The 113,518-nt window shown below is 74.0% G+C and carries 106 protein-coding genes and 1 pseudogene (1 of these 107 cut by a window edge); 44 read left to right on the top strand and 63 right to left on the bottom strand.

Features of this window, described 5'->3' with window-relative positions; translation table 11 throughout:
* Window positions 1-217, top strand: the end of a protein-coding gene (locus tag ACIOHG_RS26950; RefSeq protein WP_400954215.1) for an ATP-binding cassette domain-containing protein. The gene continues 1,697 nt to the left of window position 1, outside the view; the window shows 217 of its 1,914 coding nt (coding positions 1,698-1,914); the start codon falls outside the window, past its left edge; it ends in the stop codon at window positions 215-217.
* 27 nt (window positions 218-244) lie between these two features.
* Here the strand turns inward: ACIOHG_RS26950 and ACIOHG_RS26945 are convergent, their stop codons facing one another.
* Complete coding sequence (locus tag ACIOHG_RS26945; protein WP_400954214.1) at window positions 245-1,237, bottom strand: MvdC/MvdD family ATP grasp protein; 993 nt, start codon at window positions 1,235-1,237, stop codon at window positions 245-247.
* A gap of 8 nt (window positions 1,238-1,245) precedes the next feature.
* The gene (locus ACIOHG_RS26940; RefSeq protein WP_400954213.1) at window positions 1,246-1,428 is read right to left on the bottom strand and encodes a hypothetical protein; all 183 of its coding nucleotides are present in this window, start codon (window positions 1,426-1,428) and stop codon (window positions 1,246-1,248) included.
* A 229-nt stretch (window positions 1,429-1,657) separates the two neighbouring features.
* Here ACIOHG_RS26940 and ACIOHG_RS26935 point away from each other — a divergent pair, with 229 nt between their 5' ends.
* Window positions 1,658-2,947, top strand: a complete 1,290-nt coding sequence (locus ACIOHG_RS26935; RefSeq protein ID WP_400954212.1) for a helix-turn-helix domain-containing protein — start codon at window positions 1,658-1,660, stop codon at window positions 2,945-2,947.
* Between the two features lie 203 nt (window positions 2,948-3,150).
* Here the strand turns inward: ACIOHG_RS26935 and ACIOHG_RS26930 are convergent, their stop codons facing one another.
* From ACIOHG_RS26930 to ACIOHG_RS26875, 12 genes are all read right to left on the bottom strand, one after another.
* A complete protein-coding gene (locus ACIOHG_RS26930; protein WP_400954210.1) occupies window positions 3,151-4,680 on the bottom strand; it encodes a hypothetical protein in 1,530 nt (509 codons plus the stop codon).
* 279 nt (window positions 4,681-4,959) lie between these two features.
* The gene (locus ACIOHG_RS26925; protein WP_400954209.1) at window positions 4,960-5,439 is read right to left on the bottom strand and encodes a hypothetical protein; all 480 of its coding nucleotides are present in this window, start codon (window positions 5,437-5,439) and stop codon (window positions 4,960-4,962) included.
* A 264-nt stretch (window positions 5,440-5,703) separates the two neighbouring features.
* Window positions 5,704-6,207, bottom strand: a complete 504-nt coding sequence (locus ACIOHG_RS26920) for a hypothetical protein (RefSeq protein WP_400954207.1) — start codon at window positions 6,205-6,207, stop codon at window positions 5,704-5,706.
* Between the two features lie 82 nt (window positions 6,208-6,289).
* Window positions 6,290-7,132, bottom strand: a complete 843-nt coding sequence (locus tag ACIOHG_RS26915) for a glycosyltransferase family 2 protein (protein WP_400954242.1) — start codon at window positions 7,130-7,132, stop codon at window positions 6,290-6,292.
* Window positions 7,133-7,170: 38 nt separating this feature from the next.
* Window positions 7,171-7,920, bottom strand: a complete 750-nt coding sequence (locus ACIOHG_RS26910) for a dTMP kinase (RefSeq protein WP_400954205.1) — start codon at window positions 7,918-7,920, stop codon at window positions 7,171-7,173.
* Window positions 7,913-8,785, bottom strand: a complete 873-nt coding sequence (locus ACIOHG_RS26905) for a nucleoside phosphorylase (RefSeq protein WP_400954203.1) — start codon at window positions 8,783-8,785, stop codon at window positions 7,913-7,915. Before ACIOHG_RS26905 ends, ACIOHG_RS26910 begins: the two co-directional genes overlap by 8 nt.
* Window positions 8,782-9,723: a hypothetical protein gene (locus ACIOHG_RS26900; RefSeq protein ID WP_400954201.1), complete on the bottom strand. Its 942-nt coding sequence runs from the start codon at window positions 9,721-9,723 to the stop codon at window positions 8,782-8,784. The genes ACIOHG_RS26905 and ACIOHG_RS26900 overlap by 4 nt, the downstream gene beginning before the upstream one ends.
* Window positions 9,724-9,820: 97 nt before the next feature.
* The gene (locus tag ACIOHG_RS26895) at window positions 9,821-10,399 is read right to left on the bottom strand and encodes a hypothetical protein (RefSeq protein ID WP_400954200.1); all 579 of its coding nucleotides are present in this window, start codon (window positions 10,397-10,399) and stop codon (window positions 9,821-9,823) included.
* A 10-nt stretch (window positions 10,400-10,409) separates the two neighbouring features.
* Window positions 10,410-11,156 (bottom strand): hypothetical protein, encoded by a 747-nt coding sequence (locus tag ACIOHG_RS26890; protein ID WP_400954198.1) that lies wholly within the window; start codon window positions 11,154-11,156, stop codon window positions 10,410-10,412.
* A complete protein-coding gene (locus ACIOHG_RS26885; protein WP_400954197.1) occupies window positions 11,146-12,222 on the bottom strand; it encodes a hypothetical protein in 1,077 nt (358 codons plus the stop codon). The genes ACIOHG_RS26890 and ACIOHG_RS26885 overlap by 11 nt, the downstream gene beginning before the upstream one ends.
* A 477-nt stretch (window positions 12,223-12,699) precedes the next feature.
* Complete coding sequence (locus tag ACIOHG_RS26880; RefSeq protein WP_400954196.1) at window positions 12,700-13,110, bottom strand: hypothetical protein; 411 nt, start codon at window positions 13,108-13,110, stop codon at window positions 12,700-12,702.
* A gap of 43 nt (window positions 13,111-13,153) precedes the next feature.
* A complete protein-coding gene (locus ACIOHG_RS26875; protein ID WP_400954194.1) occupies window positions 13,154-13,696 on the bottom strand; it encodes a hypothetical protein in 543 nt (180 codons plus the stop codon).
* Window positions 13,697-13,890: 194 nt separating this feature from the next.
* Here ACIOHG_RS26875 and ACIOHG_RS26870 point away from each other — a divergent pair, with 194 nt between their 5' ends.
* Window positions 13,891-17,511, top strand: a complete 3,621-nt coding sequence (locus ACIOHG_RS26870; protein WP_400954192.1) for a hypothetical protein — start codon at window positions 13,891-13,893, stop codon at window positions 17,509-17,511.
* 115 nt (window positions 17,512-17,626) lie between these two features.
* On the opposite strand, the gene ACIOHG_RS26865 is transcribed toward ACIOHG_RS26870, so the two are convergent.
* The 7 genes from ACIOHG_RS26865 to ACIOHG_RS26835 form a co-directional block, all read right to left on the bottom strand.
* Entirely contained in the window at window positions 17,627-18,202 is a 576-nt protein-coding gene (locus ACIOHG_RS26865) for a hypothetical protein (protein WP_400954191.1), read from the bottom strand.
* A 41-nt stretch (window positions 18,203-18,243) separates the two neighbouring features.
* Entirely contained in the window at window positions 18,244-18,636 is a 393-nt protein-coding gene (locus ACIOHG_RS26860; RefSeq protein WP_400954189.1) for a hypothetical protein, read from the bottom strand.
* A 204-nt stretch (window positions 18,637-18,840) separates the two neighbouring features.
* Window positions 18,841-19,164, bottom strand: coding sequence for a hypothetical protein (locus ACIOHG_RS26855; RefSeq protein WP_400954187.1), 324 nt, complete (start codon window positions 19,162-19,164; stop codon window positions 18,841-18,843).
* Window positions 19,165-19,216: 52 nt separating this feature from the next.
* Entirely contained in the window at window positions 19,217-20,368 is a 1,152-nt protein-coding gene (locus ACIOHG_RS26850; RefSeq protein ID WP_400954186.1) for an IbrB-like domain-containing protein, read from the bottom strand.
* Window positions 20,365-20,811 carry a GNAT family N-acetyltransferase gene (locus ACIOHG_RS26845; protein ID WP_400954184.1) on the bottom strand — a complete coding sequence of 149 codons (447 nt, stop codon included), beginning with the start codon at window positions 20,809-20,811 and terminating at the stop codon, window positions 20,365-20,367. The genes ACIOHG_RS26850 and ACIOHG_RS26845 overlap by 4 nt, the downstream gene beginning before the upstream one ends.
* Complete coding sequence (locus ACIOHG_RS26840; RefSeq protein ID WP_400954182.1) at window positions 20,798-22,138, bottom strand: DUF3440 domain-containing protein; 1,341 nt, start codon at window positions 22,136-22,138, stop codon at window positions 20,798-20,800. The genes ACIOHG_RS26845 and ACIOHG_RS26840 overlap by 14 nt, the downstream gene beginning before the upstream one ends.
* Window positions 22,135-23,649 (bottom strand): hypothetical protein, encoded by a 1,515-nt coding sequence (locus ACIOHG_RS26835; RefSeq protein WP_400954181.1) that lies wholly within the window; start codon window positions 23,647-23,649, stop codon window positions 22,135-22,137. The genes ACIOHG_RS26840 and ACIOHG_RS26835 overlap by 4 nt, the downstream gene beginning before the upstream one ends.
* A 172-nt stretch (window positions 23,650-23,821) precedes the next feature.
* Here ACIOHG_RS26835 and ACIOHG_RS26830 point away from each other — a divergent pair, with 172 nt between their 5' ends.
* The 5 genes from ACIOHG_RS26830 to cas5e are packed head-to-tail and all read left to right on the top strand — an operon-like array spanning window position 23,822 to window position 28,621.
* A complete protein-coding gene (locus tag ACIOHG_RS26830; RefSeq protein ID WP_400954180.1) occupies window positions 23,822-24,607 on the top strand; it encodes a hypothetical protein in 786 nt (261 codons plus the stop codon).
* A gap of 33 nt (window positions 24,608-24,640) precedes the next feature.
* Complete coding sequence (casA, locus tag ACIOHG_RS26825; RefSeq protein WP_400954179.1) at window positions 24,641-26,068, top strand: type I-E CRISPR-associated protein Cse1/CasA; 1,428 nt, start codon at window positions 24,641-24,643, stop codon at window positions 26,066-26,068.
* Window positions 26,069-26,082: 14 nt separating this feature from the next.
* A complete protein-coding gene (gene casB, locus ACIOHG_RS26820; RefSeq protein WP_400954178.1) occupies window positions 26,083-26,754 on the top strand; it encodes a type I-E CRISPR-associated protein Cse2/CasB in 672 nt (223 codons plus the stop codon).
* Entirely contained in the window at window positions 26,751-27,929 is a 1,179-nt protein-coding gene (gene cas7e, locus ACIOHG_RS26815) for a type I-E CRISPR-associated protein Cas7/Cse4/CasC (protein WP_400954177.1), read from the top strand. The genes casB and cas7e overlap by 4 nt, the downstream gene beginning before the upstream one ends.
* Window positions 27,926-28,621 (top strand): type I-E CRISPR-associated protein Cas5/CasD, encoded by a 696-nt coding sequence (gene cas5e / locus ACIOHG_RS26810; RefSeq protein ID WP_400954176.1) that lies wholly within the window; start codon window positions 27,926-27,928, stop codon window positions 28,619-28,621. Before cas7e ends, cas5e begins: the two co-directional genes overlap by 4 nt.
* A gap of 288 nt (window positions 28,622-28,909) precedes the next feature.
* Here the strand turns inward: cas5e and ACIOHG_RS26805 are convergent, their stop codons facing one another.
* Both ACIOHG_RS26805 and ACIOHG_RS26800 read right to left on the bottom strand, forming a co-directional pair.
* Window positions 28,910-29,635 (bottom strand): hypothetical protein, encoded by a 726-nt coding sequence (locus ACIOHG_RS26805; RefSeq protein WP_400954175.1) that lies wholly within the window; start codon window positions 29,633-29,635, stop codon window positions 28,910-28,912.
* Window positions 29,636-30,192: 557 nt separating this feature from the next.
* Window positions 30,193-34,473, bottom strand: a complete 4,281-nt coding sequence (locus tag ACIOHG_RS26800) for a hypothetical protein (protein ID WP_400954174.1) — start codon at window positions 34,471-34,473, stop codon at window positions 30,193-30,195.
* 170 nt (window positions 34,474-34,643) lie between these two features.
* Here ACIOHG_RS26800 and ACIOHG_RS26795 point away from each other — a divergent pair, with 170 nt between their 5' ends.
* The 3 genes from ACIOHG_RS26795 to ACIOHG_RS26785 all read left to right on the top strand — a co-directional run bounded on the left by ACIOHG_RS26795 (window position 34,644) and on the right by ACIOHG_RS26785 (window position 36,376).
* A complete protein-coding gene (locus tag ACIOHG_RS26795; protein ID WP_400954173.1) occupies window positions 34,644-34,853 on the top strand; it encodes a hypothetical protein in 210 nt (69 codons plus the stop codon).
* A 263-nt stretch (window positions 34,854-35,116) separates the two neighbouring features.
* Window positions 35,117-36,094 (top strand): hypothetical protein, encoded by a 978-nt coding sequence (locus ACIOHG_RS26790; protein WP_400954172.1) that lies wholly within the window; start codon window positions 35,117-35,119, stop codon window positions 36,092-36,094.
* 111 nt (window positions 36,095-36,205) lie between these two features.
* The gene (locus tag ACIOHG_RS26785) at window positions 36,206-36,376 is read left to right on the top strand and encodes a hypothetical protein (RefSeq protein WP_400954171.1); all 171 of its coding nucleotides are present in this window, start codon (window positions 36,206-36,208) and stop codon (window positions 36,374-36,376) included.
* A gap of 96 nt (window positions 36,377-36,472) precedes the next feature.
* Here the strand turns inward: ACIOHG_RS26785 and ACIOHG_RS26780 are convergent, their stop codons facing one another.
* Entirely contained in the window at window positions 36,473-37,417 is a 945-nt protein-coding gene (locus ACIOHG_RS26780; protein WP_400954170.1) for a hypothetical protein, read from the bottom strand.
* Between the two features lie 304 nt (window positions 37,418-37,721).
* Between ACIOHG_RS26780 and ACIOHG_RS26775 the strand changes: the two genes are divergently transcribed.
* Entirely contained in the window at window positions 37,722-38,006 is a 285-nt protein-coding gene (locus tag ACIOHG_RS26775; protein WP_400954169.1) for a hypothetical protein, read from the top strand.
* A gap of 113 nt (window positions 38,007-38,119) precedes the next feature.
* Here the strand turns inward: ACIOHG_RS26775 and ACIOHG_RS26770 are convergent, their stop codons facing one another.
* Window positions 38,120-38,776: a hypothetical protein gene (locus ACIOHG_RS26770; RefSeq protein ID WP_400954168.1), complete on the bottom strand. Its 657-nt coding sequence runs from the start codon at window positions 38,774-38,776 to the stop codon at window positions 38,120-38,122.
* Between the two features lie 676 nt (window positions 38,777-39,452).
* Between ACIOHG_RS26770 and ACIOHG_RS26765 the strand changes: the two genes are divergently transcribed.
* The 4 genes from ACIOHG_RS26765 (at window position 39,453) to ACIOHG_RS26750 (ending at window position 44,408) form a co-directional block, all read left to right on the top strand.
* Window positions 39,453-40,301: a radical SAM/SPASM domain-containing protein gene (locus tag ACIOHG_RS26765; protein ID WP_400954241.1), complete on the top strand. Its 849-nt coding sequence runs from the start codon at window positions 39,453-39,455 to the stop codon at window positions 40,299-40,301.
* A gap of 35 nt (window positions 40,302-40,336) precedes the next feature.
* Window positions 40,337-41,554, top strand: coding sequence for a hypothetical protein (locus ACIOHG_RS26760; protein ID WP_400954167.1), 1,218 nt, complete (start codon window positions 40,337-40,339; stop codon window positions 41,552-41,554).
* 377 nt (window positions 41,555-41,931) lie between these two features.
* Window positions 41,932-43,959 carry a hypothetical protein gene (locus ACIOHG_RS26755; RefSeq protein WP_400954166.1) on the top strand — a complete coding sequence of 676 codons (2,028 nt, stop codon included), beginning with the start codon at window positions 41,932-41,934 and terminating at the stop codon, window positions 43,957-43,959.
* Entirely contained in the window at window positions 43,956-44,408 is a 453-nt protein-coding gene (locus ACIOHG_RS26750; protein ID WP_400954165.1) for a hypothetical protein, read from the top strand. The genes ACIOHG_RS26755 and ACIOHG_RS26750 overlap by 4 nt, the downstream gene beginning before the upstream one ends.
* Before the next feature lie 6 nt (window positions 44,409-44,414).
* On the opposite strand, the gene lexA is transcribed toward ACIOHG_RS26750, so the two are convergent.
* From lexA to ACIOHG_RS26730, 4 genes are all read right to left on the bottom strand, one after another.
* Window positions 44,415-45,200: a transcriptional repressor LexA gene (gene lexA / locus ACIOHG_RS26745; protein ID WP_400954240.1), complete on the bottom strand. Its 786-nt coding sequence runs from the start codon at window positions 45,198-45,200 to the stop codon at window positions 44,415-44,417.
* Complete coding sequence (locus tag ACIOHG_RS26740; RefSeq protein WP_400954164.1) at window positions 45,146-45,598, bottom strand: hypothetical protein; 453 nt, start codon at window positions 45,596-45,598, stop codon at window positions 45,146-45,148. The genes lexA and ACIOHG_RS26740 overlap by 55 nt, the downstream gene beginning before the upstream one ends.
* An 83-nt stretch (window positions 45,599-45,681) precedes the next feature.
* Window positions 45,682-46,551, bottom strand: a complete 870-nt coding sequence (locus tag ACIOHG_RS26735) for a pentapeptide repeat-containing protein (RefSeq protein ID WP_400954163.1) — start codon at window positions 46,549-46,551, stop codon at window positions 45,682-45,684.
* A gap of 950 nt (window positions 46,552-47,501) precedes the next feature.
* Window positions 47,502-48,032, bottom strand: coding sequence for a hypothetical protein (locus ACIOHG_RS26730; protein WP_400954162.1), 531 nt, complete (start codon window positions 48,030-48,032; stop codon window positions 47,502-47,504).
* Between the two features lie 495 nt (window positions 48,033-48,527).
* Here ACIOHG_RS26730 and ACIOHG_RS26725 point away from each other — a divergent pair, with 495 nt between their 5' ends.
* Complete coding sequence (locus ACIOHG_RS26725) at window positions 48,528-49,022, top strand: ribbon-helix-helix protein, CopG family (protein ID WP_400954161.1); 495 nt, start codon at window positions 48,528-48,530, stop codon at window positions 49,020-49,022.
* 213 nt (window positions 49,023-49,235) lie between these two features.
* Here the strand turns inward: ACIOHG_RS26725 and ACIOHG_RS26720 are convergent, their stop codons facing one another.
* The 9 genes from ACIOHG_RS26720 to ACIOHG_RS26680 all read right to left on the bottom strand — a co-directional run bounded on the left by ACIOHG_RS26720 (window position 49,236) and on the right by ACIOHG_RS26680 (window position 57,684).
* The gene (locus ACIOHG_RS26720) at window positions 49,236-50,120 is read right to left on the bottom strand and encodes a hypothetical protein (protein ID WP_400954160.1); all 885 of its coding nucleotides are present in this window, start codon (window positions 50,118-50,120) and stop codon (window positions 49,236-49,238) included.
* 42 nt (window positions 50,121-50,162) lie between these two features.
* Window positions 50,163-51,023 carry a type II CAAX prenyl endopeptidase Rce1 family protein gene (locus tag ACIOHG_RS26715; protein ID WP_400954159.1) on the bottom strand — a complete coding sequence of 287 codons (861 nt, stop codon included), beginning with the start codon at window positions 51,021-51,023 and terminating at the stop codon, window positions 50,163-50,165.
* 30 nt (window positions 51,024-51,053) lie between these two features.
* Window positions 51,054-52,721, bottom strand: a complete 1,668-nt coding sequence (locus tag ACIOHG_RS26710) for an SAM-dependent methyltransferase (RefSeq protein ID WP_400954158.1) — start codon at window positions 52,719-52,721, stop codon at window positions 51,054-51,056.
* Between the two features lie 45 nt (window positions 52,722-52,766).
* Complete coding sequence (locus ACIOHG_RS26705; protein ID WP_400954157.1) at window positions 52,767-53,279, bottom strand: hypothetical protein; 513 nt, start codon at window positions 53,277-53,279, stop codon at window positions 52,767-52,769.
* Between the two features lie 349 nt (window positions 53,280-53,628).
* Window positions 53,629-55,218 (bottom strand): hypothetical protein, encoded by a 1,590-nt coding sequence (locus ACIOHG_RS26700; RefSeq protein WP_400954156.1) that lies wholly within the window; start codon window positions 55,216-55,218, stop codon window positions 53,629-53,631.
* 48 nt (window positions 55,219-55,266) lie between these two features.
* Complete coding sequence (locus ACIOHG_RS26695; protein ID WP_400954155.1) at window positions 55,267-55,764, bottom strand: hypothetical protein; 498 nt, start codon at window positions 55,762-55,764, stop codon at window positions 55,267-55,269.
* A 4-nt stretch (window positions 55,765-55,768) separates the two neighbouring features.
* The gene (locus tag ACIOHG_RS26690) at window positions 55,769-56,254 is read right to left on the bottom strand and encodes a hypothetical protein (RefSeq protein WP_400954154.1); all 486 of its coding nucleotides are present in this window, start codon (window positions 56,252-56,254) and stop codon (window positions 55,769-55,771) included.
* The gene (locus ACIOHG_RS26685) at window positions 56,248-56,751 is read right to left on the bottom strand and encodes a hypothetical protein (RefSeq protein WP_400954153.1); all 504 of its coding nucleotides are present in this window, start codon (window positions 56,749-56,751) and stop codon (window positions 56,248-56,250) included. Before ACIOHG_RS26685 ends, ACIOHG_RS26690 begins: the two co-directional genes overlap by 7 nt.
* Before the next feature lie 303 nt (window positions 56,752-57,054).
* Window positions 57,055-57,684: a hypothetical protein gene (locus ACIOHG_RS26680; protein WP_400954152.1), complete on the bottom strand. Its 630-nt coding sequence runs from the start codon at window positions 57,682-57,684 to the stop codon at window positions 57,055-57,057.
* A gap of 436 nt (window positions 57,685-58,120) precedes the next feature.
* On the opposite strand from ACIOHG_RS26680, the gene ACIOHG_RS26675 reads away from it, so the two are divergent.
* Genes ACIOHG_RS26675 through ACIOHG_RS26665 form a run of 3 tightly spaced genes read left to right on the top strand, consistent with a single transcriptional unit; the run spans window position 58,121 to window position 60,391 of the window.
* Entirely contained in the window at window positions 58,121-59,431 is a 1,311-nt protein-coding gene (locus ACIOHG_RS26675) for a hypothetical protein (RefSeq protein ID WP_400954151.1), read from the top strand.
* 11 nt (window positions 59,432-59,442) lie between these two features.
* Complete coding sequence (locus tag ACIOHG_RS26670; protein ID WP_400954150.1) at window positions 59,443-60,021, top strand: GNAT family N-acetyltransferase; 579 nt, start codon at window positions 59,443-59,445, stop codon at window positions 60,019-60,021.
* Window positions 60,005-60,391, top strand: coding sequence for a hypothetical protein (locus tag ACIOHG_RS26665; RefSeq protein WP_400954149.1), 387 nt, complete (start codon window positions 60,005-60,007; stop codon window positions 60,389-60,391). Before ACIOHG_RS26670 ends, ACIOHG_RS26665 begins: the two co-directional genes overlap by 17 nt.
* A 20-nt stretch (window positions 60,392-60,411) precedes the next feature.
* Here the strand turns inward: ACIOHG_RS26665 and ACIOHG_RS26660 are convergent, their stop codons facing one another.
* Window positions 60,412-61,431, bottom strand: a complete 1,020-nt coding sequence (locus ACIOHG_RS26660) for an NAD-dependent epimerase/dehydratase family protein (RefSeq protein ID WP_400954148.1) — start codon at window positions 61,429-61,431, stop codon at window positions 60,412-60,414.
* Window positions 61,432-61,556: 125 nt separating this feature from the next.
* Between ACIOHG_RS26660 and ACIOHG_RS26655 the strand changes: the two genes are divergently transcribed.
* From ACIOHG_RS26655 to ACIOHG_RS26640, 4 genes are all read left to right on the top strand, one after another.
* Window positions 61,557-62,138 carry a GNAT family N-acetyltransferase gene (locus ACIOHG_RS26655; RefSeq protein WP_400954147.1) on the top strand — a complete coding sequence of 194 codons (582 nt, stop codon included), beginning with the start codon at window positions 61,557-61,559 and terminating at the stop codon, window positions 62,136-62,138.
* Window positions 62,139-62,221: 83 nt separating this feature from the next.
* The gene (locus ACIOHG_RS26650) at window positions 62,222-62,815 is read left to right on the top strand and encodes a hypothetical protein (RefSeq protein WP_400954146.1); all 594 of its coding nucleotides are present in this window, start codon (window positions 62,222-62,224) and stop codon (window positions 62,813-62,815) included.
* Between the two features lie 543 nt (window positions 62,816-63,358).
* Window positions 63,359-64,444 (top strand): helix-turn-helix domain-containing protein, encoded by a 1,086-nt coding sequence (locus tag ACIOHG_RS26645; protein WP_400954145.1) that lies wholly within the window; start codon window positions 63,359-63,361, stop codon window positions 64,442-64,444.
* 17 nt (window positions 64,445-64,461) lie between these two features.
* On the top strand, window positions 64,462-65,145 hold the full coding sequence (locus ACIOHG_RS26640; protein ID WP_400954144.1) for a hypothetical protein: 684 nt from the start codon (window positions 64,462-64,464) through the stop codon (window positions 65,143-65,145).
* 727 nt (window positions 65,146-65,872) lie between these two features.
* Here the strand turns inward: ACIOHG_RS26640 and ACIOHG_RS26635 are convergent.
* From ACIOHG_RS26635 to ACIOHG_RS26615, 5 genes are all read right to left on the bottom strand, one after another.
* Complete coding sequence (locus ACIOHG_RS26635) at window positions 65,873-66,073, bottom strand: hypothetical protein (RefSeq protein WP_400954143.1); 201 nt, start codon at window positions 66,071-66,073, stop codon at window positions 65,873-65,875.
* A gap of 50 nt (window positions 66,074-66,123) precedes the next feature.
* Window positions 66,124-66,579 carry a hypothetical protein gene (locus ACIOHG_RS26630; RefSeq protein ID WP_400954142.1) on the bottom strand — a complete coding sequence of 152 codons (456 nt, stop codon included), beginning with the start codon at window positions 66,577-66,579 and terminating at the stop codon, window positions 66,124-66,126.
* A 537-nt stretch (window positions 66,580-67,116) separates the two neighbouring features.
* Window positions 67,117-67,545 (bottom strand): hypothetical protein, encoded by a 429-nt coding sequence (locus tag ACIOHG_RS26625; RefSeq protein ID WP_400954141.1) that lies wholly within the window; start codon window positions 67,543-67,545, stop codon window positions 67,117-67,119.
* On the bottom strand, window positions 67,506-67,967 hold the full coding sequence (locus ACIOHG_RS26620) for a hypothetical protein (protein ID WP_400954140.1): 462 nt from the start codon (window positions 67,965-67,967) through the stop codon (window positions 67,506-67,508). The genes ACIOHG_RS26625 and ACIOHG_RS26620 overlap by 40 nt, the downstream gene beginning before the upstream one ends.
* Window positions 67,968-68,156: 189 nt before the next feature.
* On the bottom strand, window positions 68,157-70,079 hold the full coding sequence (locus tag ACIOHG_RS26615; protein ID WP_400954139.1) for a hypothetical protein: 1,923 nt from the start codon (window positions 70,077-70,079) through the stop codon (window positions 68,157-68,159).
* A 188-nt stretch (window positions 70,080-70,267) separates the two neighbouring features.
* Between ACIOHG_RS26615 and ACIOHG_RS26610 the strand changes: the two genes are divergently transcribed.
* Window positions 70,268-70,855, top strand: a complete 588-nt coding sequence (locus ACIOHG_RS26610) for a TetR/AcrR family transcriptional regulator (protein ID WP_400954138.1) — start codon at window positions 70,268-70,270, stop codon at window positions 70,853-70,855.
* A 134-nt stretch (window positions 70,856-70,989) separates the two neighbouring features.
* On the opposite strand, the gene ACIOHG_RS26605 is transcribed toward ACIOHG_RS26610, so the two are convergent.
* The 3 genes from ACIOHG_RS26605 to ACIOHG_RS26595 all read right to left on the bottom strand — a co-directional run bounded on the left by ACIOHG_RS26605 (window position 70,990) and on the right by ACIOHG_RS26595 (window position 75,319).
* Window positions 70,990-71,571 carry an Imm1 family immunity protein gene (locus tag ACIOHG_RS26605; protein WP_400954137.1) on the bottom strand — a complete coding sequence of 194 codons (582 nt, stop codon included), beginning with the start codon at window positions 71,569-71,571 and terminating at the stop codon, window positions 70,990-70,992.
* 291 nt (window positions 71,572-71,862) lie between these two features.
* Complete coding sequence (gene ligA, locus ACIOHG_RS26600; RefSeq protein ID WP_400954136.1) at window positions 71,863-73,920, bottom strand: NAD-dependent DNA ligase LigA; 2,058 nt, start codon at window positions 73,918-73,920, stop codon at window positions 71,863-71,865.
* Between the two features lie 415 nt (window positions 73,921-74,335).
* On the bottom strand, window positions 74,336-75,319 hold the full coding sequence (locus ACIOHG_RS26595; protein WP_400954135.1) for an ATP-binding protein: 984 nt from the start codon (window positions 75,317-75,319) through the stop codon (window positions 74,336-74,338).
* 254 nt (window positions 75,320-75,573) lie between these two features.
* Here ACIOHG_RS26595 and ACIOHG_RS26590 point away from each other — a divergent pair, with 254 nt between their 5' ends.
* Entirely contained in the window at window positions 75,574-76,851 is a 1,278-nt protein-coding gene (locus tag ACIOHG_RS26590) for an XRE family transcriptional regulator (protein WP_400954134.1), read from the top strand.
* Complete coding sequence (locus ACIOHG_RS26585) at window positions 76,848-77,399, top strand: GNAT family N-acetyltransferase (protein ID WP_400954133.1); 552 nt, start codon at window positions 76,848-76,850, stop codon at window positions 77,397-77,399. The genes ACIOHG_RS26590 and ACIOHG_RS26585 overlap by 4 nt, the downstream gene beginning before the upstream one ends.
* 68 nt (window positions 77,400-77,467) lie before the next feature.
* On the opposite strand, the gene ACIOHG_RS26580 is transcribed toward ACIOHG_RS26585, so the two are convergent.
* From ACIOHG_RS26580 to ACIOHG_RS26515, 14 genes are all read right to left on the bottom strand, one after another.
* Window positions 77,468-77,764 carry a hypothetical protein gene (locus tag ACIOHG_RS26580; RefSeq protein WP_400954132.1) on the bottom strand — a complete coding sequence of 99 codons (297 nt, stop codon included), beginning with the start codon at window positions 77,762-77,764 and terminating at the stop codon, window positions 77,468-77,470.
* Between the two features lie 125 nt (window positions 77,765-77,889).
* The gene (locus ACIOHG_RS26575) at window positions 77,890-78,906 is read right to left on the bottom strand and encodes a type II CAAX prenyl endopeptidase Rce1 family protein (protein ID WP_400954131.1); all 1,017 of its coding nucleotides are present in this window, start codon (window positions 78,904-78,906) and stop codon (window positions 77,890-77,892) included.
* Window positions 78,907-79,634: 728 nt separating this feature from the next.
* The gene (locus ACIOHG_RS26570; protein WP_400954130.1) at window positions 79,635-80,822 is read right to left on the bottom strand and encodes a hypothetical protein; all 1,188 of its coding nucleotides are present in this window, start codon (window positions 80,820-80,822) and stop codon (window positions 79,635-79,637) included.
* Between the two features lie 502 nt (window positions 80,823-81,324).
* A complete protein-coding gene (locus tag ACIOHG_RS26565) occupies window positions 81,325-81,939 on the bottom strand; it encodes an HD family hydrolase (RefSeq protein ID WP_400954129.1) in 615 nt (204 codons plus the stop codon).
* The gene (locus tag ACIOHG_RS26560) at window positions 81,936-83,048 is read right to left on the bottom strand and encodes a helix-turn-helix domain-containing protein (protein ID WP_400954128.1); all 1,113 of its coding nucleotides are present in this window, start codon (window positions 83,046-83,048) and stop codon (window positions 81,936-81,938) included. Before ACIOHG_RS26560 ends, ACIOHG_RS26565 begins: the two co-directional genes overlap by 4 nt.
* Window positions 83,049-83,079: 31 nt before the next feature.
* The gene (locus ACIOHG_RS26555) at window positions 83,080-83,586 is read right to left on the bottom strand and encodes an NUDIX hydrolase (protein ID WP_400954127.1); all 507 of its coding nucleotides are present in this window, start codon (window positions 83,584-83,586) and stop codon (window positions 83,080-83,082) included.
* Complete coding sequence (locus ACIOHG_RS26550) at window positions 83,583-84,440, bottom strand: sugar phosphate nucleotidyltransferase (RefSeq protein ID WP_400954126.1); 858 nt, start codon at window positions 84,438-84,440, stop codon at window positions 83,583-83,585. Before ACIOHG_RS26550 ends, ACIOHG_RS26555 begins: the two co-directional genes overlap by 4 nt.
* A 165-nt stretch (window positions 84,441-84,605) precedes the next feature.
* Window positions 84,606-86,741, bottom strand: coding sequence for a hypothetical protein (locus ACIOHG_RS26545; protein ID WP_400954125.1), 2,136 nt, complete (start codon window positions 86,739-86,741; stop codon window positions 84,606-84,608).
* Between the two features lie 282 nt (window positions 86,742-87,023).
* Window positions 87,024-87,617 carry an NUDIX domain-containing protein gene (locus tag ACIOHG_RS26540; RefSeq protein WP_400954124.1) on the bottom strand — a complete coding sequence of 198 codons (594 nt, stop codon included), beginning with the start codon at window positions 87,615-87,617 and terminating at the stop codon, window positions 87,024-87,026.
* Window positions 87,617-89,209 carry a hypothetical protein gene (locus ACIOHG_RS26535; RefSeq protein ID WP_400954123.1) on the bottom strand — a complete coding sequence of 531 codons (1,593 nt, stop codon included), beginning with the start codon at window positions 89,207-89,209 and terminating at the stop codon, window positions 87,617-87,619. Before ACIOHG_RS26535 ends, ACIOHG_RS26540 begins: the two co-directional genes overlap by 1 nt.
* An 18-nt stretch (window positions 89,210-89,227) precedes the next feature.
* Complete coding sequence (locus ACIOHG_RS26530) at window positions 89,228-90,253, bottom strand: Ldh family oxidoreductase (protein ID WP_400954122.1); 1,026 nt, start codon at window positions 90,251-90,253, stop codon at window positions 89,228-89,230.
* A complete protein-coding gene (locus tag ACIOHG_RS26525) occupies window positions 90,250-91,830 on the bottom strand; it encodes a glycoside hydrolase family 3 N-terminal domain-containing protein (protein ID WP_400954121.1) in 1,581 nt (526 codons plus the stop codon). The genes ACIOHG_RS26530 and ACIOHG_RS26525 overlap by 4 nt, the downstream gene beginning before the upstream one ends.
* Before the next feature lie 37 nt (window positions 91,831-91,867).
* Window positions 91,868-92,611 (bottom strand): hypothetical protein, encoded by a 744-nt coding sequence (locus tag ACIOHG_RS26520; RefSeq protein ID WP_400954120.1) that lies wholly within the window; start codon window positions 92,609-92,611, stop codon window positions 91,868-91,870.
* Window positions 92,612-92,855: 244 nt separating this feature from the next.
* The gene (locus ACIOHG_RS26515) at window positions 92,856-93,152 is read right to left on the bottom strand and encodes a hypothetical protein (RefSeq protein ID WP_400954119.1); all 297 of its coding nucleotides are present in this window, start codon (window positions 93,150-93,152) and stop codon (window positions 92,856-92,858) included.
* A gap of 225 nt (window positions 93,153-93,377) precedes the next feature.
* On the opposite strand from ACIOHG_RS26515, the gene ACIOHG_RS26510 reads away from it, so the two are divergent.
* Window positions 93,378-94,160 carry a GntR family transcriptional regulator gene (locus tag ACIOHG_RS26510; RefSeq protein WP_400954118.1) on the top strand — a complete coding sequence of 261 codons (783 nt, stop codon included), beginning with the start codon at window positions 93,378-93,380 and terminating at the stop codon, window positions 94,158-94,160.
* Here ACIOHG_RS26510 and ACIOHG_RS26505 read toward each other — a convergent pair.
* Complete coding sequence (locus tag ACIOHG_RS26505; RefSeq protein ID WP_400954117.1) at window positions 94,121-94,525, bottom strand: hypothetical protein; 405 nt, start codon at window positions 94,523-94,525, stop codon at window positions 94,121-94,123. The two genes, ACIOHG_RS26510 and ACIOHG_RS26505, sit on opposite strands and share 40 nt — an antisense overlap.
* Before the next feature lie 33 nt (window positions 94,526-94,558).
* Between ACIOHG_RS26505 and ACIOHG_RS26500 the strand changes: the two genes are divergently transcribed.
* Together ACIOHG_RS26500 and ACIOHG_RS26495 are read left to right on the top strand one after the other, a co-directional pair.
* Window positions 94,559-94,762 carry a hypothetical protein gene (locus tag ACIOHG_RS26500; RefSeq protein ID WP_400954116.1) on the top strand — a complete coding sequence of 68 codons (204 nt, stop codon included), beginning with the start codon at window positions 94,559-94,561 and terminating at the stop codon, window positions 94,760-94,762.
* Between the two features lie 88 nt (window positions 94,763-94,850).
* Window positions 94,851-95,291 (top strand): annotated as a pseudogene (locus tag ACIOHG_RS26495) (class I SAM-dependent methyltransferase); the annotation flags it as partial.
* A 366-nt stretch (window positions 95,292-95,657) separates the two neighbouring features.
* On the opposite strand, the gene ACIOHG_RS26490 reads toward ACIOHG_RS26495, so the two are convergent.
* Window positions 95,658-96,305 (bottom strand): hypothetical protein, encoded by a 648-nt coding sequence (locus ACIOHG_RS26490; protein ID WP_400954243.1) that lies wholly within the window; start codon window positions 96,303-96,305, stop codon window positions 95,658-95,660.
* A gap of 165 nt (window positions 96,306-96,470) precedes the next feature.
* Here ACIOHG_RS26490 and fxlM point away from each other — a divergent pair, with 165 nt between their 5' ends.
* The 14 genes from fxlM to ACIOHG_RS26420 all read left to right on the top strand — a co-directional run bounded on the left by fxlM (window position 96,471) and on the right by ACIOHG_RS26420 (window position 113,421).
* Complete coding sequence (gene fxlM / locus ACIOHG_RS26485) at window positions 96,471-97,952, top strand: methyltransferase, FxLD system (RefSeq protein WP_400954239.1); 1,482 nt, start codon at window positions 96,471-96,473, stop codon at window positions 97,950-97,952.
* Between the two features lie 5 nt (window positions 97,953-97,957).
* Window positions 97,958-99,142 carry a hypothetical protein gene (locus ACIOHG_RS26480; protein ID WP_400954115.1) on the top strand — a complete coding sequence of 395 codons (1,185 nt, stop codon included), beginning with the start codon at window positions 97,958-97,960 and terminating at the stop codon, window positions 99,140-99,142.
* Between the two features lie 60 nt (window positions 99,143-99,202).
* Entirely contained in the window at window positions 99,203-101,155 is a 1,953-nt protein-coding gene (locus ACIOHG_RS26475) for an NUDIX domain-containing protein (protein WP_400954114.1), read from the top strand.
* Between the two features lie 82 nt (window positions 101,156-101,237).
* Window positions 101,238-101,744 carry a GNAT family N-acetyltransferase gene (locus ACIOHG_RS26470; RefSeq protein WP_400954113.1) on the top strand — a complete coding sequence of 169 codons (507 nt, stop codon included), beginning with the start codon at window positions 101,238-101,240 and terminating at the stop codon, window positions 101,742-101,744.
* A complete protein-coding gene (locus tag ACIOHG_RS26465) occupies window positions 101,741-103,786 on the top strand; it encodes an ATP-binding cassette domain-containing protein (protein ID WP_400954112.1) in 2,046 nt (681 codons plus the stop codon). Before ACIOHG_RS26470 ends, ACIOHG_RS26465 begins: the two co-directional genes overlap by 4 nt.
* Complete coding sequence (locus tag ACIOHG_RS26460) at window positions 103,783-104,361, top strand: AAA family ATPase (RefSeq protein ID WP_400954111.1); 579 nt, start codon at window positions 103,783-103,785, stop codon at window positions 104,359-104,361. The genes ACIOHG_RS26465 and ACIOHG_RS26460 overlap by 4 nt, the downstream gene beginning before the upstream one ends.
* Window positions 104,358-104,582 carry a hypothetical protein gene (locus ACIOHG_RS26455; RefSeq protein WP_400954110.1) on the top strand — a complete coding sequence of 75 codons (225 nt, stop codon included), beginning with the start codon at window positions 104,358-104,360 and terminating at the stop codon, window positions 104,580-104,582. The genes ACIOHG_RS26460 and ACIOHG_RS26455 overlap by 4 nt, the downstream gene beginning before the upstream one ends.
* A gap of 74 nt (window positions 104,583-104,656) precedes the next feature.
* A complete protein-coding gene (locus ACIOHG_RS26450) occupies window positions 104,657-106,678 on the top strand; it encodes an NUDIX domain-containing protein (RefSeq protein ID WP_400954109.1) in 2,022 nt (673 codons plus the stop codon).
* A complete protein-coding gene (locus tag ACIOHG_RS26445; RefSeq protein WP_400954108.1) occupies window positions 106,675-107,343 on the top strand; it encodes a PolC-type DNA polymerase III in 669 nt (222 codons plus the stop codon). The genes ACIOHG_RS26450 and ACIOHG_RS26445 overlap by 4 nt, the downstream gene beginning before the upstream one ends.
* A gap of 88 nt (window positions 107,344-107,431) precedes the next feature.
* Complete coding sequence (locus tag ACIOHG_RS26440) at window positions 107,432-109,741, top strand: methyltransferase domain-containing protein (RefSeq protein WP_400954107.1); 2,310 nt, start codon at window positions 107,432-107,434, stop codon at window positions 109,739-109,741.
* 558 nt (window positions 109,742-110,299) lie between these two features.
* Window positions 110,300-110,518: a hypothetical protein gene (locus ACIOHG_RS26435; protein ID WP_400954106.1), complete on the top strand. Its 219-nt coding sequence runs from the start codon at window positions 110,300-110,302 to the stop codon at window positions 110,516-110,518.
* A gap of 890 nt (window positions 110,519-111,408) precedes the next feature.
* Complete coding sequence (locus tag ACIOHG_RS26430; RefSeq protein ID WP_400954105.1) at window positions 111,409-111,786, top strand: hypothetical protein; 378 nt, start codon at window positions 111,409-111,411, stop codon at window positions 111,784-111,786.
* Between the two features lie 214 nt (window positions 111,787-112,000).
* Window positions 112,001-112,447: a hypothetical protein gene (locus tag ACIOHG_RS26425; RefSeq protein ID WP_400954104.1), complete on the top strand. Its 447-nt coding sequence runs from the start codon at window positions 112,001-112,003 to the stop codon at window positions 112,445-112,447.
* Window positions 112,448-112,612: 165 nt separating this feature from the next.
* A protein-coding gene (locus ACIOHG_RS26420) for an IS5 family transposase (RefSeq protein WP_400954238.1) occupies window positions 112,613-113,421 on the top strand; the annotation gives its coding sequence in 2 pieces (ribosomal slippage) (window positions 112,613-112,952 and window positions 112,952-113,421; 810 coding nt in all).
* Window positions 113,422-113,518: the final 97 nt, after the last annotated feature.

The raw sequence follows: 113,518 nt of genomic DNA, 5'->3' as shown, positions 1-113,518 counted from the left end.
CTTCCAGCAGTTGCGGGAGGCCGCCGACGGCGCGGCCGTCGTCCTGGTGACGCACAACTTGGAGAACACCCGCGTCGCCGACCGGATCTACGTCTTGGCCGACGGCCAGGTGGTCCAGCACGGCTCCTGGGACGAACTCTCCCAGGAGGAGGGCCGGTTCCGGGAGCTCCTGCTGCTGCGCGGCGACCGGCCGGCGGCTGCCGGAACCACCCCGTAGGGCCGCTCCCGGCAGCCGCCGGTGCCGTTAGGCGCCCGTCTGGCCCGCGGTGGCGTGTTCGGCGTCGGCCTGGACGAGCAGGTCGGCGACCGCGCGGGCGATGGGCTGCCCGGTCGAGTACTCCACGAACGCGAACTGCCCGTTCGGGTTGCACTCCAGGAAGTGCCACCGGCCGTCGGTGTCCACCATGAAGTCGAAGGCACCGTAGAGGAGTTGGAGCGAGGCGAGGTAGGCGAGGACGCCCCGGTGGATCTCGTCGGGGACGTCGACGGCGGTGTAGGAGATCCGGTCGGTGTGCTGGTAGGCCCGCCAGTCGGCAACCTCTGCGGGGCGGCCGGACGGGGAGTCGATGCGGGCGGCGAACAGCTGCGCGCCGACCGCGACGAGCCGGACCTCGTAGAGCGGCTCGATCCGGCGCTGGAGCTGGCAGAGCGCCTGGGCGACGGTGTCGTCCACCTCGTGGGGGGAGACCTGCCAGGTGTAGACGATCAGCGGCTGGCCGGGTGCGTCGTCCGCGTCGCGCTGCGGAACCCCCCGCAGCGTCTTGATCACGGTCGGGGCCTCGGACACGAACTTCTCGGCGTCCGAGGGGGAGTTGGTGACGAGGGTCTCGGGGACCAGCAGCCCGCAGGCGTGGGCGGTGGAGAGCTGGAGCGGCTTCAGCGACGCGCTGCGGTTGAGGTCCGGGCGGTTCAGCCACAGCGCCGGCAGCGAGTACAGCACACCGTAGAGGCCCTCGTAGCACTCGCTCGACGCCCACTCCGCGTCCTCCGGCCGCATCCCCGGCGCTCCGGCCAGCGGCGGGTTCGGACGCCGGTTGTAGACGGCGGAGACCTCGGACAGGTCGACTTCCCGGTGCGCGGTCGTCAGCCGGCCGCGCCAGCGCCCCCCGTCGAAGCGAGCGGTCATCTCGATGGCGTTCGGGAGGTCCCCCGGGTCCAGGCGGACCACGGGGGTTCCCGTCGCGCCCAGTTCCCGGACCACCATGTCGGCGGTCGGGTCCAGATCGCGAGTGAGCACCAGGATCATCAGTCGCCGTCTTCGCTGTTGATCATCGTGGTGGTGTGGGCGGTGCCGGCCAGCGCCTCCCCGTGGGTGTCCAGGAACGGGATGCCGTCGAGCTCGGACATCTGCGTCTGCGGGTTGTAGGTGACCGTGGCGAGCAGCGCCGCGTCGCTGCGGCCGGGGCTGGCGTGCTTGAGAGCGAGCATGGTCGTTCCTTCCTGTCGGAGCGAGTCTGCTGGTGCCGGCCGCTCGCCCGTCGACTCCCGGGTTCCGCGGCCGTGCCGTCCACGAAACCGTGCCGGGGCGGGGCGCGGTGATCCACGGTCAGCTTCTGCACGCCGCGTGCAGAGCACGCACGCGCCATGTACAGCCCGTAGTGCGCCAACTACCCTTTGGCTGCACGTGCCGCTCTACCCCTCACCCACGGGAGGTCCGGTGGCCACCGACGCGCAGTGGAACACCGCGCAGGTCCGGGCGCTCGTCGTCGGCCGCGACCCCGGCGGCCTGATCCGCCTGGGGCGCCAGCGCCTGAGATGGCGTCAGGCCGATCTCGGGGCCCGTATCGGCTGCTCGCCCTCGACCGTCTCGCGCCTGGAGCAGCACGGCCACCGCTCGGACGTCGCCCTCCTGCGACGGGCGGCCGAGGCCGTGGGCGTTCCGCCGCACCTGCTGGCCGCGTCGTTGGGGCTGAGCACCGCTGCCCCCACTAGAGTTGACCCGTCAGGCCGCCGTGCCGAGGAGGACCCGATGCACCGCCGTTCCCTGCTCGCAGCCGCCGGCCTGGCCGCCCCCGTCTCGATGATCGTGGGCCTGAACGACGCCTTCGCGCAGGGTGCCGCGCGGCCCGCCGTGCCTTCCGTACCGCTGGATGCCCGCATCGCCGCGGCCCGCGCCCACTTCGACGCCGGACGGCACACCCAGCTCCTCACCGCCCTGCCCGGCCTGCTGGCCGACGCCCACCGGGCCGCGAGGAGCCGCGAGGAGTTCACCCTCGGGCGCCTGTCCACCCTGTACGTCCTGGCCTCCCAGGTCCTCACCAAGACCGGCAACTACGACCAGGCCCGCACCACCACCGACCGCGCCATGGTGTACGCCGACCTGTCCGGCTCCGCGATCGCCGCCGCCGCCGCGGCCCGCGAGATGAGCATCATCCTGCGCCACCAGGGCGAGGCCGCCGCCGCCCAGCACCACATCATGACCGCGGTCGCCCGCGTCGAGGCCACCGGCCTGAAGACCGACGCCCAGTCCTCCGCCTACGCCCAGATGCTCTGCACCCAGGCGTACACCCACGCCGTCGCCGGCGACCGCGCCCAGGCCCTGACCATGATCCAGGACGCCCGCAGGGCAGCCCGCTCCCTGCCCGACCGGGCCCCCGACGGACGCCTGTTCCCCCTCACCCCCGCCGCCGTGCAGCTGTACGCGGTGGGAGTCCACTGGGCGCTGGGCGACGCCGGCACCGCACTCGACGTCGGAGCCACCCTGCACCCCGGCCAGTTCCCCACCGCCGAGCGCCGGGCCCGGATGCACACCGACCTCGCACGGGCCTGGTGGCAGCTCGGCAAAGCCGACCGGACCGCGGCAGCACTCCTTGACGCCGTCCGGGTTTCCCCCGCCGAAGTCCGGGACCGGCCCGCCATCCGGACCATCGCCGCCGAGTTGCACAGCCGCCACGCCAGAACACCGGGCGTGCCCGAGCTGGCGAAGGCGGCCGGGCTGCACGGCTGAGCAGTCCGAGCCGGCCTCCTCCCGGCCCGGCGTCGGTGCGTGCCGGGAGGCCCGCGCCCACGGCGCGGGACAGTAATCTTGAAGTTCTCCGTGGGGTAATCCGGAACAGGCAACTTACAAGCTGTCGGCGGCAGCGGACGAGACCTACAACCCGGTGGCGGACCCCGTCCGTACTCATCGAGGGGAACTGCGGTCGGCCGGCATCAAGACGGGTTCGGGCATGGTGTCGAGGGATCGGCGCAGCGGCACCCTGCGCCCGGCATCTCGCCGGGCAGGGCCGCCCGGACGGTGGCGATGTAGAGCCAGCCGCTCTCCGGGGCGAGTCCTGCACGGCTGTAGTGGCTCTCCTGCTCCGGGACGAGACCGAACGACAAGCCGTCCTCCTCCAACCACCGCCGCCGGTGGGCCAGCACCCTCACGTGCGTCCTCTCGGCGCTGTCCCACAGCACCTCGCCGACCGCGGGCCTGATGGGCAGGTCGGGAATCGTCCAGGTGCGGGCGCCGGGCGCGGCGGCCCGCAGCGCGGCGGCGAAGCGGCGGCGCCAGGCCACTCCGGCCCGGCCGAGCGTCTTCTCCTCGGCGGCGGTGAGCCCGACCAGCGCTGGTCGGGCACGGGGTGCGGGGTCCAGCGGCACCTTCAGCAGGTACGGCAGGCCCGGCACCTCGTCGGACGGCGCCACCGCGGGCCGGAACGGGACGGTGGCGATCGTGCCGGCGATCAGGGCCAGGGCCCGGTAGTCGTAGGGGTCGTCGGTGGCGGGGACGAGGTACAGCGCGAACCGCCGGCCGTCGCGCAGGAGCTTCCCGACGGCCCGCACCGGCGGGTGCTCGGCAGCGACCGGGCCGACGGCCGCGGCGACGACCCTGTCCTCCTCGCGGACGGTTTCGGCTTCGGCCTCCTGCCGCCGCTGCTCGGCCGCCGCCCGGGCCCTGCCTTGCTCCACCAGCAGCGCGGTGTTCTCGGCGATGGCAGCGTTCGCGGCCTGGAGCTCCTCCCACGTCCGCTGGGGGTTGACGGTGCAGCGCAGGTAGGGGAGGTGGCGGGTCCGCCACTCGGCCGATCCGGGATCGTCCCCGTCGCGGATCAGGACCTGGTGGGCGTCGCCCCGCACCACGCTGCGCCCGCAGTCCGTGCACACTTCGCCGTCCCGGGCGCCGCGCGGCGGGCAGGACGGCCAGTGCTCGACCGCACCTTCCGCCTTCGCTCCGCCGACCGCCGGGGCCTGCCGTCCGGCACCGGCACGCACCTGCTGGCCGCACCAGCGGCACTCCCCTGCGGCGCTGTTCGGACAGATCACCTCGGCCGGGGGCCCGGGGGGCGGCGGGTGCTCGGCGAGCAGCTTCTCCAGGGTGCGAAGGGTGGTGGGCCCGCACGCCGAGCGGGCGCTCTGGTAGTGCCGCCGCCACAGCTCCATCAACCCGTTGGCGGTGGCGAGCAGGACGGCGACGTCGGCATCCTCGTCCACCTGGGGGCGTTGTCCGCGACCGCGCGGGAGGGCGGGACCGAGCGCGCACCGGTCGACGGTGATGACCAGCGTGCCCACGGCCAGCACGGCGTGCCCGCCGGCCGGCAGGCGCTCGCCCCGGACGGCGAAGCCGCCCTGCTGCTCGCGGTCGACCGAGGCGACGGCCCGGCGCCAGCAGGCCGCCGGCCGTGCTCCGGCCGGGGCCGGCGGGACGGCGACCTCGACCGTGGAGGTCTCCGCCGCCGGGTTCGGAATCGTCTCATCCACGGCCCCTCCCGGCGTCCGCGCGAAGGCGGGCGGGGAGCAGCAGGCGGGCTTCGGTGCGGCCGGGGCGGAGGTCGTTGGGCGGCTCACCGAGGAGGAACGGACGGTTCATCAGCAGCTCTCCGAGCAGGGGGGATCGAGGCGGTCACGGCACCGATCCGGTGCCGGAATCCCTCCAGGGCTGATAACCGGCTCTCACTCTAGCGGTCCGCCGAACCCCGGTGGGGCGGGGTCGGCGGGGCGCGGCCCGGAGCGGCACGATCGGTGAGCCGGGCCGGCCGGTCACACTCCCCGTCGGCTCCACTGGGGGTCCGGTACCCGCCTGTAGACGAAAGCGCTGACCATGGAGCAGAGGACCGTCACCGTGAACCGGGTGCCGCTGCACTGCCCGGTGAACCACTGGTAGATGATCCAGGCGGACACCCCCAGGTGGACCACGCCGAGCACGATGGTCGCGATGCTGATGACGATGACGGCTTCCGGGGCACGCCGCCAGCCGCGTCGGGCCACCTCTTTCTGGACTACGGCGGTGGCGGGGAGCAGCGTGGTGTAGGCGACGATGTAGATCGTGAAGAACAGGTTGCTCACCAGCTTGTCCCTCTGGCTGAGGAGAGAAACCGCCGTGAGGATGAGCGCCGCTGCGGACACCACGCCGAGAGCGATCAGGGGCGGCGTCCACCGCTTGAACAGCCGGTCGAACTCGTATGCCCGGTCGCGGAGTTCGATGAGTCTGAACTCCCGATCGACCTCTTGCTGGTCCACGATCGAACCTCCATGTTCGTGTAGCAGCACAGTAGACGAGCTCGAAGCGGCTGTTCGGCCGGTCGGAACGTCCGGTCGACCGCGGCCACTCTGCCCGTCGCCTCCGCCTGCGCTCCGGTGCCGGCGTGCAGGCGAACCGCTGAGCACCTACGCGGCCACCGCGGAGGCAAGCAGGGCGTGGGCCGCCAAGTCGGCCGCCCGGGGCCGGAGCTGGAGGACTTCGGTGGTGCGGTCGGCGGTGGCCAGCCGGACGCCCGGGCGCGGTCACCAGGTGACGGGGACGACCTCGCGCAGCAGCCGCATCGTCGCCCGCGGCGTCAGCGTGCCCGCCTCGCCGCCGATGCGGTCGGCGTGCACGACCAGCATCTGTGCCGCCGAGGCCCGGCGGATCTCAGCAGGGGCAGCTTCCCAGACCTCGCGGGCAGCGGCCGATCCGAGCGCCCGGAACTCCGCCCACAACCGGTAGGTCAGGGCGGTGACCTTGTCCGGCGTCTCCGCGGCCTTCCGCAGCCGGGCCACCGTGTCCGCCTCGCCGACGGCGGAGGGGCGGCCCGCAGCTGGGCCGAGCAGCACCAGCGCGCCTGCCCACAGCGCCCCGGCCTCCTCCAGCGCTTCGACCAGGCCGAGGACGGTGTCCGCGGACGGCTCATCGACCACCGACTCCACCGCCGCCTCAACCAGCGCTTCGACCGCCTCCAGCGACAGGGCCGGATGGCCCGGTGCCAGGCTCGTCGCAGGGGCGTCCGGCCTGTCGGAAGAAGTCGTCATGCCGCCACCGTACTGACTGCCGGTCCCGGGCCTGAGGTGGCCGGAGGTCTGGCCGGGCTCGCTCCGCCAGGTGGCATGGGCATCACACGATGGGGGGACGCCCTGCCCGGGTCAGGTGCCACACGGTCCCCCAGGACATCGGCCGGCGCTCGCCGTGGCCACCGCGAAGGCCCTCACGGAAGCCCGTGAACCAGGTGGTGAGGCTGGCGCGGGAGCGCAGTCGGGCCGTGGTGATCAGGACCCAGACGCCCAGGTAGAGGGGGACGAGGGGGGCTGGAAGGCGACGGTAGGCGAGCCAGACGCGATTGCGGGCGACCAGGCGCAGGTAGAGGGCGTGGCGGGCGGGGTCGCTGGCGGGGTGGTGGATGACGATGTCGGGGGCGTACCAGCCGGTGTAGCCGAGGTCGGCCAGGCGCCAGCAGAGGTCCAGGCCCTCGTGGTACAGGAAGAAGTGGCCGGGCCAACCTCCGGCCTGTTCGTAGGCGTCGCGGCAGATGAGGACGACGCCTTCGGCCATGACCGTGACGGTGCCGGGGCGGGTGGGATCGCCAGCGCGTAGGCGGGGTACCCAGCGGCGGACGGTGATGCCGGTGTCGGGGTCGGCGATGCGGGGCTGGACGTAGGCGGCGCCCGGGTGGCGGCGGGCCTGGTCGACGAGCCGGGCGAGGACGGCGGTGTCGGGGATGTGGGCGTCGTTGTCGAAGAAGAAGATGAACTCGCCGGCTTCGGGTCCGGCGAGGGCGTCGGCGCCGACGTTGCGGCCTTCGGGGATACCGACGTTCTCCGGCAGGACGACGGTCTGGACGCCGTCCGGAACGTGGTCGGGGGTGCAGCCGTTACCGACGATCACCACGCGCAGGTCGACGTCCTGCTGGGCGAGCAGCGAGGCCATCGCCTTCGGGAACTCGGCCGGGCGGTCGTTCATGGTCAGCACCACCGCGTCGATGGTGGGCTTGTCGGTACTCACGGGGCCTCCGGGGCCGGTCGGGTGGACGGGGAAAGCTGGTCGGCGATGAGCAGGTGGAGCTCGGTTGCGGCCTCGGCGACGGTTCGGTGGCCGCCGTTGGTGATGGTCGGCCAGCCGCGTTCGGCGGCCACCTGGCGCAGCTGGTCGGCGATGTGCTCGGTGAAGTCGCCGAACCCGTCGGGGTCGTGGCTGTCGGGGCCGGTGCGGTCGAGGTAGGGGTCGGGGCAGCCGGCCGCCCGGTACCAGGCGACGCGGTCGTGCAGGGCTGCGTCGACCAGCACGGTGAGGTGCTGGTGGGCGGGCAGCGGTGAGGGCGGCAGCAGGCGGCTCTGCCAGGCGGTGAGGGCACGATGCTGCTCGGAGTCGAGGTCGAGCGCGACGGTGGCTTCCAGGGCGAGCCGGGCCCGGGTCTTGTCCCACCAGCTCTCGGCGATGACGATGGCCCCTGCCCGGACGGCCGGTGTGATCTGGCTGCGCAGAATGGTGGCGTACTGGGTGGCGGCGGCCAGGCTCAGGACTTCCCAGCCGGCGGCGGTGGCAGCCTCGGAGCGGAACAGCGCGTTGACGGCGCGCACCAGCTCAGCGTGCGGGCCGTCGCCGTCGGGCCGGGCGCGGTCGATCCGGTGCACGGTGCGGCCGGTGGAGGCCAGCAGCGGGACGAGGTGGTCGGTGACGGCGGTCTTGCCGGAGCCGTCGGCGGCCTCGATCACGACGAACAGGCCCGTGCCGACCGGGTGTTCACCCACCGCTCGCCTCCCGCTGCTCGTCGTGCCGGGAGACCACGGTATCGGCCCCGGGAGGCGCCGGGGACACGCTGGTGTTCGTGAGGACGTCGAACACGGCCGTCAGCAGCAGCTCCAACGCGGCCGTGGTGTCCGGGGAGTCGGTGCGCGGCGTGCGGTTGACCAGGGAGTCCGCAACCGCGAACGCGGCGGCCGTCGGCAGGTGCCGGTGGCGGCCGACCGCGAACAGGGCGGCGGCTTCCATCTCCACGGTCAGGACGCCGTGCCGGGCGTACAGCTGCGCTTCGGCGGCGCTCTCCCGGTAGAGGGCATCAGTGGTCCACGACGCCCCCCGGCGCCACCGGGTGCCGCAGGCGTCCAGAGCCGCGGCTAGGGCGGCGGTCAGGTGCGGGTCGGGGTGGGCGAAGTGGCCGGGCGGCAGGTAGTGGCGGCTGGTGCCCTCGCCGCGCAGCGCCTTCTCGCACAGCACCAGGTCTCCGGCGCGCAGCTCGGGGACGAGCGCGGCGGCGGTGCCAAGGGAGACGATCGCGGGGACACCGAGCGCGGTCAGCTGCTCGGCAACCAGCGCGGTGGCCGGCGCCCCGGCTCCCAGGCGGGAGCACAGCACCACGTCGCGCCCGCGGTGGCTGATCACGTGGAGGTCGGCGCTCGCCCACCCGTCCAGGACCCGCGCCTCGGGATGGGCGGCCAGGGCCTGGCGCAGCAGCCGGCCCTGGTGCACGAGGACGACTCCGGCGGCTCCGGCGAGGGTGGCCCCGGGGTGACGGTTGCGGACGTAGGCGGCGTGCTCGGCGGGGTCGGTGACCGCGGGCAGGGTGTGCTTGCCGGGCAGGAGAGCGCTCAGCGCGGTGCGGCGCTGAGGGCTCATGCCGGGACCGCCGTCGCGGTGCGCGCGCTCAGGGCCGCGGCGAGTGCGCGTTCCTGGTTGGCGGGGACGGTGTCGACGGTGTGCCAGGGCAGCAAGCCGGCGTCCATCGCACGCAGGTGGTGCTCGAAGGTGACGCCGTGGCGGGCGAGCGCCTGGTCGAGCTGGGCCTTGGTGAGGCGGGTGAAGTCGGTGCCGGCGTCGTGGAGGTCTTCCAGGGCGCGGCCGACGCGCCGGTCACCGCGGTCGCAGACGGCTTCGAGCAGCAGGCGGGAGTGCTCGCCCCACAGGACGCGGAAGCGGTCGTGGTCGGGGCCGGCCAGCGCGGTGAGGCGCTCGCGGATCGCGGTGATCCAGTCGTCCACGAGGTCGGGGTCGGCCATCGGCAGACGCTGGCTGACGGTGCCGGGCTTGGGCATGAACTGCTGGATCTTGACGATGACGGCGCCGTCGGGGCGGCCCAGGCGCCGGAAGACGCGCAGGGCGTAGTCGGCGATGGCCAGGCGGTCCTGTTCGCTCTCGCCCGGGGCGCCGACCATGAAGTAGAGCATCACCGTGCCGAAGTGGCTGCGGGTGCGGCACAGGTCCAGGGCGCGGCCGACCTTGGCCTCGTCCATCGTCTTGCCGAAGAGCTGCACCAGGTCCGGGGCGGCGAACTCCGGGGCGATGGTGAGCACGCCGCGAGGGGCCTCCAGGCTGAGTTCGGTGAACAGGTGGCCGGGGTCCAGTCGGGCGACTGCGTCCAGGTAGCCGGGGGTGACCTCGTCGGCGCGCACCGAGCCGATGATGACGCTCACCGGCTCCTCCGCCCGGTCGGCGTAGGCGGCGATCCGGTCGAGGAGGGCGTCGCGGTGCCGGTACTGGGTGAAGGTCGGCGAGCTGATGATGATCGTGCGGATGCGCCCGGTGTGGCTGGTCCGGGGCCGCGACGGCTCGATCACCGCAGGTTTCCCGGCCGACCACCGCTGACCGCCCGCCGGACGGGGCCGACGATGTGGTGGCCCTCCGGGCCGGGCCGCCACACCGTCCCCGCGTCGGCTAGAACAGCTCCGCGGCCAGGCAGAAGCGGGCGGCGTGCCAGAACAGGTGGACGTCGAGCGGCCCGTGCTCGGGGCAGTCGTGCCGTAGGGGGGCCAGGCCCCCGCACGGCGCTCTGCCGCAGGTGCACTCCGGGCCGGGCGGCGTCAGCCCGGTGGCGTGCGAGTGGACGGTCTGCGGTTCGAGTTCGTCCGGGTCGGCCAGGTCGTACTGCTGCTGCTGGCGGGGCGTTTCGGTGGTGCGGTCGCGCAGGCCGTAGGTGCCGTAGCGGTCCCGCCCGGCCGGACCGGGGGCGACGCGGGCGGCGACGTCGCGGCCGTGGCCGCCCAGCCCGCGGTGCTCGATCTGCGGCGGGCCGGCGAGCAACGCGGTGGCCCAGTCGGGGCCCGGCCCGTTGTCCGTGCCGACGGTGAACGGGCCCAGCCGCAGCGTCCCGTCCTCGGCCCGCATCTCGGAGAGCTCCAGCAGCATCTCCATCACGCGGGGAACGGACAGGCGGCGGCTGCCGGCGAACCGGGCCAGCCGGGCCGCCATGTAGCGGTCAACGGTGATCTCCAGCCGCATGGTACCGGTGGTCATCGAGTCTTCGTCAAGCACCGTGCACCGCCACGGGGTTGAGGTCGTAGCCGAGTCGGGCGTCGATGGTGGCGGTGGCCTCGTCCAGGCGGCCCTTGTGCGGCTGCTCGGAGATCCGGCCGGTGGAGGTCCGGCAGTGATCGTTCCGCTCGGCTCTGCACTTCGGCGACGGGCACACCGTCTGGAGCACCTCCTGCCGGATCGCCTGCTCGCGCTCGGCCGCGCGCCGGGGCCGAGCGGCCTTCGACTCCACGAAGACCACCCCGTGCATTGCTTCGGGGAACGTGGTCGCCTCCGTCTCCCGGCCGAAGCGGCTCTGCCGCCACGCCGGGGCGTCCGGGTCGTGGGCGGCCACCAGGTCGGCGAGCATCTCCAGCTGGCGGATCGTCGGCACGACGGTCGGCCCGCCGTAGGACTCCCGCCGCTCCCCGCCGCGCGCGGCGGCTCCCCAGCGCGCACCGTCGGGCATCACCGCGGCCAGCGGCACATCACCGGCGACGATCGCCGTCAGGTACTGCGCCGTCTTCGCGAAGGCGGCCAACTCGTTGGCGTGCCGGTTCAACTGGTCGATCATGTCGGCGAGTTCGACCGGCTGGGCGGGGGTCTCGGCGGCGCGGGCGAGTTGGGCGAGCAGCACGCCGGCGCCGGAGAGGTGGAGGGTGATCTCCTCCAGGGTGATGTGCTTGCCCGTGCGCAGGTGGGCGGTGTCGGCCGGGACGGCAGTGGCCTGCGCGGCGTAGGTGGCGAGGTCAGCGGACATCGGCGCACAGCTCCTCGGTCAGCGCCTGCTGACGGTCGGCGGGCCAGCCGGAGGCGAGTACGGCGATGCAGAACAGCAGCCGCAGGACGCCTAGACCGGTGTCGGCTGCCACGTCGTCGAAGTCGTCGAGGAGGGCCTCGGCGCCCGTGCGGCCGTGGGCGATGTAGGCGGCCAGCAGCAGGTGCAGGATGGTGAGCGCCGGGGCCCGGAGGTCCGGGGGCGGCTGCTGGCGGTAGTACCGCACGGAGTCCTCGATCCCCGCCCCGTACGCCCCGCCGGAGAGCACGTACTGGGCCAGCAGCAGCACGGCCTCGCGGACCGCGTCCGGGCCCCGCTCGGCCAAGGTGTCGAAGAGGTCGTGGGCGTGCTCGGTGATCCGGTCCTCGACGGTGCCGGCCACGGCGGACTGCAGCAGCATCGGCAGCGGGATGCCGTCGGCCAGCTGATCGGCGCTCAGGTAGACCAGGCCCTCGCCGGCGAAGGGGTTCTCCGGGGGCGCGGTGGCCTCCGGCAGGTCGTCCTCGTCGTCGGCGGCGTGCTCCTCCCGCTCGCCGACGAAGGGCGCGGCGGCCTCCTCGGGCACGGCTCCCAGCCTGGCCCACAGGTCGAGGGCGTCTTCCAGGACATCGCGTAGTTCCTCCTGCGACAGGCTCTCCAGGAGGGCGAGCATCGGTGCGGCGGGGGCCTCGCCCTCGAAGGCGCTCTCCAGCATCCGGCGGCCGGCCTGCCACAGCTTCACGGAGGCGGGGGACAGGAACCCGATGGAGGGCAGCAGGCTGAACGGCGTGCCCGCCAGGGTGGCCACCACGAGGCGGTCCCCGGCGAGCACCGCCGGGATCGCGGTCTTCTGGCACGGTCGGCACCCGGCGCGGGCCGCGCTGACCAGCGCGGCGGCGGGGGCGAGGTTGACCTGCCTGGTGACGCCGTAGGGGCGGGAGTCCAGGACGCCGAAGTCCGGGGCGGGGTGGCGGTGGGCGGTGCCGTTCACGACGGCGGCGTGGGGTACGCCGGTGGCCGCCGTCTTCCGGCGGGCGGCCTGCTTCTTGGATCGGTTGCTCTTGGGCACGGGCTGCCTTCCAGCGCGGTGCACGGTCCCGCGACCCGGCCCGCGCGCAGCATCAGCGCAGAGCACGAAGGGTGGACCTGATGGGTGATCAATTCGCGCGGTGCGAGAGCTCTTTCGGCTCTTACCACCTTGACCGCTGTGCCGCCCCTCGCGGGCAGGTCGGCGGGACTCGGGCTCGGCGCGCTGGCCCATACCTCTCAATAGGTACAGGAACACTGTAGCGCTACCGGGGTGCCTGCGGGTAGAAAACTCGTAGTTGTCCGAATACGGGGCGCTACAGGCCCGTCCCACTGGCGCCCGCCTGTCCGGCGGTCCCCCGCCGGGCGAGCGCCGGACGGGCTTCGCAGAGCCGACCGACTGCGGGCAGGGCCGTCCACCCCCTGTCGGCCAGGCCGTCCGGCAGGCCAGCGGGCCGCCTTCGCCGTCAAGCCGGTGCGGCTGCGCCGTACGCCCGGGCCGGACGTAGAGCGGTGGCGGTCACCGCCGGGGCGCGAGCGACGCGAAGCCGACCAGGATGTCGACCGCGGTGTTCGCCGCAGCGCGGCGCGCACCCGGGAGGAGCCGCTCGCTCGTGCGCAGCATCAGCGCGGGGTCCGGCGAGGTCCGGGCCAGCAGCCGGAAGGGCAGGGCCGCCCGGCCGGGCAGGGCGTCGACGGTGAGGTTGGCGGGAACGAGACCCAGCTGCTGCGCGGTGAGCTCCAGCGTGAGGAGGACCAGCCGGGCGGTGGCCGGGGCGCTCGCCGTCAGCAGTGTCAGCTGCGCGTCCTGGCAGCTGGCGCAGCCGTGGTAGGCGGCGCCCAGGATCTCCATGATCTGCTGGTCCGCCGGGTCGCCGCCCGGCGCGCCCGCGGCCAGGCGGAGCGGGAAGGGGTGCTGGTGGTCGCTCATCGGTGCCTTCCGCCGTGGTGGACCGGGTGTGCCGTTCGGGCGGTCAGCCGGCGCTCTGCGCCGCCTCGAACAGCCGGGGCGCCTGGGGGTCGGACCAGTCGACGCGGCGGACGACGTCGTAGGACCAGGCCCGCCACCCGTGGATGCTGCTGTCGAAATGCCCGTGGAGCTGGACGGTCTGGATCGTGAGGGGGCGCCGGTCGGTGTCCCACTCCAGGACGGCGGTGACCGGCGAGCCGGCCACGACGGCGTGGTCGCGGTGGGCGACGCGGCTGGTCCAGGCCGGCGGCGTGTTGATCCGGAAGTACGGCGGGTCCTGGTGCTCGGACTTCCAGGTGAAGACGACGCCCGGGGCGGACCGGGCCGGGTCGGTGACCACCAGGGCGGTGGGGACCGGCGGGACGGCCAGCGGATTGTGGCCGGGAAGTTCCGATCCCCGCCACAGCCGGGCGTAGACCCTGTCGGTGCCGCTCCTGCGCATCCGGGCGAGGTCGGCTTCGAACAGCTCGACGATCCGGGCGCGGACCGCCTCCCCGATGGCCTCCCGGGCCTGGCGGACCGTCATCACTACCGCCGTGCCGGCCACGTCGTGGCTCCCGTCCTCAACCGCGGGGCCGACGACCTGGTCCCGTTCTATGCTACCGGGCGGCCCGGGGGCGGTGCAGGCCCTCACTCGAACGAGTGAAACAAGCGGGTAGGGAAACCTCGCGACCGGCCTCCACGAACGGGTGGCGGCACTGCCGGCGGCCGACGCCGAGCGGGCGCTGCTAGCGTGGCGCGATGACCCTCCACGGCGCGCCCGGCACGGGCGTCGACGCCTCCCAACTGGCCGACGGCTCAAGCCTTTCCGACGCCCTCACCGCTCTCGGCCCCAACGGCGTCCGGGCGCTCGGGCACCTGCGCGACGCCCGTCTCAAGCTGTCCGAGCTCGACCGGTGGTCGCAGCCGCTGGAGAGCGCCCTCGCCTCCTGCCGGTCCGCGATCGACAGCCTCCTCAAGGAGGCCGGCGAGGACTTCGAGGGCCCCAGGGACGCCCAGAACCAGGTCAACCGCGAGGTGAAGGCGCTCCTGAAGCGGGCGGGCGGGCAGCTGACCGCACGGGAGAGGCTGTTCGCGGCCCTCGACCGGGAGGCGGCCGTGCCCGACCACCTGGAGCCGCGGGCCGGCATCGGCGCAGCCGTCCAGGGGCTGATCCGGACCCGCGCCGACCGGCTCCCCGTCCTCGTGGACCCGAAGCCGGAGTACGACGCGGAGCGTGAACTCCTCGCGGCCGTCGCCGCCTTGGAGGCCCTCCCGCCGGGCCCGGCGGAGCAGCAGGCGCTGGTGGCGGTGCTGCGCCGCCTGCAGCAGGCCCGGCGGGCCTCGGGCGCGGCCTCGCGCGCGGCCCGGCCGGACGCGCTGGCCGGGCTGCGCGAGGCCGTCGCCTACCAGCAGCGGGAGGAGCAGGACCCCGGGGCGTTCCGCCGCCGCCAGCTGGCGGACATCGTGCACCAGCGCACGGGCACGGCGCCGGGGGCGGGCGAGCAGGAGACATTCCGGGCGTGGTCGAAGTTCTACAGCAAGACCTCCGGCGTGCTGCACGGCAGTTCCGGGGATGGAGAGGCGAGCACGCGCGCGCTGTTCACCGACCTGGTGGCCCACACCAGGCAGCTGCTGCTCGACCTGCCGGCCCTGGCCCCGTTGCTGGTCCCGCTCGTCACGGCCCAGGCGCCGACCGCGGCGGACGCGGCGGAGGTCGCCGCGCTCCAGCAGCGGCGCTCGATCCGGTACTTCTTCATGCACGCCGTCAGCCCCGACTGGCTCGACCTGGTCAGCAAGGACCGGCTGCTGCCGGAGAAGTCGCACTGGCCCGCCCAGCCCTACCTGGAGCGCCTCGCCTTCACCCACCCGCAGCAGGCGCTGGCCTGGCTCACCGCGCACCAGGACGCCTTCGTCGGCGCCGACCCGGAGGTGCTGGCCGGCCTGCTGCGGGTGACCCGCCAGCTCAGGGGCCGCTCGGCAGCGCTCGTGCGCGCGGTGCTGGCCAAGGACGACGTGCTCATCGAGGCGCTGTGGCCGCTGGTGGTGACGTGGCTGGCCGACGTCCCGGCCGCCGAGCGGGACCAGGCGTGGGTCGAGGTCGCCACGCGGGTGCTGCTGCACTTGGTGGAGCAGCCGGCTGGGCAGAGCTGGGAGATCCAGCAGCAGCTCGCCGAACTCCAGGCGACCGCCTACCGCCCGGACGGGCCCGCGCAGAGCGCGGTCGTACGGGCGGTGCGCGCCGCCCTGCTGGCGGTGGCCGCCGCCGCGGTGGACTCCGAGCTGGAGCTCGTGGACCTCGACATGGCGGACGACCTGCGGCAGGTTGTCCGCGCGGACGACCTCGGTCCGGCCATCACCCGCATCGCCGTGCGCGCCCTGCTCGACCTGGCCCGGGCCGAGGCCGGGCACGGCACCGCCCTCGCCGAGCGCACCACCGGGTGGGCCGGCCTTCCCGGACCGCGCCGGTGGGCGGACCGCGTGCTGGCCGCCCACCTGCTGGAGAGCGAGCCGGAGCAGGACCAGGACCCGGCCGCCTGGGAAGCGTGGCAGTCCTGCGCCCGCGACGTCCTGTCCCGGCTCGGGGAGGTCGAGCGGGTGGGCACCGACACCGTCGACCTGGTCGCGGCCGTCGTCGGCTCCTGCCCGCCGGACACCCTCCCGGGCCTGGAACGCCTGCTGGCCACGGCACTCGGCGCCGCCCCGGACCCCGCCGGCCTCGCCGCCAGCCGCCGGGCCCTGGCCCGCTGGCCCGCGACCGCGGCACCGGCGGGCTGGTCGACGCGCTGGGCCCTGTCTCCCGTCCTGCCGCCTACCGTCCTCGCCCCCTGGCAGGACGTCGTCGACGCCGTCACTGGGCTGCTCGGACCCGCCCCCCGCCGCCCGCTGCCCCGCTTTCGCTTCATGCCCTACCTCGACAGCGTCACCGCCGCCGCCCAGGACCTCCAAGCCGTGGCCGCCTCCAAGGGGGCCCGCGCCGCCGCCGCAGAACTGCGCGAGCGCGTGCGCGCCGGGACGCTCTCCGCGGACTACGCCCGTATCGTCGTTGGACAGCTCGTCACCACCGATCCGAACGCCTGGGCCGGCGCCGTCCCGGCCGTGGCCGCCGCGCTCGACATGCCCGTCCTGCGGCACGCCTACCTGTCCGCCCTGCGCACCCCGCTGAGCGCCGACCCCAGCCCGCTCACCGACCCCGCCACGACCTGGCACACCGTCACCGAGGAGCTGTGGAACCTGACCGCCGCCGGGAACGACCCCGATGTCGCCGGCCAGGCGCAGCTGACCCTGTGCCTGGCCGTGTCCGACGCCTCGGCCCGCGGCATGGACCTCGCGGGCGTCGAGCAGCCGGTCACCCAGTGGCTGGGCGCGGTCGTCACCGCCTGGACCGCACCCGCCGACCCGCCCTCGGCCGACCCGCTGAAGGCCGCCCACCGCGAGCTCGGCGGCCTCGCCCTGGACGCCCTGATCCGCTGCGGCCTGGCCCGCGCCACCGCACCGGCCGAACTCGCCCCCGACGCGGCGGCCGTCCTCGGCGACCTCCTCGACGCGGGCACCGACGACCGGGCCATGGCCGTCATCGGCCACCACCTGCCCGCCCTGCTGGAGCGCGCGCCCGCCTGGACCCGGCAGCACCAAGACCAGCTGCTCGGCCTGGACCGGCCGTACTGCCCCGCCGTCACCGCCGTCACCGCCCGCAACGACGTGGACGCCGTCGCCCTCGACGTGGCGCGGCGCCTCGACCGGAACCAGCTCGCCCGCTACCTGCGCCGCACGAGCCAGAGCGCGGGCGGCCAGGTGATGTGGGAGACCTGCGCGGCCCTGCTTCTGCTCGACCCCGACGCGCTCGGCGGCCGGAGCGGGTTCCTCACGCTGCTCGCCGCCGCGAACGGCGCGGCGCCGGCCGTCTCCCGGCTGCTCGGCGTCACCGCGCGGGTCCTGCCCCACAGCGCCACCGAGGCGAACGCAGCGCTCTTCGACAGCGCGGCGGACCTGTGGCGCGATGTCCTGGCCCTCGACCTGCCGGCGCAGGCCGGGCACCTGCGCGGCGCGGGCGAGTTCGTCCACGCGCAGGCCATGGACGACACGGTGTGGCTGGAGTTCACCGCCGCCACCGTCGAGCGGACCCCGGACATCTCCAACGCCGACTCCGTCGTCCGCCGGGCCGCCCGGCACCCCGGCTCCGAAACGGCGCTGCGCATCGTCGCCGGCCTGCTGACCCGGTGCGACGCCACCACCCCCGCCACCCACCCCGACTACCGGCTGGAGGAGATCAAGCGCGAGGCCATCGCGCTGTGGAAGCTCGCCGCCCCCGGCACACCGGGCCGCACCCAGCTGGGCGAGGCCCTCGCCCGGTACGCCGACTTCCTGGAGGCCATCGTCTGACCCACGAGGTCAGGGGCCAGTCGTAGAGGCCGGCGCTGCTGCGGCGCTGGCCTCTCGGCGTGCTCGGCTACGGCGGCGCTTCGGCGGCCGTCCGCCGGGCAGCAGGGTAGGGGGGTCAGCTCCCGCCGGGGAACAGCAACTCCTGCACTCCGACCGCCGCCGCCTCCCGCCGGTTCAGCGCCTGGTTGAGTAGTTCCTCGCCTTCGTGCAGGGAGTCGATGACCTGCTGTGCGTGGAGCTCCTCCTCCGTCCGGTCGGCGCCGTCCGGCCGCGACCGGAAGCGGATCACCTCGTCGGCGGCCTCCAGCAGCTTCGCCGCCGCGGCGGCGAAGCCCTCCTCGATCCGGCCGCCGGTGTCGAGGGCCACCGCGCCCGGCGGGGTGAAGTCGGCGGCGAGAACCGCCAGGTGCCCGTCCGCCCGGCCGAGGTGGCCGAGGACCCCGGCCTGATGGTCCTCGGCCACGGGCCAGGCCAGCGGCGTGGCGCGCTGCGAGATGGTCAGGACGGTGTCCCTGTCCGCGGAGGACAGCAGGTTGTAGCTGGCGTGGTCGGCCGCTCGGCGCAAGTGCGCAGCGAGCAGACTGGCCCGGACCTCGTCGTCCTCGTGCTCCAGGGCGGCCGGGACGGCGACGCCCAACTCCGCGAGTGCGCGGCGCAGTTGACCTTCGGTCGGGTTCAGAGTCTCGTACATGGCGCGATTGTCTCGCGGGCCGGCTGCCGAGGGAGCCCGGTTCACCCGATCGGGTGGCGCCCGTTCGGGACGATGTACGGGCGCAGCAGTACGGCCAGGCCCATGGTCACCCCGAAGGCGGCCGGCCCGGCAGCACCCAGGACCACCAGACGGGCGGTCCCGGTGAGGAAGTTCTCGGCGACCAGCATCAGGCCGACGGCCAGGGCCACCCCGCCGGTGAGGAGCAGCGCGAGCCGGGCTCCGACCGGCAGCCATGCGGGGCCGGGGACCTGGAGGACGGCCCGGGCGTGGACCGCGTGCCCGGCCAGATCGCCGGTCACCTCGCCGCACTGGCAGACCAGGTGCATCACGTTCTCACCGGCGAGCGCCGAGGCGAGCGGGTCCACCTCCCGCACCGGTCCGTGGCGTCCGTCGTCCATCGGCGGCCTGGCCATCAATCCCCCTCGGTCGTCTTCGGGTTGTTCACCGTACCGCAGGCACCGGCCAGCACCGCAGGCCGCTGTCGCGGCGGCCGGAGCCGGGTTCACCGCTGATGGCGGTCGGCCCCGGCCAGCCCGCGCTCTCCTACTTCCTCGCTCGCGTCCGGTCTGGCAGCCGACGGGGGCGGCTCCGGGCCTGCGAGGCCCGGGAGCGCCGGCTCAGGCGGGAGCAGCGCCGGGCTCCTCCCGGTCGCCCTGGGGTACGGAGAGTGCTCGCGGCGGCCGTTGGCGGCGGTCGGGGCCGCGTTCACCGCGGCGGCGCCGGTCCGGCCACCAGGTGTGCACGGCCCGGTAGTAGTAGAGGGGGCCGCTGTCGTCCGGCTGCTGGACGGGGGTGGGGGCGGTGGGGTCGTTGGCCAGGGCGCGGTGGAGGGTGGAACGGTTCACGTGGAGGTGGCGGGCGAGGGTGGCCACGGGCAGCGGCCAGTAGGGCACCGACTTGGGGTCGTCGGCGTCCGGCGGGCGGGGGGCGGGTGTGGTCACGGCGCCTTCTCGTCGGTGTCGGGCTGGCGGGTGGTGTCCTGCAGGCCCGGGGTTAGGCGGCTGCCTCGATGACGGCGAGGGTGATCGGCGCGGGGAGGTCGGCGAGGTCGGGTGTGCCGCCGCCCAGCAGGGTGCCGTACGCGACCAGGCGCGCGTCGTCGTCGGCGTACTCGCCGGGGAGGTCGGCGAGGCCAGGCGCTCTCAGGCCCTTGCTGCGGGCGTGGTTCTCGACGTCGGCCACGGTGGTGGGCCGCCCAGCCCCCCGGGTGTCGTCGGTGTGGACCTTGAGGTCGTCGAGGGGGAAGTGCTTCTCTCCGCCGAGGAGGACGCCGTAGGCGACCAGGATCGCCTCCCGATCGGCGTACGAGCCTGGCAGGAACTGCCCGTCGAGGGCGATGGCGTAGGCGGGCGGCCCGTCCGGCAGCTCCACCAGGTAGGTGGTGAGGCGGCCGATCGTCTCGCTGTTCCCGGGGCGGGAGGGGCTCCGCAGAGGAAGCGGGGCGGTGCCAGTGAAGGCGTCGGGGTCGGTCTCCCAGCCGGCGCTGAACTCCTCGGCCGAGTAGAACGCGGCCAGGGAGCTGACCTGGCGCAGGCGCAGGACCTCGTCGGGGTCCATGCCGAACCTCTCGCTGATCCACTCGTCGGACTTGCCTGCGAGGTGGAGTTCCTTGACGATCTCGCTCATCTGTCCGACGGCGTGCTTGCCCCTGGCCTCGTTGTGCTGCTGGGTGGCGGCCATCCGCTCGGCCCGACCGGTCTGCTCGGAGCGGATGACGGTGATCGGCAGGCGGCCGTGCAGGGACTGGGCGAAGACCTCGTTGCGGGCGACGACGTTGCGGTGGAACCCGTCGACGACTTCGTAGCGGCTTCCGGCGGGATCTTCCCGCCAGGTGACGATCGGCATGGTGAAACCGCTGTCCCGAATGGACCGCTTCAGCAGCTCCATCTCCGGCGGGGCGACGAAGTTCGGATTGTAGTCGTTGCCGTGGACCTGTTCGGCGGGCACCCACAGCACGCAGTCGACGGGGTGGTCGCGCTGTGGCGAGTGGGGGTGCAGGAGCAGCTTGATGGCGTTGATGGTGTCGGTGCGCTGCTCGTCGGGCAGTTCCTCCAGTCGTGCGAACAGGGCGGCGGCCTGCTGGAGGATGCCTTCGGCGGTCTGGTCGGCGAGGATCTCGTCCAGGCCGGTCTGCTCGGCGCTCACGTCGGCTGCTCCGTGGTGTCGGGGTCGCGGTGCATCCGCGTGTACTTGTCGGGGACGGCGGTGGTGGCGAAGCCGGCCGCCGTGTAGGCGTCCACGAACTGCGGGGGCACGACGGCGCGCAGGTGGCGGGCGCCGGCCGTCTGGACGGCGGCGGCGACCAGGCGCTGGGCGAGGTCGGTGTCGCGCCGGTCAGGCACGGTGTAGAGGGACTCGACCCGGCCGGTGCCGTTCTTCAGGAGGACGACGCCGACGAAGCCGAGCGCGGGCTCGCCCTCGGCGCCGGCGGTGACCCAGACCTTGCCGTCCTCGTCCCACGGCGGGCCGCCGAGCGCCTTGTTGACAGTGCGGGAGGCCAGGTGCGGGCCCATGACCTGGTAGAAGTCCGGGTCGGCGTTGGTGCGGACGGTCAGCTCCACGGCCGCGCGCCGGTCAGAGGGTGCCATCGAATTTCCACTCCTGTCGTTTGGCGGCCATCTGGTCCAAGTACTTCTTGTACGAGTTGGCGTTGGCGGGCGGGGCCATCGCGAACTCCTTGCACCAGTAGTCGTAGCTGAGCAGGACCTTGCAGACGCGCTTCCACGACGGCGTCTGCTTGTTCATCGGACCGTCGTCGGGGATGCCGTCGGGGTAGCCGCGGGTGGAGTACCAGAAGATGAAGCGGGCGATCTTGTTGCGGAAGTGCTCGGCCGTCTGCTCGGGCATCGTGTTCAGCAGGTACTGGGCGTAGCTGAGCCAGGTCATGCCGTCGGGGCAGGTGATGGTGATCCGCCCGCTGATGTTGCCGGTCTTCGTGGAGTACTTGGCGCCGAAGTTCGCGCCGCTGACCCGGGCGACGACGCGGCTCCAGGTACGGGGCTCCAGGATGTGGTAGAGCCACAGCCCCAGTTTCTGGTCGTCGCCGTAGGGCTGACACAGCCTCATGCTGTGGATCGTCAGGCCGGCCTGGTGCATCAGGTCGTAAATCGTGTTGTACGGCACGTCGAAGCGGCCGTTGAAGATCCAGATGTCGCGGGTCTGCCAGTCATAGATCGGGTAGGCGTTGTAGAGGTTGGGGCCGCCGCTGATCCGGGTCGTCCACCGCAGGCCCTCGTGGGTGCTCTTCTTGAGGGTGGCGATGGTGCGGAAGCGATTGAGGCTCTCGTCGGAGCGGATGCCGACCAGGCAGGCGGTGAGACGGTTCCCGTGCCGGGCGGCGTACCAGTGCCCGAAGGCCGGGACGAACTCCTCGAACTCCATGTACCGGCCGCCGCCGACGGTGACGTTCTCGGCGGTGTGCTTGGCGTAGAAGTCGAAGAACCCGGGGTCGGTGATCGCCTCGGACGGTGCCTCGCGGACCCACTTCTCGCGGGCCTCGGGGTCCCAGCAGGTCCACTGCGGGTCGATCGAGGAGACGGCGTTGCGCATGTTCAGGGGCAGGCAGACCCAGTAGGGCTCGAGGACGTCGGCGTGCCGCTCCAGCATCTCGCGGATGAACGTCTCGGTGGCCCGGTAGCCGGCTTCGAGGTCGACGACGAGCACGCCGAGCGTGCGGCCCAGGCGCCGGGCCTCGTTGGCGGCGATCTCCAGCAGCACGCCGGAGTCCTTGCCGCCGCTGAAGCTCACGTACAAGTTCGGGAAGTCGGCGAAGACGCGGCGCACGCGGCGCAGGGTCTCCTCGTACACGTTGCGGCCGGTGGCCCGCTTGGCTCCCCGCAGCGGCCGGGCCGGCTCCGGGAGCAGCGCCGGGTTCTGCGGGGGCGGGGCGGCGTCGGGGGCCTGGACGGTGCTCACCGCTGTGCCTCCGGTACTGCCGTCCCGGCCCCGGCGGTGTTCCTCAGCCACGCCTCTGCCTGCTCCCTGCTGATCTGCTCGATGTCGCCCTGCGCGGTCACCCGCACGAAGGCACGCTCCTGGGCGGTGACCCGGGTCCGGGCGCCGGTGCGGCGGATGCTGCGCCAGGCGGGATCGACCGGGTCCACCGGCCAGCCGGCCTCGTAGACCCGGTTGGTGCGCAGCGTCCACAGGTACTGCACGCCGCGCCATCCGTACCGGTCCTGGAGCGCATCGTAGTCGCGCCGCGCGGGCAGGAAGGTTCGCGCGAGGCCGTAGGAGGGGTGGTGGCCGGTGATCTCGGCCAGCCACGGGGCGTCGCCGCAGATCCGCTCCCGCTGCCAGACGGCGCGGAAGGTGGAGGCGACGGGGGCGGCGTCGAGGTCGAGTTCGGCGCGCTCCACGAGCAGCGGGATCGCCTCGTCCCAGGTGGCCGGGCGCAGCAGGGCCAGGGTGCGGCCGTCGGCGTCCGGGTCGGTGGCGTCCTCGACGGTGGCGATGAGTTCGGCGAAGCCGGTCCCGTCCAGGACGCGGGCGCCGGGGGCGTGCTTAGGGACGGGCGGCTCGCCGGGGCGGGGGCGCAGGCGGACGGTGGTGGTGGCGCCCAGGGCGAGGGGGGCGTCGGCCGGGCGGCGGACCAGCCAGACGGGGCCCGGGGCGTGGTCGGGGCAGGTGGTGTGGCTGTGGGTGCGGTCGGGGAGGCGGTGGCCCTGGCCGGGGTGGATGCGGCGGCGGCAGTGGGCGCACCAGCGGTCGTCGGTGGTGAGGGGGCCGGGTGCCGGGGTGTCGGGGCAGGTGCGGTGTTCGGGGGCGTAGCGGGGGCGGCGGGCCGCCGGGGTGGCCGTGAGGGGGCCGGGGGTGCGGTCGAGGAGGACGGCTCGGCCCTCGCCAGCGTCGACCCAGCCCTCGCACAGCAGGCACCGGCCCGGGTAGGTGTTGGGTTCGACGGTCTCGGCGGGGGGCGGGCAGTCGCCGGGGCGGTGGGTGAGCAGGTGTCCGTCCGGTCCGCGGTGGAGCCAGCCGGTGCGGGCGGCCACGTGCCGGGTGCAGCGGTGGCAGCGGCCGGGGTGCCGGTTGGCGGTGATGGTGGCGCCGATGGTGTGGCCGGCGGCGTCGGCGGCCAGGTGGGCGCGGACGGCGGCGAGTTCCCGGCGGCCGAGCGGGGTGCGGCGGGCCCAGTGCTTGAGGAGGGCCAGGCCGTTGTCGGCGTCGGGGTCGGCGCGCAGCAGGGTGATGCGCCACTGGCGGCCGGGGTGCTGGTCGGCGGTGAGCAGCAGGGCGCCGGCGGGGAGGGCGGCCAGGGAATCGGGGGTGAGCCAGTGGCCGGTGAGGGCGCGGGTTCCCGCGCCGGGGCCGACGGCGGTGACCAGGAGGGCCCAGGAGGAGAGGGTGTCCGCGCCCGCGGGCGGGACCTGGACGACGACGGCGGCCCCGGGGTTGGGGGCGGCCGGATTGTCAGTGGCAGTCGCCATCATGGCGGTAACGGATTGCATTCATCTGCCCCCGGAGAGTAATCAGAGTCGGAGTCTCCAGCATGCCCTCTCCGATAAAAAATCGCAACACTTGTTGCGATTTTTTATCGAGAGGTGCAGGCTGAGCACCAGTCACCCGCCTTGCGGAGCAAACGAGTTGAACGGAGCAACCATGCACAGCAGCAGTACCGGAGCGGCCGAGGGGCAGGCCCCCGACCGGCGGGCCGTCACCACCGGGCCCGTCCCCGACGGATGGGTCCGGTTGACCGTCCCGCCGGTCCCCGACGGCGGCCGGCCCGGCAGTTGGCGCCTGGCCGCCACGGGCACCGACCCCGCAGCACAGGGCGAGCAGGCGCTGGCCGGCACCCGGCTGTACGCGGGCGACACCGTCGCCTGCCCGGCCGGGACACTGCTGCTGGTCGTCGACAAGAGCGCCACCGGCACCGACCGGAACTACCGCACCGGCCGCCCGTACGTCACCGAGGACGCCACCGTCACCCTCACCCGCGTGCAGGACGACGGCACCACCGAAGTCCTTTGGGGCCCGCGGAACTTCGCCAAGGCCGCCACCGCCCTCGGCGCCACCGTGCGGGCACAGATCGCCAAGGCCCTCGCCGAGCAGGCCCCGGCCGCCGAGCCGCTGGTGCTGGAGGAGGTGCAGCGGCCCAACCGCCGCTACGAGCCGCGCTGCCTGCGCTGCGAGCGCCCCGTCGCCGCCCGCCGCGGCCACCTGGTCCGCCCGGCCGACGGCGACCGTTTCGCCGTCGAGCACTGGCCGGCCTGCCCCGCCGACGACGAGAGCGACCCCGAGCCGCCGGTCAGGCGCGGCAGCTGCGCAGAGTGCGCCACCCGCCGCGGCGTCGTCGAGCGCCACGACAGCAGCGGCATCCCCGGCAAGGTCTGCCATCGCTGCGACCGCTGGAGCGAGGACGCCGACTACCTCCTCTCCTTCGCCTGAACCCCCTTGCCGGCTACGACCCGAGAAGGCCCCGTGCCCGCGTTCGACCTCACCCGCCGCCCCTGGATTCCCGTCCTGGACGGCACCGACCACCGCCACGTCGGCATCGCCGACGCCCTCACCCACGCCCACCGCCTGCAACTGGCCACCACCGACCCCACCGAGCGCACCGTGCTGCTGCGCCTGCTGGCCGCCGTCCTGGAAGCCGCCGCCGACGCCGACTCCACCGCCCGGTGGGACGAGCAGTGGCGCAGCCCGACCCTGGACGGCGCGGCGATCGCCGCCTACCTGGAGCGGCACCGCGACTCCTTCGACCTGTTCCACCCCGAGCGGCCCTTCGGGCAGTGCGCCCGGCTCACCGCGGCGAACCGGGACAGCCACGCGCTGCGGGCCAGCTCCTGGTCCGGCACGGCCTCGACGCACTTCGACTGGGCGCAGCTCGGTCCGGCCCGGCCGCTCGCCCCGGCCGAGGCGGCGCTCGCCCTGCTCGTGCTGCAGGGCGTCCACCCCGGCGGTATCCAGTCCGGCCACCCAGATGACCCGCGGACCAAGGGCGGCAAGGTGTATGGGTCCCACCCGGGCATGCTCAGCTGCGCCACCCACGCGGTGGTCGAACCGGAAGGCGCCTTCCTGAAGGAGGTGCTGCTGCTGATGAACCCGCCCGCACCGCGCGCCGGGGGCGACCGGCCGGCCTGGGAGCAGCCGCCCACCCCGGCGGCCGGGCGGGAGCGGGAGCCCGCCGGGCGGCTCGATCTGCGGACCTGGCCCACCCGCCGAGTGCGGTTGCTGCCGGACGACGGCGGCCACGTCGCCGCGCTGGCCCTGCACGACGGGGACCGCACCGCCGACCCGGGTGCGGCCGTACGCGCCGCGGACCCGTGCGCGGCCACCTCCCCCAGCGGGGCCCGCTTCGACCTGCGCGGGCGCGACGGCCGGGGCCGCGACCGCGGCTTCGAAGCGCCGTGGGCCGCCGTCCTGGCGCTGCCCGGTACCGACCGCACCGCCGCCGCGCCGGTGCTCGCGCATCTGGTCGACGCCTGCGAGCGCGGCACCGTCGACCCCGAAGCGCTCCTCGCGGTGCGCTTCCACCGCGTCGAGCACACCACCGCCCACCGCGCCGCGATCAGCGCCGTCCTCGCGCCCCTGCTGCCCCTGGGACCGGCCGCGCACCTGGCCGACGCGGCCGTCCGCGACCAACTGCTCGCCACCGCCCGCCGCGCCGCAGGGCTGCGCCACCGCATCCACAAGCTCGCCGAAGACGCCCGCCTGCCCGGCGGCGACCGCGTCGACCTGGCCGCCGACCCCGGCGTCCGCGCCGCCTGGGACCACTACCTGCACGACCTGGACCGCCCCGCCTTCGAGACGGCCCTGAACGACGCCCTCCACCAGCGCATCGCCCGCAACCTCGGCTCCACCCCGCTCACGCAGGCCGCCGCCGTCCACCAGCTCACCACCGCCTAGAAGAAGGGAACCGCGTGCAACCCCTGCGCCCCGACCCCGACCTCGACCTGGTCCGCCGCACCACCGGCACCGAGATCGACCGCCTGCTGAACCGCTACCTCGCCGACGCCCCCGACGGCGCCGCCCTCGCCCACCTGCGCCGCACCGGCAACGACGGCGTCCTGTCCCCCACCGCCTGGTCCTACCTCGAACTCGACCCGCTCCTTCCCCCCGACACCGCGCCCGCCGACGACCCGCGCCGCTGTGCCCTGGACGCGGCCTGCACCGCACTCGTGCTGTGGGCCCACCACCAGCAGTCCCAGCGAGAGCGGATGCACCGCACCCCCCGCCCCGGGCGCACCGGCACCTCCCTCGACCTCGGCGGTGCCCTGAGCCGCCTCGTCCACACCACCGGCAGCGCCTCGATCACCCCGCGCTTCACCCAGCTCACCCGCATGGCCCCCGTCGGCCTGCCGACCACCGTGCTGCGCCCCCTGGTCCGCTGCCTGCGCGAGGGCGGCGTGCCGCTCGACTACGCCGAGTTGGCCGTCCAGCTCACCCGCTGGCGCCTTCCCGGGGGCCGCCGCGAGGTCCAGCGCCGCTGGAGCACCAGCTTCTTCGAGACCCGCCCGGCCCCCCGGCCGGACACCACCGACCCCGACACCGACGCCGCCGTCATCGCCACCACCGCGAAGGACATCCCGTGAACACCGCCGCCGACCGCCGCCGCGCCCGCTTCCTCGACCTGCACCTGCTGCACACCCTGCCCTCCCACGGCGTGAACCGGGACGACACCGACGCCCCCAAGACCGCCCAGTTCGGCGGCGTCGAGCGCGCCCGCGTCTCCAGCCAGGCCTGGAAGCGCGCCACCCGCACCTACTTCGCCCAGCTCCTGGACCCCGCCGAGCTCGGCGTGCGCACCGTGCACCTGGCCGCCGCCGTCGCCGACCGCCTGGCCCTCCTCGCCCCCGCCCTCGGCGCCGACGCTCGCGCGCTGGCCGCCCAGCACACGGTCACCGCCGCCGGAATCACCCTGGACAAGCCCAAGCGCTCCGGCGCGAGTGGCACCGAGCTGCCCACCGCCAAGGCGCTGGCGTTCCTGTCCGCCGCGCAGCTCGACGCCCTGGCCGCGCTGGCCGCCGAAGCCGCCGCCGACCCGGCCGCGTTCTTCAAGCACAAGACCCACCTCCAGCGCGCCCAGCACCTCGCCTCCACCGCCCACTCCGTCGACGTCGCCCTGTTCGGCCGCATGGTCGCCGAGACCCCCGAGCTGAACGTCGACGCCGCGGTCCAGGTCGCCCAGGCCATCGGCGTCCACGCCCTGGAGCAGGAGATCGACTACTTCACCGCCCTCGACGACCTCTCCCGCGCGGCCTCCGCGACCATGATCGGCACCCGCGGCTTCAACAGCTCGACCTTCTACCGCTACGCCAGCCTCAACCTCGACGCCCTCGCCGCCAACCTCGGACGCCTGCCCGAGCACACCGAAGGGCGCACCCCGCTGGAGCGCGCCGTCGCCGCCTGGATCACCGCCTTCACCTCCTCCATGCCCGCCGGCCAGAACAGCGGCACCGCCCCCCACACCAAGCCCGAACTCGTCCTCGCCCAGCTGCGCACCGAACCGGCCTCCTACGCTGCGGCGTTCGAGGAGCCCGTCCACCCCGCCGCCGGCGGCCACATCCGCCCGGCCTGCCAGGCGCTGGCGGAGCACGCCGCCGAGCGGGACGCCGCCTACGGCGGCCTCGTGGCCTCCTGGCTGCTGCGCGTCGGCTCCGCCACCGAACCGGCCGAGCCGCTCGGCACGCGGATGGCGACCCTGGAGGAGCTGGCCGGTGCCGCGACCGCCGCCGCGACCGGACACCTCGCCGGAGCCGCCGCGTGAGCACCCTGCTCCTCGTCCTCGCCGGGCCCATGCAGTCCTGGGGCGCTGCCACCACCACCGGCCGCCGCGACACCCAGCCCATGCCCACCAAGTCCGCCGTCGTCGGCCTGCTCGGCGCCGCCCAGGGCCTGGCCCGCACCGACACCGCCGGCCTGGCCCGCCTCGCCGAACTGCGCTTCGGGGTCCGCGCCGACCAGCCCGGCACCCTGCTGCGCGACTTCCACACCGCCCCCGGCCGCAACCGCAACCGCACCGTCTCCGACCGCTACTACCTCGCCGACGCGGTGTTCACCGCCGCCGTCGAAGGCGACCGCGAGCACATCGGCGCCATAGCCGACGCGCTGCGCAACCCCGTCTACGCGCCCGCCCTCGGCCGCCGCTCCTGCGTGCCCAGCCGCCCCGTCCTCCTCGACATCCGCCACGACCTCGACCTGGAAGAAGCCCTGGAGGTAACCCCCTGGCAGGCCGCGCCCTGGTACCGGCACCGCCACGGCCGGCCGCACACCCTGCCCGTCCACACCGACACCCGCCCCGGACAGCGCCCCACCCACCACAGCGGCGACCACCCCCTCGACTACCACCAGCGCCGCCTGCGCGCCCGCCCCGTCACCGCCACCACCGTCCCGCTCCCCCACGAACCCGCGACGACCGCCCATGACCCCCTCGCGGTCTTCTTCGACGGCTGGGACTGACCCGCAACCCGCTCACCGTGCCGGGCCGCGCCGACAGCGCGGCCCGGCACCGGCGTTTCCTCCTCCCCTCCCCTTTCGGGCCGCCCGGCCTGTACCTCCGGCACAGTTCGCAGCCGCAGCGATCGCCGATTCCGTCCTGCCGGGCCTCGGCCCCGGACAGCACGCACAGCGCGCGGACAGAGTCAGCATCCTCAACCAGGCCGGCACCACCGGCCCAAGCCGCTTCCGGACCCGGCGAAGCGCCCCCGGAGGCCGTCGGTGCCAGATTCCCGGAGCAGCAGTCCCGGGCTACCCCACCGGCGGCTCGTCGTCGCAGAACCCGCTCCCGATCTCCTCCCCGAACTCGTCCTCCTCCGCGAGCTCGTCGGAGAGCCCGCTCCCGGTCTCCTCCGCAGGCACGTCGCCGAACTCGTCCTTGACCGCTGCCCAGCGCGCCTCGCGCGCGGCCTGCTGCAGCTCGTGGCGGGCACGGTCGCGCTCCCGGCCCCGCTCCCGCACGTAGACGGCCACCCGCTGTTCGGACGGGCACTCGGCCGCCCACCCGGCTTCCTCGACCAGGTCGGCGGCGGCCTGCGCGGCCTGCCCCGCGGCGGCGGTGGCGTAGTGGAGGGCCTGGGCCACCACCGCGAGCACCGCATCGGCGAACGCGGGGGCGGTCAGAGCGTCGGTCGCCGCGATGCACGCCACCGGGTAGTGCACCCGTGCCGCAGGGGTCGGCACCACCCACTCGCCGGCCGGCAACTCGACCGGGAGCAGCGTGGGCATCGTCATGTCGGCATGGGCGTCGATTCGCCGCTGCAGGCTCTCGTCGTCCGGATCGCCGCTGAGGTGGTCGGCCTGACCGACCCTCACGTGCACGGTGAACTGGCCGCAGCTGTAGCGGGCGGTCAGGTCCCGGTCGATCTGCACTGCGGCAGGCCCGGAGCCCCACGCGGGAGGCGCGACCTGCCGCAGCCCGGGGAACGCCGTGGTGACGGAGGCAACAATCTGCCCGGTGGCGGTGCTCTTGAACATCGACAACTCCTCGCGGACGGTGACAGGGGTGCACACCCGCGGCGAAGCCCGGGTGGAGCCCTGCACCATGCAGGGAGAACACGCACGAGAGCACGTCGAAGCGACCCCGCGAGCGCGGGGAGAAGTTGGTCGGCCATCACGCGGCCGACGGCCGCCGCTGGGCAGCTGGCTGTCCAGGAACCATGGTGACAGACCATCAGGGCCCTGTGGTGCTGTGGCGAGTACCGGCTGTGCAGCCCCCGCACCTTCGGTCGAGCCTGCTCGGCCGGGAGCGGCAGCCGGGCTCGGGCTGCGCCGGCGCTGCTGCGGCAGCCGGCTCCGCGACGGCCGCGAACCGCCCTTCCCCTCCCAGCTCATCCGCTGCGCACCCGTCCTTCAGGTCTCCGAGGACGACCTCCTGGACGCGCTCGCCGGCAAGCGAGACCCCGAAATCTGGACCCTGCCGTAACCACCGGCCGACCCGGGCAGCCCGGCTGAACGCACCCTGCCGACCTGCCGACCGTCCGGCAGAAGCAGAACAGCAGGAGGGAGCAACCGCCAGTGCGCGGCCGAACTGCTCAGGACGCCGTGGTGTCCTCGTAGAGCGTCTCCCAGCGGAGGTTGGCACCGTCGCGGCCGGCCCAGGACGCGGTGCGCCGAGCGGCGTCGCGCAGTTCCGCGGGCCAGGTCGGGTCCGTGAGCAGCCTGTGCAGTTCGGCGGAGATGTCAGTCACAGTCTGGCCCGCGACTTCCAGGAGATGTCGGGTGAGTTGATGGTCCCGGGGTCCGTACTCGATGAGTAGGTCGTACAGCCGGGAGCGTTCGCCGACGAGAAGGCGCAAGTAGGAGCGCCAAGGGTTCCATCCGGCGTGTCGCCAGCGGGCAGAGGGACCGGACTGCTCGGTCGCCACGGTAACTGCCCGCTCCAACAGCCGCTCGGCGTGCTGCCGGTGCCCGGCCTCGTGGAGGTCGACGCACAGCCGGGGGACGGTGTCGAAGCGGCGGGGCCACACGCTGCCCGGCCTCGTCAAGCTGTGGCCGGGCAGCAGACACAGCTCTGCAGGAAGGAAGACCAGAGCCTCGACCTGTTCGAGGCCGAGGTCGTTGGCGCCTTCGGCCACTCTCCTCCGGGCATCGAGGACAGCCAGTCGGGCCCGCAGCAGCTGCGCCGCGTACCCGGCCAGCATGTAGGCCTCGTGGCCGATCCCCGGATCGGCGACCGTGGCGGCCGTGGTCACGGCCCGGTCGACCACGGCGTCCAGGTGAGGTGCCAGCACCTGGCGTGCGGCAGACAGGTCCCACGACGCGAGACCCACTGTGACGGCTCGGGTGACCGCCGTGAGCAGCTCGGTTTGCGCCGTGGCGCTTGTGTTCAGCGCCTTGATCTGCTGCACGACATCCTCGGGGCTTCCCAGGGGCGCCGTGCCGCAGCTGATCATGCGTGCGGTCAGCCGGTGCGCGGCGGCGATCGCCTGGTGGCCACCCTGTGCCGTCAGGTGCGCGGCGATGCTGGTCAGCTCGTCATGATGCCCAACGGGCAGCTGTTCCTTTGCCCGGACGAAGCCGATGAGGGCGTCGGCGTCCTTGCGCTGCTCGGCGTCTCGCAGGAGCCAGGGCAGGAGCAGCCCAGGTGCTTCCGGCACGCGGGCGACGACCTCATCACGGGGCGGTATCAGGTGCTTTCGGGGTTGTTTGCCGCGTCGGCGGCCCTTGCCCGGGTTGGAGGCATCCTTGGACTGTGCGTGCTCGGGCTGCGCCGCTTCGGACTGCTCCGGTACCGGCGATTCGGGGGCCTTGTGTTCCGTCCCTTCGGCGAGAAGGGCGAGCGCGCGGGTGGCGAGGTGGTGCCCGCCGGCTGCGGCGGCGACGGTCAGGTCGGCGTCCCAGGGAGGGCTGATCCACGGGAGGAGCGTCGCAGTACGTGGACGGGCCGAACGGGGATCGTCGGGCAGGCACGCAGCCACTACGGCCCCGGGCAGGCGTCGGCCTCCGAGGGTGCCCAGGGCGGTGAGGGCCAGCACGGTGCCGGGACGCCGTGGGTCCTGGCCGGCCTTCCGGGGGTCGGCCAGGTCCTGGCACCACTTGCGTGCGGTGAGACCGGCGGGCGCGTCACCGGCGAGGAGTAGCGGGCGCAGGAAGTAGCGGGCCACGGTCCGGCCGGCGCTGTCGTCGACGGCGAGGGCGGTCGCATCGTCCAAGGCGGAACGCAGGAGCCGCGGGGCCGGGTGCGCGTCCGGACGGCACAGGGCCGTCGCCACGCCGTGCAGAACGACGTGCAGGCTCCCGGTGGGCGGACTGCCGGTCGCCAGTTCGTCGAGGCAGCCCTGCAGCGCCTTGAGGGTGTCGGTGGTGCGGTCGTTGGCGCGGGCGGCGGCCCAGCAGGCCGCGGCCGAGGCGATGATCCCGTCGGCGTCCTTGGAGATTTTGTCCGCCACCGCCATGCGCCGGGGCAGTTCGTTACACAGGCCGCTGTACTGGGTCGGCCACCGGGCGGCGAGATCGGCGAGCGAGGTCAGCGCGTGTTCCAGTGGCGCGCCACGTTCGACGAAGGCCTCGTCGAGCATCTCCTGCATGGTCGCAAGGGCGGTGCGCTCGGGACGCCCGGTACCGCCCTGGGAGACGTCCGCGGCGCTGTCCACGTCGTAGGCGTGCGCGCAATGCATCAGGTCGGTCAGGTGCGCGGCGGGGGTGTGCCTGACCAGGTCGCCAGGAGGAAGGCTGTAGACGAACCGCGTGGCGGCGTCACGCTGTTGCAGGACGAGGGTCGCGACCGCGCGCATGACGTCGTCGCGGAGTGGAACGCCGACCACGTTCCAGATCGTCTCCAGGACCGTTGGCCAGATGTCCGCGTCGGGCCTGACGATGGCGCAAAGGGCGTCCAGGTAGTGCTCGGCGTGCAGCGCGCCGGTATCCGGTTCCTCGATCACGGCGACGATGTCGACCGCGGCGCTGGAGGGGGCGTGACGCAGGCCGGCGACGATGCGCAGGAAGGTGTCACGCGCGACCGGGGCGGCGGCCCGGGACAGCACCGCCAGGTGCGGATACCACCGCCGGGACTCGTGGGCGCGGGCCCGGTCGGTGTAGTGGAACGCGTGCCGGGCTGCCTCGGCGAGGTACAGGTCCTGGGGGTGCTCGGTGATACGGCGGGTGGTGGCAGACAAGCCGGCACGGGCGTGGGCGAGACCCCGGCCCGCGGCGTACTCCCCGATGACCTGGTGGTGGAAGCGCACCCGCCCGTCGACGCCTTCACTGAGTACACCTCGGCGGATCAACAGCCCGATCCAGGCGGCCGCGGTACCCGCCGGGACACCGCATCGGGAGGCGAGGAGGTCGCGGGCATGCTCCCGGTGGAACTCGATGGTCCCCCGGAACAGCGTGACCAGGCCGAGTTCGGCCGCCGCTCGTCCCAGCTGCCGTGCTTCCTCCCCCGCGACCGTGTCGAGCCCCGTTACCGAGTCGCGCAGGTCACGTTCGACCCGCCGGTCCCAGTAGTCACGGAAGAGCGCGGCGACGTCGAGCTCGGCCACGTTCGGGCCGTGAGGGCTGTACAGGTCGAAGACCATGCGCAGATGCAGCGGGTGGCGGATCAGTTGGCTCAGCGGGAGCCCGCGGGCGGCCGCGTCAGCCAGCGACTGCTCCATCCTCATCCTCGGCAGGAGGCCGTCATTCTCCTGCCGGGCCGGTGCGTACATCCGCCCGTAGGCGGCGATCGCCTGGCCGAGTTCGGAGTCCGGGGTCCAGCCGCGTTCCGTACGTTGCTTCTTCCCGGTTCCGTAGAGGAGCAGCGGGATGTTCGAGAGCAGGGAGGTGTAGGCGCCCTCGCCTTTCTCGCCGTCTCGGCTTCGCTTGAGCAGGTTTGCCTCACCGGACCGGCAGGCCAGCGCCACAGCGATGTTCCTGGCCCGTAGGACGGTGATCAGCTCGGTGAAGTCCTGGGCGCTCTGTGTCTCGTGCAGCAGCAGGTCGGCGGTGTCCAGCAGCAGGACGATCGGGCGCTGCACAGGCGCAGCGGTGCGCCCTCTGGCGACGGCAGCGGCCGGTTGGCCGCGGTGCGCCTCCAGCAGTTTGGGCAGTTCGTGCGGGTGCAGGTCCGGCTCGGCTCCTGGGCCCGCCAGAAGGGAGGTAGCGGACAGCAGGACGAGGCACAACTCCGTCCGCCTGAACAGGGCCTCGTACACCCCCCACAGGGAGCAGCTCTTCCCGACGCCGGGCTCGCCGATCAGGGCCGCGGCCTGTCCCGGTGCCGTGCCTGCTAGCTGCCGGTCGATGTGCCTGAGCACGTCTTTCTCGGCCGCGCGCTCGACCCGGACCTGCTGGAGAGTCACTTGGTCCAGAGGCAAGCCGTACGGGTTCACGGTGACGGTCTGGAGAGCTTGCCGCACGGCCTCCTGGGCTCTCTTCAGAGCGGAGAGCTTGCTGGCGACGTCCTTCAGGGGACGGTCATAGGCGGGGAGAAGCAAACTGGGGCCGCTCGAACGACTGTGCGCGCCGTCCTTCCCAGCCTGGAAGTCCTGGTCGGCGCGTTCGTAGCGCTCCTTCAGGAGGCTGCGATCGCCGAAGCCGCGCTCACAGTCGGACGGACATCCGGACTGCTCCTGGGCCACGAGGCAGAAATCCAGGCCGCTCGATGCGACGCCGCCGTTCTTGATCCAGGCACTGATCGTCGATGCGCTTGTCTTGCACCATCCGGCTAGCTGCTGGTTCTGCATGCGTTGACCGTCGTACCCGTGGTGCCAGGTCCAGTGCATCAGCGCTTCCAGGAGCCAGAGGCGATGCTCGCCCCAGTTCCCGGTGTCGGTGGGCCACTTCAATTGCCGGTTCGAGTCGGCAGGGAGCCACTTCGGTTCTTCACTGGCCACTTCTTCAACCCCCGGAGCATCTGAAGAACAACCACGCACAGTCATCGCACCAGGTCGGCAGCGTACGCGATTTGCATCGGCGGTGGGCGGCCAATGCGGCTGTTCTGCACAACTCCCCTGCAGAGGACGCTCTTTCGTGTCGGAGTGACCAACGCGATCAGGAGGAAGAGATGGACCTCGACGAGCTGCTCGACCAGGCCGAGAACTGGGCCGAGACCCTCGCCCCGTGGACGGGCGTCAACCTCGGTCTGCGACTGGGCCGGGACGTCGTTCGCTACAGCGTCCTGCTGTGGATGACCCGCGGATGCACACCACGCGAGCGCGCCCTGGCCTTCGCCGCGATGCACCGGTCAGAACGGGGCGGTCGCCGAAGGAGGTGACCGCGAGCCGGTGTGGGTCCGGATCGCGGTCCGGACCCACCCCTCCCCCCTCGTCGTGAAGACCCCACACGGGTACCGCGTCACCCCGGAAGCGTCCACCTGACTTTCGCGCCGACCAAAGGCCCGCATCGGCGCTTGGACGCGCGACAAGCGGCGCTGAACCCGTCCGGCGCGGGCCCTCTCCGCGCAACTGGGGTGCTGCGTTCCACCACGATCAGGTGAAGCGCCGGTCGCCGTACCTGATGGTGCGTCAGGATGGCGCCGTGGAGAACGCGAAGACGTGGCACGAGCGCGGCACGCATGTCGAGCGCCGGCCCTCACCGCCGGTCAGCCGCCGCGACGCGGAGCAGCTGGCCTGCCCGCGCTGCCTCGCCCCCACCGGGGTCGTCTGCCGTGATGGGCAGGGTCGGTCCATCGACCCCCACCGCCAGCGCTACGGCGCAGCCCGTCTCAAGGCCCAGCGTGCCAGCGGCGCGGCGCGGGGGAAGGCGAAGGAGCGGCGTCGCGCTCCGGTGCCGATCGAGCGGATTCGCCCGGTGCCCACTCCGGTGCCGCGGGAGGACGGCGGGCGGACGGTGCGCGGTGTGCTGGTGGTGCCCACGCACGCGGGCAAGGGGGCGGTGCGGCCGGGTGAGGCGTTGGAGGTGGGTTGCCCGAAGTGCGGCGCGGAGGCGGGGCAGTGGTGTCCGGGCCCGGACGGCACGGTGGGCACGCACAAGGAGCGCATCGCCGCCGCCCGCCAGCAGCGGCTGCAGAGCCGCCGCGGCCCCGGGATCACGCCGTCGATCGGGCGGCGGCTCACCGCGGAGCAGGCCGCGGGCGTGGACTGCCCGGCGTGCGGGGCGACGGCCGGGACGCCGTGTACCTCGCCGCCGCCGCGGCGCGAGCAGCTGGCCGAGGTGCACCCGCACCGGGCGCTGAAGGCACGCAGGAAGTCGTTCGGCGCCCGGGCGGCGCCCGCTGCTGCGGCCCGGCCTCGGGTGAAGGGCCAGCGGAAGAGCGGCCCGGCACCGGCCAGCGGGCCTTCGGGCAACAACCCGTACATGGCGGCCGCGCAGGAGCTGGTGGGCAAGCGGCCCTCGCAGAACAGGAAGCGCTCCGGGGTCAGCCAGCGGGAGCTGGACGCACAGTACCAGCGGGCGCTGGAGGCGAACCCGGGCCAGGCGATCGCGATCCGCTCGGCCGGGGCCGCCCGCGGTGGCCGCGGAGCGTCGAGGAAGGGCACCGGCTTGTACGGGTGAGCTCCCGCAGGACCGGCTGCCGAGATCCGGGAGCAGCGCAATCGGCAGCGCCTCCTGCACGGAAAGGGCATCCTGCACGGCGGCCTCACCCACCCCGGCGAGCCGTACGGCGTGCTGGAGCTCCACGCCGTCCCGGCGCTGTGGCTGCTCTACCCGCCCGCCCTCGCAGCGGCTTACGGGCGCCGCTACGCCGAGGTCTACCCCGGCGCCTGGGAACGCGCCGGAATCCCGGCCGATGCCTTCACCACAGCGGAGTCCTGGACCCGATGGGCATCCGGCTGACCTGTCCCCCGGTCACCGTTCACAGGCGGGGCACGGCAGCCGGAGCTGCCACAGACCGTTGCCGTGCCGCCCCGCCTGCTGCACGACGGGGTGCGCCTACATCTCGTGGGTCTGCAGGAAGCTGGACTGGACCCGCATCAGGTGCGTCTCGGGGTGCTCGCTCTCGTACAGGCTCAGCAGTTCCTCGTACCGCCCGGCGGTGTAGAGCGAGCGGGCCTTGGCGTTCTCGTCCATGCCGCAGGCCATGGCGAGGTCCGCACCGGCCTTCAGGGCGCTCTTGCGGCTGGTGTAGGTCCAGATGTCGAGTCGGCCCGAGCCGCTGTAACCGCGATGGGCCAGCGTCCACACCGCGGGCGCGAGTTCGGTGGTGACGGCTCCGTCGGGGTGGAAGGTCTGCGCGCGGACTTCCTCCTGGATGAAGGCTTCGCCGAGCTTGCGACGATCGAGGTCGTGGTCGCGGACCGTGTTCACCGCCCGCTGGTGCCCGTAGGGCGTCAGCTCGAACCGTGTTCCCTTGCGCTGGACGGCGTCCACTTCCCTGTACAGGCCGAGCGTCGTGACGACGTCCTGGCCGACCACCTTCTTCCAGGTGGCCAGGGACGGGGGCGGGTCCATCTCCAGCCGGTACCGGCCCGTGAGCGCGCTCCACACCGTCTGGACGGCGTCCGCCTCGGTGAGCGGCCCGGTACGCAGGCGCCGCCACAGTTCGACGAGGCCGGCGCTGAAGTCGTCCGCCCCTTCCAGGTTGAGGCGCACGATTGCCCAGCCGGCTCGGATACCCCGCAACCGGGGCACGGTGGCGAACAGGACCTTGCGCAGGGCCTGAGGGTCTTCGCGCAGGCGAGCCGCGGAGGAGCCCAGGCCGATCCGGGCGCCGTCGGTGCGCAGCAGGTCGATGCAGCGTGCCCATTCGAGCTGGAGGGACAGGTGTCCTTCGTCGGTGTCCAGCAGCTCGACCAGGTTCTGCGTGTCGGCGCGGCGCAGTTGCCCCCGCGCTGTCAGCGGCTGGCCCCGGCCGGCCCAATCGGCCAGGGCCAGCATCTGCCGAACTGCGGGTGGAGGCTGGGTATGTGACACGGAGAGTCCCTTCTGCCGGCGCAGCGCGCCTGAGTGCTGACAGTTCCAGGTGTGCCAGAGCGCCGCCCCGGCGCGCCCGAGAACGTAAGAAGTAGGGCAGAAGTCTGCCCTCGCCGCGGTCGTGCACTATCGGATACCCGTGGGGCGCAGCCCGCCGGGCTCCGGCGAATCGCCCCGGCCGCCGCACGGGTTCGGCATGATCGAGGTACGGACGGTCTGCGGAACCGATCAGGGCCGAGGGACGGGGATGGCAGGGAGCTGCTACGGGATGACCGAGGCGCGTACCCGTGACGGCAAGCGGGTTCTCGCCGGCGAAGCCGCCGAGAAGGCCGCAGCGAAGAAGGCGATGGTGTCGCAGGCCGAGCGGTTCGTGCTCGGGGTGGCGGCGCCCGGGCAGTGGAGCGCCCGGGAAGGAACTCGGCCGGTGCCGCACGGACACGTCGAGGTACCGGAGCGGGCGGTGCCGGGCGCGGACAGGACCGAGAGCGTCGAGCGCATCGAGATCAGGCCCGGCTCCTGGACCAGCAACATCAAGAGGTGGCGGCTTCGCTGACCGAGCACCGGTTCGCCGCCCTCGCCGAGCACGGCCTGGCGCTTGGGTAGCCGACGCGGCGCGCACAGGAGGTCCGCCATTCTGCGAGGCAGCGGCCTTCGGTGCTTCCAGGATCAGCCGATAGCGTTCTCGGCGACATCGGTGGCCGGGGTGGCGGTGCGCTCGGCCCAGGTGATGACGGTGGCGGCCAGGGCCAGGGCGGCGCCGTCGGTGACGTGGAGGCCGCCGTGCTTGATGACGAGCTTCTGCACCGAGTGGTGGGCGCGGCCCTTGCGGCCCAGGGCCAGGATGTCGGTCGCGGCTCGTTCGCCCCGCCAGTGGCCGGCCGGAAGCACGGTGCCCATCAGCAGCCCGGCCGGGATACCGGCGGGTCCGGTGGACCAGTTGTCCAGCAGCAGCATGGCCAAGCCCGCCGCGTGCGCGCCGGTGAACGGGCGCTGCGGGGTCGGATCGGGGCCGAGCGAGTCAAGGAGGCGGGCGGCGTGCGCGGTCTCCCCACCGGCCACGGCGGTGACGACTTGGCGCAGCAGGTGGGCGGCGAGGCTGCGGGTCTTCCCCGTGGGGGTGAACAACGCGGCGTTGTACCGGGCGACCGCGCGATCCAGGGCGGCCTGGAGGGTCGGAAGGTCGGTCGGGTCGGATTCCTCGGTGATGCCTTCTTCGGCGAGCAGCGGGGCGATCTCGCGCCACATCTCGTCGGCGAGGCCCGTGCGCTGCTGGATGGCGATCAGGGCTGGGAGCTCGGGCGCGTCGAGTCGCAGGTCTGTCATGGCAGCCATCGTCTCAGCCCGGCTGCGGCCTCGTACCGGGTTGGGCGGAGTTCACCCGAAGGAACGAGGCTGGCGGGTATACCCCGGGTTGCTCTACCCGTCGCCGTCGGGTGATGGTCTGCATGAAACTTACCTGACAAGTCGTCAAACCTGTCATCATCGGCAGCCGTGTCAGCAACCCCGGCGCACTGGGCCATGCCTCGGCGCTCGCCTGCCTGCGCCAGGGAGCTCCTGCTCGCGGGCTGAGCCAGCTCCATCCCACAAGACCCAGAGCTCGGCAGCACTCCGGAGCAAGCCCCAGAAGTCGAACGGTCTTCGAACGAGAGCGCTTGAATTCAAGCGCTTTCGTTCGAGCTGCATTCGAACATTGGCTCACGCGCTCGCGCCTCCACGGCCGCGAAATGACGAGCGGTCAGTGACACTCTCGTACCGGCCATCACGCCGGTGCTCTCCGGGTCCTGCGCAAGCGGCCGGAGCCCGGCGGAGCGCGAGGTCGGTTTCCCGTTCCCCGCCCGCCGTCTGCAGGCGCTCGGTACCGTGGAGTCGGCCTTCGGTACGCACCTTCCCCCGCCCCGCGTCCGGTCGGCGAACCGGACTCCCCTTCCGGAAGGGCCACCGCCCATGACCGTGACAGTCGAACACCCCGGCACCGGCCCCGGGCGGGGCCGGTGCTCCGCTGCGGAGCATCGTCCTCGACCTCACCCGGGCCTGCCAGGCCAACTGCACGACTTGCTACAACAACTCCGGCCCAGCGGGCGGGCACGGGCAGATGAGCGGGGACGACTGGCGCTCCGTCGTCCTGCAGGCCGCAGCCGCGGGCGCCCGGCAGGTGCAGTTCATCGGAGGTGAGCCGACCCTGCACCCCGAACTCCCCGACCTCCTCGACCTGGCCCTCGCACACGGGATGCGGGTGGAGGTGTTCTCCAACCTCATCCACGTACGCGCCGCCCTGTGGCCGGTGCTGCGGCGGCCCGGCGTGATGCTGGCGACCAGCTACTACAGCGACCGGGCCGACGAGCACGAAGCCATCACCCGCCACCGCGGCTCGTACACCCGCACCCGGGCCAACATCGCCCGCGCCATGGCCGACGGCATCCCGGTGCGTGCCGCCGTCGTCCACGTCCTGGAAGGCCAGCGCGTCGAGCAGGCCGTGGCCGAGCTGCATGCGCTCGGCGTCACCGACGTCCGCGTCGACCCGGTCCGCGCCATCGGGCGCGCCGCCCCCGACGGCCCGGGTCCGGGCGGCCGGGAGGAGTTGTGCGGGCACTGCGCCCGCGGCCGCGCCGCCGTCCTGCCGGACGGCTCGGTCGCCGCCTGCGTCATGTCGGGCACGATGATGAGCGCGGGCAACGTGCGCTGTGCCCCGCTGGCGCAGATCCTCGCGGGCCCGCAGTGGGCGGAGCTCGCCGCGTCGATCCCCCGCCCGGCAGGACCGGGAGGACGCGGTGCCACCGCGTGCAACCCGAACCAGGACGGCAGCGACTGCGCGCCGGCCGAGACCGAGGCGTGCGGCCCGGCGTACTGAACCGGCCGTGACCGAGTAAAGGGGCTGACCCTGCCATGGACGACTGGCGACCTCGTGCGGCGGCGCTGTCGGCCGCCGTCGTGCACCCCGCCTCCCGCTGGGCGCAACCGCTCGCCCGAACACCCCGGCACGTGTTCGTGCCCCGGTGGTGGCGGCACCTCCCCGACACCGGCTGGACGCTGCGCGAAGGCGCCGCGGACGAGCAGCGGTGGCTGTCGGCCGCCTACACCGACCACACGCTGGTGACCCGGGTGGGCCCGCTGCACGCCGACCACGCCGACCCCGCCGACCATCCGGAGGGCCTGCCGACCTCCAGCAGCACCCTGCCCACCCTGGTGGTGGCGATGTACCGGCACGCCCTGCTCACCGACACCTGCGAGACCCTGTGCGTGACCGGCACCGGCTACGGCACCGCCCTGCTGGCCGCCCGCCTGGGCGAGGAGAAGGTCACCTCGGTGGACGTCGACCCCTACCTCGGCGAGGCGGCCCGCGAACGCCTGGACCGGCTCGGCCACCGCCCCGCCCTGCACACCTGCGACCTCACCGGGCCGCTGCCCGGCACCTTCGACCGGATCGTGGCCACCGTCGCCCTGCCCGGCATCCCCGGCTCCTGGCTGGCCGCCCTGCGCCCCGGCGGACGGCTGGTCACCAACCTCGCCGACACCGGCCTGGTGATCGCCCTCGACGTGCGGGCCGACGGCAGCGCCACCGGCATGGTGACCCCCGAGCGCGCCGGATTCATGCACGCCCGGCACGGCGACAACTACCCCCCGCCGACCAGCACCCGCCACGCCTGGACGGCAGAGGGCGACGTCACCTCCAGCCGCTACCCCGTGGTCGACGTCCAGCAGTCCTGGGAACTCATGAGCGCCTACGCCCTGGCCGTCCCCGGCGTCCGGCACGACTGCACCGAGGAACAGGGCGTGCGCACCGCGGTGATGGTCCACCCCGACGGGTCGTGGGCCCGCGCCACCGCCCCGGCCGGCGAACCGGCACTCGTCCACCAGGGCGGTCCGCGCCGGCTGTGGGACGAACTGGACACCATCCGGCACCACTGGCTGACCCACGGCCGCCTGCCCGCCTACGGCGCCACCGCCGAAGCCGACCCCGACGGCACCCTCCACCTGCGCCGCGGCACCTGGCACGCCACCGTCCCCGCCGCCGAACCGAACGCCCGGACGCGACCCGGCCTCGCCCCGGGTGCCCGGGCCGGGCCCCCGGTAGATCGACGTCCAACGCATCGAAGGCCCTAAAGCCGATCAGCTCCCAGATAGCGGATGTGCCAACCGTCCGGTGCAGGCCATCTACCGCAGATTCTGATTGAGCGTCAAGTTATTTGCGAGCGATGCGAGTTGGCCCAGGCGGAGTTGATACTTTGCTGCTCTGGCGATGGTTCGCCGGGAGCTTCCTGAGCGCCTCCGCATGACGTTGCGTCACGCATGGCGAGTACCGCACGGCCCTGCCGTGGCTGCCGAAATCCAGGGACCGCTCCCGCGCGCGCTCCGTCCACCGGCCCGACGGCTTGTCGGGACCGCGAAGCCGGAAACGCCCGGGGCCTGGCCCCGTGCGTTGATCGCACGCCCTCACCGGGCGTGCTCGACCCGCACGCCCCGCCCCGAAAGGCCCTGCCATGAACGAAACCCCCGCAGCCTCGGCGGCACCGGCCGCGCGCGCCTTGGAACTGCGCACCCGCGCCTCCCAGATCGCCCCCTTGTCCTGGCCCCAGTACCGGACCGTCCGCGACCATCTGGTCGCCCGCGGGCTGCCCCTGGAGATCGCCTCCACCGCCGCGCTGGTCATCGCCGATCCGCAGGAGGCCGTCGAGAGGCTCAAGTCCTCCCGGCTGCGCCGGGAGATCCTCACCACCGGTGTCGTCGGCGACTGCCTGACCCTCGACCTGCTGGTGGCCGGCCTGCTGCGGGCCCCGGAGAACCTGCGGGTGGAGGACCAGCGCGCGGCCCGCAAGTTCAGCCTCCCCCGGTACACCACGAACTCCGTCGGCACCGCCTGCATCCTGGACCTGCGCGAGCACGGCACTCTGCAGGAGGCGGAGACGTTCTTCCACGCCGAGATCCGCAAGATCGACGACGAGATCGAGCGGGAGAACCGCTACGGGCCCGACATCGCGGCGAACGGTATCCACACCGGGGGCATCGTCTTCCCCCTGCTGATCGGCTTCCCCGGCGAACCGTGGACCGGCGGCTTCGACACCACCGACTGCTACGGCCGGACCTACTTCGCGCAGACGGCCCAGGGCATCAAGTACATCGACGTCCTGAAGGCCCTGGGCACGGTCCCGACGACCACCTACGAATTGCGCGCACACCCGCTGCACAAGCACCGCGCCGCGCTGCTGTCGGTGGCCGGGAAGGTCGACAGCGGCGCCCCGCTCTCCGAGGCCGAGGAGAACCTGCTGGTGCGGGCCGTGATGCCCGCCACCAAGATCGTCCTGTCCGTGCAGGGAGCGCCCCTCGACGAGGCCCGCCGACGCGTCGTCGCCCAGCAGCACATCGACCGCCCCACCGAGTTCAGCGCCGACTCCCGCTGGCAGATCCGCGCCGAAGCCGTCCTGAACCGCCTCCACGGCAAGGGCCTGCTCGCCACCCTGCCCGGTACCACCGGGACGGAGGTCCGCGGCTGGATCAACGACCCGACCCCCACGACCCTGCCCGCCGGCATCCACCCCGACGACGTGGTCGCCCTCGTCGCCGCCAGCGTCATGCTCAACCCCGGGCACCCCAACGACAAGGTCATCACCGCCGCGCTGCGCAGCCGCGGCGTGTCGGAGCAGAAGTCTTCCGCGGCGCCCGGCGAGGATTCGGCGCTCGACGTCTCCGGCAAGGAGCGCACCGACGCCCGCAGTCACATCGCCGCCTACCTCATCGGCCGGGCCCTGCCGCTCGACACGGCGCGCCCCGGCCTGATCTCGGCTCTGGAGCGGGCTCTGCGCGGACGCCTGCTGCGAGACCTCCCCGTTGACCCGCGCCCCTTCGAAAAGATCGCCGCAGACGCCCGCGCAGAGGTAAAGGAATCGCGCACCGGCACGGAGTCCGGGGCCGGCCCGGCCACCCGCCATGTCGCCCTGCGCGCGGCCTTCTACCTGACCTGCGGTGCCGGCGGGAGCGTCCTGCTGGGGCGCAGCGAGCACGGGGCGGGCAAGGGCAACGCCAACGAGCCCGCCGCAATCATCGGCAGGCTGCTCAGGACCCCTCACGGCCTCGAACAGCTCGTCCAGGCCGTCTTCGACGGCCGCAGGGGCTTCGCCGTCCGCACGGTCGACGACGGCCGGGGGGCCTTCGACCACTCCATCGCACCCACGGACGAAGAGCGGATGACTCCCGTGGCGCTGCGCGCGATCGCCTTCAGCAAGCTGCCCGTGCGCACCGACCAGTCGGCTGCCACCCAGCTCGCCGAGGACACCGACAAGCTGCGCGACGAGGCCGAGGCTGTCACCACCCGCCTGAACACCATGTTCGGGCGCCGCGAGGACGGCGCGCCGGCCGCCATCATCGAGGAGCGGGGCTGGAAGGACCCGCGCGGAGAGATCATCCCGGGCCTGACCGCAGCGGTCAAAAGGCTCGAATCCTGGGAGACGATCCACGGCATCCGCGGCCTCGCCACCCGTCTGGCCAGCGCCGACCGGGAGGAGGAGCAGTGAGCCGCCGCCCCGTGGTGCTGACCGCCGACATCGCCGACCACCTCGACCAGCTCATGCGCGCCGAGAGCGCCACCGGCGGGGTCGAGCGCGGCTGGCTGCTGCCCATGGTGGTGCCCATCACCGAGGTGCTCGACGGCCGCCGGTGGGCGAACGTGCGCACCGGCGTCTACGTGCCGTGCGACCACGACTTCACCGTCCGGTACGTCGGCAGCATCCACCGCACCGATCCGGCCCTCGCCACCCGGCTGCGCGAGCACTTCGCCAAGCACCCCGAGCGCGAGGGCACCTGGACGCGCATGGCCCTGATCGCCCTGCCGAACGCACTCACCACGGCGGCGCTGCGGCGTTGCGAAGGGCGCGCCGGGCGGGCGCTCGACCCGCTGGACAACACCAGGTTGCCGGCGGTTCCGGGACGTCCGGCATGGACGCCTCGCGCACACGCCGCCTGACCGGCGCTACAGGCGGCGCAGGACGGCGACGACCTTGCCGAGGATGGTGGCGTTGTCGCCGGGGATGGGCCGGTGGTCGGGGTTGTGCGGGAGCAGCCAGAGGGTGCCGTCCTGGCGCTTGAGGCGTTTGACGGTGGCTTCGCCGTCGATCATGGCGGCGACGATGTCGCCGTTCTCGGCGACGGGCTGGCGGCGGACGGTGACGAGGTCGCCGTCGCGGATCGCGGCGCCGGTCATGGAGTCGCCCTTGACGGTGAGGGCGAACAGTTCTCCCTCGCCGACGAGTTGGCGGGGCAGGGGCAGGACGTCCTCGACGGCCTGCTCGGCGAGGATCGGGCCGCCGGCGGCGATCCGGCCCACGAGCGGCACGTGGACGGTCGACGGGCCGGCGGCGGTGTCCAGGTGTCCGGTGGCGTGTTCGCGCAGGCGGTGGGCGGAGAGGGTGTAGGCGCGGGGGCGGCGCGGGTCGCGGTGGACGACGCCCTTGCGTTCCAGGGCGCGGAGTTGGTGGGCGACGGAGGAGGTGGAGGCGAGGCCGACGGCTTCGGCGATCTCGCGCATGGAGGGAGGGTAGCCGCGGCGGCGGACGGAGTCGGCGATGGCGTCGACGACCTGGCGCTGGCGGGCGGTCAGGCCCGGGTCGCGGGGGCGGGCGGCCGGGGAGCGGGGTGTCGGGGGTGCTGGTGTCCTGGCGCACGGTGCTCTCCTGGCCCTGGTGGTCGTGTCGGTGCGGTGTTCTAGGCCGGGGGCCGTCCGGCGTCCACGAACTTTCCACGGCTGCGGCCAGGGTATTCGCCGGCGCCGACAGCGCCGACAGCGCGGCGGCCAGGCGCGAGGGCGGCGGGGAGCAGGGCGCCGGTGCCGAAGCGGGCGGCGGCGCGGTCGAGGACGGGCTCCAGGGCGCGGGCGCTCTCGGTGGGCCGGTCGAAGGTCAGCTGGGTGCCGGTGGTGCGTGCGTCGCGCAGGTCGCCGGCACGGGCGGTCAGGGCGCGGACCCGGGCGCGCTGCAGGCCCAGGCGGGTGTGGAGGGTGTAGAGGGCGTCGCGCAGGGCCGGGCTGTGGCCGGTGGGTTCGGGCAGGGTGAGCGAGCGGGTGGCGGTGGAACGGTCGGCGAGCGTGGCCTGGAGTTCGACGGCCCGGGCGGTGCGGCCGGCGGCGCGCAGGCGGGCGCCGAGGTCGCCGGCGCCCAACTGTCGCGCCGCCGCCCGCCCCGGCCACAACGGCTATTCCGCGCCCACTGCGCGTCCGTCAACGGCAGATCGGAAAGAACGCCCTAACTTCTGGGAGCTTCGCCCGCATGATTCGGGCAGGGGGTCTTGGCAAGCTGGTCGAGGCGTTGCCTGATCCTCGGGTCGGCCGCCATCGCGGGGGGCAGTTTGGTCTCGGGGCTCGGGCAGGCGGCGACGACCTGCTCCACGGTGATGGTGGCCTCGGTGAGGTCGGCATATTCGAGATGGGTATCGGTCATGGTGGCGTTGGGGAAGCTGGCATACCTGAGGTTGCTGCCGCCCAGCCCGGCTCCGGTGAGGTCGGCGTCGCGGAAGGACGCTCCGGCGAACGGTTCCCTGCCGTACCTGGGGCTGTCGTCCGGCCCCCTCCCGCCCAAGCTGGCTCGCGTGAGGTTGGCCCCGACGAACTGTGCCCCCATCAGGTTGGAGAAGTTCAGGTGGGCGGCGGTGAGGTCCGCACCGCTGAAGTCCGAGCCGGACAGGTCGAAATCGTGAAGGTCCACCCCGTGGACGTCGGCGCCGTGGAAGTCGATGGCGCCGGGGAGTAGGTCCCCGGCGCTGGCGGTCTTGATCACCTTGAGGGCCGTGGCGATGTCTACCGGCAACTCGGTCTGCTTCACCGGGGCGGCCTTCTCCGGCCGGGGGGAGTGGACGCGGACGTAGGCGCTGAGGATGTCCACGACGGCCTGCCTGTCCCGGCCCGAGTCGGTCATGATCCGCTGGAGCGCGTAGATGCCGCCCAGCCGGAGCTCCATCGTCTCCGACCCCAGGTTGGTGATCGCGGCGTTGAACCGGTCGGTGATCTGCCCCTGCTCCGTGACCGCCAGAGTCTCCTGCGTCTGCGTCACCTGCACGAAGGTGAAGATCAGCGCGAGCACGGCGGCAAGGCCGGGCAGCCCGGTGGCGAAGGCCATGACCCACTGCACACGCTCCGCCCGGCGTTCCCGGTCCACCCCCGGGCCGGTCGGAGAACCCGCCGGAAGGACGGAGGCCTGAACAGGTACGACGGGAGCAGCCTGGCCGAGCGGAGCACCCGAAGCCGCAGGCGGCGCCCCTGGTGCCCCTGCCGCTCCCCCGCCCACGAGTACCGGCTCCTGCTGCTCCACCGCGAACCTCCAACGCCGCCGGGAGAACGCCGCGAGCGGTGGCCTCCCCGTGAACAAGATTCACGGAGTGTCTCGCATCCCTCTCTCCCCGCGCGGGCGTTCGGAGCTGCTGTCACTGATCCGCGACGGTCCGAGGACAGGCCTCGTACTTCCGCACCGGGATGCGGGTCTTGCGGGCGAGGCGCATGCGGTTGCGGGGGCCGGCACCCGCACGCAGCGGCCCGGCGGCTCAGGTGTTTTCCCGTTCGCCTCCTGGACGGCTTGGGTGCAGGCGCACGGGCGGGGCGGGGCCGAACTCCGCGGTCCTGCCGCCGGGCTGACGGGGTATCGGCTCGCGCTGGCCGCCCCGGGGGCCGACATGCGCCGCCCGGCTGTCCTTCTCCGCAAAAGCCCTGCTCACAAGGGTGTCGGGGGGCCGGGATACCCTCCGCGGCGTGATCATAGACAGGACCGCGCAGATCGTCCCCACCCGGTGCAAGAGCGCGGCCGTACGCAAGCAGATGGGCCGACTCATCGCAGCCGCGGACTACGGCGATCTCCTGGCCGCCCTTCTCTGGACTTCCGAAGGGTGGCTGCTGCGCTACTTCTTCAACGAGTACAGCAACCAGCACGAGCAGGCGGAGCGGGAGAGCATCGACGCACGCCAACGCCGGCTTGCCGACTGGTCGGACAACCTGTGCCTCGCCCCCAGGAGCTCAAGGACGCCGTCGAGGCCGCTTTCCTCGCTCTGGAGACCGGCCTGTAGGCACAGCGCCCGCTCACCTGCCGCCAAGCCGGCGGCAGGCGCGGCACAGCAGACGCACGGGCCACAGGCCGCTGCCGGGAGCCCGGAACGCACGCCGGTGGTCGTCGGCGGCGCGGGGACGCAGATCCGTTCGGCACTCCGCGCAGGCGAGCCCCATCGCGGCAGCCTGCCAGGTGTGCCAGGCCGGCCAGTCGGCCGCGAGCCCGAGGACCGCTCCGGCCGGGACTTCCGCGCCGTCGGCGTCCACGCCCCACACCGCCAGGTTGAACTCGCTGTCGACCAGCGGGCCCCGGTCGGCCAGGCGCACGGTCAGTGGCGCCTGGCACCGGAGCGCCTCCAGCGGCGGTCCCTGGCGAACCCGGACCTCGGTGCCGGGCCGGGCGCGCCGGTGCGGCCACCGCGGGGGCCGCACCGCCCGCACTGCGCGGTAGGGCACCCCCAGCACCGCGAGGTCGGCGGCGAGCACCTCTACGGCGGCCGTTCCAGGGTCGGCGGTGCCGGTACCGGTGGGGCACCAGAGCGCCAGCCCGCCGCCCAGCAGCATCCCCTCCGCCCGTCCCGCCTCGGCCAGCCGCCGCCGGGCAGCACCCGGATCGGCAGCACGCGAAGACCTCCTCCCGGCTTCCCCACCGCTCCGGTCGCTCAACCCTGACCCCTTTCCCAGGCCGGCGTCCGGCCCTGTGCTGCGGTGCCGCAACGAGCATGCACCTGCGGGCGCGTCGCCTGTCCCACCGGAGCGAAACGGCGCTCGAAAGGGGGGAGTTCGGCGAACCGCGTTCGGCCGCGGTGCGGGATTCGGCATGATCGGAGCGCCTCCCGCGGCGTGCCCGGCGCTCCGGCCGATACGGTGCCCGCGCGACGGCGGTTCCGGCCGCCGGTCCTTGGGGCGAGGCTGTCGCGGTCTCCTGCTCGACATGCCGCCCGGGCAGTGCTCGGGCATACGGGAGGGAGCACTTCGCGCCGAGTTTCCGCATGCGGAAACCGGGCCTACGGTTGTAGTGCGCGGAGGTTCCCGCGTTCTCGCGCCCCGGGAGGCGTCATGTCCCGTATCAACGTGTTCGAGTACGACCCCGACAACAAGACTCCCCTGTACCGCGTCGGGCACTTCGACCCCGACGCGGCCACGGTCTTCCCAGAGGCCGTGGAGTACGCCAAAGGCAACGAGGTCTCGGTCAACCGGGTCGACGAGTTCGAGCACCAGGAGCTCTACCGCACCAAGGGCGGCCGGTGGGTCCTCAACACCTGGTCCCAGCTGCAGGGCAGCACCCCCCGGTTCGAGTTCCTCGACGACATCACCGCTCGGGAGTGGCTGGTCCTCAACGAGGCGGACGGCGCCGTCGAACGCCACTTCGGCGCACCCGTCCCCGAAGAGGACGGGCCCCGGCCCGCCGGCCGGCCCCGGCTCGGGGACCGGAAGGTCGACCTGGTGATGTCCGAGGAGGAGATCGCCGAGGTCCAACAGCGTGCCATCGCCTCGGGCGTGTCCCGGGCGGAGATGCTCCGCCAGCTGGTGCGCTCCGGGCTCGGACACTGAACGGGGTCGGGCTGCTCACGCAGCGGCCGTCGAACCTGCGGCGGGCGGAGAGCACCGGGTGCCCCACCGGGTCGCCCTGGCCCTCAAGCGGCAGGGCGCCGCCGAACTCATCGCCAACATCCCGCACTGACCCCGTGGTGGGGTGGACCCTCCAACTCGAGGGTCCACCCCACCAGCGGACACGGGATCAGGATTCAGGCAGGCAGCCGGGGGTCATCGGGCGGTCGCCGGGGCAGGGCCGACGAGCCGGTTGTGCTCGCGGGTGAGCCACTGCTGCGGGTCGGTGAGTTCGGCCCGGGTCGGGAGCTGCTCCGTGGAGTCGAACACGGAGGCGACGAGTTCGGGGCCGCCGACGGCGGCGAGGGCGTTCATGAAGCCGAGGCCGGGCAGGTAGACCTCGCTGCGGGTGGTTTTCTGCAGGCCCAGGACTGCACGGCGTCGACGGCGGCTCCACGCGTTGGGCAGCGGATCGTCGGGGAAGTCGTCGTCCACGCCCCCGAGTTCGGCGACGATCTGGCGGTGCACCCACATGGCGTGGCCCTCTGCGATCTGCTGCAGGGGCCGGACCGTGGTCTCCTCGCGCCGTCCGAACCCGGCCTCGACGTGCTGGGCGTAGAAGACGTCGTCCAGGTCCGGGGAGCGGTGCAGCTGCATGATGTGGACGAGTTCGTGGCCCAGCGCCTGGACCAGGGCGCGCAGCGAAGTCCGGCGGGCTGTGTGCATGGCGGGCATCACGGCCAAGTAGCGGCCGTCGGTGCCCAGCAGGGTGCGGCCGCCGACGAGGGGCCAGATCCTGCGGTGGGCCTGCGCGAAGCTGTGCAGGCGGCCGGCGGTGAACCGGTACGCGGTGGCCTGTTCGTCGGGGTGGTCGAACAGCGCGGCGACGCGGTGGCCGAGAAGGCGGCCGTGCTCGCGGGTCGCCTCGCGCACCGCGGTGGGGGTGAGGAGGTCGACGGTGACCTTCGGCGGCAGGGTCATCGCGGCGTAGCGCTCGGCCATCGGGGCGGCGAGGTGCAGGGCCTCTTCGACCAGGGGGACGAAGTCGGGGTGGCGGGAGGTGGTCCAGCGGGCCCGGTCGTTGATCTTGAAAGTTGTCAATTCGGTTCTCTGCTCTGCTGGTTGGTGGCGATCGGCGAGGGGTCAGCGCATGCCGTAGAACATCAGCGCGTTGAAGGCGGTGTGCGCGAGGACCAGCGGTAGCAGGCGGCTGCGGTTGAGGAGGTAGATGCCGATCGAGGCGGCCGCGACGACGGCCGCGCCGAGGGCGGCGGGGCCGAGGTAGGCGTGCAGCAGCAGCCGGCCGACGGCGGCCGCTGCGATCATCCAGGGCACGGGCACCCGCAGGGCGGTCCCGAGCGTGCACAGCACGCCGGTGAAGACGAACTCCTCCAGGGCCGCGTTCGAGGCGGTCTGGACGGCCAGCGTCAGCGCCGCCGTCCGGGTCACCTCCAGCGCGGCGCCCTGGTCGGTGGCGGCGGTGAACTGGGCGATGAACTGGGACACGGCGAAGGCCAGGAACAGCGCCACGGTGTAGAGGACGGTGGGTCCGGGGGTGCTGCTGACGGCCGACCACGTCGGGCGGGCGGGGCGCGGCATCGGTGCGCCCGCCCGGGCGAGGAGTTCAGCGGCCAGCAGCACGATCACCGCGGGGCCCAGGAGCAGGCGCAGGACGTCGACGGTCTCGGCGGGGCCGGCGGCCGGGAGCGCGAGGCTGAGGCGTGCGAGGACGAGCATGGCGGTGGTGGCGGCGAAGGCGGTGCGGCCGGGGCGGGCGTCCGTGCGGGTGGTGCGCAGGAGGATCGGGGCCAGGCCGGCGGTGACGACGCCCGCGCACTCGGCGGCGGTGAACGTGTGCGCGGATATGCCGCGGCCGCCGGTGACGCGGTGGGCGAGGTCGAGGGCCTGGGCGCTGTAGGCGCAGGCTGCGAGGAGGGCCCAGGCCGGCAGCCATTGCTGGACGGCGTGGTGGGCGGGGTGGCCGAGGGTGGTGGTCGAGGTCACGGGTGGGGTTCTCCGACGGGCGGGGTTCGGTCAGGGGATGCGGTGGACGCTGGCGTGGGCGTGCAGGCCCTCGCCGGGGTACTCGGGTGTGAGGAGGGCGAGCTGTTCGCGGTGCTGCAGGCGCGTCAGGAGCCCGCTCGCGCTGGATGTGCCGAGGTAGAGGGGGCGTTGGCCGGTGTAGCGGGCCCAGTCCTCGCGCAGGCGGCGGCGGGGCGCGCCTTCGACGCGGATGCCGATCAGGGTGAGGGTGCTGCCGGGGGCGAGGGCGTTGTCGGGGGCGAGGCGCGTCAGCAGGCGGTCCAGAAGGGGGTCGAGGCCGTCGCGGGGGGTGCGGTGCAGGCCGGCGAGTACGACGTCGACGGGCTTGGACAGGTCGAGCAGCCGCTTCAGGTCCGGCTGCGTGAGCAGGTCCGCGAGCTTCTCGCTGTCGTGGTGGAGTTGGTGGACGGGGTACTCCACCATCAGGGCGGCGTGGGTGTGGGCGTCCTGGCATTCGGTCACCGCGACCACGGGCGGCAGGGCGGGGTCGGGCCGCTGCCACCAGGTGCTCGGGCGTTGGCCGTGCAGTCCGTGGCCGTAGCCGATGTGGAGGACCTGGCGGTTGTCGCGCACCGCGTGCCGGACCGCGGTCTCCTCGGCCAGGGCGGCGGCGCGCAGTGCGGCGGGCAGGCCGGGGTGGCGCAGGGCGAGTTTGGCGGCGGCGTCGCGGTCCGCGGCGAAGGTGCCGTACGGGTGGCCGTCGGGCGTGGCCATGAGGGCGGATTCGACCCGGGATGGGTGCGGGGAGCGGACGCGGGGCGGCGGCGCGGTGGCCCGGGGTGCGCGGGGTGCGGCGGCCGTGGTGGACGGCGTGGTCGTGCGGGTGGTGCGGGTCCGGTGGCGGCGGTGGGGGTGGCAGGTCAGGGAGAGGGCGCTGACGGCCGGGCCCTTGGCGCCCGTGATGCCGGTCTCCACCACGAGGCCCGCCTCCGTCAGGCGTTTGCGCAGGTCGGGCAGGTGGACGAAGCCGCCGTCCTGGCCGGTGTACTGCTGCCACAGACCGTTGAGCCGATCGGCGGTGGGCGCGCGGCGGACGGCGATGCCGGTCAGGGTGATCTTGCTGCTCGGGTGCAGGCGGGGGACGAAGTCCTGCAGCACGATGTCGAGTTCGCCGCGCGGGGCGCGGTGCAGGCCGCCCATCACCATCAGCAGCGGCCGGTCGAGGTCGAGGGCGTCGGCGAGGTGGGGGTTGTCGGCCAGCAGGTGCAGCCGCTCGGGCGGCTCGAACAGCAGCGGGAAGTCCTGCAGCAGGGGATTGTGGCGGGCGTGGTGGTAGGAGGTGGGGCAGGTGGTCACGGCGGCCAGGCGCAGCGCGGGGCGGCCGGCGCGGGCCCGGAGCCACAGGTCGGCGAGGGAGCGCTCGCGGGGGTCGGTGAGGCCGTAGCCGTAGTGGAGGACCTGTTGGCCGGTGGCGGCGGCGTGCAGGATCTCTTCGTGTTCGACGTCGCGGGCGCGGCGGGCGGCCCGGCGCAGCAGGCCGCGGGTGCTGTGGTCGAGGTAGTCGGCGGCGTCCTGGTCGGCGCGGTCCGGGGTGGGGTGGACGGCGGCGTCGGGGTGGGTGGCGAGGGTGTGGTCGATCCAGGACGGGGCCGGGCGGCCGTGCGCGGTGGGGTAGAGGGGGACGGCGTGCGGGGGCAGGGGCGGTAAGGCGGCGGTCATGGTGGCGCTTCTCCTGGTCGGGCGGTGGCGGGTTCGGTGCGGTCTCTACCGGGCCGGAACGGTGGTGGTGGTGGTGATGTGGTGCTGCCTGAGCCATGCGGCGGGGTCGCGGAGGTCCGCGACGGTGGGCAGGCGCTCGCGGCTGAACGCGGTCGCGGCCAGCGCGGGCCCGCCTGCCCGGGTCAGGGCGGCGAAGAACGGCAGCCCGGGCAGGTAGACGGCGTTGCGGATGGGCCGGGTGAGGGGCGACAGCAGTGCGGCGGCCAGGCGGGCGTCGGCGCGCGGCCGGGGTTCGTGGAGGTAGCGGCCGCCGAAGGCGCCGAGGAGGGCGTCGACCTGCTGGTGGACGTAGAGGGCGTGGCCCTCGATGACGCGCCCGAGCGGGTGCAGGTCGCGGCGGTCGCGGTCGCCGAGGCGGACCTGCAGCTGCTCCTCCTCGTCGACCGAGGCGCCCTGGGGCCAGTACCGGTCCTGGGCGACGTGGGTGAGCTCGTGGGCGAACAGGGACTCCAGGGCGCCCGCGCCGGTGCGGCGCTTGCGGTGCAGGGCCGGTACCACCTGCAGTTCGGCGGGCCCGTCGGGGCCGTATCCGGCCTTGCCGAGGATCTGCCCGCCGCCGAGGGCGTGGAAGATGGCCCACTGGCGCAGTCGCTGTTGCAGGAGGACGTGGGCGTGGGGGCGGCGCGCTCGCCCAGGCGGGCGGCGGCGTCGGTGATCGTGCGGGTGATGTGGTGGCGGGTGGCGTCGGCGCTGCCGGCCGGGGTGAGCAGGCGCACCGTCACCGTCTCGGGCAGGGGCATGCCCGACAGGCCGGGCACGTGCGCGGCGGCGCGGTGGGCCGTCTCCTCGGCCAGGGCCGCGAACGCGGCGCCCTGGCGGCCGGCGTCGTTGACGATCTCGATCTGGGTCATGCGGTTTCTCTCCGGTCTGCGGGGCGGTTCACGGTGCTGTGCGGGGCAGCGAGGCGGGTGGCGAAGTGGGCGGCGAGGGTGAGGGGCAGGCGGGTGTCGAGGTCTTCGCCCTGCAGCAGGACGACGGTGCCGGCGGGCCAGTCGGTGAGGGTCTTGTCGAGGTCGGGGCCCGCCTGGTTGGGGAGCAGGACGATGCTGCCGACTCCTCCGGCCGCGGCGCGCTCGCTCAGTGCCCGGGCGTGGGGGTCGTCGGGGCGGGCGTCGAGCAGGAGCAGGTGGTCGATGTCGTGGGCGGCCAGGGCCCAACCGGCGCGGGCGTAGTCGGCGGCCGGGTCCGCTCCGGTGCGCAGCCGGCCGAGGACCGCTGCCCGCGGCCGCCGGCGGGCGGCCAGGTCGAGTCCGGTCAGGCCCGCCAGCAGGTTCGCCACGCCGGTGCCCGCCCGGTTGTCGAGCAGCAGGCCGCCGCCGGCGAGGGCGGTGGCGCCCATCCGGCCCGGCCCGCGCGGATCGACGGTGGCCAGCTCCTGGGCAAAGAACTCGAAGTCGTAGGCGGTGACGTCGTGGCGCATGCCGGGCGTGGTCCAGCCGGTGGCGGCGAGCCAGGCGGTGAATCCCGCCAGGTGGGTGATCACGCAGGAGCGGCCGGCGGCGGGCAGCAGGACGCGGGAGGTGCGGCCGCGCCAGGAGATCGTCACCCTGACGCCGCCGAGGCTGCCCTCCTTCGTGCTGGGCACGGGTTCCACGTCGCCGGCGTGCAGTACGGCGCCGGTGTCGCCCATGCCGACGGTGACCACCTGCGGGCCCTCGATCCGGGAGGCGATCGCCCGCAGCTCGGGGTCGTCGGTGCACAGCACCACCACCGAGCGCTTGTCCATCTGCTGGGTGACGGCCAGCACCTGGTGGGCGTAGGCGGCGGGCGTGATGCCGGGCGGGAATGCCTGTTCCAGCGGCAGCACGACCAGGACGTCCGGGTGCAGGAGGTCGACGGCGGTGCGGGGCGCGATCAGGTGCTCGCCGTTGGCCTCGTACAGGCCGAAGGGCGCGCGCTGCGCGCAGGCCTGGGTGAACGCGGCGGGCAGGGCGAGGTCCGCGCAGACGTCCGCGGCGGCAAGGACGGCGCTGCGGCCGGGTTCGAGGTCCAGGAGGCCGGCCAGGACGCGCAGCGCGGTGGACTTGCCCGGCCCGCCCAGGGCCAGCACCGTCGCGCCGGCGCCGTCGTGGTCGGGGGGCTGCAGGGCGGCGGCGTGCTGCGCGAGGCGCCAGGCGGCATCGACGGTGCTGTGGACGGTGATCGTCACCCCGCCGATCGCCCCCGGGGCGGGCACGGGGTGGTGGTCCTCCAGCAGCACCGCGCCGGCGCCCGCCGCCCACCCGGCCAGTGTCAGGGCCCGGGCCCGCTCCGGCGGGGTGCCGGGCGGCACCAGCAGCACCTGCCCGGGCCGCACCAGGCCCGGGGCGAAACCGATCGCCGGCACTACCAGCTCGTCCACCTGCCCGGGCCGGCAGGTGTGGGCCCTGCCGGACACCAGCGCGGCCAGCTCGCCGACCGAAAGGCGCATCTCGGCGCCCACCGCATTCGTCGTCATCTCGTCAACTCCTCTTCCGGCTGGGCCTGTTCGGGTCTTGTGCGCCGGTCAGATCAGGCGGCCCTCGCGCAGCAGGGTCCGGCGTCCCTCGGTCAGCGCCCGCTGCAGTTCCTCGGGGTCGACCCACACCTCGGTGCGGGGTTGCAGCAGCATCCGCCAGGGCCCCGCGTCGAACGGGGACGGCAGCAGCAGCTCGCCCTCGACGTGCAGCACCGCGCCGGTGAACTCCCGTGCCTGACCGTCGGGTTGGGCGTCGGTCAGGAACCAGGACCGCAGCGGCCCGGCCGGGTCGCGCAGGGCGAACGCCGTCCCGGACCCGCTCAGGAGACGGCGGTGCAGCACCGCGGCGGCCGTCGGCCCGAGCAGGCCCGGCACCTCGACCGCCGCGAAGCCGCGGATCGGCGCGAGCAGCGCGTGCTCGCAGGTCCAGCGCATCAGCGCCTCCTGCGGGTGCAGGCCGGTCAGGGTCGCATACCAGCCGAGACCCTCCAGTTCGGCGCGGGCCTCGGCCGTCTCGGCGGGCCGGGCCGGTGTTCGTCGTCCCATGCCGTCACACCAGGCCGTTGCGGCGCAGCGCACCGTGGGCGACGGTCAGCGCGGCCTGCACCAGGGCGGGCGGCGTGAGCACCCCGGCGCGGGGCGCATTCAGCCACATCCACGTTTTGCCGTCGCGCGTGGGCGGCGGCATCGCGGCGGTGCCGGAGGTGTGCAGGACGGGCCCCGGGGCACCGGGCAGCGCCCACGTGGTGCCGGGCCGCGGGGCGGTGGTGAAGAACCAGGCCTGGCGGTGGACGCTGAGCAGCAGCACCGGGCCGCTGTGCTGCTCGCATTCCTCGACCAGGAGCCGCGCGGCCTCCATGCCCCACGCCATGTTCGGGACCACCACCAAGGCCAGGTGCTCACCGAGCGGCATCTGCACCATCCGGCCGCGCAGCCACCTGATCCGGGCCCGGTCCGGGTCGCCCGGGTGGGCGAGCGCCCCGAAATAGCGCAGGGCCGCGGTCCACTGCGCGGCGGGCGCCGCGGCAGCTACCACCGGGCACCGTCCAGGGCCTGCCGCAGCAGCGCCCACTCCTGCCCGGCGTCGTGCGGGGGAGCGGCCCGCTCGTGCTGCTGCTCCCGGGCGGTCTTCAACGCGCCGGCCAGCAGGTCCGGATTCCACAGCTGCACCGGCTCGCCCGGGGCGACCAGCCAGTGCATGACCTCGACGGGCCGCCCGACCAGGTCCGCCAGATCCACGGCCACCGGCGCGAGCGGGAACGCGAACGCGCCGACGGTGCGCGCGCCGGCGAGTTCCGTCGCCGGGGCGTGGAGCGCGGGGAAGGCCAGGCGGCCGATCGAGCGCTCGCCGATCGACGGCGGCATCAGCAGCACCGGCAGGTCGCGGAGGCCCATCCCCCGCACCCACCGCAGCACCTCGGCGCCCTGGGCGAGCGGCACGACCATCAGGCACTGCCCGTCCGCCAGCTCCCGCACACCGGTCCACTGCTCCACAGCACCGCCGGTCCGCATGCCGGACTCGCTGGCGATCATCCCCGCACCTCTCGTCGTCTCCGCCTCGGTGTTCCCCCGGGTGTGGACCCCGACCGCCAACGCCCGTCCGGGCCGGGGTCCACACCGTGGTGGTGCCCCGCGGCCTGCGCAGCGGCCGGCGGCACCCGCGCAGGCCGGCGCCGACACCCTCGGCGGCGCGGCGAACTGCGCGGTGCGGTGGGCTCCGGCGCGCCGGGGGATGCGCGCTGCCCTCCCGCTCCCCGCCCGATCGGGCGGGGGCTTGGACCCCGGACCGGAAACCCTGAAGAAATGCCTCCGGGCCGGGGAGTTCCTGAACCGGCGTCAGGCCGGCTGCAGCCGCGGGCCGCCGAAGAACGCGGCGACCGCGGCCGGGTCGAACGGCGCCGGCTCCGCCGGTGCGGCCGGATCGGGCAGGGCCCACAGGTGGCGCAGATCCTCCGCCATCTCACCCAGCCACGCCGCATCCCACAGCCGCCCGCTGCCGTCCGGCTCCACCAGCCAGGACGTCCCGCGCCGCCGGGGCAGCGCCCGGCCCGGCGCCGGGCACCACAGCACCCCGGACTCCTCCAGGCGGACTAGGCCGAGCAACTGCTCGCCGACGGTCATGGCGCCGGGCAGCTCCGCCCGGCCGGGCACCGCCTCGAACAGGTCCGCGGCGACGTCCACCTGCCCGGCGCCGGCCGGCACCAGGAAGCCGACACTGACGTCGCCCTCGGAGGCGGTGCGCAGCACCGGCGCCAGCGGCGGCGGCGAGGGCTGCTCCAGCAGCCGCTCCAGCAGCCGCAGCCCGAGGAACGGGGCCACCCGCAGCACCGCAACCTGCCCGAGCGGGACCGGCGCCTCCCGGCCGTTGATCCACTCCTCCAGGCACGCCGCCGGGTCGGCGGACATCCCGGCCAGCCACCGCGCCCCGGCCGGGTTCCCCGCCGTCCCGATCCGCTCAGCCCACACGGCGCGCACCTCCCGCCCCGACGAGCAGACCCCGGCACACCGGCGGTGTCGACCCGGTGCGCTCGGCGTAGCCGCGGAGCACCGCCAGCGCCAGATCCGGGCGGCGCGGGTCGGTGGTGGCCGCGTGGAGAACCGCTCGGATTCCTGTCACGCCCATGACACTCCCCTCGATCGTCGGCGCCCGAGGCGCTGATGGCAGGTCGGCCGCCGGGCGGGGATGGCTCTGTGACGATGCATCGGCTCCACCCGGCGGCTGGGTTCCATTCCACCGGGTGACGACACGCTCACGGAAGACGATCAACAGTGCGGCTTAGGTGCATCTTGGGTTCATCTTGGGTGCACACACCCGGGTCGGCGGGCGAGTTCAGGCCGAAGTCCTGCCCTCACGCATGATCACGCAATAGGCTCGACCAGTGACGATGTGTAGGGGGCTGGGATGAGGCCGAAACCCGAGGGCTACAACCGCCGGTTGGAGAGCGCCCGTATCGCGCGGAACTGGCACAGCCAGGAACGGGCTGCGGCTGCGGCCACCGAGCACGGACGGCGACTGTTCGGCGATCCCGGCTTCGAGATCACGACGGCGAGTTGGCGCCGCTGGGAGTCGCCCAAGCCCGGCCGGCCGTACCCGAAGGCGCTGGAGTGCCTGTGCGACCTGTTCCAGGCGAGCAGCGAAGACCTCGGCTTCGCCACGCCGAAGGACATCGATCCGGCTGGCCAGTGGGCACATTCGCGGAGCATCATCGGCGATGTGAAGCGACGCGACCTCCTGGCTGCCGGCGGAACCGCTGCTCTGGGCGCTCTGCCCTGGCTGTCGCCTGCGGTACCGTCCACGGGCATGACCACTGCCCGAGTCGGCGAAGACGAACTCGACCACTTCCAAAAGACGCTGGCCGACCTGGACGCCCTCGACCAGCGCATCGGCGGCGCCCAGCTGTGGCGGCTCGCCAAACACACCCTTGAGACCATCCACGGCCTGCTGCAGCGGGCCGAGTTCACCCCCGCGGTCGGAGCCGAACTCCGCTCCCTGGCGGGCTCGCTGACGACCAGTCTCGGCTGGTACTGCTACGACGCCGACGAGCGCAACGCCGCCAGCATCTACTTCTCGCAGGCCCTGAACACCGCGCTCCTGACCGGCGACTCCCCCCTCGCGGTGCGCACCCTGTCGAACATGTCCCGCCAGGCGGTCGACCTGGGCAACCCGCGCGACGCCGTCCAGTACGCGCAGACCGCCGCCCAGCAGGCCGCCACCTGGGCACCGCCCCGCGTCCACTCGCTGCTCGCCATCCGCGAGGCACAGGGCCGGGCGCTGCTGGGCGACCGCTCCGGCACCGACGAAGCGGTCCTGCGGGCCTGGCGGCACTTCGAGCGGGGCGCCGGCGAGAGCGACCCGGACTGGACGAACTTCCTGAACGAGGCCGAGCTGACCTGCCTGGAGGGGATGGCCCGCAGCGACCTCGGCCAGCACCCCCGCGCGGTCGAACTGCTCGAACGCTCCACCCGGCTCCAGGACGCCGCCCACGGCCGCAACCTGGGCATGTGCCTGGTCCGCCTCGCCGGCGCGGCACTCGGCGGCCACGACCTCGACCGCGCCCTGGACGCCGTACAGAACTCGCTCGACATGATCGGCCGGGGCATGAACAGCCCGCGCACCACCAACGTCCTGAGCTCGCTCACCACGAACCTCACCCACTACGACGACCCGCGCGCCGGCGAGATGATCGAGCAGATCAGCGCCGTAGCCGCGTGACGGAGAGCCACATGCCCGACACCCTCACCCTGCAGACCCTCGACGCGCAGAGCACCCGCGACAGCATCAACGACCTGGTCGGCGTCTACGCCCGGGTCTACGACGTCCCGCCGTACGCCGACGACCCCTTCTTCTCCAACCAGTCCTTCCGCGACCGGCTGCTGGGGGCGACGCAGATGCCGGGGTTCCTCTGCCTCACCGCCACTGCCGGCAGGGAACTCGTCGGCCTGGTCCACGGCGTCACCCTGCAGCCGACGTGGCCGTGGTGGGTCGCCCTCGGCGAACACCGGGCCCCGGAGCACGTCGCCGCGGTCGAGGCCGGCCAGGTGAGCTGGCTGCGCGAGCTGATGGTGCTGCCCCAGCACACCAACCACGGCATCGGGCGCCGACTGCACAACGCGTGGCGCGCCGAGAAGGCCCTCCCCCTCACCGCCCTGACCTGCATCATCGACAACGAACCCGCGCACGGCGCCTACCTGCGCTGGGGGTACGAGATCGTCGGCGAACCGATCCGGCACGCCCCGGAGAGCCCGCTGTACGACCCCATGATCCTCACCACGCCCCCCGCACCCAGTGCTGCTGCCCGCTGATCGCGCCGGAGCCCGGGTCGAGACGAGCGCCACCCGCGCCCGGGACCTGCTGGACGACGCCTCCCGGCACCGGCCCCGCTTGCAGGAGATCACCGACACGGTGCAGGCCGACCTCGACCTCGCCCGCGCGCGCCTGCTGCAGGGAAAACTCGACGGAGCGCTGGAAGCCGCCGCCCCGGCCCTGGAACTCGCGCCGGGCTGGCGCGTGGAAGGCGTCGTCACCCGGGCCGCCGGCCTGCGGGCCGACCTGGCGAGGATCACCGGCGCACCCGCCACCGCCGCGCCGCACGGTGAACTCGCCGACCGCATCGAGCACTTCGTCGCCATCACTGCCGGCTCCCAGTTCGGCGGCCGCCCGGCCATAAGCTGACCCGGCGGCCCCCGGCAGGCTCAGCCGACCAGCTCCTCCAGCAGCACCCGCTCCTTCTCCGCAGCGATCCCGTGGGCGTGGCGCCGCGGGTGGTCGACCAGCCGGCCGCCCGAGCGCAGCCACGCCCACGTCTGCGCGATCGTCTCCTCCACCGGCCGGAACACCGCACCGGCCGCCACCGCCCGGGAGGAATCCACCTGCCACACGCCGCCGAGCGTGCGCCACAGCGGCATCTCCGTCCACTCCTTCACCCCGTGCCGGCGCAGCACCTCCTCGTCGGCCCACACCGCCTCACCGTCGCCGCCGGTCACCCGCAGGCACTCGGCGACGAACCCGCCGAAGGTGATCCCGGCGGGGTGGGTGACGTTGAAGATGTCGCCGCGGGCCGCCTGCGCGCGGTCGAGGGCGAAGGCGGCCACGTCGCGGACGTCGACCGGCTGGATCACCCGCCCGGCGGGCGCCGGCGCCAGGATGCGGCCTCCCCGGGCCGCCCGCTCCAGCCACCACGGCAGGCGGCCCACGTACTCCCCCGGCCCGAGGATCACCCCGGGGCGCAGGAACGTCGCGTCCGTCCCGAAGACCTCCGCCACCGCCCGCTCCCCGCCGGCCTTCTGGAACCCGTAGATCGTCGGCGAGCCGTCCGCCCCGGTGTACCCGAAGGTCTCGTCCGCGTCGGCCGGGGCCTCCAGGATCGGCGACGCCTCGGTCAGCGCCTCGTGCGGCCAGCCCCGGTAGACCGACACCGTCGAGACGTGCACCCAGTGCCCCACCACGTCCCGCAGGGTCCGCGCGCTCAGCAGCACGCCCCGGGGCGACAGCTCCGTCGAGCTGGTGTCCACCACCGCGTCCCACGGCCCCTCGGCGGCAAGACGCCGCAGATCGGCCTCGACCGTCCGGTCACCGGCGACGTGCTTCGCCCCGGCGGGTGGCATCCCCGACCGGCCGCGGCTGAACGCGGTGACCTCCCACCCCCTCGCCAGAGCCTCGTCCACCACCGCACGCCCGCCGAACCACGTCCCACCCAACGCCAAGAGCTTCATGCCTCCGCATATTGCCATCCCTGCCTGCGGCCCCCGACCCGCCGAACACCCCTTCGCCGGGTTCTCGCCCTCAAATCCCCCTCACCGTGCGATGGTTGATCACCACCGAACGTGATGGAGGCCCCGTGCCCGGCACCCTCACCCTGCAGACCCTCGACGCGCAGAGCACCCGCGACAGCATCAACGACCTGGTCGGCGTCTACGCCCGGGTCTACGACGTCCCGCCGTACGCCGGTGATGCCTTTTTCTCCAACCAGTCCTTCCGTGACCGGCTGCTGGGGGCGACGGAGATGCCGGGGTTCCTCTGCCTCACCGCCACCGCCGCCGGCGGGGAGGTCGTCGGCCTGGTCCACGGCGTCACCCTGCAGCCCGACTGGCCGTGGTGGGTCGCCCTCGGCGAACACCGGGCCCCGGAGCACGTCGCCGCGGTCGAGGCCGGCCGGGTGAGCTGGCTGCGCGAGCTGATGGTGCTGCCCGAGCACACGAACCGAGGCATCGGGCGCCGCCTGCACGACGCGTGGCGCGCCGAGAAGAGCCTCCCGTACACCGCCCTGACCTGCATCATCGGCAACGAGCCCGCGCACGGCGCCTACCTGCGCTGGGGGTACGAGATCGTCGGCGAACCGATCCGGCACGCCCCGGAGAGCCCGCTGTACGACCCCATGATCCTCACCGCGCCCCCGGCACCCGCTGCTGCTACCAGCTGATCAGGGACTGGGCAACGAGTGGTGGGACACTGGACGGTGTGTCGATTTCCACAGGTGGGAACCTGACGCCGCAGGAGGTTTTGATGCAGCAGCACGGCAACGCCCCCACCGCCTCCGGCGGTGCGGTGCGCACCTGGTTCCCGGACTACGACCGCGCCCGCCTGGTCGCCCTCGCCGACAGCCACGCCCTGGACATCGCCGTCGCGCACGGAGGCAAGGACGTCGGCCCCAACGAGGAGCGCCTGGTCGTCAACCTTCTGCGCCACCACTACACCGACTACGACCAGCACGAGCAGACTTCCGCCCGGCACCGTGCGGCCTGCGAGGCCATCGCCGAGCGGTACCCGTGGCTCGCCGAGGAGTGCCGGGCACAGATCGGCCGCCGCGAGCGGCTCGGCCTGGAAGCTGCCGACATCGCCGCAGGGCTGGAAGCGGATCGGGAGGTCGAGCGGCAGGAGCGGCAGGCGCTGGTGGCCGTGTCCCGGGCGGCAGCGAAGAAGCTCACCGTCGGGGACGCGGTGGCCTTCGAGGACGGTCGCGCCCACGGCGGGCGCCGCACTGCGACGGTCACGGCCGTCGGGCGCAGCATGGTCACGGTCGAGTACGGCCTGGCGTCCGGGGAGCGGAGGACGCGAAAACTGCACGCCTCCCTCGTCCAACCCGAGGGCGTTTTGTAAGCCCGCACGGTTCCGGAGCGGCCGACGCCCCCGTCGATGCCCGTCTCTGCGGCCCGCTCAGCCGCGTCAGAGGGGCGGGTTACCGGCACGGTCAGGTGCTGCGCCGCTGCCTCGGGCGTTCATCGCCAGGCAGCCGGGGCCCAGTGGCCGCCGTCCGCCGAAGAGGACGGTTGCGCGCCGCAGGGATCGCCTACGGCTCCGGGAAGGGCTGGCGCTCCACCGGCCCGGACGGGCGGCTCGGGGCCGGAGCGTCGACGACGGAGGAGAAGGACCGCGGTCGGCCCGGCGGGCGGCGGCCTGGAGACAATCTGTCCCCCCGTCACCTGCCCAACCTCGTGCGGCCGTTCGACTACACCGTCCTGCCGGACTGGTGGTACCGGCCCCGTCCGCGCCCTCGGGTACCGCCGTGCGGCCGGCCCCGGTGATCGACCAGATGAAACCCTCGGTTTCAAATGTCCGAAATATGGTGTTTCAATAGATGCAGGCGAGATCGACGCCCGAACCACCGGGCCGCCGCCCGCCCTCCTGCTTCTGGAGGCCACCATGATGCCCCTGCCCGAACACCTCGAAGCCGCACTCTACGACCGCGACCCCCTCAGGCGGCTGCGCGCCGTCCGCGCCGCCCGGGCCGACGCGGACAACTTCTTCCGCGAACTGGAGCTCCAGGCCCTCACCGACCTGGTCGCACTGCACAACGGGAACGACTCCGCGGCCGCCCGCGAACTCGGCGTCACCTCGCAGGGCCTGGGCCGCAAGCTCAAGCGGGCCACCTCGGCCGTGGCCGAGCAGTCCTTGGCCAACCAGGAACAGCCCGCGCTGTACTTCGATGACACGTATGCGGCGGAGGACGCCCTGGTTCTCTGGCAGTACGCCGAGCAGGAGCTGGCGGATCACCGCGACCCGCTCGTGCTCGGCGCCCTGGCAGCCGGGCTTTCCCCGGAGTCGGTCTACCGCTGCAGCGGTATCCCGCTGGACGTCATCAGGCGGCTGCGCCCCAGCGGCGACATCGTGGTGGGGGCGGACGTCAACCGGGCCCACGAGGTCCTGGAGGCCACCGGGCGCGCGATGACGGCCTACGCCGAGGGCCTGCGGGAGCGGGCCCGCACCCCGGAGGAGCGCGAGAGCGCGCTGGTGTGGACGACCGCAGCCGACAGCTTCGTACGCAACGCAGCGCCCATGCTGCTGCTCCCGGAAGTGTCCGCCGAGGAGGCGGAGGCGTTCGGCGGACACGGCGCGGCCCTGCGGGCATGGTCCCTCCAGGATGGGGAAGAGGACACCGGCCCGGCCGCACCGGAGATCGACGGGAACACGGCGGACGTGTCCGCGGAGGTGCGCGAGGCGAAGGAGAAGCACAACCGGGTGCTGCGGGCCCACGCCGAAGAGCGCAGCCCGGAGCCCGTGCACGCCTCGCCGGAGCGGCTCGCCCGGTTCAGCGTCGACGCCTGGCTCGCCACGGAGATCGCCGAGCTCCGCCGCAGGGCCGCCCGGCACACCGGCCGCGCCCCCGAGCCCGGTACACGCGACATCAGCGCGTTCTGCCGGGCCATGAGCGATGTCGCGGACGTCTACACGCACCTGCGGGCCACCGCGACCGTGCCGCCGCTCCCGGCCGTGCCCGCACACCAGTAGGAGAGGGGAGCGCCACCATGACCAGGACCACCTGCCCCGGAAGCCTGCTCACCCGCTACACCAGCAGCACCACGGACTTGCACCCCCCGGCGTCCTTCCACGCGGGGGCCTGGGCGTGGCCCCTGTCCCGGTCGCCCGAGTACTCCCAGGCCCGGCGCACCTACCTGCTGCTGGCCAGCTACGACGAGGGTTTCGCCGAACCCGCGGAGCAGGCCGCGCTCTCCCTCGGCGAGCGCCTCGGCGCCACCGGCTACACCGCGGCCTGGTGCGGATTCGGGCACCTGTCCGCGCACCTTGCGGCGCTCCACGCCCGGCAGCTGATCGAGCGCACGGTCTCCGACCCGGAACTGCCCCGGCTCATGGAGTCCGTCACCGCCCTGATGTGGCCCGCGCCCGACCGGGTCGCGGAGCCCTCCGTCGAGATGTTCGACTCCGGCGCCCTGCTCACCCGCCGCCTCTACGGAGCCAAGCGCTTCCTCCGCCCGTCTCCGGTGCTGAGGGTGGCAGAGCTTCTGGCGTATGCCGCGACCAGCGGCACCCCGCCGGAGCCCACCACCAGGTACCCGGTCTGCAGCGCCGGCATCGTCTGGTCGATGATCCGTCGCTACGGGCTCGAGAACATCGATTTGGACCGCAGGATCGCCGAGTTCGGCTCAGCGGTCCAGCAGATGTTTCCCGCCGCAAGCGCCTCGGCGGGCTGACCGCGCCCTGGCCGCCATCGGTGCGGCCCTCACCCCGCTGCGCCACCACGCCCTGCCCTGGTACATCGCCCACCGGGCCGCCCTGCTTGGCCTGACTATGCCCTCGGCCCCGATCCATACCCGGCTGCGCGTACTGCGGCACCCCGGCGACGCCGGGTACGCCGTGCTCGGCGACCTCGACCCCAACCGGAGATCAGGGACTACCTGCGCACCGGCGCCCCCCGAAGAGGTGCTCGGCCGCTTCGCCGCCGCCCTGCGGTGTTCCCCCGCCGCCTTCGGCCCCGACTTCCTCACCGGGCTGATCACCGGCACCGGTGGCCCGGTCGCCAAGGTCCGAGTCGGGGGCCACCCGCCGATCCGTCCCTTTCCTGGAGGGCGTCGCCGAGTAGGCCGGTGTCATCAGCGTCCTGCTCGGTGCCAGCGACGCGGGCCCGAAAGCGGTCGAAGAGGCAGAAGGCGCACAAGGAGGAGGCAGCACAACAGCGCGGCGGTGCCGGGCCGGGTGCTGACCTGCTCCTGGATGCTGAGCGGGCGCGGCGTGGGAGGAGCGGTGGTGTCGGGACCGGGTCCTCCGTCGAGCAGTAGCGGGCGCCTGTCCCGGCGGTTCAAGGTGCTCGGCCGCCCGCCATGTCGGCAACGGCAACGGGGCCCGTACGGTTCGCGCAGCCGAGCGCACCGCCGACGCCCGCCCCGTCGGGGACGGAAGGGCAGGGTGCGGTTCGGCGGCTCAGGCCTTCGCGGCCAGGTAGCCGCGACCCAGCGGGCGCCGTCCGCTGAAGGACACGGCGCCGGCCACCTGGCCGGTCTCCGGTTCCAGGAACGGCGAGCGCTCCACCGGCCCGGTGGAGTGTACGTCGGCCGGGACCGGCTCGTCGACGGCGGAGGAGGAGAACAGGGGCTGCCCCGGCGGGCGGCGGTCGGTGGTCATGGCGACAGTCTGTCCTATCGTCAGCGGCCCAACCCCGCCCGGCCGTTCGACTACACCGTCTCGCCGGCCCGGTAGTACCCGTCATGGGCAATCTTCCTGCCGACCGGGGCGGTGCCGACGCAGGCGATGAACAGGCGCCACCGGTCGTCGGTGTCGATCGTGGCGCCGTACCGGACGGAGGGCGGCTCCGGCCGGGTGCTGTAGCGCTCGGCCCGCAGCACCTGCCCCTCCCCGGCACCGGCGGCCAACGCGGCCAGCAGCGCCTGCTCCACCTCCGCGGTCCGCACCTTCCCGCCGGTCAGCTCCGGGACGGGCTGCGGGCCGATCCCGTTCGCGCCCTCGGGTGCCGCCGTGCTGCTGGCCCCGGTGATCGTCCAGTAGGAGGCGGCCGCCCCGACGGTGACCGCGATGCCGTACGGGCGCTCCTCCCACGGCGCGGCGGAGACGACACCGGGCACCGTGGGGAGCTGGTCGACGAGCAGTTGCTGGAGTTCGGCGGGAATCACCGGGCGAGCCTACCGGCGGCCCGGCCCGGCTGCGGGCGGCGGGGCCGTGTCGCTCCGGCTGGCACCAGCCCGGCCGACCCACGGCCGGGTCGCGTCCGGGCGCAGCACCGCGGGGGTAGGTGCTGCGCCCGGACGGGGCGGTCGGCTGCTGTTCGGCCGGCCGCGCCACCGCGCGGGACGGTGTGGGCGTCCTGCCGCGGCGGGGTGCGGGGTGGTGACGGGCGGTCAGTTCCGGCCGGAGTCTGCGGGAGCGGGGGCTGCCCCGCCCCAGTGGGAATCGTTTGGCATGCTCAGCCGCCCCAGTGGATGTCGGGCACCAGGGTGCCCCAGTAGACGTCGCCCGCCGCGGCGGTGCCGCCCCAGTTCGTGTCGGTCAGGTTGCCCCAGTAGGTGTCGGTGCGCAGCACGGTGCCGCCCTCCTGTGGTGCCGGTGGGTCGTGTGCAGGCGACCGTACTCCCGGTTGCGGGGTGCTGTCAGCATGCCCGGCGGGATCTCGGCGCTCGTCAGGATTCGGCTGGTGGTGCGGCCGGGCGCGGTCAGATGCTCGACGGCGGCCTCCCGGCGTCCTTCTGTGCTGCCTCGACCAGTTCCAGGAGCACCGTCAGGGCGTGGGCGTGCTCCCACTCACTGGTGCGGGGCGCGATGTAGCGGTCGCCCGTGAGCAGCACGTGGTGTACGACGGCGGCGATGTCCTCGGGGTGGGCGAACGGCGGCAGGGGCAGCGGTTCGTAGAGTTCCCAGCCCGCCCCCAGCCAGATGTCGAGGGGGCCGTAGTGCCAGCGTCTCCCGTTCTTCGGCTGCCTGTTGTCGGTCCAGTCCAGTTCCACCCCACGCGCGTGCCACCGCTTCGAGTCCGGTGCACGGGTCGCGAAGGGCAGGTACAGGTGTTCCTGCGCCTCGTGGAGGGGTTCGAGCCGGGCGGCTGTCAGCGCTGCGAGGACGGCGAGGCGGTACTGCTCCAGCACGTGCTGCTCGGCGCCGCGCAGTTGGGAGGGCAGCGCGCTGCCGGCCGACGGGGCGCCGTCGCGGCGGGCCGAGCGTGGGGATCGGGTTCGAGTCCATGGCCCAGCGCCTCCAGCCCGCCGCGCAGCAGCAGCCGGGCCCGGCGTTCGCCCTCCGCGGCGGCGTCGGCGAGCGGCCGCACGTCGTCCTCCGGGTGCTCGGGGTCGAAGGTGTCCAGGTAGAGGTCGAGAACGGTCCCGTCCGGCAGCCTCTCCCCCGCCCGCCAGGCTCCCAGTTCCGCCTCCAGACGGCCGAGTTCGGACTCCAGCGCCTCCACCAGGTCCGTGGGAATCCCGGCGGCCAGCATCCGCAGCGTCCCGATCGGCTTGCCGTAGTACGCCTCGACCGCGGCCGCCACGGCCCCGGCCGGCCCCCGACCCGTCATGCCCTCGAACTCCTCACCGGGAAGCAGCAGCGATGAACGTCATCCTGCTGTGCGGCCGCAGGGGCGGCACCTGGTTTTCCACCCGGCCGGTCCTGCTCCGGCCACGCCTTCGAGGTCGCGGACCCCGGGAGGGCGTGCCGAGCCGCTGCGGGGGCCGGGCGCGCCCGGGCCGCTGCCGGGGCCGGCGGGTCAGTTGGCGAGGGAGATCTCCCCGCTTCCGCGGGGGTCGGGGATGCGGTTGGCGACGAGCAGGTGCGGGGCGCGGACGGGGATGCCGGCGGGGTCGTAGAAGACGGCGGTCATGTAGTAGCCGAGCGGGATGCTGCTGGTGGCGCTGCGGTACAGCGGTTCGACGATGTAGTAGACGGTGCCCGTGGGTACGGCCGTGACCCGGGTGGCGACCATGGTCTCGAAGCGGCCCATGCTCTCCTCGTTGGTGTTGTTGTTGGAGAGCCGCTGTCCGCAGGGGCTGAGGTTCTCGACCTTGTTGGGGCCTCCGAACCGGCCGGCGAGAGTGTGGCAGCGCGCGAGCTGGGTGGCGGGGTTCGCGTTGATCAGGTTCAGCTTGTTCTTGGCCTGGTCGTAGCCGGGCGGGTCGGGCAGGGGGCTCTTGGGGGTCTTGGGCGGGTTCTTCAGGCAGGCCTTGCCGATGGCTGTCCTTCGGAATGGGCCTGTGTCCTTGGTGGTGTTGAGGAGCCAGCCGTCGCCGCTGCGGGCGGCGCCGGGGGGCTTGAGGCGCAGGCAGCCTTTCGGGTCGTCGGAGGTGCCGCGCGGGGCGGCCTGGTCGGCGATGTCGGCGTACGGGGACGGTGCGGAGCCCAGGGCGTCCTCGTCGGCCAGGGCCCGGGTGAGGGCGGTGGTGTCCACCGAGGCGAGGACCTGCAGGGTGGTGTCGGCCTGGGTGTGGACGGTGTAGGGGACGGAGCGGCCGGTGGCGCGGGCCTGGGCCTCGGCTGCGCGGCGGGCGGTGTCGAGTTGGCGGGCGACGACGGGGCCGGCCGCGGTGTCGGCGCACTGGACGGGCCGGGGTGCGGACACGGACATGGTGGCGGTGGCGGAGCAGGTTCCGGCGGGCCGGCCCTCGACGGTGACGGCTGCGGTGAACTCGACGTTCACCCGGCCGTCGCGGATGCGGGCGGCGGCCTGCCGGTTGGGGGTGATCGCCGTGATGCGGGAGCTGACGGTGCAGCCGGAGGCCGAGCAGTCCAGGGCGGGCTCGGCGTCGAGGCGGGCCGATACTCCCGCGTCCACGGCGCGGGACAGCTCCTGGGCGCGGCTGCGGATGTCCGCGCGTACCGTCCGGGCGGCGGGCTCGTCCAGCGGGGCGATGGTGAACGCCTGCGGGGCGGTGGCGAGCGCGGGCAGGGCTGCGGGCAGGGCGGGGCCGGAGCGCAGGGCGGCGGGTTCGGCGCGGGCCGGGGTGCGGGCGGCGGCGAGGGTGCCGGGGGCGCCGCGCGGGACGAACCGCATCACGCGGTGGGGGGTGGCGGCGGTGACGTAGAGGTCGCCCGAGGTCGTCCGGGCGCGCAGCGCGGCGAGCCCGTCCAGGCGCACCGGCGGCGCGGAGGGATCGGGCAGCGCCGTGCCGGGGCGGTTGAAGGCGTCGAAGAGGTGGTCGGCCAGGTCCTGGGGGCTCTGCCCGCTCGCGGGGGCGCTGCCGTCGTCCTCGCCGCTGAGACCGGTCACCCAGCGTCCGGCCATGGGGGCCATGGCGCTGCCGCCGAGAGCGGCGGGGACGGGGTCGGGGAGCCTGGCGTAGGTGGCGTCGCCGGTCCGCAGGACGCGCAGCGCGGTGCCGGAGACGGCGACGGTGCCGGAGGCGCTACCGGAGGCGGTGACGGTCACGCCGGTCCCGTCCGTCGGATCGCGGTAGCCGACTGCGGGGCGCAGCGCCAGGTCGAGCAGCGCGGCGGCGAACGGCGCCCGTGCGTCGGGGCGTGCCGGCGGGCCGGCGCTCTCGCACCCGGCCAGTGTCCCGGCCGTCAGCGCGGCCAGCACCGCGACGGCGACCGCCCGGGCCCGGGGGCGCAGTGTCCTGCTGCGGTGCGGCCGGACCGGTAACCGGCTGCCGGTGGCCGCCGCGCGTGCGTCGATGCCGTGTCGGTACTCCACTGCTCCCCCGAAGGCCGCGGCCGCTCCGGCGGGCCGCGGACCGGCGGGCCGCACCGCCGGAGCGGGCGGGCACCGACCGGGCGCGCGCGGAGGCGACCGACCACAGTCACCACAAATGTGGTAACCCATTTGTGGTACCACGAGTGGGGTAGAATGGGCAACAGGGCCTCAAGAACAGGGAACTGACGATGAACCACGAACGCCGCGACCGGCTGGGCGACGCCGCCATCGAGGTCTTGGCCGCCTCCGGCGGGCGCGGCCTCACCCACCGGGCCGTCGACGCGGCCGCGCACCTCCCCCAGGGCACGGCGAAGAACTACTTCCCCACCCGCGAGGACCTCCTGCGCGCGACCGCCGAGCGCTGCGCCGCCCAGTACCGGGAGATCTCCGGACAGCTGGCCGCCGCCGGCCCGCCCGCCGACCGCGGCGCCCTGGCCGCACTCCTGGTCGGCCTGCTGGACGACGTCGCAGGCCCTGGCCGCCCGCGCATGGTCGCCTACCTGGAACTGCAGATCGAAGCGGCCCGCCGGCCCGAGCTGGCGCCCGTCGTCGACGCCATCGCCGCCGCCGACCTCGCCGACCTCGAAGCTCTGCAGCAGGCGGCCGGACTGCCCGTCACCCCCGGCACCGCCGCCGCCCTCGCCCTCGCCCTCCACGGCGCACTGCTCCACCTGGTCGCCCGCGGCCCCGCCACCGCCGCCACCGCCCGCGCCGGACTCGAGGACACCGACCGCTTCGTCCGCACCCTCCTGGACGCCGTCTACCCGCCGCGATGACCCGCCCCCGCACCGCCCGAGCGATCTCGGCCGGTCACGGGACAACGCGACCGGGACGTCGCGAAGGGGCGCCTGTGCGGCGCGCGATGCGCAGTGGCTGCTGCGGTACGGGCCCGACCGGGACGGAGCTTTTCCTAAAAAGGGTGGTCCGGGGGATTTTCTTCCGATTCGCTCCAGGGTTTTGCTGCGCTCCTCCCCCGAGGCGCTTCGGGCTGTTCCGTGAACAGCGATTCGGGGTGGCGCGTTCCGTCGAAGTCGCCGGTCACCCAGTTGATGCAGGCGGGGCGTTCGCCGGTGCCGGATGCACAGTATTCCTCGACTGCGGCCCTGACCTGTGCGAGGGGCAGGGCGCAGGCGGGGTCGTAGTCGTATCCGCCGTGCGGTGAGGCCGTCAGGCGGGGATCGGCCCGGGGCGGGGCGGGGTTGTCGGAGAGCCAGAGGAATTCGTGGATCCCGCCGGTGCGGAGGTCGGAGGACCAGCTGAGGGCCCCGTATCCCTGATGCTCGTCCACTGTGGCGCGCAGGAAGGCACGGGGGCCCTCGTCGGCGCTCGTCTCGCCGACGACGAACCACGCCTGGGAGCCTGCGGAGTAGACCCCGGGGGAGACTTCCTTCGGCGTGGTCGCCCGGAAGACCTCGGAGATCATCGCGCCGATCTCCTCCGGGCGTGTGGGGCGGTATTCGATTCCGCCCTCCGTGGCGATCCGGAGAATCAATTAATTCCACCCATCGGTCGCCTTGCAGATGGCCGCCCGTCCTCGAAGACGTAGCAGAGCGCAGCCGGATTCCTGTTGTTCAGGGCCGGCAGATTCCCGGGCGGGTAGCGGGCCCGGATGGCACCCTGTGCGCCGCCCGGCGGACTCCTTCCCCGATGAAGTCCTGTTGGCGCACATGCTGCACGCGCGGTTTCGAGCCCTCCTGTTCGAGCGCCGAAGCTTCGAGGGGCCCGGTTCGTGGCCCCGGCCGCCGGTACCGGCGAGCGGGGCCACCGACCGGGGCGTACGAAGTCAGTCGGCGGGGAGGTGGTCGGCGACCAGGTTGGCGAACTCGTCGGGGGTGAGGATGCGGATGGCGAGCTCCTCGGCCTTGGCGCGCTTGGAGCCGGCCTTCTCGCCGGCGACCAGCAGGGTGGTGCGCTTGGAGACGGAGGAGGACGCCTTGCCGCCCGCCCGTTCGATCAGCTCGTTCATCTCGTTGCGGGACAGAGCGGCGAGCGGGCCCGTCATCGAGCCCGTGACCACGACCGCTTCTCCGGCCAGCGGGCCGCCCCCGACCGGGGCGCCGCCCGGGTCCGCGGCTTCGGTGGGACGCTGGGGCTCGGCGGCCTGGATGCCGACCCGCTGGGCGGCCAGCTTGTCGAGGAGGGGCGCGAGTTCGAGGAGCTCCGCGGCCACCACGCGTGCCTTCTCCACGCCGATGCCGGGGACCTCCGCCAGGGTGTCGGCATCGGCGGTGCGGATGGCGGCCATAGAACCGAAGTGCGCGGCGATCCGGCGCGACATCGTGCGCCCCGTACCGCGCACGCCCAGCGCGCAGAACACCCGGTTCAGGGCAGCGCCGCGGGCGGTCTCGATCGCGGCCAGGAGGTTGTCGGCGCTGGTGTCGGCCATCCGCTCCAGGCCGAGCAACTGCTCCCGGGTGAGGGTGAACAGGTCGGCGATGTCGTGGACGAGGCCGGCTTCGACGAGCTGGACGGCGCGGGTGCGGCCGAGGCCCTCGATGTCGAGTTGGTCGCGGCCGGCGGCGTAGATGATCGACGCCACGGCCTGGCAGTTGCGGCCGCGCACGCAGCGCCAGCGCTGTTCGCTCCGGTCGACCTCGTCCCCGCAGCGCGGGCAGACCTCGGGGAAGTCGATCGGCCGCTCCTGGCCGGTGCGCTGCTCCACCAGAGGGGCCTCCACCCGGGGGATCACGTCGCCCGCGCGATACACGTAGCAGAGATCACCGAGCATCAGGTCCCGACGGGTGATGTCGGCCGGGTTGTGCAGCGTGGCAAAAGCAATGGTGACGCCGTCGATGACCACCGGCTCCAGGACGGCGCGCGGCGCGATGATGCCGGTGCGGCCCACCGCCCACTCCACCCCCAGCAGGCGGGTCACCTTGTGCTCGGCCGCCAACTTCCGGGCGACGGACCACCTGGGGGCACGCGAGCCGTTACCGGCGTCCCGCTGGTCGGCCGCGGAGTCGGCCTTGATCACCACGCCGTCGATGCCGAACGGCAGTCGGGACCGCAGCGCGGCGATCTCCTCGATGCGCTGCTGCACCTCCTCGACGCTCCCGCACAGCGCCGGGGCGGCGTCGGTGCTGGCGGCGGTGTTGGCACCGAGCTCTGCCAGGCGCTGCAGGAGGGCGTGGTGGCCGAGTTCGTCGCCCAGGCCGATCGCAGCGTAGGCGAAGAACGTCAACTCGATCCGGTAGGGGCGGTCCTTGGCCCGCAGCGTGCCGGCCGCGCCGTTGCGCGGGTGGGCGAAGGGGGTGGCGCCGTGGGCGAGCCGGATGCGGTTCGCCTCCTCGAACTGGGCCGTCGTCAAAAGGACTTCGCCGCGCAGCTCGACGTCGACCGGCTCCGTCAGCACCGGCGGCAGGCCGAGGACGGCCTCGGCGGCGTGGCTGATGTCCTCACCCGCCAGGCCGTCGCCCCGGGTCAGCACCCGCTCCAGCTTCCCGCCCCGGTAGCGGGCCGCGACCGCCAGCCCGTCGAGCTTCGGCTCCACGCACCACCCCGCCGGGGCGCGCCCCAGCCGGCGCTCCAACCCCGCGGCCCAGTCGGCGAGTTCCTCCGCCGAGAACACGTTGTCCAGCGAGAGCATCGGCACGCTGTGCGGCACGTCGCCGACCACCGCGCCGCCCGCGACCTTCCCGGTCGGCGAATCCGGCAGCACCTCGTCCGGGTGCGCGTCCTCGTACGCGGCGATCGCCCGCACCAGCGCGTCGTACTCGTCGTCCCCGAGCGGCGTCGCGCCGTCCGTGTAGTAGGCGGCGGCGGCCTGAACGGCGGCGGCAACGGCGTCGGCGTACGCGGCGTTATCAGGCAGTGCGGTGCCGGGAGCGGTGGAGGTCGTCATGGCTCAATGATCGCGGTCGGGGCTGACACTCCATGAACGCGGACACCCTGGCGCTGGGCCGGTCCGCTTCCGGGGTGTGGGCCGGGCACCAGGCGGCAGGAACGGCCTCGCACAGCTACCGCATCGCCGCCCGCGGTGTCAGGGTGTCTGCCTCGCCGCCGATCCGAGCATGCGGAGTTGCACTCGCAACCGGCAGGTGAGGCCTGTGAACCAGTCAGGCAGAACGATCTGCCGGATCGAGTCGTCCAGGTTCTCGCCTTCGGCAACAGCATGAGCCAGCACGCTCTGCGCTCCTCCGCGATCCCTTGCGCCCCCGACGGGGCCGACTGGGTCCGCCGACCTGGCGCGCCCGCAACGCGCCGTAAGAGGCTCCCGCTCCTCTCGTGCAGCCGCCCGGGGCTCGGCCGGATCGGTTTCAGGAGGCGAGTCCGGCTGCCGTTCGAGGGCCGAGAGCGGCGGCCAGCCACGGTGGCGGGGTGAGAGGAGTGGGAGCGGCCGTGTCCGGCCAGTGCTCCCAGACCCTGATGCAGGGGGTGGTGGCGGTGATGTGCGGGGGCGGGCACAGCAGCAGGCCGGAGCGGATCAGATTTGCGGTCGGCGGCCAGTGGTCGGTCATGCCGGGGGTGACCAGCCACATCAGCATGTGCTTGGCCCGGTCGTGCAGGACCGGGCCGAGGAGGGCGTGACCGGGGTCGTCCTGGAGTTCCTTCAGCAGGGGCAGGCCGATCTCGGCGGGTGTGCGGACGACGTCCCAGTGGCGCCCGATCGGCAGGCCGGCCAAGCTCCCGCTGTTCCACCGCAGGCGTGCCTGCACGGCCCGTGGGCCGCTCTCGCCTATGAGCCAGTCGGCGGCGGACGGCAGCGCGCCCGGCCCGCCTCGTACTGACAAGTCGGTGGTCGGGACCGGGACTGAGGTGTCGGCGGTGGGCGTGTCCGTCTGCGGAGGCGGCTGCTGTTCGACGGGGGCGCCGACGATCGCCCAGACCGTCTTGCCGGTGCTCTCGGGGACCGCTCCCCAGCGTCCGTCGGTGAGGAGGTGGACCATCGCCAGGCCGCGGCCGCTCTCCGCCCAGTCGTCGGTGTCGACGACGCGGACGGGCATCGCCCGGGAGCCGTCCCGGACGCCGATCCGGACGGCGATGCCGGCGATCAGGTCGACCGTCAGCTCCATCCGCAGGCGGCAGCCGGTCCTGACGGCGTTGGTGACGAGTTCGCTGACGACGAGCACGGCCGTGTCCGTCAGATCGCCCAGGCCCCAGAGGGCCAGGTGGTCACGGACCAGGTGCCGGGCGTCTCGGACGGAGGCGTGCTCGTAGGGCAGCTGCCACAGCTGGGTCTGCGGGGCAGGTGCGGGCTGCGGTGCCCGGCGTGTGGCCAGGGCCGTTTCGTGGCTCGTCATCGTGCTCCTCGCTCACCGGGGTGGGCGGTCCCGCTCTCGACCGGAACCGGGCCGGGCGCCGCCGGGTTCCGCCCGCCGCGGCTCTCGCGCTGCTCCTCGGGGGGCTGGGAGCGGCGGCCGCGGCGGGCGGTCCCTCCAGTCAACGACCGTCCCGTACAGGGCGGGAGGCACGTTTTCGGGGGAGTTGCTCTCCGGGAGGGGGACGTTTTGCCATCGGGCTCCCCCGTCCGCCGATCCGGCGCTACGGTGCCTGTATGGGCGGGAATGAGACACTCCGTCAGAAACTGGTCGACCTCGGGCTGACGTACGCCGAGCTGGCCCAGCAGGTGAACGAGCAGATCCGGGTGAGGACCGGCCGGTACGGCACGTGCACCGAGCGCAGGGTCAAGGCGTGGGTGAGCGGCGGGACCCGGTGGCCGCACAAGCCGCAGCGGGACGCGCTGGAGAAGGTGTTCGGGTGTTCGGCTGAGAAGCTGGGGTTCGTGCCCCGGAGCACCGCCGGGGCGGATTCCGACCCTCCGTCACTTCTGGAGCCCTCCCCCGTGGACCGCCGCACCCTTCTGGCGTCAGGCCCGGCCGTGCTGGCCGCAGCCGCGCTCCCCCGCACCGCCCGGACGCGCTTGGGCACCTCCGACGTCCAGCGGCTGCGGGCCGGACTGGAGACCCTGACCGCGCTCGACGACCACCAGGGCGGCCACGACGCCCTGGAACGCGCGGCGCTGGCCGGCGCGCAGCAGGCGCTGTCGACGCTGGAGGGGGCGACGGCGTCCGAGCGGACCCGCGACCGGGTGCTGGCCGTGGCGGCCGACTACTACTCGGTGGCCGGCTGGTCCGCGATCGACGGGCACCGGCTCCCGCGGGCGCAGGGGCACTTGGACACCGCGATGCGGCTGTCCGGGCTCGCGGCCGATCCGGTCGCCCAGTTCCGGGTGTGGAACGGGGTCGCGCTGCTCGCCCGCCACCGCGGTGCGCACCGGGACGCCGTGGCGGCGGCCCGGGCCGCGCGCTCCACGGGCATCGCCCGCCGCGACCCGGCCTACATGAGCCTGGCGCACGCCCGCGGCGCCGTCGGGCACGCCCACCACGGCGACCGGCAGGCTGCGCTGCGGGCGATCGGCCTGGCCGCCGACGCCCTCGACCGCGCCCAGGACCTGCCGCGGCCGAGCTGGATGGCGTTCTACGGCGAGGCGGAACTGCACGCCCTGACCTCGACGGTGCTGGACCGGGTCGGCTCCCCGGCGGACGCCGAGCGCTCCTCGCACCGCGCGCTCGCCCTGCTGGGCGGCCAGTTCCGGCGCAACCGCGCCCACGCCCTGATCCGGCTGGCCCTGGCCCAGCTCCACCAGGGAGAGGCGGAGCTCGCCACGGCGACCGCCGCCGACATGCTCGACCTGATGCGCGGCAACCCGCTGCCCGGGCGCCTGCGCAGCCTCCTGGGTGAGTTCCACCGCCACCTGCTGACCCTTTCCCCGGACGGCACGGCTGCGCAAGAGTGGGCCGACCGCTACCGCGCCGAATGGAGCAGGCCATGACGACCGACACCGGCACGACCGGCATCGACCTGACGCACTACCGGGGCGGGCACCTGCCCGAGGGGTTCCGGGAGCTGCTGCTCGACATCCACGCCGACGCCTACCGCGACCAGCTCCACGACGAGTTCGTCCAGCAGTTCCCCTGGTTCGTGGACCGGTGGAGCGGCCTGCCCGGATTCACCTGCGTCGTCGGCACGGACACCGCCACCGGCGAGCCGGTGGGCTTCGCCTACGGCGCGCCGGCCGTCGAGGGGCGCGAGTGGTGGCGCGATCACCTCCCGCAGGTCCCGGCCGACAGCAGCACCTACGCGGTCTCCGAGCTGATGGTCCGACCCGCCTGGCGCAAGCGCGGCTTCTCCCTGCAGTTGCACGACGCCCTCCTCGCCGACCGCCCCGAGGCCCTGGCCGTCCTGCTCGTCGACCCCGACCACCCGCGCGTCCAGGACCTCTACGAGTCCTGGGGCTACGAAGCGGTCGGCCACCGGCAGCCCTTCGCCGACTCCCCCCGCTACGCCGTCATGCTGAAGACCCTCTCCCGGCCCGCCTGACCCGGATCCGCCCCGCCCGCAGCGGTAAACCGCCGGGCCGCTCCGCCATGGGCGGCTACGGGGCGGACCTACCCGACGGCAGTCGCAGCCGGCAGCGGCGGCTCGTCCGCTCCTGCGGCGTTGGGGTGGATGCACCCCCACACATCACCGCCGGACCTCGGGACCAGCCGAAACGGGACCTCGGGGTCGGTGTCGCCGTCGACGATCCGCGCCAACAGGCCGAGCGCGTGCTCCTCATCGAGGTGCAGCGCCCGGCGGATCAACGCCGCGACTGCAGCTCCCCTGCTGCCGTCCCCCTCCTCGATGACCTCCAGACGCCAGTTCTCGTCCCGGGAGGGGTCATGGAGGAGCACGTTGTAGTCCATGGGCTCCACCGTAGCCCCGCCCGGGCAGCGGGCCCGGAAGGTGTCAGCGGGTCGGCAGCGGCATCGCCCGCATCGCCTGCCCCGGACCGAAGAACATCCGGCAGGTGCTGCCTGGTGACGTCCCGTCACGACGAAAGCGGCTCGGAGTGTTCCGGGCCGGCCGGGCGGGTCCGAGCCGGCAGGGGCACCCTGTCGATCGGGCTGTCGGTATCGACCGCGGCCGGGACGCCGCCCCCGCAGGCCCCGCCCTCCCCCGGAACGGCGGCGACTCGGCGAGGGGTTCTGCCGGCCAGCAGCGCCCCCGCCAGCACCAGGGCTGCCAACGCCGCGAACAGCGCCGTCGCCGCCGCGAAACCATGCTGGGCGCCGACCCGGTTGACCGGGATGAGCGCGATGTCATAGGCCGCGTGGGCGATCATGAGGGGCAGGATCGCCCGGGTGCGCAAGTACAGCAGCACGCTCACGGCCGACCAGGGGACCAGCGAGACGATCGCCAGGCCGTACTCCAAGTGGTACGACAGCCGCGCCGCCACCAGCACGAGGAGCAGCGCGGCAGTGCCCAGGCGGCGCTGCCGGGCGCCGGTGGCTCGCGGTGCGAAGCGCCAGACGGCCAGGGCGGGCAGGACCAGGACGACGATCTCCTCGCTCACTCCGGCCGCCACGGAGGCGAACACGCCGCCCAGCAGGGTGCTGCCCGCGTTGCTGCCGGAGTGGGCGGCCACCGCCGGGGAGTGCGCGCGAAGAACTTCGAAGGCCGTGCCCAGCAGGAACATCGGAGCCTCGGCCAGGCAGAACACCGCGCAGGATGCGGCGGCCAGTTGGCGGGGCGCCATGCGCTTCAGCCCGACGGAGGGGGCGCGCTCGGCCATGCCCAGCAGGAGCCACACCGGCACCGACAGCAGCAGCCACAGGGCTGCTCCCCGCATCACCGCGGGGTCGGACGCGGTGGCGGCGGCCGTGGTGGCGCCGGAGGCGGCCCGCTGCGCGCCCGGCCAGGCCGAGGCGACGGTGAGGAGCATGTAGAGGAGCGCGAACGGGAGGGCGTAGATCCAGACGATGCTGCGGGCGGTTCCCCGGGCGCGGGGAGGCGGCAGCGGCGTCCGTACGGGCAGGGCCGCGAGCAGGCGTCGGGTGATCGGCATGTCCGCCCTTTCGTGCGGCGCGCCGTCGGGTGGGGCGCCGGGTCCGGCAGCGTACAACGGCGATCGGCCGCGCGGGGGCCGTGTCAGGTTATCGGTTCTCCGTCGGAATCGACTCGAACCAGGGCAACTGCAGGGATTGCAGATCAGGCAGCTGCTCCCGGGCGGTGTGCAAGGCAAAGGCGTCGTGGTCGGGGCTGAGCCGGACCGGGTGGCCGGCGGGGCGGTGGTGAAGGTGAAGTCCCCGACGTGGCCCAGCCGTCCTCGTCGACGGTGCGGTGGTCGACGGGCAGGGGGGTGCGGGGAGGTCGAGGAGAATTCCGGCCTCCCCGCGCGGTTCGGGGCGTGCGGTGGCCTGGCGTGCCGCCGAACACCTCACCTCTGAGGGCCGCGCTACGCATCCTGGCAGTCCTGGTCGCTTTCCCCGCCGACCAGGGCGGCACCCGGTCGCCTGACTACCGGCTCAACGAGATCAAGAAAGCCGGCATCCGGCTCTGGCGCAGCCTCTCCCCTCTGGGCTCCCGGATCGCAAGGCGCAAGGCGCAAGGCGCTCGGCGCGGCCTCGGCCGAGGACGTCGACTTCTTGGAGGGCGTCACCGGGTAGGTCTGCTCCGAAGCGTGAGCCGGCGGCGGGCCGTCCGTGCCGCCGCCGGGTCACGCTCCGGGGATCCGGTGCTGCAGCTGATGGCTGCTCAGGTCCAAGCCTGCCCGGGAGGACAGGGCAGTAGCGGTCAGAAGCCGGTGGTCCAGCCCAGCGCTTCGGCGACGGTGCGCACGCCGACCTCCAGGGTGAACGTGACGGCCAGGCCGCCGCCGTCGAGGTCGCTGCCGAGCTCTTCGAAGTGGTCGGCCAGGGTGCCGGGTTCGAAGGAGTCGGACAGGACGTGCCAGGGCGGGCGGTGGCCTGGGCGTTCCTGGCTCTGGGTGCCGAGCGCCACGGCGTAGGCGATGACGGCCGGCCACAATGCCTCGACCAGGTAGTCCTCGCGGTCGGCCTCCGGCTCGTCCGGGTCGTCCTCAAGGTCTTCGGCGAGGGCCACACGGAAGCGTTCGCGCAGGTCCGGGTGGGCGTGCTCGACGGCGTCGACGACGGCCTTCAACCCGGCACCGGGGCCGAGGCCGGCGAGGGCAGCGGGGCGGGGGCCGGGCGGGAGCCAGATCCACAGCAGCGACGGGTCCGACCAGTGCTCGGCCGGGAGGTAGAGGCCGGCGGCCTGGCCGAGGTGCTCGAAGAACGCCTGCCCTCCCGCGCACGCGAGGAGCGCGACGACGGCGGACCATCCGGCCGGGTGGGCGAGGTCTTCGGCGAGGAGCCGGTCGAGTGCGACGGCGAGCCGGGTCGGGTGCACCTGCGCGAACAGGTCCCCGTCGAAGACGCAGGCGGGGCAGACGGTGAGCTTGTCGCTGACGGTGGGGGCGAGCAGGTGGTGCGCGGGGTAGGGGTCGCCGCAGATCACGCAGGCCGCGCGGTCGTCGAGCCCGGCGATCTCCCGTGCACGGGCGGCGGCCAGTTCGGCGGACACCTCGGCGACCAGGTCCGCGGGGGGCGTGGTTGCCTGCACCCGGTGGACCATCGCTTCGCGGGTGCGGACGATCTGGGGCGCGATGAAGGTGAACTCCGGGAGGACGGCCAAGTCCACCTGGTCGCCGTCGTCGGGGTCGGCGTCCCAGGGGTGCTGGTCGGGGCGGGACAGCGTGGACCACAGCGGCCCCGGGTAGCCGGACCACTGGCCGCCTTCGGGGAAGCCGTCCGACACGGTCGGCCACCCGGCTGCGGCGAACGCCGCGAGCATCTGCCGCTGGGCGTCCTCGGTGAGGATGTACGGAGTGTCCTTGGCGATCCGGGAGGCGCGGGCGTAGCTGCTGCTGTCAGCCATGGCGGCCCTGACGGCCTGCTTGCGGGCGCGGTTGCGAGTCATGATCGGCACAATTCCGGCGCAGCCCCACGTCCCGCGCCTGGGCATGATCGCGACCAGGTTCTCCGGGTCTCACCACCGAACTCTCGGAAGTTCGGCGGTGAGATTCGGAGAACCTTGTCCACGGGGCCGAGGCCACGTGGGAGCCAAGGGGTTGGATTCGGGCGGTCACCACCGCCTCGGGCAGCGTAGCGCATCCGGCTGCCGGTCCCGGGCTTTCTCGGCTGTGCCACTGCTGTTCCCGGCCGTGGAAACTGTTCGGTCCCGGGCCTCGCCGCGACGGGGCTCGCGGGGCCCGGGACCGCTCCTGTGACCGTCCGGTCGCTGCTTCTCCGGCCGACCGCACAGCCGGCGGGGACGTGGGCCACCGCGGCCGGGTCTTTGACCGACAGCCGCATGTGCCGGCTCACCATCGCAGCGCCCGGTCGCTCTCCGGCCGAAGTGGTCAACTTGCCACGAAGAGGCCCCGGAACACGGGCAGTGCGTCAAAGCCAGGTTGACTGTGTCAGTGGCTGGCCATGGATGATGCCGCGGCCTTGCGGATCGCGACCTGCCAGTCCCCTGGGGACATCTGCATCGCCGCGTCTGCCAGACGCCGGGCGGAGTCGGTCTTGAGCGCCGCGCGGCAGCGGTCGATCTTGCCTTGGACGGCGGTGTGTCCCTGCGCCCGGTACTCGACGGCCCGTACCAGACAGTCGAGCTTGTCGGCGTCGTGGGCGCACCGGGCCTCGGGCGTGAGGTTGTCCTCGTGCTCGTCGACGGCGCCGGCGAGCACGTCGCGGACGGCGGGGTGGGCGACGGCGACCTGGTCGGCCGTCACGGTGCGGGGATCGGCGGCGGAGACGTAGCGGCGGGTGAGGGGGGTGAGGTCCCCGATCCGGGCTTCGTGCAGGTCGTGGAGCGTGCACAGCAGGGCGGTGCGGGCCGGGTCGACGCCCTCCATGGCGGCCAGGACGATGCCGATGACGGCGGCACGGTGGCTGTGCTCGGCGACGGTCTCGGCGTTGTGGATCCCGTCGTAGCTCCATCCGGTGCGGTGGATATCGCGCAGGGTGCCGGCCTCGAAGATCAGGGCTGCCGTGCCGGTGGCCTCGGGGTCGTGGCGCTGCTCGTGGTTCACATGGTCCTCTGTTCGTTGGCGGGTTGGAGTAGGGGCTGCACCTGGTCGAGGTCGCGCCGGGACCGCTGGGAGATGAGGCGGCCGTCGCGGAGTTCGGCGGTGCGCTCGCGGAAGCGGTGCACGGTGGCCGGTTCGGCGAGCGGTAGCCACGGGTGCAGGCGCAGCAGAGTGGTGACGGAGTGGAGGTAGAGGTCGACGGTGCCGGGGGCGTCGTGCAGGGAGTCGACCAGCCCTTGGAGGATGTGGACGGGGTTCCACGCGGCGGGTGACGGGTTGTGCATGAAGCCGTCGTCCGGCTGCTCTGCGGGCATGGCACCCAGCCAGTACCCCCAGTAGGCGAGGTTGGCGAGCTCGCCGTGCTCGTCGTCGGCGAGGGCTGTGGTGATGAAGTCTTGGAGCTGTTCGGGGTCGCCCTGGCGGGCGGCGACGGTGGCGGCGGTGCGGGCCTCGATCCAGCGTGGGGTGTAGCCGCGCAGGGCCAGGGCGGGCCGCATGGTGCGCAGGGCCTGCTCCGCCCAGTCGCCAGCGTCGGGGGCTGGGTCGTAGGAGGCGAGGTAGAGGGCCTGGCGGCGCAGCAGCAGCGCGCGGTCGCCCGCGGCAGCGGCGGTCTCGGCGGTTCGGCGCAGGTGGGCGAAGAACGTGTCGCGGTCGGTGGCGGCGAGCTGGGGCCCTGCCGGGGCGGGGCCGCGGCGCGGTCGTCCGGCGCGGTCGGCGAGTGTCGGCGGGGTGATGCCGCGTACGGCCCAGGCGATGAGGTGGGCGGTCTCGCGGGACTGCACCCAGCCGGCCAGCGGGTGGTCCGCCGGGTCGGCGGGCGGATTCAGGACGGCGGTCAGGACGCGGTCGGCGTCCATCGCCGCGCCGAGCTGGCCGAGCAGGCCGGGGTCGGCGCCGAGCAGGGCCAGGCGGCGGCGAAGGTGCAGGAGGTCGCCGGAGCGGGTGTTGGCCAGGGGGCGGCGTCCGGATTCCCAGCCCTGGACGGTGCCGAGGTCGCGGCCGACGTCTTCGGCGAACGCGGTCTGGGTGCGCGGGATGCTCTCGCGTGCGAGGCGCAGCAGGTAGCCGGAGACGACTCCGACTTCCGCGCGGCTGCGTTCCCGTGGTGCCATCCGCGTCCCCCTGGGCGTGGTCGGTTGCGGGTCACCGCCAGCTGTACGTCCGGTCGTGCATGGGCGGCAGCTGGACGGGGATGGTGGTGCCGTTGGCGAGCGCTTCGAGGGCGGGGCCGGCTGCGGGGTAGAGGTGCAGGGTCGCGGCTTCGGCGAGCGGGCTCCAGACCACGCGGGTGGTGTCGTCGGCGTCCTGCTCGGTTGCGGCGATGGTCGCGCGGACCTGGTCCGGGGCGTCGAGGACGTGGATGAGGTGCAGGCGGCGAAACAGGGTGTCGGTGCCGGGCCGGGTGTTGGTCTGACCTTGGACCCATCGCAGGTCCGGCGGGGCGGCCATGGCGGTGACGTCGAGGTCGAGTTCTTCCTTGAGCTCGCGCAGCAGCGCGGCCGGGACCTCCTCGTCGAGGTTGAGGAGACCTCCGGGGAGGGAGAACTGGTCGCCGTCGGCGCGGCGGCGGTGGATGAGGCAGACCTCGGCGCGGTTGATGATGGCGACACAGGTGCGGATCGGGAGGGCGGGGGCGTCGGCGGCGGTCACGCGGTCACCCCTGGGACGCTCAGGCCCTGCATGCGGGCAGCGGCCACTCCGGCAGCGAGTAGCCCTTCGGGGCTGCCGCAGTCGTGGTACTGGCCATTGACGGGGTGGATGAGCAGCTCGTGGTCGCGGGCGAACGCCACGATGGCGTCGGTGGCCTGGTACTCGCCGTTGGCAGCGGGGGGCAGCTTCTCGAAGTAGCGGATCGCCTCTCCGGGCAGCAGGGCCCGGCTGATGTTGATGAAGGCCGTGGGCTGCTCGTAGGTCTTCGGCTTCTCCAGCAGGGTGTCGAGGATCCGCACTGCGTCGCCGGGCCCGGTGCGGGGGTTGAGGATGCCATACCGGCCGGCCTGGGTGCCGGGAACGGTGGCTGCGGCGATCGCGCCCGAGGCGTTGGCGGCGATGCGCGCGGCCGCAAGGTCGGCGAGGTCGGAGCCGCCGTCGGGGCGCAGGAGAAGGTCGTCGCCGGAGACGAGCAGGACGTCGTCGTCGCCGATGAAGTCGGCGGCCAGGATCGCGGGGAGGGCGGTTCCGTACCGCTCGTCGCGGGGCTGCTCGATGAAGGTGAAGTCCGCCTGCTGGTGGATCTGGTCGAGCGGCGCGTACTTGTCCTGCCAGCCGCGGGCCGCGCAGTAGGCCTTCAGCTCGCCGTCGTGGCTGAGGTAGTGGCGGATCTGGCGTCCGGCCTCGCCGGGGGCGGTCACGATGGCGATCTCCCGCGCTCCGGCGGCGACGCAGTCGGCCACCGCGTAGGCGATCACGGGCCGGTCGAGGACCGGGAGCATGGCCTTGGTGACGGTCTTGCCGATGGGGAAGAACCTGGTGCCCATGCCGGCGGCGGCGATGACGGCCCTCACGCGCTGTACCTTCCGTCGGTGCTCGGTAGGCGTGCCAGTCTACGCACCCTTTGCACCGATTTCGTGAATCTGCTGGTGGGCGCAGCCGGAAGCTGCCGTGTCGTCAACTGGCTGGGACGCCAGTGCGATTGGCACTGGCGTCCCCTAACCGGTGGTGCCGCGGGGTCAGCGCGGAGCGGGCACGAGCACCACGTCGGTGGTCGTGCTGGCGGCGGCCCGGGCGAGGGAGCCGGCCCCGTGGATGCGGTCGCAGACCGGGGTGGGCCTGGTCTCGGGGTCGGCTCCGTGGCGCAGGGCCTGCTCCCGGACGGCGGCGAGCATGACGTCGTAGTCGCGGGGGGCGCCCTGCTGCCCGTTCACCCACTGGTGGAGGGCGGCGACGCCGACTTCGGTGAGGCTGTGGCTGTTGTGCTGGAGCAGGGCGAGGAGCTCGGTGTCGAAGGACATCGAGTGGTCGGCGACCTTCGGCAGCACGGTGGTGAGGGCGGAGGCGGTGAACGCCTTGAACCCTGCCTGCGGGTCGCGCACGGCGATGCCGAGGAGTTCGGCGACGGCCTTCTGGTAGAGGCGGGTGGCGGCCGTGGGGCCGGCGGGCGGGTAGTAGCCGTGGGAGTCCGGCAGTCGCCGGGAGCCGATGGCCGCGCCGGTGCCCGGGGCGGCGAGTGCGTTCAGGTGCAGGCCGATCTGGTCGAGCGGGTAGGTCAGGTCGAGGTCGGTGTAGGCGATGGTGGTGTGCCCGGCCTCGTGCAGCTGGGCCAAGCCCCACAGGACGGCGCCGCCCTTGGCGCTGGCGCTGTCGGGGCGGGTGGCGACGGTGACGGTGATCTGCGGGTGGGTGGCGGCGATCTGCTCGGCGGCGCGGGCGGAGGCGCCGTCGGGGTCCTCGTCGACCAGGAGCAGGTGGGCGCGGGCCTCGGGCCGGGCGGAGAGCAGCCAGGCGAGCTGCGCCGTCTTCGCGGTGAGCGGGTCGTGCCCGGCCGGCGCATCGGTGAAGCGGCGGGCCTCGGCGCGCATCGGCACGACGATGCCCAGGTCGGGGGTGGCGGCCGTGGTCAGCAGGTGGTGCTTGGAGCGGGCCGCCTTGAGCGCCGCGATCAGGCCGTGGATCTGGAGGTGGCCGGGGAGCTTGTCCCGCCGGTTCTTGGCGTGGGCCCGGATGAAGCTGATCAGCAGGGTGTCGTCGAAGTGCGGCAGGGGGCTGGCGCCGTTGTGGCCGGTGAGGTGGTCGGCGACGGTGTGCAGCAGGGCGCGGCCGGCGGGGTCGGCGGCCCAGCACGCATCGGGGCCCGGCACGCCGCCGCTGGTGTCGAGGGCGCGGACGTGGTCGGCGAGCAGCTCGTACCCGGCGACCAGGCCGCGCTGCGCCGGATCCCAGGTGGAGCCGTCCGTCGTGGTGGCGGCGTTGGCCCAAGCCTGGTGCCACCGGCCGTCGTCGTTGCGGGCGGCGCGGACGGCGGCGGTCACCTGCTGCCAACGGGCAGCGGGGGCGGGCCACGGCGCGGGGAGGTCGGCCAGCGGGCCGTCTGCGGCCAGAGCCTGGGGGGCGAGCAGCGCCAGCGCGAGGGCGCGGCCAGCGGTCTCGGGGGTGTCTGCGGTGGCGCTCAGGGCGTCGAACCATAGCTCGGCGGCGAGGGTGCGGCCGCCGGTGTGGTCGGCGATGGCCTCGACGGTGGCGGCGCGGCGCGTGGCCAGTTCGGCTCCGGTGCGGCCGCGGCGAGTGCGCTCGCGGGCGGCGTCGCCGTCCCGGTCCACGCGGGCCTTGGGCGTGCCGGAGTCCGCGCGGGCCCGGAGGAGACGTCCGAGGGCGGCGTCCGCCGGACCGGTCAGGGCGGGTGCGGTGAGCAGGCCGGTGAGGACGGCGTGCAGGGTGCCCGGGTCGGCGGCGGCCGCGGCGGCGGCGAACTTGCCGCTGGCCAGGTAGCCGGGGTCGATCTGCTCCGGCAGGTGGGCAAGCGCGGCAACGGTGCGGGCGAAGCTGTGGCACGCCGGCTCGGCACCGTCGGGGAACAGAGCGGTGCGCAGCCGGGCGGCCGGGGCCTTGAGCTGGGGCCGGTGGGCGACCAGCAGGGTGAGCGAGGCCAGTGGCAGGTCGTCGCGGTCCGCCAGGGCGGCGGTGACATGCTGCTCGGTCGCGGGGTCGGTGATGGCGAGCAGGGAGCGGACGAGCGCCGGGGTGGGATCGGCGGCGCCGGCCAGGTGAACGGCGAGGTCGGCGTCGGCGGCGCGGGTGGCGCTGGTGAGCAGGGGGGACTCGGCGAGCGGGAGGAAGGTCCGGCTCGGGACAGTGGCGGTGAAACGCATGGGTGGGGCTTCCCTTCGCGGGTCGTGTGCGGGCGGGCCTGCGGCTGTCGGCGGGAACTGCGGGAGCGTCAGCGCCGGGTCGGTGAGGATTTGAGTGGTCTGCGCCGCGAGAACGTCGGCGTAGTGGGCACCGCGGGGCCGGGCACCGGCAGCGGTGGTGGTGACGCCGTTCACGACCACCAGTCAGTCGGCCTTGTGCAGCACGCGGGCCTCGGAGGGCTTGGTGGCGCCGGCCGGGCCGGCCGTCCTGGTCGTCAGGGTGGACATCGACTCGTCCTCTTCTCAGGTGCTGGGAGAGGGCGCCCCGGCCAGGCCGGGGCGCAGGGGCTGGGCGGCGCCGACGAGCGGCCCGTGATCGGGAGCCAGGACCTGGTAGCCGCAGGCCCCGGTACGGCGGGCGGCCAGGGCGAGCTCCAGCTGCGCGAGGCGGGTGGGCGGCATGTCCTCCGTCTGCCGCCACTGCTCCAGGGTCAGCAGCCGGTGGCCGGTGTGTTCCTTCGACAGGACGATCCGCGCCACCTGGTCGTCGTGGAGGGTCCCGCCGTCGAAGACCAGGCCGACGGCGGCCGGCCAGTCCGGACGGGGCGGCTGGTGGACGATCAGCAGCGGCGCCCCGGCCGCCAGCACCAGGCCGGTCTCCTCCAGCGCTTCCCGGGCGGCGGCAGCGCGCGGACCGTCGGCGGCGTCCGCCGCGTCGACCGCGCCGCCGGGCATCTGCCAGATTCCGGAGTCCCAGACCGAGCGCAGCATCAGGACGCGGTCGTGGCGGTCGGTGAGCAGCAGGGTCGCCCACACCAGGATCCTCGGGAGCGTGGCCAGGTACTGGTCCGGGGGCAGGAGGCGCGGTTCGTTCTCGGGGGCGGGGTGAGGCGCCATCAGCCGAGCCGTCCGGCCAGCAGGGCGGCGGCCTGCGCGGGGGTGTGGACGGGGTGGAGCAGATTCTGGCGCAGGAAGGTCCGCTCGAACTGGGAGAGGTCGGCGTGGACGACGACGGTCGAGGGGGTGATGTCGAAGGGCGCGTCCGGGCGGCCGAGGCGCTCCAGGAGGTGACGGGCCGTCTCCTCGTCGGGGAGCCGGGTGGTGGTGGCGGCACAGACCTGGTGCTGGGCGGCGGGGCAGCGCAGCCGGCAGTTGGTGGTGGGCAGGTCGTGGTGGCCGTTGTAGTCGGGGATGTGGCTGCCGCGCTCGATGGAGCGGCCGCAGGAGGAGCGCTTGAGCACGGCGGGGCGCAGCTCGGGGGGCACGTCGGCGTACACCTCGTCGAACATGGCCATGATCCGGGCCTCGGTGGCGGCGGTGAGGAGCTTCTTGCCGGGGGTGAAGGAGCCGGTGGGCAGCGGCAGGCCGTAGGCCATGAAGGAGTGGACGTGGTCGTCGCCGAACTTGAGGCCGCCGAGGACGACGGTGCGCGCGCCGGCGTCGCGGTAGGTCTCCCAGACGTGGCGCAGGTGGGCGTCGGTGGTGTTGATGCCCTCGGCGATCGGCCGGTAGTAGGCAAGCACGTTGAGGCGGTCGGAGGTCAGGACGCGGCGCAGGAAGTCCAGGCGGCGCTTGCGGTTGGGCGGCTCGATCGCGTCGGGCATCGCCGCGTAGCAGACCTGGATGTCCAGGTCGATGTTGGTCAGGGACTCCAGCTGGCCGATCTGCTCGTCGCTGAGCGTGAACTTGGTGATGCAGGAGACCCGGTTGGTCAGTCCCAGCCGGTCCAGCAGTTGGAGCATGCCCCAGGTGCGGGACCAGAGCACGGGCAGGAATGCCTCGGAGGTGGACATGTGCAGGCCGAGCGGGGTGACATGCGGGGTGAACCAGGGGTGGGCCAGGAGCCGGTCGATGACCTCCTCGGCGGTCAGGAAGCCCTTGGGCTCCCAGTTGCCGTAGTAGCCGTCGGCGGTGGCGCCCTCGCGGCGGTAGCAGTAGGCGCACCCGAGCGGGCAGCTGGCTCCGCAGTCGCAGGACATCCCGCCCTTCATCTGGCTGATCATGTATCGGGTGTTCAGCCCGTCGGGTCCGGCCAGGGCCTGGCTGGCGGCGATCTGGGCCGGCGTGGCGAACGGGGTGTAGCCCTCGGGCAGTTCGGCCTTGAAGGCGAACGGGGCGTCGGGGGTGCCGACGATGCCCGGCCAGGCGAACGTGGCGCGCAGCGCGAAGGCGAGGGCATCGGCTTGGCCGGAGTCGAGGCGGTGCGCCTGGGCGAGCCCGATGGTGGTGCGCGAGGGCAGTTCCTGAAGGGGGATGCGGCGTCCGGTCGGCTCGTGGAGCAGGCGCCGGGCGGTGACGTCGGCGAGTGCCTGCTCCAGCGGGCCGTCGGCCAGACGTCGGGCGGCGGCGATCACGGTGTACGGGTCCGCCGGGTCGAGCACTCCCTGGAGGGCGCGGGCGGCGAGCGGGCGCACCGGGCCGCGATGCAGGGTCAGGGGCCCTGCGGCGGCGAGTTCGTCCAGCAGTGCGGCGGCCGGGGTGGTGGTCACGGGGATCGGGTCCTTCCGTCAGCGGGTGGTGCGAATCCAGGTACTCGGTGGCCGGACGGCGGGCGCTCCGGCCGCGATGAGGCGGTCCAGGTCGGCGCGGTCCACGGGCACGCCGTGGGCGGCGGCCTGGGCGCGGTGGGCGAAGGCGCGCTCGCCGGGAAGCCGGGCCCTGTGCTCGGCGAGCGCGGTGGAGACGTCGGCCACGGCGGCGGTGAGCTCGTCGCCGCTTCCCAGCCGGGTCGGGTCGATCGCCAGGCACAGCAGCCCGCGTCCCTCGCCGCCGTCGGGCAGGGCGCTGCCGCCGGTGAGTGCGCCGACCAGCAGCTCCAGCACGATCGCGAGCCCCTGGGCCCTCGGGCCGGACGGCAGCAGCGCCGCCGCAGCAGTGGGGTCGGTGGTCGGCTGGCCGTGCTGGTCGAGTGCGGTCCCGGGCGGCAGCGGGCGCTGCTCGCGCTCGTGTTGGTGCACTCGGCCCCAGGACATGGACGCGGAGGCCAGGTCCACCAGAGCGGGCGGGCGCGGCCCGGCGGCCGGGACGGCGACGGCCAGGGCGGGATTGCCGAGCAGCACGGTGCCGGGCCCGCCGAGGACGGCGACGCTGCGCCCGGAGGTCTGGGCGGCGACCAGGCCGATCAGTCCGCGGCGCGCGAGCTGTCCGGCGGGGATGCCGAGGGCCCCGGCATGGCCGGTTCGGCGGACCGTCACCAGTGCGGTACCGGTGCGCCGGGCGAGGTGGGCGGCGGCGGAGACCGCGTGGCGGGCGGCGACCGGGCCGGGGGCGAGGTCGGCGTCCATGGCCGCGACCGACGTCCCGGTGTGGAGCGTGGTGACGACCGGCCGGGGGTTCAGCCGGCCGTCGCACAGTTTCGCGGCCAGGCCGGGGGCCAGGCGGCTGCCGTGGCCGGGGATGCCCCGCAGGTCCGCCTCGACGAGGGCGGCGGCGAGAGTCCGGGCGCCGGAGCGGTTCATCCCCGTGCGCTTGAACAGCCGCACCAGGAAGGAGGACAGCTCGGCGGCGGGCACCAGCTCGGTGTCCGTGCTCACCTCGCCTCACCGACTGGGAGACGGCCGGGCGCCTGGCCATGGTGCAGGAGCGTCGCAGCCACGGCCCGGGCGCTGGCCGGGTGGGGGCTGTAGGCGGCCAGTAGGACTTGGGCGGCGGAGGCGGCCAGCTCGTCCGGGTCACCGAAGGCGACCTGCACCACGGTGCGGCTGGCAGCGGCCAGGCGGCTCGCCTCGATCGCGGCCGCGCTCGGGCCGGCCGGGCGGCGGGTGTCGTAGCCGTAGACGACCACCGCACCGGCCTGCGCCGGGACCGGCTGCCCGCACGCGACGGGCAGCACCGCCCGATGGGCGGCGAGCGCGGCGGGGAAGACGTCCTCGGCGTAACGGGCGCTGTCGGCCCGCCGCTCCCCCGTGTCCGGCACCCGCACCGCCGCGATCGCCTGGCCGGGCACGGCCAGGGGAAGCAGGTGACCGCCGCGCGGCACGGTGACCGAGGCCCCGGAGATCCGTTCGGCGGCCTGGGCCGCGCAGCGGTTGGCGCTCGCCCAGTCCGGCAGCGCCGCGTCGGGGCCGATCCCGAACCGGCGGTGCAGGTTCAGCACCCGGGCGGCGGCCTCTTGCATCCGGGCCAGCGGCAGGCGCCCGGTGTCGACCGCGGCGGCCAGGGCGTCGACCACCTGGCGGCGTTGCCGGACGGCGCGGGCCCGGTCGGTGGGGCCGTGGTTGCCGCGCGAGACCTCGGAGTCGAGCATCACCAAGTCCACCCCGGCCGCCACCGCCGCCACCGCCGCCTGCTCCAGGCCGCCGAGCGGGCCGTGGACGGCGGGAATCGACAGGTTCTCGGTGCACGCGACCCCGGTGAAGCCGACGTCCTCGCGCAGCAGGGCGAGCACGCGCGGCGAGGCGAGCGCCGGCAGGTCGTCCAGCTCCCGCACCGTGTGGCTTCCGATCATCACGCACGCCGCCCCGGCGCGGACCACCGAGCGGAACGGCAGCAGTGCCCCGGCGGCGAGCCGGTTCACCACCGGTGCGCTGTGGTGCGGGTCCGCCGCAACGCCGCCCAGGCCCGGGAAGTGCTTGGCGGTCGCGGCCACACCGCCGTGCTGGAGGCCCCGCACCCAGGCCGCCGCCAGCACCGCGACCCTCACGGGGTCCGCGCCGAAGGAGCGGGTGCCGACCGCTCCGGCGCTGGGCCAGGCACCCAGGTCCACCACCGGGCCCAGGTTCCAGGTCAGGCCGGCGGCGCGCAGCTGCGCGGCGATCGCGGCGCCGGCCAGCTCGGCCAGCTCCTCGCGATCGGCGGCACCCAGCGCCATGGCCCCGGGCAACTGCGCCACACTGGGCCAGTCGAGCGCGTTCAGTCGGCCGCCTTCCTGATTCACGCTGGCCAGCAGCGGCTCGGGCAGCAGGCGGCGGGCGGCGTCCATGGCCGCGCGCAGCACGGCGGGACTGGTGACGGTGTCTTTGCCGATCCGGCCCGAGGCGGCCCCCGCCGCTTCGGAAAGGCGGTCTTCGGCGGGTCCGGGGGTGAGCGGGTGCCGGCCGGGTCGCACAATCAGGTCCGCGAGGCGGTCCGCCTCGCGCGGCAGCGGTGGCCGGAAGGTTGTCGTCGGCATCGCGCAGTGCTCCTTCCTGCAAGACGGGTGGGGTAGTTCACGCCGGGATGCGCGGCGCGAGGACGGCGGCCGGGCCGGAGGGGACCGTGAGCGTGGGGCTGGGCAGCAACCCGGCGGTGGTGAGGATCTGGCGGGCCATCTCCTGCGGGGTGTGCAGTGCGGTGTCGAAGACGAGGAGTGTGCGGTGGCGCCGGCCGAGGAAGTGGAGCAGCGCCGCGTTGAATCGGTCGGCGAACCCGGAGTCGTCGATGCTGTTGCGGTCGCCGGGGTCCAGGTGCTCCCGGGCGGCCATGCGCTCGCGCCGCACGTCGACTCCGGCGTGAACGTAGACGGCGACGTCGAAGGCGACGAAGTAGCGGGAGGCCCACAGCGCCAGCACCGCGGGCAGGAACGGGCCGCCGGCCAGGCCGACCGCGATGGTGCGGTCGACGTAGCCCTCCTGGACCAGGACCGCGCCCTCGCAGCGGGGCGGGTCGAAGGGAACCAGCAACCGGTCGAGCGCGAATCCGGCGGCCAAGTACGCACCGGTGACGGCGCTGGAGCGGTACTGCTTGCTGAGGTGCAGCCGCTTGAGGGCCTCGTCCAGCGGGTGGTGCTGGGCGAGCATGCGGCGGTGGCGCACCGCCTCGATGCCGTGCTCGGCCATCATCTCCAGCAGGGCGTCGACCAGGGTCGTCTTGCCGGATCCGTCAAGCCCGTCGACCAGCAGGCGCAGCGGGCGGGGCCGCGGGTGCGGCTGCCGTCGGCGGCGCTGGCCCGCCATCCATAGTGATGTGTACATGCCATTTCCTTCTCGGGAAAGGTGCGGCGGGGAACGACTGCGGAGCCCGCCGGCCTTCGGATGCGCCCGAGGTCCGGCGTCTCACCAAGGGTGGGGCGCAGGGGATCTGACGAGGACTCACCCGCAGTACGGGTTTCCCGGCCCGCGGTGGATCCAGGGAACCGGCGAAGGCGGTGTTGAAGCGATGTCAGACGGCCGGAAATTCGGATGAAGAGTGCGGGCGGCACCCAAATTTCCGGCTCGGTCACCCTGCCGCGGAGAGTACGGGCCGACGCTGCAGATCCCGGCGCGGCCGGTGCAGGCCGGTGCAGGCCGGGGCGCGGTCGACGGGGCGGGCGCGGCGGTTGTAGGGGTGTTCGGCCTCCAGGGGCAGGACGCGGGCGGCGGGGTCGTGCTCGACCACGGCGCGGGCGCAGGCCAGGCCTGCGGGGTCGGCGCCGGCGACGACGGCGTCCCAGTGCGGGACGGCGCCGCGGCCGGTCGGTGCGGGGGCGGTGCGGGGGAACGAGAGTTCGGCGATCGGACGGTGACGGGTCGTCATGGCGCTGGCCTCCATCGCGGCCGGTGGGTGCGGACGACTTCCGGGCACGGCGCAGCTGTAGTGGGCTGGCGGCAGGGAAGAACAGGACCACTGGAGGTATCGACCACCTCACAGAGCGTTAGTCCTAGGCCTAATATGCTCCGCGCTCCCTGGCCCGTCAATAGGCCTAGGACTAACCTGGAAATCCGGACTATGCCAACGACACCGCCGACCGAGGACACCCCTATGGAGCACTCCCACACGCCAGACGGCCCGCCCGCCTACCAGCGGCTCGCCGACGACCTGCGCGCCGGCATCACCGACCGCACCTACCCGCCCGGCACGACCCTCCCCAAGATCGCCGACCTCGCCCAGCAGTACGGCATCTCCAAGCAGACCGCGACCGAAGCCGTCCACCTGCTGGCCTCCGAGGGCCTGGTCGAGGTGGTCCGCCGCCGCGGCACCGTCGTCCGGCACCGGAGCGGACGGACCGTCATCACCCGCGAGCGCCAGGTGTTCCGCGACGAGATCGGCTACTACTTCGACCCCGCCGCCCAGCCCTGGGCCGCCCTGCGGGAGCCCGACCTCGGCTGGGTCCCCGCCCCGCCCGACATCGCCGCCCTCCTCGGCATCGAGTCCGGCGCCCCGGTCTTCGCCCGCGACCGGCTCATGGGCAACCCCGACACCCGCGAGCCCAAACAGGCCGCCACCAGCTACCTCCCCGACGCCGTCGCCCGCGACACCGTCCTCACCGAACGCGACACCGGCCCCGGCGGCATCTACGACCGCCTCGAACAGGACCTCGCGCGCGGCCCCCTCACCTGGCACGAGACCATCGGCGCCCGCATGCCCACCCCCACCGAGGCCGCCGACCTCCGACTGCCCAAGGGCACCCCCGTCCTGCGCGTCCTGCGCACCGCCACCTCACCCGACGGCACCGCCGTCGAGGTCAACGACACCCGCATGTCCGCCGCAGACTTCGAGATCGGCTACCCCATCACCCGCCACCCGTCGGCGCAGCTCTCCTGAAGGCTCCCGCACAGGCAGCCGGGCGGCCGACGGCCAAGTGCTGCCGGCATCGACCGGCCTCGGCGCACGGCGAAGGCCGGCCAGCCCGGGACGCTGTTCGGCGACCGCTCCGCCGTGAAGCGGCCGACGACCGGGTCGAGAAAGTCCACCGCGTCGCCGAGCGCAATCACGTCCGCCTCCGAACGCACCACTGCCAGCCGGTCCAGCTCCGGCACGACCCCGTGCCCGCGCTCGGCGCCGACCAGCTCCCGGTGGTGCTGGAGCACCAGGCCAGCCGGCGCTTCCGGGGCGAGGAGGCGGATTCCGACACTGCCGTGCTGCCCGCAGGTGATCGCCCACACGGTGAGCTCCTCCGCCGCGGCCACCACTCCGGTCTCCTCCAGGAGCTCACGGGCGGCATGACGCCCCAGCCCCAGCACATCCAGCCCGCCGCCGTCCGCTGGCGGCTCGACCGCCCCCCGCGCGAAGGGCCCAGCGGCCCGGATGCGCCGTCGCCGACCGCGCCGGACGGCATCGCGTCCGCCCTGGAGGCCGGCATGCGAGTCCTCGCCGTCCGTGACGGCCTGCTCGTCCCCGCGGTGCCCGGCCCCGTCACCGGATGACCCGCGCGGTGTCCCTGTCCATGCCCGTGGACACCGCGGGTACCAGCCAGAGCTCCGCCGTCCCGCCCTCTCGCGCCCTCGGAGTGCCATGCCCCGCGCCCAAGCCGTAGCCGATCAAGAACCTTGGCGGATCACCAACTGCCGTGGCCGCGGCCACCACCAGCGCTACAGCCCCCACAACCACGCCAGGACACGCCGCAGCGTCGGTCTCTTCACCCACCACATGGGCCTCCGGCCCAGCCAGGCGATCCTCGACCTGTGCTGCGCCTTCGGCCGTCACACGCACGAATTCACCCGGAGCGGCTGCCACCGCACCATCGGGGTCGCTCCGTCCCCTGACAAGCTCGCACAAGCCACCTCATGGGCTGGCGCCAACGGCCGGTGCCCCCGTTTCGTACGCGCCGACGTCCAGGCGCTGCTCTTGCGCACAGCCTCCGCCGACACCGTCTTGACGCTGCGGGGCTTCGGGTTCCTCGACATTCCCGAGGGAGACCTCGCCGTCCTGAAGGAGACCGCCCGCATCACGCGGCCCGGCACCCGCCTGGGGATGGAGCAGTTTCCGCCCAACAGAACCACGGCCACGGTGGAAGCTCGGATCCTGAAGGGTCTTGAGGCGACAATCACTGTGCACACCTCCTGGAACCCGGCGACCGCCCGGCTCAACAGTCGCAGGCCCACTCGTTACAAGGACGGCCACGTCGAACCGTCCCACAGCTCCTCACGCCTCTATACCCCGAAGGATCTCCGGACGGCGCTAGCCGAAGCCGGGCTCACGGTGCACCGGACGTTCGGCGGGTATGACGGCAACCCTCATCAGCGGCGGTACGCGATGCGTCGTCAACACACCCCGGGCGTGACCGGCTCAACCCGGAGCCCGGGGGAGACTCGGGGGCACTCAGTCGAACAGCGAGTCCTGGACCGTGGGCGGCGGAAGGTACATCTCCTCGACCGGCTTCGCTGCGGTCCCGGCGGTCTCCTCCAGCTGAGCGAAGGTCGACCACCGGCCCGCAGACGCGCCGTGTTCGACCGCGCGCCGAAATACCTGGGCCACCGCCCAGGCCTCCTGGGTGGCGGGCCGGGGTCCCGGCGGCAGCCGCACACCCAGGTACCGGGCGAGTTCCTCGAACCCTCGCTCGACGCCGGGGCAGGCGGTTCGAGCGAGCTCTACCGCGTCCCAGCGAGTGAGGGAAGCCAGACGCGGGCATGCGGCCCGCTCGGTGTACAGCAGCGAGGACTCCAGGAAGCCCATTGCGACGACGAGCCGGTGCGGCTGCTCCGTCACGTGTCGCTCGATCTCCTGCAGGGCGAGCCCTGCGGACCCCTCGGTAAGTTCGTGAGGCAGGCGGGGCGGCCGGGGCTTCTTCCAGGAAGAGTAGGGCTCCTCGTGGATCTCCTGGTGAACCCGCCAAAGGGGTCGGAAGTCCGCACCGCTGAGCGCGAGGGCGGCCACGGCCACTGGAATGGGGCCGCCGGGCTGGCGGCGCAACTCCACATCGACGGCCACGAATGTCGTGGAACTGAACTCGGCATCCATCATGCGCACCGGCACCACGATATCGACCTCGGGCGTAGGTGCGGGCGCACCTCATTGTTGTTGAAGACTTCAGCCGCGAGGCCACAGCCTTTTGCGGCGACGAGGGGATGGAAGCCGCCCGCCGCGACACCCCGCACCCGCCGCGACGCGCCGCTCACCGGCCACGCCGTCTGGGTGGACGCCTTCGAGCACGCCGGACAGGATCTCGCCCGCCTCGCCCGCGAAGGCCGCCTGCACCGCGGGCTGCGCGCCGTCCTCGCCCACCACCTCCTCTTCCACGCCAACCGCGCCGGACTGCCGGTCGATCACCAAGCAGCCCTCGCCGCACGTGCGCTGGACGCCGTCTTCCACTCCACCGAGGGCCCCGCGCCTTCGACCACCACCGACACCGCAACCATCGAGGCCACCCACATGACCGACCTGAGCAACGACACCGAGCCCGCAGCGACTGCCGACCGGCTGCGCGAGGCCCTCACCGAGCGCCTGCTCGACCAGCACGCCATCCGCACCGCCCCGGTCGAGGCCGCCTTCCGCACCGTCGCCCGCGAGCACTTCCTGCCCGGCTTCCCCCTGGAGGCCGCCTACGCCGACAACCCCGTCTACACCAAGACCGACGGCTCCGGCGCGCAGATCAGCGCCGCCTCCCAGCCCGCCATCGTCGCCCTGATGCTCGAACAGCTCGCCGCCCGGCCCGGCGAGCGCATCTTCGAAGCAGGCGCCGGAACCGGCGTCAACGCCGCCTACCTCGGGCACCTCGTCGGCCCCGACGGCCGCGTCACCACCGTCGACGTCGACGAGGACCTGGTCGACGGCGCCCGCAAGCACCTCGCCGACGCCGGCATCGCCAACGTCGAAGCCCTGCTCGGCGACGGCGCCCTCGGCCACCCGGCCGGCGCGCCCTTCGACCGGATCACCGCCACCGTCAGCACCAGCGAGATGCCCACCGCCTGGCTTCAGCAGGTCAAGGCGGACGGCCGGATCGTGGTGCCGCTGCGCCTGCGCGGCACCGCCTCGCGCACCATCGCCTTCGAACGCGCCGCCGACGGCTGGGTGTCCGTCGACCACCAGCTCGCCGTCTTCATGCCGCTGCGCGGCAGCATGGACGACGCCCGCCGCACCGTCGACCTCACCGGGGACGGCGCCGTCACCCTCCAGGTCCACAAGGACCAGAGCGCCGACCCCGCCCTCCTCGCCGGCGTCCTCGACACCCCCCGCCACGAGACCTGGACCGGGGTGACGATCCCCGCCGGCACCACCTACGAGTACCAGGACCTGTTCCTCGCCCTGACCCTGCCCAACTCCCTGCTGCGGATGAGCGTCAGCGCCACCGCCCGCGAGAAGGGCACCGCCAGCCCGATGTTCGGCTGGGGCGCCATGGCCACCGTCCACGACGGCTCCCTCGCCTACCTCACCCTGCGCCCCGGCACCCCCACCACCGAGGGCCGCAAGACCTACGAGACCGGCGTGATCGGCCACGGCCCCGACGGCGCCGCGCTCGCCGACCTCGTCTCCGAGCAGATCCGCACCTGGGACGCCGGCTTCCGCGACCGCGCCCTGCGCATCGCGCTGCCCGACACCCCGCCCGCCGCCGACCCGGCCGCCGGCCGCTTCGTCCTGGAGCGCCCGCACCACCCGATCACCGTCACCTGGGAGTAGCCGCCGTGCACCCGACCGGACCCACCGCCCGGCGCTTCCCGCTGGTGCCCAGGATCCGGCCCGCGTGCCTGCCCCTGAACGCCCGTGTCGGCCGGCTCCGCGAGCTGGCCGACACGGCCTCCCGGCAGAGCGACGCGGGCCTCGCCTCCACCGTCCTCAACCAGGCCGCCCTTCTCGCCTCCGACCTCGACCTGCCCGCCGACGCGCGCGCCCTGTGCCACCGCCACGCGAACCTGTACCTCGCCCGCGGCCCGCTGACGGCGATGAGCGCCATCCGCGGCCTGGAGCCGATCGTCAACCTCGCCCGCCTCCACCTGCGCGCCGGCCGCCACCACAGCGGCCACCGGCTCCTCCTCGACCTCTACCGCGCCGTCACCAACGCCGTCGGAACCAGGATCGACGGCATCACCGTGCCCGCCGCGCTCACGGAGACCGACGAGCAGCGCGCCGAAGTCCGGGCGTGGCTGTGGCGGGTCGTCATCGCCGACGGGACCCGCGCCCTGACCGCCGCCGGCCGCTGGCAGGACGCCCTGCACCACATCGAGGAGCACCGCGGCATCGGCCGCCGCATCCTCGACGGCCGCCAGACCGCCGTCCTCGCCGCCGCCACCACCGGCAACGACTCCGCCGCCCTGGCCCTGCTGCGGGAGACCGAACCCGGCGACCCGTGGGAGGAGACGGTCACCGCCGCCCTCACCGCCCTGTGCCGCCCCGGCGACCAGGCAGCCGCCGAACACGCCGCCGGCCTGTGGACCGCTCTCCAACCGGGCGACGGCCTGGCGGTGTTCACCACCCGCCTCGCCCTCACCGTCCTCGACGCCGCCGACCCCGGCACCCCGGCCGCCCGAAACCTCGCCCGGGCCGCGATCAACCGAACGGATGAATCCGGCGACGGCTACGCCCTGCGCGACCTCCTCACCCACCCCGCCGTCCGCGACGCCCTGGACGAAGACCGAACAGCCGCCCTCGAACAGGCTCTCGCCGCCTGCTCGCTGGGAAGCGGCCGCATACCCGAGGACACCCGCGAACGGCTGGACGCCGCAGTGGACAGTGCCGCCCGGGTGCTCGAAAACGCACCCTTCGACCCAGGCACGCCCGGAGGCGACCCCCTTGAACGCCACCGGCCCGATCCACCAGCATCGGCCCCCCGGGCACTCCCGTCGAACGTCCAAAACGCCCTGAAACGCTGATACTTGCCGCCCCGGCCCACGCGGCCGGATCCTCTCGTGACACCGGATACGGAGCCCTGATTGCCTGCCACCACCACGGAGACCGCGACCGCCGTCCGCGCCTACCTGGAGCGCCGACCCGACGAACGCGAACGCCTGCTCCCGCTGCTGGACCTGCTGGACGGCGCGCCGGACCCGACGATGCGGCCGGTGCACGTCACCTGCAGCGGTGTCGTCGTCGACCGGGACCTGAACGTCCTGCACGTCCGCGGCCCGGCCGCCGGCCCGCAGGCGCAGCCCGGCGGCGACGAGGGCGGGGGCGGGGGCGGGGGGCTTCTGGAGGCGGCGATCCGCGCGGTCACCGAGGGGACCGGGCTTGCGGCCGGAGCGCTCTGCCTGGCACCGCAGTTGATGGACACGCCCGTCGACATCGGCTCGGACCCTGTCGGCAGCGAAGGCGCCCGGCTGCACTTCGACTTCCGCTACGTCTTCCACCTCGCCGACGGCGAGATGCCGCCCGCGGACCTCAAGGAGACGGGGGCCGCCGGGGCCGCGTGGTGCCGGCTGTCCGAGGTCTCCCCTCCCGGGCTGCGTGCCGGGCTGCTCGCGGCGGGCCTGACCGGCCGCCCGGAGCCGGTGAACGCCTCCGCCCTGGTCCACAACGGCCGCGGCCAGTACCTGCTGCACCTGCGCGACAACTTCCCGCACATCTGGGCGCCGGGAGAGTGGAGCCTGCTGGGCGGCGGCCGGGAGGCGGGCGACGCCACGATCGAGGCGACGCTGCGCCGCGAACTCGCCGAGGAAGTCCCCGGGTTGAACCTCGGGTCGGTCGAGCCGCTGACCGTGGAGTGGACGACCGACCGCCGCGGCCTGGCCGTCCCGATCCAGATCTTCACCGCCCGCTGGGACGGCCACCCCGACGAGGCCGGCCTGCGCGAGGGCGTCCTCGTGCACTGGTTCCGCCCCCAGGACCTGCACCGCCTCCACCTGCGCGCCTCCACCCGCCGCCTCGTCGAGGAGCACGCCACCGCTGCGGTCACTGCCCGGCCGCCCGCCACCGGGGCTGTGCGCCGGGCGGGCGACCGGGCAGCGGCCGCGTTGCCGGTGTTCGATCCGCCGGCCCGGGCGCGCGCGGAGGACGTCGAGCGCACTTCCGTCAGCGTCCTGCTCACCGACCGCACCGGCCGGGTGCTGCTGGTGCGGCGCGCCCCCGGCACCCTGCAGGCGGGCCTGTGGGAACTGCCCGGCGGCGGCACCGAACCGGGCGAAGGCATTGTCGCGGCCGGGCTGCGCGAGCTGGCCGAGGAGGCCGGGATCACCGCTGCCCGTGTCACCGCGCACCTCGGGCACAAGGACTACACCAACTCCCGCGGTGCCCGCACCCGCGCCCACGTGATCGCCGCCTGCCTCGACCACGTTCAGCAGGTGCGGCTGTCGGCCGAGCACGACGGCCACCGCTGGGTCCTGCCCGCCGAGCTGCCGGAGCCGGTCGCCGCCCACGAGGCGGAGCTGATCCGCCGCCACACCGCCCCGCCACCGGTCCTGCCCGGACACCTGCCGCTGCCCGCCTACCTGCCCGCGATCCCCGCCGCCCCGATGTGGGGCTCCGTCTTCTTCACCACCCGCAACGGGCGGGCCGTGCTGCTGCGCGCCACCGACCCGGCCAAGGGCCTCCAATGGCCGGGCGGCGACGTGGAGTTCACCGATCCGAGCCCGCTGCACACCGCGGTGCGCGAGTGCGCGGAGGAGACCGGCATCCTCCTGGAACCCGATGCGGACCGGCTGCCGCTGCTGGCAGTCGTGTTCGAACAGCCGCGCGGGGGCTGGCCGGCCAAGGTCGGATTCGCCTTCCACGGCGGCGAGCTGACCCCCTCGCAGGTCGCCGCGATCCGCCTCGACCCGGCCGAGCACACCGAGGTGGTCCTCCTGTCCCGCAAGGAGCTGGCCGCGCAGGCAGGCCCCCGCCGGGCGCAGCTCACGCTCGCCGTCCTGGACGCGGTGCGCACCGGCGTCCCCGCCTACGTCGTCCGCTGACACCGGCCCCGGTCCATCCCGGTCCCGCGCCGCCGCCCACCCAGTCGGCACCTGACCCGTACCCGCCCCGAGGAGGAGCCCGATGCCGCCGACTCCCACCCGCCCCGCCGTGTCCGACGACGCCGAGGAGCTGCTGCGCCTGCGCGTCGACGTCCTCACCGGCCGGCCCGCCGACGACGCCTGGCGCGCCACGTTCCTGGCCGACATGCAAGCCCGCCTCGGCACCGACCCGCACCTGCTGGCCCACGTCGCCGACGCCGGCGACGGCACGCTCGCGGCGTGCGCGATCGGCGTCCTCTACCGGGGCTACGACGGCCCCTCCTACCCCGGCGGCCTGTGGGGCCGCGTCCACACCGTCGTCACGGATCCGCGCCACCGCCGCCGGGGCCTGGCGGAGGCCGTCACCCGGGCCCTGGTCGCCGAGCTGCAGCAGAAGGGCTGCTCGTCGGTCGAGCTGATCGCCACCGAGGAGGGCCTGCCGCTGTACGAGAAGCTCGGCTTCGCCCCCGCCGCGCACTACCTGACGCTGCGCCGGCCGCTGGCGGCGGCCGGCACCGTCGGGCCCGCGGACGAGGAAGGGGCGGCGTGAAGCGGCGGACCCGGCCCGCGGCCGTCGAGGCCGCCGGAGCCTCGCCGAGCGAGCTGCTGCTGTTCGGCGGGCCGATGCGCTACGACGGCGGATTCGTGCGCCACGAGGACGCCGGCGCGCAGGCCGGCCTGTGGACGGTCGTGCGGCAGATCCCCGGGATGCTGCGCCTGGCCTGGCAGTTGGCCTGGCAGGCCGACCGCGCCGCGCTGGCGGGGGTGGTGCTCGCCGAGGTCGGCCGCGCCGGGGCGGGGGCGCTGTCCCTGGTCGCCGTCAACGCCGCCCTGGGGCACCTGCTCTCCTCCGCCGGGGCCTCCGGTGCGCTGCACGCGGTGCTGCCCTCGGTGCTGGTGGCCGGTGCCGCCACCGGCGCCGGGGCCGTCTTCGCGGTGGTGTCCTCCTGGGGGGCGGACCGGCTCAGTCCCCGCATCCAGCGCACGGCGACCCTCGCCCTGCTGGAGCGGGCCCAGCGGGTGGAGATGGCCTCCCTGGAGGACCCGGAGTTCAACCGCCTCCTGGAGTCGGCCCGATTCGGCATCAACTCCGTGCACCGGCTGACCACCGAGTCCGTCGCGGTGCTGGGCACCCTGCTGTCCATGGCCGCCACCGGCGGCGTGCTGTTCACGCTGTCCCCGGTGCTGCTACCGCTGCTGGTGCTGATCGCGGCCCCCCGCGCGTGGGGCGCGGCCGTCACCGCCCGGCGCCGGCGCAACTCGGTGATGGCCTGGCTCCAGCACCTGCGGGCCTCCCAGCTCATCGCCCAGCTCCTCACCCAGACCTGGACGGCCGCCGAGATCCGGGTGCACGGCGTCGGCGCGTTCCTGCTGCACCACTTCGAGCAGATGGCCCTGGCCTCGGACGCGGAGCAGGCCCGACTGGCCTCCGCCGGGGCCCGCACCAAGCTCGCCGCGGCCGCCGCGTCCGGCCTCGCCTACGCCGCCACCTTCTGCCTCCTCGGTGTGCTCGTCTCCGGCGGGCACCTGGCGCTGGCCGCCGCCGGCACCGCCGTCGTCGCGGTGCGCACCGGCGCCGTGAACGTCGGCGGCCTGCTGAGCAGCGTCAACCAGCTCTTCGAGGAAGCGCTCTACGTCGGCGACCTGCAGAAGCTCGCCACCGAGGCCGAGAAGCTCGCCATCCCCGCCGGCGGCGCCGACCTGCCCGAGCGCCCCGCCGCGATCCACGTCGAGGACGTCTCCTTCACCTACGCCGGCCGCACCGCGCCGTCGCTGGACAAGGTCAACCTGGTCGTCCCGACGGGGAAGATCGTGGCCCTGGTCGGCGACAACGGCGCGGGCAAGTCCACCCTGGCCCGGCTGCTGTGCGGCCTGTACCGGCCCGACAGCGGCACCATCCGCTGGGACGGTGTCGACACCGCGACCGCCAACCGGGCCCAGCAGTTCGCCTCCACCGTGCTGCTCCCGCAGGACGCCTTCCACTGGCCCCTGACCCTGCGGGCGATCGTCACCGCCGGCCGCCCCGGCCACCACGACGACGCCCGCGCCCTCGCCGCGGCGGCCGAGTTCGCGGGCATGGAGTCCCTGCTCCGCGAGCAGGACCGGGGCTGGGACACCCTGGCGGCGCGGGGTTTCGAGGGCGGGGTCGAGTTCTCCGGCGGCCAGCGGCAGCGGATCGGCACCGCCCGCACCCACCTGCGCGCCACCACCGCCGGCCCCGACGGGCGGCGCCCGTTCCTGGTCGTCGCGGACGAGCCGACCAGCGCGCTCGACCCGGCCGCCGAGGTGCGGGCGTTCGACAACCTGCGCCGCCTCGCGGAGCAGGGGGCGACCGTGGTGCTGATCACCCACCGCCTGGCGGCCTGCTCCTCCGCGGACCTCATCTACGTCCTCAAGGACGGCCGCCTCGTCGAACAGGGCACGCACGAGCAGCTCATGGCCGCCGAACCCGACCCGGACGGGCAGCGGCCCGGCGCGGGCGGCTACCGCACGGCCTACCTGCTCCAGGCCCGGCAGTACGCCGCCCACCTGCCCGGCCCGCGCCACCAACCGTCCTGCCCGGCCGACCGCGACGAGACGAGCCGCACATGATCGTCTGGATCAACGGCCCCTTCGGCGTGGGTAAGACCACCCTCGCCACCACCCTGCGGCAGGAACTGCCCGGCGCCGTCCTGGCCGACCCGGAGGAGATCGGCGCCGTCGTGCGCCGGGTCTTCCCCGGCACGTACCGCGACTTCCAGGACCACCCGGCCTGGCGCGCCCTGACCGCGCAGCTCGCCGTCCACTGCCACCGTGAGAACGGCGGCCGCCCGGTCCTCGTCCCGATGACGCTGCTGCGCCGCACCTACGCCGCCGAGATCCACGACGCCGTCCGCACCGCCGGAGCCCCGTTGCGGCACCTGCTGCTCCACGCCTCCCCGGACACGGTCCGCGCCCGTATCGGCGCCGCCGTCGAGTACCCCGGCGACGAGGTTCGCAGCGCGAAGGTCCGCGCGTTCCGGCGCAGGCAACTGCCCGTGTACGAGGAGGCGTACGGCAGTTGGCTCGCCGCCGGCGCCGAGGTCGTCGACACCACCGGCCTCACGCCGCGTCAGGTCGCCGACCGCGCGCGGGCCCTCCTCGGACCCCTTTCGGCCGGCCGCGCTCCGGAAGCGGACGGCCGGTGACGGGCCGGCACCGGCGGCCGCCGGCGCAACCCCTGCCGCCGCGGCACACCGCAGCCCTGCTGCACGCCGCCAGCACCGGCCGGGCCGTCGTGGAGGAAGGCGTCGTCGTCTTCGACGGCAGCGCCGTCCCCTACGCCTACCGCACCGTGCACCACCCCGACGGCCGGTACGAGCGCCACCTCCAGCGCCTGGAGCCGCCGCCACCACCCCTGCCCCCGTGACCTGCGCCCCGCGCGCCGGACACCCCTCACCACCCCCTGCCCCTGCGGTACGACCGGAAGAAGGAATCGACGACATGATCAAGGGCTGGACCACGAAAGAGTCGGCGGAGGTCTTCCGCGGGCTGCGGGTGGCGGTGCGCCGCGACACCGTCCGGCGGGCCGACGGCAGCACCGGCACCTACGAGTACACCGAATCGCTCGACGGGGTGCGCGTCGTGGCCCTCGACGACGAGGGCCGCATCACCCTGGTGGAGGAGAACGTCCACGTGTGCGGCCTACGACTGCTGCTCTGCCCCGGCGGTGGATGCGGTGCGGGCGAGGCCCCGGAGAGGGCGGCGCGGCGCGAGCTGCTGGAGGAGGCCGGCATCCGCGCCGACCGGATCGAGCTGCTGACGACGATGTGGCGGATGCCCGCCGGCGCCCGCACCCGCGAACACCTCTACCTCGCCACCGGCCTGACGTTCGGTGAGCACCGGCGGGAGGCCAGCGAGGCGGACATGGAACTGCGCCGCCTCCCACTGGAGGAGGCAGTGGCGATGTGCCACGACGGCCGGATCACCGAGGCCGGCACCCTCGCCGCCGTCCTGCTCACCGCACGGCGCACGGCCCCGACCGCCGGACGGCCGCGCGCCGCCCTCGCCCCGCCCCCCGCCGCAGGCACCCTCGCACCCCCGGCCGGGCCCGTTGCGGTGCAGGCCCGCCACCAGGAGCCCGTCGACGTCCACCTGCTCCTGCGCCGCGACGGCCCAGCGGGCCCCGAGGTCCTGCTGACGCGCCGGGCCGGAGCCGTCTACGCCACGGGCCTTTTCCACCTGCCGTCGGGGCACATCGACGGCCCCCACGAGGACGCCGTGCAGGCCCTGATCCGCGAGGCCCGCGAGGAGACCGGCGTCGTCGTCGACCCGGACAGCGTCCGGCACGCCGTCACCGTCCACCACCGAGGCCCCGGCGGAAACTCCCGGATCGGGCTGGTGTTCGAGGTGCTCCGCTGGGGCGGGGAGCCAGCCATCATGGAGCCCGACCTGTGCGACGCCATGGGCTGGTACCCGCTGGCCGACCTTCCGGCGCAGATGGTGGCCTACTGCCGGGCCGCCCTGGACGCCTACCGCGCCGGCCGGCACTTCGCCGTCCACTTCCAGGAGCCGGGCGACACGGTCGCCTTCGACCCCGGGGCCGACCGGCTGCGGACCCTGCCCTCCACCGGCGCCGGGGCGGACGGTCCCGGCGCGGCGGTGCGGGAGTTCACCGAGCGGGCCGTGGGCCGCCTCTCCTCCTGGACCGACGTCTCCTGGGCCAGGCCGGGCAGCCGGGTGTGGCGCGCCGAAGGGGGCCAGGGCGGCCGCTGGTACGTGAAGGTCCACCGGAGCGCGAGCTTCCACGCCCGCGAGGTCGAGGCGTACCGCAGCTGGGTTCCCGGACTCGGGGCGGCCGCGCCCCGCCTGGTGGCCGCCGACGCCGGCCTGCTCGCGGTCGTCGTCACCGCGCTGCCCGGCACCTCCCTGCACGGCGCCGTCCACACCCCCGAGCAGCAGCGCGCGGTCCTGCGCCGGATCGGGGCGCTCGCCGCCGCGATCCACCGCCCGGCCCCCGCCGCCGGACCCGACCAGACCCTGCCGGTCGCGCTGGGGAAGCTGGAGCGGCACCTGGACGGCGCCCGCCCGCACCTGGCGCCCGGCGACGAGGACGCCGTCCGCGCCCTGGCCGCCCGCGCCGCCCTGCTGCCGCAGCCCGAGACGGTGTGCACCCACGGCGACCTGCAGCCGCGGAACCTGCTGCTCGACACGTCGGGCGAGCTGTACGTGATCGACTTCGAGCGCTCCCAACCGGGCCCCGCCGTACGCGACTTCGTCCGCCTCGCCGACCTGTGGGCGCACCGCCCCGACCTGCTGGCGGCGCTGGCCGACGGCTACGGCCGCCCCTTCACCGCCGCGGAACTCGAGTACCTGACGGTGCTGGAGGCCCTGGACGCGGTCTCCGGCATCCAGTACGGCGCCGCCAGCGGCGATCTCGAACTCCTGGAGCGCGGCCTGCGCACCCTCGCCCGTCTCCGCACCGCGGCCGGCGCTCCGGCAGCCGCGGGGAAGGACACGGCGTGAGCGGCCTGTTCGACGATCCGGGCTTCGCCGCCCTGACCCTGGTCGTCATCGACTTCGAGGGCCTCACCCCGCCCGGGCGGCCGCCGGAGCCGACCGAGGTCGCCGCGCTCGCGCTGCGCCCCGTGCGCGGGCGCCTGGTGGAGATGGGCCGCTTCGAGGCCCTGATCCGGCCGCCCGCCGACGTCCCCGTCACCGCCCGCAGCGCCGCGCTGAGCGGCATCACCGCGCAGATGCTCGCCGGCGCGGACCCGGCCGCCGCCGTGCTGGCCCGCCTGGACGCGCACCTGAGCGCTCCGCCCTACCGGCTGGTCGCCCACCACGCGCCCGTCGAGGCCGGGATGATCGCCCGTCAGGCCGTCCACTGCCCCCACCTGGCCGCCACGCCGCTGCTCGACACGATCCGCCTCGCCAAGGCGGTCCTGCCCGGCCTCGGCTCCTACGGCCTCGACCACCTGCTGGCCCACTACGGCATCGCCCGCCCGGCCGACCGGCACCGGGCGATGCCGGACGTCACCGCCACCGCCCGACTCCTGGAGCACCTGCTCGCCGACGGGAGCACGGCCGGCCGCTGGCACACCCTGCTCGACCTGGACACCACCGCCGCGCTGCAGCCCAAACCTGCCGCCCGGCCCGACCCGCCCGCGGAGCAGGACGCCCTGTTCTGAACACCGGCCTGCCCCGCGCCTCCACTCCCGCAGCACGACAGCCATACCGCCCGCCCCGCTTCTGCCCGACACACTGTCACGGAGATCCATGACCACCGTCCGGTTCACCGCCGCCCAATGGAACGACAGCTACACCGACGGCATCGTTTTCACCGGCCTGCGCCCGCAGGAGCAGGCCGCGCTCGCCGAGCACGCGCCCGTCCCCGCCGGCGGGGGCCGCGCCCTGGACGTGGGCTGCGGCACCGGCGAACTCGCCGCCCACCTGGCCTCGCAGGGCTGGACGGTGGACGCGATCGACCTGTCCGCCGCCGCGCTGGAGCGCGCCCGCGCCGCGCACCCCGACGCCGCGGTGCGGTGGCTGGAGGCGGACGTGGAGGACGCCGACCTGCCGCACCTCCTCGGCGACGACCCCTACCTGTTGATCACGCTGCGCCTGTCCGTGGCGTTCCTGACCGACAGGGCGAACGCCTTGCACCGGCTGGGCCGGCTGCTGGCCCCCGGCGGCACCCTGCTGGTCACCACCCCGCTCGCCGCCACCACCCCGCCCGAGCGCAGGCGCATCGCCCTCGACGACGACGAGATCGCCGCCCTGACCTCCGGCTGGTCCGAGGTGCGGCGCCTCGATGCCGGGAACCTCGCCGTGCTGGTGCTGCGCGGCCCGCACCGGGACACCGTCGCCACCGAGCGCAGCACGCCGGCCACCGGCAACGTCGCGGTCGCCGGGGCACTGGCCGTCGTCACCGACGAGCAGGGCCGGGTGCTGCTGGGCTGGTCGGCCCGGGGCATGTGGGAGCTGCCCGGCGGCAAGATCGACATGGTGGCGGATGGCGACGGCGGGGCGCGGGCCGAGAGCCTGGAGGAGGCGGCGGTGCGCGAACTCGCCGAGGAGGCCGGGCTGCAGGCCGGCGGCGCCGCGGTCGTCACCGTCCTGCTCGACCACGCCCAGCAGGTGCCCCGCCTGACCGGAGTGGTCCGCGGCGTCGATGTCACCGGCACCCCGACGGTGCGGGAGCCGGACAAGTTCGTCCGCTGGGAGTGGGTCGACGTGTGCGCCCTGGACGGCCTCGGGCCGGTGTTCACGCCCACCGCGCAGGCCCTGGACGCGATCTGGCCCGGCACGGTGAGCCGCCTGCCCGCCGTCTCCTCCTATCCGCACGACACGCCGGCCCCGGCCGCGCCGGGCGAGAGCGCGGAGGCCGCCCGGCGGCGCGCGGAGATGGCCGAGCGCGTCGGTGCCGCCAACCCCCACCTCCCCGGGCCCGTTGTCGCGGCGCTGCGCGCCGTGCCCCGGCACCGCTTCGTCCCCGCCGCCCGCCTGTCCGACGCCTACGACCCCCACGAGCCGCACGTCACCCTGCGCGACGCGGCCGGTGCGGCGACCAGCTCCGTATCCGCCGCCTCCCTCCAGGCCCTGATGGCCCACCAGGCCCGCATCACCCCCGGCGCCCGGATCCTGGAGCTCGGCTCCGGCGGCGCGAACGCGGCCCTGCTCGCCCACCTCGCCGGGCCCACCGGGCACGTCGTCACCGTGGACGCGGACGAGCGCGTGGTGCACCGCACCCGCCGCGCCCTCGCCGAGACCAGCACCACCCGCGTCACCCCCGTCCTGGGCGACGGCACCCTCGGCGCCCCCGAGCACCTCGTGCCGCCCGGCGGGTTCGACGCCATCGTCGCCACCTACGGCCTGCACTCCGTCCCCCGCGCCTGGCCCGAGCAACTCGCACCCGGCGGCCGCCTGGTCGTCCCCCTCGAACTCCACACCCCGCACCGCTGGTCGATCGCCCTGCACCACGAGGGCGACACCCTCGTCAGCGAAGGGCCGTGGCTGCCCTGTGGATTCATCCGCGACAGCGCCGGCCCGCACGTGCCCTCCACCCGGCTCGCCGACGACGTCCTGCTGTGGCACCCCGACGGACCACCGCCCGACACCGACGGCATCGCCGAAGCCCTGCACACGCCCCGCCACCGCATCCCCACCGGGGTGCGCACCGCCGCCGGCGCGCCCTTCGACACCCTCCACCTCCACCTCCTGACCGCCCTCCACACCAGCGGCTACTGCAGCATCCAGCAGGAGCCCGCCACCGACGCACCGACCGCCCTCGCACCCGGCCGGACCGAGCCCGCGCTCATCGGCCCCGGCTCCCTCGCCTACCTGACCACCGAACCCGCCGACGAGGGCTGGGAGTTCACCGTCCACGGCCACGGCGACCGGGCCACCGCCGAGCGCCTCGCCGACGCCGTCCGCCACTGGGACCGCCACCTGCGCACCGCCGGACACCCCCGCCTCACCGTCCACCCCGACCGCACCCGCACCCCGCCCACCGGCACCCCCTTCGTCCGCAAGAACGATGTGCTGCTCACCCTCGACTGGCCGGCCACCGCCGGCGGCACGGCATGAACGGCTACCGCGTGGCCGCCACCGCCCCGGACGCCTGGGCCCAGGTGCTGCGCCCGCCGGCACCGCAGCACGCGGATGCCGTGCGGGCGGCGCTGGAGGCCCTCGCACGGACCTGGCCGGTCGCCGCCGCCCTGCCCGGCCACGGCGACGACCCGGTCACCGAGGTGCTGCTGCACCGCGATCCGAGCCGCACCCACGGCACCCCCGCCGTTGCCGCCTGCCGGGACGCCGCCCGGGCCCTGGCCACGACCACCGGCTGGGCCCCGGTCCCCGGCCCGGCATCCGGGCTGCTGGCCGGCCTGGGCCTGCGCCGCGGCTACGCCCCCGACGCCCCGTCCCACCGACGGGCCGACGTCGAAGCCCACCTGGGCCCCGCGGTCGGCGGGTGGACGTGCCGCCCGGCCCGGCTGGTCTCCGCCCGCCTCACCGCCGGCGCGGGCGGGCGGCCGGCTCGACGAGGCCGAGGGGCACCTGCGCACGGCCGGCCGGCTCCTGGCCGAGGCCGAGCACCGCCCCGGGTACGAGCTCCTGCTCCTGTGGGAGGAGGCCGAACTGGCCTTGGCCCGCGGCGACGGGGCGCGGGCGCTGGAGGTCTACCTGCGCTGTCTGCCGCTGGCCCGGGCCACGGGCAACCGGCGGCGCGAGGTGCAGGTCCTCGACGGGACCGGCCGGGCCCTGCACCTGCTGGGCCGGGTCGAGGAGGGGAGCGAATTCCGGCGCACGGCCGCCGCTGCCCGGCACCGGGCCGCCCCCGGCGCCCTGCCCGAACTCCCCTGACGCGAGAGGACCACTCCGTTGAGCACCGACCTCCTGCCCGCTGCGCGACGCCCCGCGCCCTCCCCTACTTCGAGCACGTCGGCGCCCTCGTCCGGGACGGGCACGGCCTGGCGTCCGTCCTGGACCGCCTTGCGCGGCGCCGCGCAAGGCGGTCCAGCCGGCCTCCTCACCCTGCAGAACCTCCAGGACGGCCAGGCGCAGGAGGCCGCCCGGCGCCTGGGCCTGGCCTGCGTGGAGGCCCCCAGCATCCCGCCCGCGGCTGCCCGCGGGGCGGTCGCCTCCCGGGGACCGGTATCGCGAGGCCGAGTGCGAAAAGGAGGAGGACGGAGCGACGGTGACCTGCACGTAGTCGCCGATGCCCGCCCCCAGCCGCCGGCTGGTCCACGAGTGGACCCAGTCGGCGAGCCGTTCGATCTCAGGATTCGGTTCCGTCAGATCCACCAGGCCACCGAGGCCCTTCATCCACAGCGGTCCGGATGGGCTCTCCAACTCGGCCGCGGCGACACGCAGCCGGCCGGAAAGCGCGTCGTCGTGCACGCCGTCCGGCATGACCAGTTCCAGCCTGATGCGGCAGTCGAAGCCGTGATGCTCCGTGTACGTGTGCGATGGCGTGGTGCACCTCGATAGGGCCGGTCTCGTGGCCGATCGTCAGCATGCCGCCACCGTGTTATCCGCCGGGCCACCGCAGGGCCCGGTTGGGCAGATTGCGACGGACAACGAACCCGGCACCGGAAAACCACCCGCCGCCGAGGCTTGGACGGCAGACTGTTCCACGAGAGTGGCCGACAGCGACGGACGAGGGAGAGCACGTGACGACGGTGGTCGAGAACCTGCACAGGAACCGGCCGGCGGAGGGCCCGCAGGCATGGATTCGGGCATGGGATCGAATGTTGGCCCTGGTCGAAGGCCCCATCGGCGACTACGACATGATGATCGACGGGATCATCGTGTTCGAGGGCTGCGCCGGCCTGGCCGTCGCCCTGTACCTCCTGGGCAGCGAGCGCGGCGTCGACCCCGCGGACGTGTCGGGCGAGTGGATCACCGCGTTCTACACCCTGCCCTCCGCCGAGTGGACGAGGCGGCTGGAGACGGCCGGCCACGGCCCCGGCGAGCGGATCACCGGACTGTGGAAAACGATCTCCACCGAGCACCGCGCCTCGACCGACCAAGGCCTCTACGAGGACTTCGACGTCACGTTCGGACGTTGGGGAGCCGGGTACAGCGAGGGGATGAAGAAGTTGGAGCAGCGGTTCGGCCTGGCCCTGTGAGCGGGAGCGGCGCGCCGGCTGTTGCTCAGGCCGTGGTCCTCGTACCGAAGCCCGGCTTCCCTGTCGTCTGGAAGGCCTGCCCGTGATCCGGCCCCCGCATGCCGTGCGGATGCGCTACTACGCTCTGCAGCGGCACCTGGAGCGGTGGCGCAGCGCGTGGCACCGGCGCCGGTCCGCGCGGGAGCATGAACAACACCTGCGCACAAGGGCGGTCGTGATCCTGCTGGAGAGGCTGACCGAGTTGCGGCAACTGGCCGACGAGGACACCACCTTGCCATCGGCACTGGTCGACCGGCTGCGCCAGGACCGGTGGGGTGACCTGGACTGGGTCATCGATACAGTGGTCCTGGGCCATCCGCAGCAGTACCGTGTCCTGGGCCACCGGGTCCGTGCTGCCGCCGGCTGGAGTGTCGACGAGACCGCGATCAACACCAGCGAGCCGGGCCGGATCTTCGTCCTGCACCCGGCCAGCACCACCTGGATCGGCGTGGACGACCTGAGCCAGCTCAACGACCGCTGGTGGTGGGGCAGGATCCGGATCGGCCGGATCACCCGGGACGGCACGCTCGCGGCTCCCTCCCAGGACATGCGGCAGACCTCGCTCACGATGCCCGGGCTGGGCGATGAGTTGTCCAAGGCACTCGAAGCCCTGACGGGCTGAGAGCGGACACCGCGGTCCGCTCCGAGCCTCCGGCGGGGTCCTCACGGCGGTCGGCCGGAAGCCCTGGCCAATCGCCCGGTATCGGCCACCGATGCCCCGAAGAAGAGGACCCCGTCATGGAGCCGTTAGAAGTCATCTCATTTGGGCTTGTAGGCTGTTCGCGTGATGATCGTGGAGCGCCTGGTGCCGGATGAGTTGTGGGAGTTGTTCCAGCGGGTGGTGCCTGCGGCGCCGACCCGGCCGCAGGGCGGTGGCCGTCGGCGGCACGGCGACCGGGAGGTGCTGGCCGCGATCGTGTTCGTCGCCACCTCGGGCTGCACCTGGGCCCAGCTTCCGCCCTGCTTCGGCCCGTCGGGGCCCACCGCGCACCGGCGCTTCACGGAGTGGACCGCGGCCCGGGTCTGGGCCAAGCTCTACCGCCTGGTCCTGGACGAGCTCGGCGCGCGGGGTGAGCTGGACTGGTCTCGGTGCGCGGTCGACTCGGTGAACATGCGAGCCCTGAAAAAGGGGATCTGACGGGTCCGAATCCTGTCGATCGGGGCAAGTTCGGGTCGAAGATCCACCTGCTCACCGAACGCACCGGTCTGCCCCTCTCGCTGGCCGTCTCCGGCGCCAACCTGCACGACAGCCAGGCCCTGATCCCGCTCGTCGAGGCGATCCCGCCCATCCGCTCCCGCCGCGGGCCGCGTCGCCGCCGACCCGGCAAGCTCCACGGCGACAAAGCCTACGACCACCGCTTCATCCGCTCCTACCTGCGACGACGGCAGATCACCCACCGCATCGCCCGCCGCGGCATCGAATCCTCGACCCGCCTCGGCCGGCACCGCTGGGTCATCGAGCGGACCGTCGCGTGGCTCGGCGGCTTCCGCCGACTCCACCGCCGCTACGAACGCAAGGGCACCCACTTCGCAGCGTTCGCCACCATCGCCGCCACCCTCATCTGCCACCGCAGGCTTCTCGCCCAAATGAGATGACTTCTTAGACCGTGTCCTATGTGGTGATGGCTCGTTGGTTAGGGCATGGGGCGGGGTACGTGGAGCTGGATTGTTCCGGACGGGTTGTGGGAGCTGG

Origin of the sequence: Kitasatospora sp. NPDC088134 (genome assembly GCF_044741705.1) — a bacterium.
GTDB lineage: Bacteria > Actinomycetota > Actinomycetes > Streptomycetales > Streptomycetaceae > Kitasatospora.
Note: the sequence above shows the minus strand (reverse complement) of the source record. Positions and strands in the feature narration are given on the sequence as shown.

Excerpts from the sequence above, each read along its gene's own strand:
- ACIOHG_RS26940 (WP_400954213.1), bottom strand. The coding sequence starts at position 1,428 with ATGCTCGCTCTCAAGCACGCCAGCCCCGGCCGCAGCGACGCGGCGCTG.
- ACIOHG_RS26920 (WP_400954207.1), bottom strand. The coding sequence starts at position 6,207 with ATGACGACTTCTTCCGACAGGCCGGACGCCCCTGCGACGAGCCTGGCA.
- ACIOHG_RS26915 (WP_400954242.1), bottom strand. The coding sequence starts at position 7,132 with ATGAACGACCGCCCGGCCGAGTTCCCGAAGGCGATGGCCTCGCTGCTC.
- ACIOHG_RS26905 (WP_400954203.1), bottom strand. The coding sequence starts at position 8,785 with ATGAGCCCTCAGCGCCGCACCGCGCTGAGCGCTCTCCTGCCCGGCAAG.
- ACIOHG_RS26895 (WP_400954200.1), bottom strand. The coding sequence starts at position 10,399 with ATGACCACCGGTACCATGCGGCTGGAGATCACCGTTGACCGCTACATG.
- ACIOHG_RS26890 (WP_400954198.1), bottom strand. The coding sequence starts at position 11,156 with ATGTCCGCTGACCTCGCCACCTACGCCGCGCAGGCCACTGCCGTCCCG.
- ACIOHG_RS26880 (WP_400954196.1), bottom strand. The coding sequence starts at position 13,110 with ATGAGCGACCACCAGCACCCCTTCCCGCTCCGCCTGGCCGCGGGCGCG.
- ACIOHG_RS26870 (WP_400954192.1), top strand. The coding sequence starts at position 13,891 with ATGACCCTCCACGGCGCGCCCGGCACGGGCGTCGACGCCTCCCAACTG.
- ACIOHG_RS26865 (WP_400954191.1), bottom strand. The coding sequence starts at position 18,202 with ATGTACGAGACTCTGAACCCGACCGAAGGTCAACTGCGCCGCGCACTC.
- ACIOHG_RS26860 (WP_400954189.1), bottom strand. The coding sequence starts at position 18,636 with ATGGCCAGGCCGCCGATGGACGACGGACGCCACGGACCGGTGCGGGAG.
- ACIOHG_RS26845 (WP_400954184.1), bottom strand. The coding sequence starts at position 20,811 with ATGGCACCCTCTGACCGGCGCGCGGCCGTGGAGCTGACCGTCCGCACC.
- ACIOHG_RS26835 (WP_400954181.1), bottom strand. The coding sequence starts at position 23,649 with ATGGCGACTGCCACTGACAATCCGGCCGCCCCCAACCCCGGGGCCGCC.
- ACIOHG_RS26830 (WP_400954180.1), top strand. The coding sequence starts at position 23,822 with ATGCACAGCAGCAGTACCGGAGCGGCCGAGGGGCAGGCCCCCGACCGG.
- ACIOHG_RS26805 (WP_400954175.1), bottom strand. The coding sequence starts at position 29,635 with ATGTTCAAGAGCACCGCCACCGGGCAGATTGTTGCCTCCGTCACCACG.
- ACIOHG_RS26795 (WP_400954173.1), top strand. The coding sequence starts at position 34,644 with ATGGACCTCGACGAGCTGCTCGACCAGGCCGAGAACTGGGCCGAGACC.
- ACIOHG_RS26780 (WP_400954170.1), bottom strand. The coding sequence starts at position 37,417 with ATGCTGGCCCTGGCCGATTGGGCCGGCCGGGGCCAGCCGCTGACAGCG.
- ACIOHG_RS26775 (WP_400954169.1), top strand. The coding sequence starts at position 37,722 with ATGACCGAGGCGCGTACCCGTGACGGCAAGCGGGTTCTCGCCGGCGAA.
- ACIOHG_RS26770 (WP_400954168.1), bottom strand. The coding sequence starts at position 38,776 with ATGACAGACCTGCGACTCGACGCGCCCGAGCTCCCAGCCCTGATCGCC.
- ACIOHG_RS26760 (WP_400954167.1), top strand. The coding sequence starts at position 40,337 with ATGGACGACTGGCGACCTCGTGCGGCGGCGCTGTCGGCCGCCGTCGTG.
- ACIOHG_RS26755 (WP_400954166.1), top strand. The coding sequence starts at position 41,932 with ATGAACGAAACCCCCGCAGCCTCGGCGGCACCGGCCGCGCGCGCCTTG.
- ACIOHG_RS26735 (WP_400954163.1), bottom strand. The coding sequence starts at position 46,551 with ATGGCCTTCGCCACCGGGCTGCCCGGCCTTGCCGCCGTGCTCGCGCTG.
- ACIOHG_RS26730 (WP_400954162.1), bottom strand. The coding sequence starts at position 48,032 with ATGCTGCTGGGCGGCGGGCTGGCGCTCTGGTGCCCCACCGGTACCGGC.
- ACIOHG_RS26725 (WP_400954161.1), top strand. The coding sequence starts at position 48,528 with ATGTCCCGTATCAACGTGTTCGAGTACGACCCCGACAACAAGACTCCC.
- ACIOHG_RS26710 (WP_400954158.1), bottom strand. The coding sequence starts at position 52,721 with ATGACCGCCGCCTTACCGCCCCTGCCCCCGCACGCCGTCCCCCTCTAC.
- ACIOHG_RS26700 (WP_400954156.1), bottom strand. The coding sequence starts at position 55,218 with ATGACGACGAATGCGGTGGGCGCCGAGATGCGCCTTTCGGTCGGCGAG.
- ACIOHG_RS26695 (WP_400954155.1), bottom strand. The coding sequence starts at position 55,764 with ATGGGACGACGAACACCGGCCCGGCCCGCCGAGACGGCCGAGGCCCGC.
- ACIOHG_RS26685 (WP_400954153.1), bottom strand. The coding sequence starts at position 56,751 with ATGATCGCCAGCGAGTCCGGCATGCGGACCGGCGGTGCTGTGGAGCAG.
- ACIOHG_RS26675 (WP_400954151.1), top strand. The coding sequence starts at position 58,121 with ATGAGGCCGAAACCCGAGGGCTACAACCGCCGGTTGGAGAGCGCCCGT.
- ACIOHG_RS26670 (WP_400954150.1), top strand. The coding sequence starts at position 59,443 with ATGCCCGACACCCTCACCCTGCAGACCCTCGACGCGCAGAGCACCCGC.
- ACIOHG_RS26660 (WP_400954148.1), bottom strand. The coding sequence starts at position 61,431 with ATGAAGCTCTTGGCGTTGGGTGGGACGTGGTTCGGCGGGCGTGCGGTG.
- ACIOHG_RS26650 (WP_400954146.1), top strand. The coding sequence starts at position 62,222 with ATGCAGCAGCACGGCAACGCCCCCACCGCCTCCGGCGGTGCGGTGCGC.
- ACIOHG_RS26645 (WP_400954145.1), top strand. The coding sequence starts at position 63,359 with ATGATGCCCCTGCCCGAACACCTCGAAGCCGCACTCTACGACCGCGAC.
- ACIOHG_RS26640 (WP_400954144.1), top strand. The coding sequence starts at position 64,462 with ATGACCAGGACCACCTGCCCCGGAAGCCTGCTCACCCGCTACACCAGC.
- ACIOHG_RS26635 (WP_400954143.1), bottom strand. The coding sequence starts at position 66,073 with ATGACCACCGACCGCCGCCCGCCGGGGCAGCCCCTGTTCTCCTCCTCC.
- ACIOHG_RS26620 (WP_400954140.1), bottom strand. The coding sequence starts at position 67,967 with ATGACGGGTCGGGGGCCGGCCGGGGCCGTGGCGGCCGCGGTCGAGGCG.
- ACIOHG_RS26610 (WP_400954138.1), top strand. The coding sequence starts at position 70,268 with ATGAACCACGAACGCCGCGACCGGCTGGGCGACGCCGCCATCGAGGTC.
- ligA (WP_400954136.1), bottom strand. The coding sequence starts at position 73,920 with ATGACGACCTCCACCGCTCCCGGCACCGCACTGCCTGATAACGCCGCG.
- ACIOHG_RS26595 (WP_400954135.1), bottom strand. The coding sequence starts at position 75,319 with ATGACGAGCCACGAAACGGCCCTGGCCACACGCCGGGCACCGCAGCCC.
- ACIOHG_RS26590 (WP_400954134.1), top strand. The coding sequence starts at position 75,574 with ATGGGCGGGAATGAGACACTCCGTCAGAAACTGGTCGACCTCGGGCTG.
- ACIOHG_RS26585 (WP_400954133.1), top strand. The coding sequence starts at position 76,848 with ATGACGACCGACACCGGCACGACCGGCATCGACCTGACGCACTACCGG.
- ACIOHG_RS26580 (WP_400954132.1), bottom strand. The coding sequence starts at position 77,764 with ATGGACTACAACGTGCTCCTCCATGACCCCTCCCGGGACGAGAACTGG.
- ACIOHG_RS26575 (WP_400954131.1), bottom strand. The coding sequence starts at position 78,906 with ATGCCGATCACCCGACGCCTGCTCGCGGCCCTGCCCGTACGGACGCCG.
- ACIOHG_RS26570 (WP_400954130.1), bottom strand. The coding sequence starts at position 80,822 with ATGACTCGCAACCGCGCCCGCAAGCAGGCCGTCAGGGCCGCCATGGCT.
- ACIOHG_RS26560 (WP_400954128.1), bottom strand. The coding sequence starts at position 83,048 with ATGGCACCACGGGAACGCAGCCGCGCGGAAGTCGGAGTCGTCTCCGGC.
- ACIOHG_RS26545 (WP_400954125.1), bottom strand. The coding sequence starts at position 86,741 with ATGCGTTTCACCGCCACTGTCCCGAGCCGGACCTTCCTCCCGCTCGCC.
- ACIOHG_RS26540 (WP_400954124.1), bottom strand. The coding sequence starts at position 87,617 with ATGGCGCCTCACCCCGCCCCCGAGAACGAACCGCGCCTCCTGCCCCCG.
- ACIOHG_RS26525 (WP_400954121.1), bottom strand. The coding sequence starts at position 91,830 with ATGCCGACGACAACCTTCCGGCCACCGCTGCCGCGCGAGGCGGACCGC.
- ACIOHG_RS26520 (WP_400954120.1), bottom strand. The coding sequence starts at position 92,611 with ATGTACACATCACTATGGATGGCGGGCCAGCGCCGCCGACGGCAGCCG.
- ACIOHG_RS26515 (WP_400954119.1), bottom strand. The coding sequence starts at position 93,152 with ATGACGACCCGTCACCGTCCGATCGCCGAACTCTCGTTCCCCCGCACC.
- ACIOHG_RS26510 (WP_400954118.1), top strand. The coding sequence starts at position 93,378 with ATGGAGCACTCCCACACGCCAGACGGCCCGCCCGCCTACCAGCGGCTC.
- ACIOHG_RS26500 (WP_400954116.1), top strand. The coding sequence starts at position 94,559 with ATGACGCCCCAGCCCCAGCACATCCAGCCCGCCGCCGTCCGCTGGCGG.
- ACIOHG_RS26470 (WP_400954113.1), top strand. The coding sequence starts at position 101,238 with ATGCCGCCGACTCCCACCCGCCCCGCCGTGTCCGACGACGCCGAGGAG.
- ACIOHG_RS26460 (WP_400954111.1), top strand. The coding sequence starts at position 103,783 with ATGATCGTCTGGATCAACGGCCCCTTCGGCGTGGGTAAGACCACCCTC.
- ACIOHG_RS26450 (WP_400954109.1), top strand. The coding sequence starts at position 104,657 with ATGATCAAGGGCTGGACCACGAAAGAGTCGGCGGAGGTCTTCCGCGGG.
- ACIOHG_RS26440 (WP_400954107.1), top strand. The coding sequence starts at position 107,432 with ATGACCACCGTCCGGTTCACCGCCGCCCAATGGAACGACAGCTACACC.